The organism is Taibaiella koreensis, from assembly GCF_003545715.1.
In the GTDB taxonomy this organism is placed as follows: Bacteria; Bacteroidota; Bacteroidia; order Chitinophagales; family Chitinophagaceae; genus Taibaiella; species Taibaiella koreensis.
This window is the reverse complement of record NZ_QVNU01000001.1, coordinates 922,136-1,037,478: the sequence shown is the minus strand read 5'-3', so window position 1 is coordinate 1,037,478 and position 115,343 is coordinate 922,136. Positions and strand designations below refer to the sequence as shown.

The 115,343-nt window shown below is 51.2% G+C and carries 91 protein-coding genes (2 of these 91 running past the window's edge); 49 read left to right on the top strand and 42 right to left on the bottom strand.

Going from position 1 to position 115,343, the window contains the following annotated elements; genetic code table 11:
- From DZK30_RS04590 to DZK30_RS04560, 7 genes are all read left to right on the top strand, one after another.
- Nucleotides 1-2,316, top strand: partial view of a DUF5686 and carboxypeptidase-like regulatory domain-containing protein gene (locus tag DZK30_RS04590; RefSeq protein ID WP_118972892.1) — the 3' portion only. It extends 120 nt beyond the left edge of the window; 2,316 of the gene's 2,436 nt are visible here — the last part of the coding sequence; its start codon lies off the left edge, out of view; its stop codon occupies nt 2,314-2,316.
- A gap of 81 nt (nt 2,317-2,397) precedes the next feature.
- Nucleotides 2,398-3,255: a helix-turn-helix domain-containing protein gene (locus DZK30_RS04585; protein ID WP_118972891.1), complete on the top strand. Its 858-nt coding sequence runs from the start codon at nt 2,398-2,400 to the stop codon at nt 3,253-3,255.
- Between the two features lie 148 nt (nt 3,256-3,403).
- Nucleotides 3,404-3,814, top strand: a complete 411-nt coding sequence (locus DZK30_RS04580) for an OsmC family protein (protein ID WP_118972890.1) — start codon at nt 3,404-3,406, stop codon at nt 3,812-3,814.
- A gap of 61 nt (nt 3,815-3,875) precedes the next feature.
- Nucleotides 3,876-4,862 carry an alpha/beta hydrolase gene (locus DZK30_RS04575; protein ID WP_118972889.1) on the top strand — a complete coding sequence of 329 codons (987 nt, stop codon included), beginning with the start codon at nt 3,876-3,878 and terminating at the stop codon, nt 4,860-4,862.
- 473 nt (nt 4,863-5,335) lie between these two features.
- Entirely contained in the window at nt 5,336-6,073 is a 738-nt protein-coding gene (locus DZK30_RS04570; protein ID WP_118972888.1) for an ImuA family protein, read from the top strand.
- 14 nt (nt 6,074-6,087) lie between these two features.
- Nucleotides 6,088-7,575, top strand: coding sequence for a Y-family DNA polymerase (locus tag DZK30_RS04565; RefSeq protein WP_240432853.1), 1,488 nt, complete (start codon nt 6,088-6,090; stop codon nt 7,573-7,575).
- Between the two features lie 16 nt (nt 7,576-7,591).
- On the top strand, nt 7,592-10,795 hold the full coding sequence (locus tag DZK30_RS04560; protein ID WP_118972886.1) for an error-prone DNA polymerase: 3,204 nt from the start codon (nt 7,592-7,594) through the stop codon (nt 10,793-10,795).
- A gap of 44 nt (nt 10,796-10,839) precedes the next feature.
- Here the strand turns inward: DZK30_RS04560 and DZK30_RS04555 are convergent, their stop codons facing one another.
- From DZK30_RS04555 to DZK30_RS04540, 4 genes are all read right to left on the bottom strand, one after another.
- Complete coding sequence (locus DZK30_RS04555) at nt 10,840-11,580, bottom strand: hypothetical protein (protein WP_118972885.1); 741 nt, start codon at nt 11,578-11,580, stop codon at nt 10,840-10,842.
- A gap of 83 nt (nt 11,581-11,663) precedes the next feature.
- Nucleotides 11,664-12,392 (bottom strand): DUF3108 domain-containing protein, encoded by a 729-nt coding sequence (locus DZK30_RS04550; protein ID WP_118972884.1) that lies wholly within the window; start codon nt 12,390-12,392, stop codon nt 11,664-11,666.
- A gap of 120 nt (nt 12,393-12,512) precedes the next feature.
- A complete protein-coding gene (locus DZK30_RS04545) occupies nt 12,513-13,409 on the bottom strand; it encodes an EamA family transporter (RefSeq protein ID WP_118972883.1) in 897 nt (298 codons plus the stop codon).
- Complete coding sequence (locus tag DZK30_RS04540) at nt 13,406-14,353, bottom strand: SphA family protein (protein ID WP_118972882.1); 948 nt, start codon at nt 14,351-14,353, stop codon at nt 13,406-13,408. The genes DZK30_RS04545 and DZK30_RS04540 overlap by 4 nt, the downstream gene beginning before the upstream one ends.
- An 88-nt stretch (nt 14,354-14,441) precedes the next feature.
- Between DZK30_RS04540 and DZK30_RS04535 the strand changes: the two genes are divergently transcribed.
- A complete protein-coding gene (locus DZK30_RS04535; RefSeq protein ID WP_118972881.1) occupies nt 14,442-15,026 on the top strand; it encodes a Crp/Fnr family transcriptional regulator in 585 nt (194 codons plus the stop codon).
- Between the two features lie 48 nt (nt 15,027-15,074).
- On the opposite strand, the gene DZK30_RS04530 is transcribed toward DZK30_RS04535, so the two are convergent.
- The 7 genes from DZK30_RS04530 to DZK30_RS04500 form a co-directional block, all read right to left on the bottom strand.
- Entirely contained in the window at nt 15,075-15,383 is a 309-nt protein-coding gene (locus DZK30_RS04530; RefSeq protein ID WP_118972880.1) for a DUF1905 domain-containing protein, read from the bottom strand.
- A 114-nt stretch (nt 15,384-15,497) separates the two neighbouring features.
- On the bottom strand, nt 15,498-16,628 hold the full coding sequence (locus DZK30_RS04525; protein ID WP_118972879.1) for a VWA domain-containing protein: 1,131 nt from the start codon (nt 16,626-16,628) through the stop codon (nt 15,498-15,500).
- A gap of 12 nt (nt 16,629-16,640) precedes the next feature.
- Nucleotides 16,641-18,869: a DUF5682 family protein gene (locus DZK30_RS04520; protein WP_118972878.1), complete on the bottom strand. Its 2,229-nt coding sequence runs from the start codon at nt 18,867-18,869 to the stop codon at nt 16,641-16,643.
- A 41-nt stretch (nt 18,870-18,910) separates the two neighbouring features.
- A complete protein-coding gene (locus tag DZK30_RS04515; protein WP_118972877.1) occupies nt 18,911-19,993 on the bottom strand; it encodes an ATP-binding protein in 1,083 nt (360 codons plus the stop codon).
- Between the two features lie 16 nt (nt 19,994-20,009).
- Nucleotides 20,010-21,476 carry a DUF5691 domain-containing protein gene (locus DZK30_RS04510; protein ID WP_118972876.1) on the bottom strand — a complete coding sequence of 489 codons (1,467 nt, stop codon included), beginning with the start codon at nt 21,474-21,476 and terminating at the stop codon, nt 20,010-20,012.
- Nucleotides 21,473-22,783 (bottom strand): SWIM zinc finger family protein, encoded by a 1,311-nt coding sequence (locus DZK30_RS04505; protein WP_118972875.1) that lies wholly within the window; start codon nt 22,781-22,783, stop codon nt 21,473-21,475. Before DZK30_RS04505 ends, DZK30_RS04510 begins: the two co-directional genes overlap by 4 nt.
- Nucleotides 22,784-22,931: 148 nt before the next feature.
- Nucleotides 22,932-23,351 carry a VOC family protein gene (locus DZK30_RS04500; protein ID WP_240432852.1) on the bottom strand — a complete coding sequence of 140 codons (420 nt, stop codon included), beginning with the start codon at nt 23,349-23,351 and terminating at the stop codon, nt 22,932-22,934.
- A gap of 315 nt (nt 23,352-23,666) precedes the next feature.
- Between DZK30_RS04500 and DZK30_RS04495 the strand changes: the two genes are divergently transcribed.
- The 5 genes from DZK30_RS04495 (at nt 23,667) to DZK30_RS04475 (ending at nt 30,635) form a co-directional block, all read left to right on the top strand.
- Nucleotides 23,667-23,879, top strand: coding sequence for a hypothetical protein (locus tag DZK30_RS04495; RefSeq protein WP_118972873.1), 213 nt, complete (start codon nt 23,667-23,669; stop codon nt 23,877-23,879).
- A 213-nt stretch (nt 23,880-24,092) separates the two neighbouring features.
- Nucleotides 24,093-25,925: a T9SS type A sorting domain-containing protein gene (locus DZK30_RS04490; RefSeq protein ID WP_162902838.1), complete on the top strand. Its 1,833-nt coding sequence runs from the start codon at nt 24,093-24,095 to the stop codon at nt 25,923-25,925.
- A 210-nt stretch (nt 25,926-26,135) separates the two neighbouring features.
- Nucleotides 26,136-26,975 carry a T9SS-dependent choice-of-anchor J family protein gene (locus tag DZK30_RS04485; RefSeq protein WP_118972871.1) on the top strand — a complete coding sequence of 280 codons (840 nt, stop codon included), beginning with the start codon at nt 26,136-26,138 and terminating at the stop codon, nt 26,973-26,975.
- Between the two features lie 1,146 nt (nt 26,976-28,121).
- Nucleotides 28,122-28,403 carry a hypothetical protein gene (locus DZK30_RS04480; RefSeq protein WP_162902837.1) on the top strand — a complete coding sequence of 94 codons (282 nt, stop codon included), beginning with the start codon at nt 28,122-28,124 and terminating at the stop codon, nt 28,401-28,403.
- A gap of 1,833 nt (nt 28,404-30,236) precedes the next feature.
- A complete protein-coding gene (locus DZK30_RS04475; protein WP_118972869.1) occupies nt 30,237-30,635 on the top strand; it encodes a hypothetical protein in 399 nt (132 codons plus the stop codon).
- Here DZK30_RS04475 and DZK30_RS04470 read toward each other — a convergent pair.
- The 5 genes from DZK30_RS04470 to DZK30_RS04450 form a co-directional block, all read right to left on the bottom strand.
- Complete coding sequence (locus DZK30_RS04470; protein WP_118972868.1) at nt 30,632-31,426, bottom strand: GNAT family N-acetyltransferase; 795 nt, start codon at nt 31,424-31,426, stop codon at nt 30,632-30,634. The genes DZK30_RS04475 and DZK30_RS04470 overlap by 4 nt on opposite strands.
- Nucleotides 31,427-31,514: 88 nt before the next feature.
- Nucleotides 31,515-31,967 (bottom strand): DoxX family protein, encoded by a 453-nt coding sequence (locus DZK30_RS04465; RefSeq protein WP_162902836.1) that lies wholly within the window; start codon nt 31,965-31,967, stop codon nt 31,515-31,517.
- A gap of 64 nt (nt 31,968-32,031) precedes the next feature.
- A complete protein-coding gene (locus DZK30_RS04460; protein ID WP_118972866.1) occupies nt 32,032-32,613 on the bottom strand; it encodes a Crp/Fnr family transcriptional regulator in 582 nt (193 codons plus the stop codon).
- A 23-nt stretch (nt 32,614-32,636) separates the two neighbouring features.
- A complete protein-coding gene (locus tag DZK30_RS04455; protein WP_118972865.1) occupies nt 32,637-33,104 on the bottom strand; it encodes a GNAT family N-acetyltransferase in 468 nt (155 codons plus the stop codon).
- Between the two features lie 70 nt (nt 33,105-33,174).
- Complete coding sequence (locus DZK30_RS04450) at nt 33,175-33,465, bottom strand: hypothetical protein (RefSeq protein ID WP_118972864.1); 291 nt, start codon at nt 33,463-33,465, stop codon at nt 33,175-33,177.
- 98 nt (nt 33,466-33,563) lie between these two features.
- Here DZK30_RS04450 and DZK30_RS04445 point away from each other — a divergent pair, with 98 nt between their 5' ends.
- Nucleotides 33,564-34,307 carry an ATP-grasp domain-containing protein gene (locus tag DZK30_RS04445; RefSeq protein ID WP_118972863.1) on the top strand — a complete coding sequence of 248 codons (744 nt, stop codon included), beginning with the start codon at nt 33,564-33,566 and terminating at the stop codon, nt 34,305-34,307.
- Between the two features lie 89 nt (nt 34,308-34,396).
- On the opposite strand, the gene DZK30_RS04440 is transcribed toward DZK30_RS04445, so the two are convergent.
- The 8 genes from DZK30_RS04440 to rnhA form a co-directional block, all read right to left on the bottom strand.
- Nucleotides 34,397-35,971, bottom strand: a complete 1,575-nt coding sequence (locus DZK30_RS04440) for a DHA2 family efflux MFS transporter permease subunit (protein ID WP_118972862.1) — start codon at nt 35,969-35,971, stop codon at nt 34,397-34,399.
- Nucleotides 35,972-36,024: 53 nt separating this feature from the next.
- On the bottom strand, nt 36,025-37,143 hold the full coding sequence (locus DZK30_RS04435) for an HlyD family secretion protein (RefSeq protein WP_118972861.1): 1,119 nt from the start codon (nt 37,141-37,143) through the stop codon (nt 36,025-36,027).
- A 70-nt stretch (nt 37,144-37,213) separates the two neighbouring features.
- Nucleotides 37,214-38,560: a TolC family protein gene (locus tag DZK30_RS04430; protein WP_118972860.1), complete on the bottom strand. Its 1,347-nt coding sequence runs from the start codon at nt 38,558-38,560 to the stop codon at nt 37,214-37,216.
- Entirely contained in the window at nt 38,538-39,185 is a 648-nt protein-coding gene (locus tag DZK30_RS04425; protein WP_118972859.1) for a TetR/AcrR family transcriptional regulator, read from the bottom strand. Before DZK30_RS04425 ends, DZK30_RS04430 begins: the two co-directional genes overlap by 23 nt.
- A gap of 351 nt (nt 39,186-39,536) precedes the next feature.
- Nucleotides 39,537-40,412, bottom strand: a complete 876-nt coding sequence (locus DZK30_RS04420) for an SDR family oxidoreductase (RefSeq protein WP_118972858.1) — start codon at nt 40,410-40,412, stop codon at nt 39,537-39,539.
- A gap of 98 nt (nt 40,413-40,510) precedes the next feature.
- Complete coding sequence (gene fbp / locus DZK30_RS04415; RefSeq protein ID WP_118972857.1) at nt 40,511-41,548, bottom strand: class 1 fructose-bisphosphatase; 1,038 nt, start codon at nt 41,546-41,548, stop codon at nt 40,511-40,513.
- Between the two features lie 61 nt (nt 41,549-41,609).
- Nucleotides 41,610-44,603: a M1 family metallopeptidase gene (locus tag DZK30_RS04410; RefSeq protein ID WP_162902835.1), complete on the bottom strand. Its 2,994-nt coding sequence runs from the start codon at nt 44,601-44,603 to the stop codon at nt 41,610-41,612.
- A gap of 52 nt (nt 44,604-44,655) precedes the next feature.
- Nucleotides 44,656-45,120: a ribonuclease HI gene (gene rnhA / locus DZK30_RS04405; protein ID WP_240432851.1), complete on the bottom strand. Its 465-nt coding sequence runs from the start codon at nt 45,118-45,120 to the stop codon at nt 44,656-44,658.
- 97 nt (nt 45,121-45,217) lie between these two features.
- On the opposite strand from rnhA, the gene DZK30_RS04400 reads away from it, so the two are divergent.
- The gene (locus tag DZK30_RS04400; RefSeq protein ID WP_118972854.1) at nt 45,218-45,970 is read left to right on the top strand and encodes a menaquinone biosynthetic enzyme MqnA/MqnD family protein; all 753 of its coding nucleotides are present in this window, start codon (nt 45,218-45,220) and stop codon (nt 45,968-45,970) included.
- Between the two features lie 96 nt (nt 45,971-46,066).
- On the top strand, nt 46,067-46,273 hold the full coding sequence (locus tag DZK30_RS04395; protein WP_118972853.1) for a hypothetical protein: 207 nt from the start codon (nt 46,067-46,069) through the stop codon (nt 46,271-46,273).
- Nucleotides 46,274-46,360: 87 nt separating this feature from the next.
- Here the strand turns inward: DZK30_RS04395 and DZK30_RS04390 are convergent, their stop codons facing one another.
- From DZK30_RS04390 to DZK30_RS04380, 3 genes are all read right to left on the bottom strand, one after another.
- On the bottom strand, nt 46,361-48,526 hold the full coding sequence (locus DZK30_RS04390; RefSeq protein ID WP_205529357.1) for a S9 family peptidase: 2,166 nt from the start codon (nt 48,524-48,526) through the stop codon (nt 46,361-46,363).
- Between the two features lie 133 nt (nt 48,527-48,659).
- On the bottom strand, nt 48,660-48,869 hold the full coding sequence (locus DZK30_RS04385; RefSeq protein WP_118972851.1) for a hypothetical protein: 210 nt from the start codon (nt 48,867-48,869) through the stop codon (nt 48,660-48,662).
- A gap of 86 nt (nt 48,870-48,955) precedes the next feature.
- Entirely contained in the window at nt 48,956-49,270 is a 315-nt protein-coding gene (locus DZK30_RS04380; protein WP_118972850.1) for an FtsB family cell division protein, read from the bottom strand.
- 157 nt (nt 49,271-49,427) lie between these two features.
- On the opposite strand from DZK30_RS04380, the gene DZK30_RS04375 reads away from it, so the two are divergent.
- The 5 genes from DZK30_RS04375 to DZK30_RS04355 all read left to right on the top strand — a co-directional run bounded on the left by DZK30_RS04375 (nt 49,428) and on the right by DZK30_RS04355 (nt 54,022).
- Nucleotides 49,428-50,387 (top strand): transketolase family protein, encoded by a 960-nt coding sequence (locus tag DZK30_RS04375; RefSeq protein WP_118972849.1) that lies wholly within the window; start codon nt 49,428-49,430, stop codon nt 50,385-50,387.
- Between the two features lie 268 nt (nt 50,388-50,655).
- The gene (locus DZK30_RS04370) at nt 50,656-52,230 is read left to right on the top strand and encodes a histidine kinase (protein WP_118972848.1); all 1,575 of its coding nucleotides are present in this window, start codon (nt 50,656-50,658) and stop codon (nt 52,228-52,230) included.
- A complete protein-coding gene (locus DZK30_RS04365) occupies nt 52,227-52,949 on the top strand; it encodes a LytR/AlgR family response regulator transcription factor (RefSeq protein WP_118972847.1) in 723 nt (240 codons plus the stop codon). Before DZK30_RS04370 ends, DZK30_RS04365 begins: the two co-directional genes overlap by 4 nt.
- 116 nt (nt 52,950-53,065) lie before the next feature.
- Nucleotides 53,066-53,290, top strand: coding sequence for a hypothetical protein (locus tag DZK30_RS04360; RefSeq protein WP_118972846.1), 225 nt, complete (start codon nt 53,066-53,068; stop codon nt 53,288-53,290).
- 204 nt (nt 53,291-53,494) lie between these two features.
- On the top strand, nt 53,495-54,022 hold the full coding sequence (locus DZK30_RS04355; protein ID WP_162902834.1) for a hypothetical protein: 528 nt from the start codon (nt 53,495-53,497) through the stop codon (nt 54,020-54,022).
- A gap of 264 nt (nt 54,023-54,286) precedes the next feature.
- Here DZK30_RS04355 and DZK30_RS04350 read toward each other — a convergent pair whose 3' ends face one another.
- The 7 genes from DZK30_RS04350 to DZK30_RS04320 all read right to left on the bottom strand — a co-directional run bounded on the left by DZK30_RS04350 (nt 54,287) and on the right by DZK30_RS04320 (nt 64,127).
- The gene (locus DZK30_RS04350) at nt 54,287-55,615 is read right to left on the bottom strand and encodes a TolC family protein (RefSeq protein WP_162902833.1); all 1,329 of its coding nucleotides are present in this window, start codon (nt 55,613-55,615) and stop codon (nt 54,287-54,289) included.
- Nucleotides 55,616-55,649: 34 nt separating this feature from the next.
- On the bottom strand, nt 55,650-58,754 hold the full coding sequence (locus tag DZK30_RS04345) for an efflux RND transporter permease subunit (RefSeq protein ID WP_118972843.1): 3,105 nt from the start codon (nt 58,752-58,754) through the stop codon (nt 55,650-55,652).
- 57 nt (nt 58,755-58,811) lie between these two features.
- Nucleotides 58,812-59,939, bottom strand: coding sequence for a serine hydrolase domain-containing protein (locus tag DZK30_RS04340; RefSeq protein WP_118972842.1), 1,128 nt, complete (start codon nt 59,937-59,939; stop codon nt 58,812-58,814).
- Between the two features lie 86 nt (nt 59,940-60,025).
- Nucleotides 60,026-60,517 carry a GDYXXLXY domain-containing protein gene (locus DZK30_RS04335; protein ID WP_118972841.1) on the bottom strand — a complete coding sequence of 164 codons (492 nt, stop codon included), beginning with the start codon at nt 60,515-60,517 and terminating at the stop codon, nt 60,026-60,028.
- Nucleotides 60,504-61,586, bottom strand: coding sequence for a DUF4401 domain-containing protein (locus DZK30_RS04330; RefSeq protein WP_118972840.1), 1,083 nt, complete (start codon nt 61,584-61,586; stop codon nt 60,504-60,506). Before DZK30_RS04330 ends, DZK30_RS04335 begins: the two co-directional genes overlap by 14 nt.
- Nucleotides 61,564-62,541 (bottom strand): DUF2157 domain-containing protein, encoded by a 978-nt coding sequence (locus DZK30_RS04325; protein WP_118972839.1) that lies wholly within the window; start codon nt 62,539-62,541, stop codon nt 61,564-61,566. The genes DZK30_RS04330 and DZK30_RS04325 overlap by 23 nt, the downstream gene beginning before the upstream one ends.
- 74 nt (nt 62,542-62,615) lie before the next feature.
- The gene (locus DZK30_RS04320; RefSeq protein WP_118972838.1) at nt 62,616-64,127 is read right to left on the bottom strand and encodes a GH3 auxin-responsive promoter family protein; all 1,512 of its coding nucleotides are present in this window, start codon (nt 64,125-64,127) and stop codon (nt 62,616-62,618) included.
- Between the two features lie 163 nt (nt 64,128-64,290).
- On the opposite strand from DZK30_RS04320, the gene DZK30_RS04315 reads away from it, so the two are divergent.
- The 8 genes from DZK30_RS04315 to DZK30_RS04280 all read left to right on the top strand — a co-directional run bounded on the left by DZK30_RS04315 (nt 64,291) and on the right by DZK30_RS04280 (nt 84,551).
- Nucleotides 64,291-69,459 (top strand): DUF7948 domain-containing protein, encoded by a 5,169-nt coding sequence (locus tag DZK30_RS04315; RefSeq protein WP_118972837.1) that lies wholly within the window; start codon nt 64,291-64,293, stop codon nt 69,457-69,459.
- Nucleotides 69,460-69,709: 250 nt separating this feature from the next.
- Nucleotides 69,710-73,732 carry a DUF7948 domain-containing protein gene (locus DZK30_RS04310; protein ID WP_118972836.1) on the top strand — a complete coding sequence of 1,341 codons (4,023 nt, stop codon included), beginning with the start codon at nt 69,710-69,712 and terminating at the stop codon, nt 73,730-73,732.
- 503 nt (nt 73,733-74,235) lie between these two features.
- Nucleotides 74,236-78,087, top strand: coding sequence for a DUF7948 domain-containing protein (locus DZK30_RS04305; protein ID WP_162902832.1), 3,852 nt, complete (start codon nt 74,236-74,238; stop codon nt 78,085-78,087).
- 186 nt (nt 78,088-78,273) lie between these two features.
- Complete coding sequence (locus DZK30_RS04300) at nt 78,274-79,944, top strand: T9SS type A sorting domain-containing protein (RefSeq protein WP_118972834.1); 1,671 nt, start codon at nt 78,274-78,276, stop codon at nt 79,942-79,944.
- A 117-nt stretch (nt 79,945-80,061) separates the two neighbouring features.
- The gene (prfA, locus tag DZK30_RS04295; protein WP_118972833.1) at nt 80,062-81,135 is read left to right on the top strand and encodes a peptide chain release factor 1; all 1,074 of its coding nucleotides are present in this window, start codon (nt 80,062-80,064) and stop codon (nt 81,133-81,135) included.
- A 32-nt stretch (nt 81,136-81,167) separates the two neighbouring features.
- Entirely contained in the window at nt 81,168-82,079 is a 912-nt protein-coding gene (locus DZK30_RS04290) for an FkbM family methyltransferase (RefSeq protein ID WP_118972832.1), read from the top strand.
- 45 nt (nt 82,080-82,124) lie between these two features.
- Nucleotides 82,125-83,084 carry a Wzz/FepE/Etk N-terminal domain-containing protein gene (locus tag DZK30_RS04285; RefSeq protein ID WP_118972831.1) on the top strand — a complete coding sequence of 320 codons (960 nt, stop codon included), beginning with the start codon at nt 82,125-82,127 and terminating at the stop codon, nt 83,082-83,084.
- Between the two features lie 3 nt (nt 83,085-83,087).
- Nucleotides 83,088-84,551: an O-antigen ligase family protein gene (locus DZK30_RS04280; protein WP_118972830.1), complete on the top strand. Its 1,464-nt coding sequence runs from the start codon at nt 83,088-83,090 to the stop codon at nt 84,549-84,551.
- Here the strand turns inward: DZK30_RS04280 and DZK30_RS04275 are convergent.
- Together DZK30_RS04275 and DZK30_RS04270 are read right to left on the bottom strand one after the other, a co-directional pair.
- Complete coding sequence (locus DZK30_RS04275) at nt 84,543-85,076, bottom strand: hypothetical protein (RefSeq protein ID WP_118972829.1); 534 nt, start codon at nt 85,074-85,076, stop codon at nt 84,543-84,545. The genes DZK30_RS04280 and DZK30_RS04275 overlap by 9 nt on opposite strands.
- Nucleotides 85,077-85,091: 15 nt before the next feature.
- The gene (locus DZK30_RS04270) at nt 85,092-85,589 is read right to left on the bottom strand and encodes a dihydrofolate reductase (protein ID WP_118972828.1); all 498 of its coding nucleotides are present in this window, start codon (nt 85,587-85,589) and stop codon (nt 85,092-85,094) included.
- A gap of 143 nt (nt 85,590-85,732) precedes the next feature.
- Between DZK30_RS04270 and DZK30_RS04265 the strand changes: the two genes are divergently transcribed.
- The 3 genes from DZK30_RS04265 to DZK30_RS04255 all read left to right on the top strand — a co-directional run bounded on the left by DZK30_RS04265 (nt 85,733) and on the right by DZK30_RS04255 (nt 88,086).
- Complete coding sequence (locus DZK30_RS04265) at nt 85,733-86,059, top strand: c-type cytochrome (RefSeq protein ID WP_118972827.1); 327 nt, start codon at nt 85,733-85,735, stop codon at nt 86,057-86,059.
- A 78-nt stretch (nt 86,060-86,137) separates the two neighbouring features.
- Nucleotides 86,138-87,277 carry an N-acetyl-alpha-D-glucosaminyl L-malate synthase BshA gene (gene bshA / locus DZK30_RS04260; protein ID WP_118972826.1) on the top strand — a complete coding sequence of 380 codons (1,140 nt, stop codon included), beginning with the start codon at nt 86,138-86,140 and terminating at the stop codon, nt 87,275-87,277.
- Between the two features lie 101 nt (nt 87,278-87,378).
- Complete coding sequence (locus DZK30_RS04255) at nt 87,379-88,086, top strand: class I SAM-dependent methyltransferase (protein ID WP_118972825.1); 708 nt, start codon at nt 87,379-87,381, stop codon at nt 88,084-88,086.
- 8 nt (nt 88,087-88,094) lie between these two features.
- Here the strand turns inward: DZK30_RS04255 and fmt are convergent, their stop codons facing one another.
- Nucleotides 88,095-89,027, bottom strand: a complete 933-nt coding sequence (gene fmt / locus DZK30_RS04250; protein WP_240432850.1) for a methionyl-tRNA formyltransferase — start codon at nt 89,025-89,027, stop codon at nt 88,095-88,097.
- Between the two features lie 148 nt (nt 89,028-89,175).
- On the opposite strand from fmt, the gene DZK30_RS04245 reads away from it, so the two are divergent.
- From DZK30_RS04245 to DZK30_RS04220, 6 genes are all read left to right on the top strand, one after another.
- The gene (locus tag DZK30_RS04245) at nt 89,176-89,736 is read left to right on the top strand and encodes an RNA polymerase sigma factor (RefSeq protein WP_118972824.1); all 561 of its coding nucleotides are present in this window, start codon (nt 89,176-89,178) and stop codon (nt 89,734-89,736) included.
- A gap of 34 nt (nt 89,737-89,770) precedes the next feature.
- Nucleotides 89,771-90,613 (top strand): hypothetical protein, encoded by an 843-nt coding sequence (locus tag DZK30_RS04240; protein WP_118972823.1) that lies wholly within the window; start codon nt 89,771-89,773, stop codon nt 90,611-90,613.
- Nucleotides 90,614-90,650: 37 nt separating this feature from the next.
- Entirely contained in the window at nt 90,651-91,070 is a 420-nt protein-coding gene (locus DZK30_RS04235) for a hypothetical protein (protein WP_118972822.1), read from the top strand.
- Between the two features lie 312 nt (nt 91,071-91,382).
- Nucleotides 91,383-93,866 carry a gliding motility-associated C-terminal domain-containing protein gene (locus tag DZK30_RS04230; protein WP_118972821.1) on the top strand — a complete coding sequence of 828 codons (2,484 nt, stop codon included), beginning with the start codon at nt 91,383-91,385 and terminating at the stop codon, nt 93,864-93,866.
- Between the two features lie 294 nt (nt 93,867-94,160).
- Nucleotides 94,161-96,602: a PKD domain-containing protein gene (locus DZK30_RS04225; protein WP_162902831.1), complete on the top strand. Its 2,442-nt coding sequence runs from the start codon at nt 94,161-94,163 to the stop codon at nt 96,600-96,602.
- An 82-nt stretch (nt 96,603-96,684) separates the two neighbouring features.
- Nucleotides 96,685-97,806, top strand: coding sequence for a glycosyltransferase family 4 protein (locus DZK30_RS04220; protein ID WP_118972819.1), 1,122 nt, complete (start codon nt 96,685-96,687; stop codon nt 97,804-97,806).
- 6 nt (nt 97,807-97,812) lie between these two features.
- On the opposite strand, the gene DZK30_RS04215 is transcribed toward DZK30_RS04220, so the two are convergent.
- From DZK30_RS04215 to DZK30_RS04205, 3 genes are all read right to left on the bottom strand, one after another.
- The gene (locus DZK30_RS04215; protein ID WP_205529356.1) at nt 97,813-98,895 is read right to left on the bottom strand and encodes a cytochrome-c peroxidase; all 1,083 of its coding nucleotides are present in this window, start codon (nt 98,893-98,895) and stop codon (nt 97,813-97,815) included.
- Nucleotides 98,896-98,920: 25 nt separating this feature from the next.
- On the bottom strand, nt 98,921-99,697 hold the full coding sequence (locus tag DZK30_RS04210; RefSeq protein ID WP_118972817.1) for an MbnP family protein: 777 nt from the start codon (nt 99,695-99,697) through the stop codon (nt 98,921-98,923).
- 148 nt (nt 99,698-99,845) lie between these two features.
- Entirely contained in the window at nt 99,846-100,769 is a 924-nt protein-coding gene (locus DZK30_RS04205; protein ID WP_118972816.1) for an isoaspartyl peptidase/L-asparaginase family protein, read from the bottom strand.
- Between the two features lie 88 nt (nt 100,770-100,857).
- On the opposite strand from DZK30_RS04205, the gene DZK30_RS04200 reads away from it, so the two are divergent.
- From DZK30_RS04200 to DZK30_RS04190, 3 genes are read left to right on the top strand one after another with little or no spacing between them, the layout of a single operon-like run.
- Nucleotides 100,858-101,679 (top strand): DUF3658 domain-containing protein, encoded by an 822-nt coding sequence (locus tag DZK30_RS04200; protein WP_162902830.1) that lies wholly within the window; start codon nt 100,858-100,860, stop codon nt 101,677-101,679.
- Between the two features lie 11 nt (nt 101,680-101,690).
- The gene (locus DZK30_RS04195) at nt 101,691-102,059 is read left to right on the top strand and encodes a hypothetical protein (RefSeq protein WP_118972814.1); all 369 of its coding nucleotides are present in this window, start codon (nt 101,691-101,693) and stop codon (nt 102,057-102,059) included.
- Between the two features lie 54 nt (nt 102,060-102,113).
- Nucleotides 102,114-103,763, top strand: coding sequence for a S8 family peptidase (locus DZK30_RS04190; RefSeq protein ID WP_118972813.1), 1,650 nt, complete (start codon nt 102,114-102,116; stop codon nt 103,761-103,763).
- 22 nt (nt 103,764-103,785) lie between these two features.
- On the opposite strand, the gene DZK30_RS04185 is transcribed toward DZK30_RS04190, so the two are convergent.
- Nucleotides 103,786-104,934: an RsmB/NOP family class I SAM-dependent RNA methyltransferase gene (locus DZK30_RS04185; protein ID WP_118972812.1), complete on the bottom strand. Its 1,149-nt coding sequence runs from the start codon at nt 104,932-104,934 to the stop codon at nt 103,786-103,788.
- Between the two features lie 164 nt (nt 104,935-105,098).
- Between DZK30_RS04185 and DZK30_RS04180 the strand changes: the two genes are divergently transcribed.
- The 8 genes from DZK30_RS04180 (at nt 105,099) to DZK30_RS04145 (ending at nt 113,364) form a co-directional block, all read left to right on the top strand.
- Nucleotides 105,099-105,668 (top strand): DUF308 domain-containing protein, encoded by a 570-nt coding sequence (locus DZK30_RS04180; RefSeq protein WP_118972811.1) that lies wholly within the window; start codon nt 105,099-105,101, stop codon nt 105,666-105,668.
- Between the two features lie 546 nt (nt 105,669-106,214).
- Nucleotides 106,215-107,351 (top strand): S1C family serine protease, encoded by a 1,137-nt coding sequence (locus tag DZK30_RS04175; RefSeq protein WP_118972810.1) that lies wholly within the window; start codon nt 106,215-106,217, stop codon nt 107,349-107,351.
- 42 nt (nt 107,352-107,393) lie between these two features.
- Nucleotides 107,394-108,416, top strand: coding sequence for a hypothetical protein (locus DZK30_RS04170; protein ID WP_118972809.1), 1,023 nt, complete (start codon nt 107,394-107,396; stop codon nt 108,414-108,416).
- Nucleotides 108,417-108,536: 120 nt separating this feature from the next.
- Nucleotides 108,537-110,831, top strand: coding sequence for a toxin-antitoxin system YwqK family antitoxin (locus tag DZK30_RS04165; RefSeq protein ID WP_118972808.1), 2,295 nt, complete (start codon nt 108,537-108,539; stop codon nt 110,829-110,831).
- Nucleotides 110,832-111,209: 378 nt separating this feature from the next.
- Nucleotides 111,210-111,521 (top strand): hypothetical protein, encoded by a 312-nt coding sequence (locus DZK30_RS04160; RefSeq protein ID WP_162902829.1) that lies wholly within the window; start codon nt 111,210-111,212, stop codon nt 111,519-111,521.
- A gap of 247 nt (nt 111,522-111,768) precedes the next feature.
- Nucleotides 111,769-112,041, top strand: a complete 273-nt coding sequence (locus DZK30_RS25645; protein WP_162902828.1) for an FEKKY domain-containing protein — start codon at nt 111,769-111,771, stop codon at nt 112,039-112,041.
- Between the two features lie 74 nt (nt 112,042-112,115).
- Entirely contained in the window at nt 112,116-112,634 is a 519-nt protein-coding gene (locus DZK30_RS04150; RefSeq protein WP_162902827.1) for a hypothetical protein, read from the top strand.
- Between the two features lie 16 nt (nt 112,635-112,650).
- On the top strand, nt 112,651-113,364 hold the full coding sequence (locus tag DZK30_RS04145; RefSeq protein WP_118972804.1) for a hypothetical protein: 714 nt from the start codon (nt 112,651-112,653) through the stop codon (nt 113,362-113,364).
- Between the two features lie 114 nt (nt 113,365-113,478).
- On the opposite strand, the gene tamL is transcribed toward DZK30_RS04145, so the two are convergent.
- On the bottom strand, nt 113,479-115,343 hold the 3' portion of the coding sequence (tamL, locus tag DZK30_RS04140; protein ID WP_118972803.1) for a translocation and assembly module lipoprotein TamL. It continues 487 nt past the right edge of the window; 1,865 of the gene's 2,352 nt are visible here — the last part of the coding sequence; the start codon falls outside the window, past its right edge; it ends in the stop codon at nt 113,479-113,481.

Sequence of the window (115,343 nt, the reverse complement as noted above, 5' to 3'; positions counted from 1 at the left end):
GCGAATCTAGAGCCCTTACCCTTTGCCACGATTAAATCGGCCGGAGCAACAGTAGCCTTTCTTACCGATCTGAATGGAAAATTCGCTGCAACCATCCCGGATAGCATTCAGACCCTCAGCATACTTTATCTTGGATACGAAGCGCAGCAGATCACGCTGACGCCCGGATCCCGAAAGGACATATCGATTCAGCTCAAGGCAAAGGAAGGCAAGCTGGACGAGGTTGTGATCACACCACCCTACGATAAGATCAGGGCCATTATCAATAAGACGATCAGTAACCGGTCCCTGCACCGGCCTGACAACTATGACTGGTATTGCTGTCATATCTACCAGAAGACCATACTCGACATTGTTGCCCCCGACTCCATTGCACAAGACAGCAGCCAGACCGTGCTGGGCAATTTCCTTAAGGACAAGCATGTGCTGCTCAGCGAGACCTACAGCCGGCGCACGCACCAGAAACCACAGAAGCTGCAGGATGAAGTACTAGCAACCAGGATAAGCGGCTGGAAAAAAGCGCCCTTCGCTACCCTGATCACCAACGTGATCCCCTTTGATGTGTACAGCGACTACATTACCATGAACGGCCAGGATTATGCTAATCCGATCAGCAAAGGCTGGGCGGCGCGTTATGAGTTCGACCTTGTTGACGAGCTGCAACAGGGCCTGGATACGCTGTATATTCTTTCCTTCCGGCCTAAACAAAAGACCAGGTCTTCAACATTGCTGCGGGGCCAGGTGTATATTCATTCCGGCCAATACGCTATAGCCTATTTTCTCGGCAGAAATGTAGACGAATCATTAAAGCGCACCATTAAAGTAGAGCAAAAATACCAGCAGGTTGATGGCCGGTGGTTCCCCCAACAACTGAACTATGAGCTGATATGGGAGCAATATATCAAGACCAGCAAGGGCGTACCCCTGGGCCTTCATATGAAAGGCACATCGGATATCGATACGCCGCAATGGCAACGGCAGGAACATTTCCGCTTTGACCGTGCAAAAACCATACTAATGGCAGATGGGGCAGATGAAAGGCCGGATAGCGCCTGGAACACCCTGCGTCCTGTTGCCCTCGATAGTAAAGAATCGGCTACCTATCATTTCATGGATAGCCTTTATGAAGCAGCAGGGCTGGACAAAATGTTACCCTTTATGGACAAGCTTTCCGAAGGGAAAATACCCGTCAGCATTATCGACTTCGACATTAAGCGCCTGTATTCCTATAACGCTTATGAAAAGACAAGATTGGGATTGGGAATGCAGACCAATGAGCGGCTGTTCAAATATGCTTCTATAGGCGGATGGGCTGGCTACGGCTTTCACGACAAGCAGTGGAAATATGGCGGCTTTGCCGAGCTTTACCTCGACCGGTACAAAGACTATACGATCAGGGCCGGATACGACAACGATCTTGTTGATCCGGGCCGCATATCGATCCATAAAGACATCGACCGGAATTACCTGCAGATGTGGGTCATGAACAGGGCCGATAAAGTAGAAGGTAGCTATATCAAGGCCAGTGCGCGTATGGGTTACTGGAACCTGGGCCTGGAGGCCCGCATACAGGATATCACCCCTATGTACACTTACACCTTCCAGGGATATGAGGGCACACCGCAGTTCAGGGTAAAGGAAGCTTCCCTCAGCTTGCGTTATGCCTTCGGTGAAAGGAGAAGCCTCGTGTTCAGAAGGTATGAAAATATGGGAACGAAATATCCCATAGCCTACCTGAAGCTGACCGGGGGCGACATTGAAGGCGAAGCCGGCTACAAGGCACAATACCTGCAGGCAGTAGCCGCCCTGAGCTGGACCAAGCACTGGAACAGGATAGGAAAAGAAAACTTCCTGCTGATGGCCGGCATATCGAACAGTAACGCCGATCTGCCCTTATCGAAATTATTTGCCGGCCGTGGCGTGCGAAACAGCAATCCCATCTATGCCTCCGGCAACTTCATCACAATGTACCCCTATGACTATTACACCGACCGCTTCGTTAGCCTTTTCTGGAAACATGACTTCGACTGGAAGTTGTTTAAGGTAGGAAGCTGGAGCAATCCTTACATCAGTCTGTCGCACAACCTGCTCTACGGCAGTATGCAAAACCCACAGGTTCATGGCGCCGTTAGTTTCTCGGTCCCTGATAAGGGTTATCACGAAAGCGGCATCACGCTCAATGATGTGCTCAAATACAAATACCTTAACCTCGCCTACATCAATCTCAATGCCGGCTATTTCTACCATTGGGACGATGGTAAAATGGACCTGAAGAAGAATGGCAATTTCGCCCTGGGCGTTTCCTTCAACCTGTAGGCTTCACCTGTATTTTCGCATAGGCGCTTCCTTCGACAGGGAGCGCTTATCTTTATACCCAAAGAATCAAAAGCCGGAGTAATGAAATCACAACTACTGACCGCCCATCACAAAAAGATCGGCATGCTGGAAGTACAGCACAGCAATGCTTATGTATTGAATGAAGAACGGTATAGTAATTTTATCAGGGTGCTATACTTACCCGCCGGCTATACCCTTACTATTGATTTCAAACAATTCACGACACGTTCGGGTAGCCTCTTCTTCATTAATGCCAACCAATATTTCGCCCTGCAGCATGCCGGCAGCAAACCCGGTGTGCTCCTGTATTACAACCGTGATTTTTATTGTGTGCAGATACATGACGAGGAAGTAGCCTGCGACGGACTATTGTTCAACAATATCTTCGAAATCCCGGCGCTGACCTTAGGCGCCAGGGAACAAAACATCATCAATGGCATTCTGGGGCAGATCAGGGAAGAGTTTGCCACACAATTATCTTCGCGTGAAGAAATGATCCGCACCTACCTGAAGCAGATCATTATACGTGCCACCCGGCTGTGGAAGCAGCAGCACCGGGAGCTGGCCGAGCCCTCAAATGACATGGAGTTCTTCCGCAACTTTAACCGGCTGGTCGAGATCCATTTCAGGGAAAAACACGGATTGGCCGACTACGCCGGCCTGCTCGCCATGACACCCAAAACCCTGAACAAAAAGCTGGCCCGGATCCATGTACTGAGGCCTAACGACCTGATCAAAGACCGTATCCTCCTGGAAGCCAAACGCCTGCTGGCCTATACCCCGATGAGCATTAAAGAGATCGCCTATCACCTGGGCTACGAAGACCCGGCTTACTTCAACCGGCTGTTCACCTTAAAGAATGATTGTACCCCCGCCGCCTTCCGCAAGCAATACCTGGCCGAAGAAGTGGCCGGATGATCCGCCATCACATCGTTACTGAATTTTAAGCCACTTATTAAAAATGTACCTTTTTCTCCTGAAAGGGATAAAAGTACAATTTTAATACCCATTATGCTCTTGAAAACGGGGGTAGCGGCATCGTAGCTTTGCTTAAAATCAAAAGCAAATGAAACGCAGATCCACCGCCGTATGGCAAGGCAACATCAAATCCGGAAACGGACATCTTACTACCGGAAGCGCTGTACTCAGCCAAACACCCTACTCCTTCAACAGCCGTTTTGCCGACGGCGCCGGTACCAACCCCGAAGAGCTGCTGGCCGCAGCACATGCCGGCTGCTTCACCATGAAGCTGAGCCTGGATCTTACCAATGCAGGTTTCGTACCCGACGAACTGGAAACCGATTCTGTGATCACCCTTGATAATGGAAAGATCACCAGCTCGGTGCTCACCCTTAAGGCCCGTGTACCCGGCATTACAGAAACACAATTCCAGGAAATAGCCCGCCAGGCTGAGCAAACCTGCCCCGTAAGCCAGGCATTTAACTTTAAGATCACACTGGACGCGGTTTTGCTGTGAACATCCCACCCTTTCCGGGGTTAACTGAAATACTTCATTTCTCTAAAAAAATACCAATATCATGACACAAACAGCTCAAGCCGTAAAGGCAGCAAACGATCCGCAGATACTTACAGCTGTACGCAGCTTCCTGAAAGGGCTGAACGAAAGCGGCGGCACCCCTATGGAGCAATTGAGCCCCCAGGCGGCAAGGCAGGTGCTCACCGATGCACAGCAATCGGTTACAGTAGACTATTCCGGCATTGAGGAGACAGAAAAGACCATTACCGAGGCAGGTCATAACATTAAGCTACACATCGTAAAGCCCCAGGGCGCCGCTGCCGGCCTGCCCGTGTTTATGTTCTTCCATGGCGGCGGATGGGTGTTGGGCGACTACCCCACGCACCGCAGGCTGGTAAGGGACCTCGTGGTCGCCAGTGGTGCAGCAGCGGTATTTCCCGATTACACACCTTCACCCGAAGCCCGGTATCCTGTGGCCATCAACGAGGCTTATGCCGCTACCCGTTGGGTGGCACAGCATGGCGAGGAAATAGGCGTCGACAGCAGGCGGCTGGCTGTGGCCGGCAATAGCGTGGGCGGCAATATGACTGCTGTAGTGGCCCTTATGGCCAAAGCACAGGGTGGACCGGAGCTCAAAGCACAGGTAATGCTATGGCCCGTTACCGATGCCGGTTTCGAAACCACTTCTTATCACGCCTTCGCTGAGGAACGCTTCCTGACCCGGAATATGATGCTCTGGTTCTGGGACAACTATACCACCGATCTGGCCGCACGTAAAGAGATTTATGCATCCCCCCTGCAAGCCACAACAGAACAACTGAAAGGCCTGCCTCCTGCATTGATACAGACTGCCGAGAACGATGTGCTGCGCGACGAGGGAGAGGCATATGCCCGTAAGCTGGATGAAGCCGGCGTTGCGGTGACGCTTACCCGCTACGGAGGTTTGATCCATGACTATGGCCTGCTGAATCCCCTGGCTACAGTGCCAGCCGTGCAAACAGCCATGCTCCAGGCCGGAGCTGTGCTTAAAAAAGCATTGTTCGCTTAGAAAGCTTACGCTATAAGATTAAAGAAGGCAAAACGGAGCACTGTTTTGCCTTCTTTTTTTAAATCAAAATGCAAAATGCAAAAGTCCAAAAAGCAAATTCCAAAGTCGAAGATCAATACTCAAGCGCACTCAGGTAATTGGCAGTTGACAATGGGCAATTGAGAGTTGGCAATTTTCAAATCTTAAATTCCAAGTTTCCAATACTCAATACTCAATACTGGATACCCAATACGTGATACCTAATACCTAATACCTAATACCTAATACCTAATACCTAATACCTAATACCTAATACCTAATACCTAATACCTAATACCTAATACCTAATACCTAATACCTAATACCTAATACCTAATACCTGATACTTGACACCCAATACCCGATGTGGAAAAAAACCTGATCTTTTTTTTCATTTTTTTGTTATTATTGACAACAATAAGATGTCACTAATAATGACAAAATGATTTAAAGCCATGAACCAGTGCGCAACGAACAGAGAGCAGATACAGGCTTTGCAGCAGGAAATATTATCCATGCAAGGTTTTCACGCAACAGCCGAAACCGCGCAGATCGATACCGGCTTAGGTCCCATCCAGCAAGCATTTCCCAACCATACTTTTCCTACCGGCGCTATACATGAGTTCCTAAGCCTTGGCCCCGGCCAGGCCGCTGCTACAGCGGGCTTTATCGCCGGCCTGCTGGGCGCCCTGATGCAGAAAGGTCCTTGCCTGTGGATCAGCCCCTGCCCTATCATTTTCCCGGTTGCTTTAAAAACCTTTGGACTGACGCCCGACCAGGTGATCTTCACAACCGTTTCCCGTACCAAAGATATGCTTTGGACAGTGGAAGAAGCTTTGAAATGCGAAGCTTTGGCCGCTGTGGTAGGCGAAGTACGCGACCTTGGCTTCACACCTTCCCGCAGGTTGCAGCTGGCTGTAGAACAGAGCCGCGTTACCGGATTCATTCACCGGCCTGGTTGTGTTCAGCCGGGAAGCACAGCTTGCGTCTCCCGTTGGCAGGTGCGTCCTTTACCTGGCTTATCGGAAGATGGTCTGCCCGGTGTCGGCTTCCCGCAATGGCAGGTAACACTGTCTAAAGTAAGGAATGGGAAGCCCGGCGCCTGGCAGGTCGGCTGGACGGATACAGGGTTCAAAGTAGCCGCCATGTCCCTGCAGAGCCGGGAACCAATGTTCACTCAAGCGGCAGGATAGCGATGAAAAGGTATATGAGCATATGGCTGCCGTTCGCAGTTACCGATAAAATGACGGCACTGCAACCAGAGCGGGAAAAGCTTCCTTTTGTGCTGGCAGCGGCGCAAAGAGGACGCATGATCATACAGCATGCCAATCCTGTAGCCTCGGGCAAAGGCATATGCGCGGGCATGGCTGCGGCCGATGCACGGGCTATCTTACCAGACCTTGAAGTATTGCCTTATGCTGAAGGATTTACGGAACAGCTACTCAGGGAGCTGGCCCTGTGGTGCCTCCGGTTTACACCGGTAGCTGCTATAGATCTGCCCGACGGGCTCCTGCTCGATATCAGCGGCTGCGCCCATCTCTGGGGCGGAGAAGCAACCTATCGTGAGGATATCCTGGCACAGCTGACATGGCTCGGCTACCGGGTCAGGGCAGCGGTAGCCGATACCATCGGCGCAGCCTGGGCCATGGCCAGGTTTGGTGCCGAGCCCGGCATCGTTCCTCCCGGCAATCCGATGGACGCCTTGCTCCCGCTGCCACCCGAAGCCTTACGCCTGGATACTTTGCTGCGCGACAAAATGCGGAAGCTGGGTCTGCGCCATATCGGCAGCTTTATCCATATGCCGCGTACCGTATTGCGCCGGCGGTTTGGCCAGGCATTGCTGCATCGTATCGATCAGGCCCAGGGACAGGCTATAGAGCTACCCGAGCCCGTGCAGGCGCCGGCAACCTTCTGCGAACGGCTGCCTTGCCCCGAGCCCATACGCACCGCCAACGCAATAGCTTTTGCCCTTAAGACCCTGCTGGAACGCTTGTGCCGGCAACTATTGCGTGAGGGACAAGGCCTACGGTCTGCTGAACTGAAAGCATACCGTATCGACGGCAACGTACAGCAGATCGCAATAGGTACCAATCGGCCGGTGCGTAACCCTATGCACCTCTTTAAGCTGTTGGAGCAAAAGATCGCCTGCATTGCGCCGGGGTTGGGCATCGAGCTGTTCCTGCTTGAAGCACCCGTAGTAGCACCACTCTCCGTACAGCAGGAAACCCTTTGGGCAGCCTGGGGCAGCAACGGGGAGAACACCGCATTGGCACATCTCCTGGACCGTGTAGCCGGACGTGTTGGCGCCGGGGCCATCCGGCGCTACCTGCCCGCCGAGCATTACTGGCCCGGCCGTTCGATAAAGCTTGCCGCGTCCCTTGCGGAAACGCCTGCTACAGATTGGCGTTGCGACCGGCCAAGACCTATATACCTGTTACCGGAGCCGGAACGGATCGAGGTGAGCGTACCGCTGCCCGATTATCCACCTTTATTGTTCATCCATAAAGGACAACGGTACAAGATCACAAAGGCCGACGGTCCCGAAAGGATAGAGCAGGAATGGTGGCTGGAGCAGGGCTTGGTAAGGGACTATTACGTGGTGGAAGATGAGGAGGGCGCCCGCTATTGGCTGTTCCGCTCGGGACGGTATGAGGCAGATGAACCGGAATGGTTCCTGCATGGATTTTTTGCCTGATAAAAAAAAACATTCAATGCCCTATACGGAATTACAGATAACAACCAACTTTACGTTTCTACGGGGTGGCTCGCACCCGGAGGAGCTTGTCGCACATGCCGCGACACTGGGCTATACCGCCATCGCCATTACAGATCACAATACGCTGGCGGGCGTAGTACGCGCCCATACCGCGGCCAGGGAACATAACATGAGGGTAATCCCGGGCTGCCGGCTCAACCTGCTGGACGGCCCCGGCCTGCTGGCTTACCCTACGCATCGCGAAGCCTACAGCAGGCTCTCGGCACTGCTCACGGAAGGTAACCTGCGTACCGAAAAAGGCAAATGCGACTTGTATAAAGCGGATGTATACCGCCATGCGGGTGGCATTAAATTTATAATGATCCCCCCGGCCGAGCTGAATGCCCGCTTCGACCTGGAGCAAACCTTCAAGGATGCTGCCAGCGAGTACAAACGTATGCTGGACGCCGATCTCTACCTCGGCGCCACCTGCGCTTACCAGGGCAACGATGCCAAGAAGCTGTTCCGGCTGTCGCAGCTATCGCAGCAATATGGTATACCGATGGTTGCCACCAACGATGTTCATTACCATGATGCGGCGAGAAGGGAGCTGCAGGATATACTGACCTGTATCCGCAAGAAATGTACGATCACCGATGCCGGTTACCGGCTGTGTCAGCATGCTGAGCGTTACCTGAAAGCCGAAGCGGAGATGCTGCGCCTGTTCCGGCAATACCCCGATGCTATTGCCCGTACACAGGAGATTACCGATGCCTGCCGCTTCTCTCTCGATGAACTGGAATATGTATATCCCGAAGAGCTTACCCGGGATGGCCGCACGCCGCAACAAGAGCTGGAGTTGCTGACAGAGGAGGGAGCCAAAGAACGCTTTGGCCATAATATTCCCCTAAAGATACAGCAGACCATCGACGAAGAGCTGGCCTTTATTGCGCGTAAAAACTATGCTTCCTATTTCCTCACGGTTTATGACCTTGTCCGCTTTGCCAAGGATAACAATATCCTTTGCCAGGGACGTGGTTCCGCAGCCAACTCGGTGGTGTGCTATTGCCTGGGCATTACTTCAGTGGACCCTTCCAAAACCAGGGTATTGTTTGCCCGCTTCATGTCCGACGCGCGGGATGAGCCACCCGATATCGATGTGGACTTTGAGCACGAGCGGCGGGAGGAAGTGATGCAGTATATCTATGAAAAATATGGCCGTGACCGGGCGGGCATCGTAGCTACCGTAACGCAGGTGCGCTGGAAGGGGGCCGTGCGTGACGTGGGCAAAGCCATGGGCCTGTCGATGGATGCCGTGGATCACCTGGCCAAATCGGCTTATGAGTTTGGTGAGGAATGGGCAACGCAGGAAATCGTTTCCAGCGAAGGGTTTTCGGCCAAGGACCCACACCTGCTCAAGGTACTGGCGCTAACCCGGCAATACATGGGCTTTCCAAGGCAGCTAGGGCAGCATACAGGCGGCTTTGTCATGACACAGGGCAAGCTCTCCGACCTCTGCCCTATCCTCAATGCCCGTATGGAAAACCGCACCTGCATCGAATGGAACAAGGATGATATCGAATCCTTGGGCTTTCTGAAAGTGGATGTGCTGGCCCTAGGCATGCTGACCTGTATCCGCAAGGCTTTTGACCTGATCAGGGACCACTATGGCAAACAATTTACCTTAGCCAATATTCCGAAGGAAGTTCCTGAAGTATACGACATGATCTGTAAGGCGGACACCATCGGCGTGTTCCAGATCGAAAGCCGTGCCCAGATGTCTATGCTTCCCCGCCTCAAGCCGAAAGAGTTTTACGACCTGGTAATCGAAGTGGCTATCGTGCGGCCAGGGCCCATTCAAGGCGACATGGTACATCCTTACCTGCGCCGGCGTGACGGGAAAGAAGCTGTTACTTATCCTTCTAAAGAGCTAGAGGATATCCTGGGAAGGACAATGGGCGTACCCCTATTCCAGGAGCAGGCTATGGAGATTGCCATTGTGGCTGCGGGCTTTACCCCTGCAGAAGCCGATGGCCTTCGCCGCAGCATGGCTTCATTCAAATCGCATGGGCAGGTAACCAAATGGCGGGAAAAGCTGGTCGGTGGTATGGTAGCCAAAGGTTATGAACAGAATTTTGCAGAAAGAGTATTCAAACAGTTGGAAGGCTTCGGCAGCTATGGCTTCCCGGAGAGCCATGCGGCCAGCTTCGCGCTACTGGTCTATGTTTCCTCCTGGATCAAATGCCGCTACCCCGATGTGTTTGCCACCGCCCTGCTCAACAGCATGCCCATGGGCTTTTACCAGCCGGCGCAGATCATTATCGATGCCCGAAAACATAAAGTTACGGTACTCCCCGTGGACATCAACTATTCCCAATGGGACAATATACTGGAAGAAAGAACAGGTGAGTACTGCCCTATCCGGCTTGGCTTCAGGCAGGTGAATGGCGTAAAGGAAGAGGACATAGAACTCTTGACAAAGGGGCGTACCCAGGCCTATACGAGTGTTTATGAAGTACACTATGCCGGCGTATCGCAATTGGTACTGGAAAAGCTGGCCGATGCCGATGCGTTCCGCTCCATCGGGCTGGACCGGCGGCAGTCCTTATGGGAAGTCTCTGCCCTTGCCGATAAACCTATCGGGGCCTTCGAAGGACAGCCTTCCGAAAGCGCCACAGAGCCGGAAGTGCGACTCCCCCAACTCTCTTTATCCGAACATGTGCTGCAAGACTACAACAGCATAGGCCTATCGTTAAAAGCCCATCCCGTAAGCTTTGTAAGGGAAAGATTAAATCGTTTCAACGTATGTCCTAATAATCGTCTGGGTAAGCTTACCGATGGCGACCAGGTACGGGTGGCGGGGCTGATACTAGTACGACAGCGGCCGGGCACGGCCACCGGCGTGTGCTTCATTACACTGGAAGATGAGACCGGCATCGCCAACCTCGTCGTCTTCCGGAAAGGATTTGATCATTACCGCCAGGAGATCACGCAGGCGCGGTTGCTGATGGTAAGCGGGAAAGTACAGATCGAAGGTGAAGTGATCCATATCGTGGTCAAGCGCTGCTACAACATGAACTGGCTGCTGCAAACGCTTCACCTGCCTGCGGATGCTGGCATGGAAGAACGCAATGGGTTTTATGCGCCGCCCGAAAAGGAGAAGCATGCAGCGCCTAAAGCCGTGCAGGGCGAGCTTTTCCCTTCGAGAGATTTTAAGTAGCACGCACGAAACAGAAGCGACAGCAAGCCCGTAATGAGATGGATTTACCGTAGGGGCAGGTTCAGGCTTTTTCCGCTTGCGTCCATCGTTTGCATTTTGGGACTACCGGAAGCATCGATAAAGATCTTAAAGCGGCAGCTGCCTGCGCTGTCCATCAGGAACAAGCCGTATTCGTCCAGGTCGTTACGACCGACGAACAGACGATTACGCCCTCCTTCTTCCCGCCTCAGCTGCCGGATTTTTTCCTCACGTACTTTAGGATCGGCGATCTGCTTCAGCGTTTCATACTTTTTCATGGTCTCTGTCAGTTCAAGTCCTATAGGAATATCATTAACAGCCAGCCCCCGGCGTATCCAGGTAGCCTTACCACTACTATCGTACGCCTCGTCATTCATCAGGTGTACAACCTGGTCGTTATGGTATTGATCCATGGTAAGTAAAGTACCGGCAGAAACACTATTCTTTTCCCTGCTTACATAATAGGTCAGGCCACCACATTCATCGCCGTCGTCATTGAAAAAAAGCAAGCCGGCAGGACGTTCTCTTTTGGGCATTTGCACTCCCGCCGACCGGCCAGGATGCTGCCGCGTTTCGTTGCTGATCACGAGCCGTAGCAGCTTACCGCTTTCATCTACAATATTGATCCGCTTTACGGTAAGCTCATCCAGGTTTTCCCGCTTGCCGGCGTTTTTATACGAGCTAAAAACGAGATAGCCACACAAGGCTGTAATAAAGACTACATAAGCGGTGAGCCATTGCACCCTCTTTTCCAGATTGGCTGCCATATTCAATTTGATTTGGATGATGTAAAGTTAACGACACAACGCCACTCTCTCTCATGCAAACAGGCAACCGTTCTCATCCATCATTATTCCACGGCTACCATCAGCATTTTACGCTCACCGGCGCTGATCTCCTGCTGCCATAGCTTCCGGTCGGCTTTATCAAAAAAGTAACTGCTGGTATTGTCGCTACCCCCTATATTGTCGTTGACTTTCACAATCCATACCGGTCTTATTCCCGACCGCGCGGAGCTATAGGTGCTGCTACTTACTTCCACAATATGAACCTCCGTGAGACCGGATACTGCGCTGTTGTAATCATAAACAGCCAACGTTTGCCGGTAGCCTTCTTTTAACGGAAGCCATGCCAATAGCTGGGGATAAAGGTTGCTGTCAAAATAAGGCGAGCTTACCCTTTCGTTGATATCCTGGGTATCCGGCTTTATCTTATCATAATAGAAACCGGTGATCACAGGGCCGAAATGCAATACCATATCCCGCTGAGCATTATAGGAAGCATGATAAACGGGTTTAAGTGCAGGCCACAGCGCTATAGAGGTATCTACCCAGGTTGCCGCTGTCTTTTTAAGATGAACCTGTGTCACAGAGATCAGGGTTCCCCTCTCCCGGATGATCTGGTTGCGGACGCTACCGATCTCCATGCGAAGGGTATCCCTGAGCGCATACCACGTCATTTGCTGCGCTCCTTCCTTCGCCCATTGGAGATCCACAATATGTGCACCAGGGACCAGGACCGGCTGTCCGTAAGCCTGCGCTGTGATCAGCGTTATCAAGATAGTGATCGCATATTTCATAAAGAAAGGTTGAAGAAGATGCCCGGTTAAACAGCAAAGATACCGCTGCGGCCTTTTCTGCCTGCTACCGGTTTTCCCGGAATTTTCTCCGGGTACAGGCTTCATACCGGCACCACAATGCTACCGCCCTGCAATTTTCCATGGCATATGCATACCTATGATGGAACCGGCAATAAGCAGCAAACCCAACCACTGATACCCGCTCACCGGCTCACCCAGCACAATAAAGGCCAGCAGCGCCGATACCGGTATCTGCAGGCAGGTAACGATAGCGCTTAAGCCTATGCCGATCACTGGCATGCCTTTGATATAGAGCAAGGTTGGCAATACCATACCGACTAATGCAAGGGCCCAACCCCAGCTCCATAAGATGCTGCTGTCGAAATGCCGCAGCAAGGCCGGTCCCCAAACCAGCGAAACAACCAGCAGGCAACCCATACCCAGGTATAAAGTCCGGCGCAAAGGCGCTTTACCGGTAACAATACGGCCCGAGCAATAAATAGAAGCCGTATTGGCAACGGCTGCCAGCAAGCCATAGACCATGCCTGCCGGAGCAATGGAAACACTGCTGCGAAACAGCACATTGGTGGCCAGCAAAGTGCCGGCGAGGATAACCACGGCTGCCACTATCTTCTTCAGCGAGGGAAAAGTACGCGCCGGCACAGCTTCCAGCACGATGCTCATCCATACTGATTGTGCCAGCAGCACAATGCTGACTGCTGCCGAACCGTAACGGACAGAAAGAATATAAAAGGTGCTGATCAGTCCTACGCATACGCCGTGCAGCATCACCTTCAGGATATCCTTTCCCGAAAAAGTATTTGACGGTCCCTTAGCAGGTCGTGGTAAAAGATTGAGCAGGACCAGGACCAGAAATCCTAATAATACCTGCGCAAAAGTGATCGAAGGCACATCGTAGCCCTCTTTCCTGGCCAGGCTAACGACCGTACTGAGCGATCCAAAACATATAGCACCGGCAACAACAAGTAATATACCGGTCAGGAATTCCTTTTTCATGATCGACGGTTTAACTGGTAAGCAAGCTTTAAGGTTGGCCTCGCACCTTCCTGCCGGTTCCTGGCTGCAGTTTCAAGGAATACCTTCAGCTCAGCCGCCAATCCTCCCGGAAAAACGTAGCTGACGCCAGGACCCAGGCCCAGGACCCTTTCCCGGGTATCTGCTACCTGGTAAGTTTCTTGATAGTAATGGGTATCGCCATGATAGGCATCTTGCCCCAGCTGCGTGAGGTAGTAGCCGGTAATGGCCGCACAGAAACCTTTGAACAATTGCTGCTCAACCGAGAAATTGACATTATAGAACATACCCGGGCGCTCGCCGGTACCGATCCTGTCAGAATTATAATTGATGTTGTGACGGTTGCTTATGCTGAGCCCTTTCGTCAGCCATAGCGTAAAAGCATAATAGGCCGTAATGGTGTATAACCTGGAGGAAGGATTAATATCGTAACGGATGTTGTAGCTGGCCAGCGGCACACTGAGATCGATCTCCGCACGATGCGCATAAGGCAATCCCAGCAACCTTTTGTTTGACCATTGGATCACAGGGCCGAAGATGAGACCGCCGGCAACACCCGGGTTAACTGAAGGCAGTACACTCTTTCCATCGCCTGTTGCGGTGAGCTTTACCAGAGGAAGCAGCAGGCTGAAAGCCAAATTTCCTCCCGCTACTTTTATCTTTGTTTCATGGATCAGCTGGTGCATAGCCAATAATGAACTCACCCGTACGGCGCCCGGCAGGCTATTCCCATAAGCATCGGCCACGCGCCTGGGCTGGTAGAGTTGTATATAATGCAGGTAGTACCATCCCGGACCGGGCGAAAAACCGTCCTGTATATTGGCCATACCCAGGTTGGTTGCCGGCAAAGACGGATCCTGGGCAGGAGCAAAACCGGCAGAAAGAAGGAGCAGCATCAGGATGGCGACTCGTCGGCAAAGAAACATAGGCGATCGTTTAAGGCTGTAAAATTACCGGCGGCTTGTAGCCGGAAAAATTAAGGTACCTTTAGATTTGTCCCTGCTATATATCCTTATGTTCGAAGGTATACTCGGTAACATTGCCAAACAGGTTATCTTAAGCCCCGACGAGGCCGCCTATTTCTGTTCCTTGCTGGAAGTAAAGAAGATAAAGAAAAGAATGCATCTTGTGAAATGCGGTGAGCTGTGCGACTATGAGGCCTATATCAACAAAGGCAGCTTCCGCACATTTTTTACCGACACGGAAGACATAGAGCACACGGTATATTTTGGCATCGAAGATTGGTGGATATCCGACCTTGCTAGCCGGATGTTTAAACGCCCCAGCCGCTATGAGATCATGGCGCTGGAGCACTCGGAAGTATTTCTTATCAGGGACGAGCAGCTGGAGACCTTTCTGAAAGCCGTTCCCCGTATGGAACATTTTTACCGGAAGCTGTTCCAGCGTTCCGTAGCCGTATACCAGGACCGCCTGCTGCAGGCGCACCAGTTGACTGCCGAAGAACGCTACCGAAGCTTCAGGCAGACTTACCCCGAGTTTGACCGGCGTATCCCACAGAAATATATTGCTTCCTTCCTAGGCATGACACCTGAATTTTTCAATACGGTACGCACACAGGTACTGAGAAAGGAGCAATAATACCGGAATAGAGTGCCCTTGTGCCTTATTGTCCTCAGGGAAAATGGATCACCGGCCGATGCGTCCCCGGAGGTGTACGGTAACCGTATCGCCAGCTTCTTTACCGATCAATTGGCGCAGCGCCGTCTTTACCGGCAGCTTGTGGCGTCCGTCGCCCAGCGCCATGAAGGCACTCTCAAAGGGCTGACCATTGATGGTTCCTTTCACCTTGACCAGGCCACGGGTACCAAAAAACGCAGCAGAATCGGGCCATACCAGGTAGGTCCAACCAGCTTTGCTCTCGCTTTTTTGCAGTACCGCGTTGAATTTACGGTCTAAGGGCCTAACAGGTCTGGCACTTGATGTTATGGTATTCATATGGATCGATATTTTCAAAAGTTATTAAAAACACCTGTCCAAAATTACGACCGGTAATACTATGTCCGGTGGTACTCCCGCGACGAATTAAGGGTCTTCTGCGACAAAATATGCTTACAGCTTGATATCGTTACGGCCTGCCCATCCGGCAATATCCTGTTTACTCAAAGCAGCGGCCATCAGATCAGGAAATTTATCGGGCGTACAGGCAAAGACCGGGACTCCGATCCCTGCCAGGAAAGCGGCGTTACCGTGATCATAAGCCGGCGCACCGTCATCATTCAAGGCCAGCAGGGTAACGATCTGTACCCCGCTGTTGACCAGCTCCAGAGCCTTTTTGCGCATCTCTTCCTGGTTACCGCCTTCGTACAGATCGGTAATGAGTACAAGCACGGTATCCAGCGGACGGCTGATGAGCTGCTGGCAATAGCTGAGGGCTTTATGAATGTCGGTACCACCACCCAGTTGTACGCCGAATAGCAGGTCCACAGGATCGTCCAGCTCCTCGGTAAGATCGGCTACGGCGGTATCGAATACCACCATGCGGGTCTGTATCGCAGGAATAGAAGCCATTACAGCGCCAAATATGCCCGAATAGATAACTGAAGAGCCCATCGATCCGCTTTGATCGATACACAGCACCACATCTTTCATGGCTTTCCGCTTGCGGCCGAAACCAACCCTTGTTTCGGGAATGATAGTGTTATATTCTGACTGGTAGTGCTTCAGGTTCCGGCGGATAGTCTCGCTCCAGTTGATCTCGTTGTGACGGGGCCTGAGGTTACGGACAGAGCGGTTCAGCGTCCCAGCGATGGCCTGTTGTGTGGGGCCCGAAAGCTTTCTGATAAGCTCGTCAACTACCGTCCTGACCACCTGCCGGGCAGTAGCCTTTGTTTTCTCCGGTATCATTTTCCCCAGCGTCATCAGGTTGGCTACCAGGTGCACATCGGGCACCACTGTTTCGAGCATTTCGGGCTCGGTAAGCATCGCCGTAAGGTTGAGGCGGTTCAGGGCATCCTGCTGGATCACCTTTACTACGGAGGCCGGGAAATACTCCCGCACATCGCCCAGCCAGCGGGCGACATTGGGAGAAGAGGGCCCCAGGCCGCCTTTCTTACCGGCATTGTACAAGGCTTCAAGTGTTTTATCGATGCCTGTTTCTTCCTTACTCAGCGAACAGGACAACTCTTCGTGCGTTTCTTTACCCAATATCAGCCGCCAGCGTTTTATGGCATCTTGTTCCATATTCTAATTGTTTTACAGACCCATCAACCGGGTCAATACAGGTAATATCCTTGCAGCGCGTGCTTCGTCGAAACCGGCAACAGTCAAGACATGCGTAGCGCCGGTTCCGGCATGACGGGCCCTGTCGGCAATCTTTCTTTTTTCGACATTGCCGTAGACCGAGAAAGTCCGGCGCAGCAAAGGCAGCACCGTAACAAACAGATCACCGTCCAGGGAAAGCACCCAGCTATGAACAATATGCCAGATCTTATCGTCCAGGATAAGCACGGTGGCCGCATCTTTGAGAAATCCTTCCAGCCATTGCGCGGCAAAAGCCGGTTCGCTGCCCGGCGACAAAGCCCGGCTGAACGCCTGCGCCGTCGCCGCTTCGTCCAACGTTCCGGCATCGTATAGTATCTTGCAGCAGCAGCCCTGAACTTCAGGCGCTGCCTGAGTTTGTCCTGTGATCGCAAAGACGGTATCCTTCCAGGCATCCTTCAGCACTGCGTCGTCCAGTAGGAGCACCGACTGGTTCACTTCCCTGATCTTATCGGCCAATACTGCTGCCTGCTCCTCATCGATACCTAAGCAGGTCATGGGCAGCCCTGCGGTGATACGATAGAAAACCGATTGCAGGATAATGTTCACGGTTTCAAGATCGGTACGGCGTACATTACCGTAGCGGCTTAGCTTTACCAGCGGGATAAAGGCCCCCATCAGCAGGCTCGTATCGGAAGTACCTGCCGCCAGCTCATCCATACGCTTCATAGCCATACGGATACCGCTGTGCAACCCTGCAGGCAGCGCCTTACTTACCAGACCGGTGATCTCGTCCAGGCGGGTACATTGCACGGCAGCATGCTCCAGGTAAGCATTGGCCGCAAAACCGATCGTATTGCCCCAGGGCGCCTTCTCCAGTAGTTGGATGGTCAACTCGGGGAACCAGCATAAAGTCCATTCTTCTTTGAAGGTGCCTTTCCCACTGGTATACTGCGTTTGTCCCCAGCCTATGTTCAGCAGCAGCAGCCGGTGTAGCAGCACACTCTTTTGCAGGTCCTGGTCTTCACGCAGGTCAAGCTTAAGGCTTCTGGGCTCGTTGCTGATCTTAAGCCGCAGCTTTTTGGCTTGTTGCTCAAAGTCCCGTTGCAGCGGCACCTGAGGAGTGCCTTCGGGTACGGCGCCCATATCGTGGCCTACGATCAGCTCTTTCCGTATCAATTGCATCGGTATGTTGTCACCCATGCACATAACTGCCTGTGTGGCTTCGTTGAATTCCTTAAGCCCGGGTCGCGCTATCCCGCGAAGCGCAGCCAGTGCCTGGGATAGCCGTACGGCTTCTATGATATGCGCAGCAGAAACATCCACCTGGTTGCGCCGGAATACCCTGGCCGTATGCGCCAGCCATACCGCGCCATTATCTTCGGGATGGGTCCAGTGATGCTGGTACCAGCCGGGCGATTCCAGGCCTGCGCCATAGCCGCTTTCAAAAGACAGCCGGTCATTGGTCCAGGGGATCCAGGTAGTCTCTATTTTTATTTTGGGCAGGCCTTTCAGCAAAGCATCATCTTCTTTTTGCGCGGGCATATTGCTTAACGCCGGCACGTGCCAGGCGCCGCAGACCACGACAATATCGGCGTACATTTCCTTCTGCGCCGTACGGATGGCACGCCGCATAAAGGCCTCTCTGATGACCTCGCGCCGGCTTTTTTCGGGCAGAAGATGGTCACGTAACGCGGTCATGGATTCGGTGACGGCATCAAATACGCCGGTTGCATGATGTGCTATCTCAAATTGCTGCTCCCACCATTCTTCCGCATCGTCAAAACCGGCAATATCGGCCAGCCAGGCAATGGGATTGCGGCGGATCGCAGCTACATCCTGTTCTTCTTCTTTTTCAGCGATTGCTTCGGGAACCGTCTCCTCTTCCCCGGCCGAAGGCGCTTCACCAGCTAGTTGATGCACCAACGGCATATCGATAAAACGCACCGGGATCTTATGCTCCAGGCCATAGCGTATCGCATTCCATTCGGGAGAAAAGGAAGTAAAAGGATAGAAGACGGCCTGCTGCGGCTGATCGGGCACATAGGCCAGCAAGGCCACAGGAGGCTTCATATCCTGATGGGCTACCCAGGAAAGCATTGCTTCGCCTTCGGGCGGCCCTTCTATCAGTATAATATCCGGCTTAAGGTCATGCAGCGCATCCAGCACATGCCGGGATGAGCCTGGTCCATGATGACGGATACCAAGTAAGTGAAGGGGCATGTTCTCATTTTTACAAGGTAAATATCAAGGCAGATTTCCGTTTAAACGATATCGCGACAGGCACGGTATATATCCTTCCAGCCGTCCCGCTGCTTCAATACGGTCTCCATGTATTCCTGGAAAACGATCTTATCCTGCACCGGATCCTTGATCACGGCTCCGATAAGGCCGCTGGCGATATCATCGGCCTTAAGGCTACCGTCGCCGAAATGGCAGGCCAGCGAAAGACCGCTGTTCATTACCGATATCGCCTCTGCAGTACTCAGCGTACCTGAAGGCGATTTCAGCTTCGTTTTGCCATCGGAAGATACGCCGTTACGCAGCTCGCGGAAGACCGTCACAATGCGCCGTATCTCTTCAAGGATAGGCTTTTCCACCGGCAGCTCCATGCTTTTACTATAGCTGGCTACCCGCTGTTGTACGATCTCCACTTCTTCTTCCATGGTATCGGGCACGGGCAGGATCACCGTATTGAACCGGCGCTTCAGCGCGCTGGAAAGGTCGTTCACACCCTTATCCCGGTTGTTTGCAGTAGCAATTATGTTAAAGCCCTTCACTGCCTGTACCTGGCTGTTCAACTCCGGGATGGGCAACATTTTTTCCGACAGTATCGTGATCAGCGTGTCCTGCACATCGGAACCAATGCGGGTAAGCTCTTCGATACGGACGATCTTGCCTTCCTTCATGCCACGCATCACCGGCGTTTCCACGATCGCATCCGGCACCGGCCCGGCAGACAGCAAACGGGCATAGTTCCAGCCGTAGCGCACCGATTCTTCACTGGTGCCGGCGGTACCCTGGATCACCATGGAAGAATCGCCTGAGACGGCGGCGGTCATGTGTTCCGACACCCAGGATTTAGCAGTACCCGGCAGCCCGTACAGGAGCAGGGCCCGGTCGGTAGTGAGCGTAGCCACGGCAATCTCCATAAGGCGGCGGTTACCAATATATTTCGGAGACACGGTAAAACCATTGTCCAGCTTACCACCGGTAAGGTAGGTCACCACGGCTTGCGGCGACAACTGCCAACGCTCCGGTCTTTTCAATTTATCCTGTTTCTTCAGCTCTTCCAGTTCTTCTGCAAATTGCTGCTCGGCCGAAAGGCGCAAAATGTTCTGTGACATATCGTATAGGGCGTTTTTAATCGATCATTTTTTTAAAGTCCATCTGACGCAGCATTTCCATGGCCTGCGCCTTAAAGTACCTGGCCTGGTAATCGTCACCGGGCTTGTCCTGGTGGCCTTTTAGCATATCATATACTTCCGGGGGCAAATGCAGGGCCAGCCGCTGGTATCCTTGCTGCTGGATTATGTAAGGCTGCCTGGAAAGCTGATCCAGCAAGGCTCCGGCAAGCGTTGTAGGTAAGGAGGTATAGTCGTCATCCAGCAAGTGATCCAACAGGGGCGCCACATGCTGCGCCGTAAGGAATGCCTCATAGAAGGCGACGCGGTCTCCGGCCGGCAAGGCATCCAGTAAGCGGATATCGGCGACCTTAGCCTGCAGCAAGGTTCGCGCCCAGGCGGCATTTCCAAACCGGACTACACTTTCGGTGAGATAAGGTTGCAGCGTGGCCGCTTCCTTATGCAGTAACAGTAAGTTGATCAGTTCCTGGTCGGTACTGTGCAAAGCCGCCGCCAACACTGCCGGATCAATGCAGGCGAGCAGCTGACCCAACAGGTACAAGCCATCGCTCACGCCTTTTTCAGAGCTGACTTTAGCGATACCCGTCTTAAAGATAGCCTCATCAGGCATGGCGGCCTCGTCAATCGCCAGTACTTTTTTCTTAGTAATCAGCAGGTGGCGTTCTTCTTTGATCCGGACCATGCGCAATACCTGGTCGAGATAGTGCCTGTTGATCGCCGAACCCTGTAGTTGTTGCAGCAGTGATAGGGCCAGTTCTTTTACCTTCTGGCTTTTATCTTTCAATAACTGCTCGAGGAGCGATTCATCCTGCAGCGAAAGACGGATACGGAGCACTTCGGTGAATGCCTGGCGCGCCGCGGCATTTTCCTGTCCTATTGATGCTGCCAGCAATTGTAATGCCGCCTGGGGGTCACGCTGTCTCAGACCGGTCAGGTATTCTTTCCTGCGTTCAAGGCTTCCGGTCTCCCATATATCTTCTTCGGGCACAGCATCTGCCAGCAAAACTGCCCAGTCTTCGTTCAGGCTGCACAGCCATTGCCCTGCCACGCCGCATACCTGTACTATGGACCTGGCCGTCTTACGTCGCTCTAGCGCCTTATCCAGCAGTGCGGGCGCCAGTGCTGAAGGCGCCACTTCATTTCTTTGATTACAGCGAAAGATAAGGTAGTGCAACAGCACTTCTTCCTTGCCCGACAAAGCCTGCTCCAGCAACATAGCCGTTCTTTTACCGGCGGGTTGCGCCGGTTCACCTGGGCAGGGAGGCAATGTGGCTGTCACCTCCTGCGGCGTGGCGCCACATTCCCGGTACAGCAGCGTAAGCGCAGCCAGCTTCAGGAACTGGTCTTCCTTACCATCGTTCTGCGCCGTTATACGGGCGCCTATATCTTCGAGCGCGGGTACCGGAAGCGGCATGTATTTATCGGTCCCCAGCAGACCGGCTTTCAGTATCTCTTGTTCGATCATGATACAAAACAGCTTTTATGATCCGACCATAATGTATGGAGGGCAAATCGTTCTTCTTCATAGATGCCAAAAGCCGAGCAGGGTTTCCCCTGGCTAAAAGCCAGCATGCGCCAGCATTCACCGGTAGTGTTGGCCAAGGGTATGGCCTGGTTCGCAGCATCTTTAAACCACCAGTGGCCCTCGTGCCGGGTGAGTGTGCCCCGGTTCAATATAAAGGGAAATTGGGTCAGGAAAGGATTCACGCTCAAGGCTCCGGATACCTGTTCATAGATTTGTGTAACCTCGCCGGCAACCTCGATATCGATCGGCTGCACGGAGAGCGACTGGTGGCTTTTGATCAGCGCACGCAATGGTGCAGCACCCGGAAAATAAGCGATCGCTGCCTGCAGCTGCATTCCCTTTACCCAAAGATGTTCCGGCGATTGGTTGCCGGCATAGAACTGCAGCAATAAGGCGTAACGCTTACTGTTATGACCGTATAGCCATACCCTTTCTGTGCGCAGCTGTTCTTCTTCGCTTAAGGTGATCGAGAGCACCGTCCAGGTATCTTCGACCGGCATAGTCTGCAATACCTCTTCCTTGCTTTGGGTCCAGCCGATAAGGGTCTGCAGCTCCTGCACCATTTCCGGAGGTAGCTGCTCCTTATGATCAAAGGCTTCTGTGATGAGGTAAATTTTAGACAGCCGCTTCAGCAATGCCAGCTGCCAGCCTTCGTGGAAAAAGTCGATGCGGTTGATCTGCCGCAGCTGGTTGGCCAATCCGCCGGCCTGCGCATCGACCATTCGCGCCGTTATGCTTTGGTTGAACCCGTAGATATCCTGGGGTACATTCATGATGCCCGTCCGTACAACATCTTTAAGCCAATAGCGCAATTCTTCGATGCCGGCCAGCACCTTTTTCTCACGAGCCTGTATCCGCTTTTCCTGAGCAGCCTCATCTACGGGTTTTTGTACCTTCTCGTCCTTTGCCGCTTCCCTGGCGCCCCGCCGGCTCAGCCATTCGGCCACCGTATCGGGCAGCGAAGCTTCCACTGTAAATACATCAGGTTGCTGCACGTAGAGCAGCATCAGGCCAAGACCATGTTTGCAGGGAAATTTACGGCTGGGACAGGAGCATTTGAAGGCAATATTATCCAGGTCGACCATGGTGCGGTAAGGAGTCTTGCCGCTGCCCTGGCAATCGCCCCATAAGGCCTTTTCATTAACGGCCTTCAACAACCATTTGGCATTGCTTGCCAATTGCTGTCCGGCCTTGGCTGCCGGGGTATCGGGAGCCATTTGCAGAATCTGCTCGGTACTATACTGCATAAAAGATGATAGGTATTGCCTGGCGAATATAACCGGTTTCCCTGATCCGGGGCAACAGAAGCACTTTAAATTTTTCCCAATAGTACCCGGTCACCGGCATAAAAAATCCCTCCCTAGAGGGGAGGGACGAAAACAGGGTAACCTTATTTTATTGTGGTTGATTTTGATAGTTAACCATCCAGTAAATGCCATAGCGGTCCTTGAAGCTGCCGAAATAAGCACCCCAGAAAGTGTCGCCGATAGGCATTTCCACTTTGCCACCTTCAGAAAGGCCATGGAACAGCTTGTCGGCCTCTTCGCGGCTCGAAGGCGCCAGTGAAATATGCACACCGTTGCCTTCAGTAAGCGTATGTCCCATCGAAGGCACAATGTCTGAAGCCATAAGCACGGTATGCTCGTCTACAGGCAGCGAGATGTGCATGATCCGGTTGCGTTCGTCTTCCGGGAGATTTTCGGTACCCGGGGCTTCGCTCATGCGGTGTACCGCCAGGAACTCGCCGCCAAAAACAGATTTGTAAAAGTTGAACGCTTCTTCGGTCTTACCGTCGAAGTTCAGATAGGGATTCATTTTTGCCATTTTAAAGAGGATTTTTATAACTGCAATTAACGCTTTTTACATCTAAAAAGGGATTAATTCCAGGCTAATTTTTCACAGACATGCCTGCCCGGCACGCCTGCATTGCGTCTGTATGGAAAACGGCGCCGGGAACATACAGCTACAAACACCTGTTTTTTATCCGGTTTAAAGGCTGCTGAAAACCTGCAACCGTGCAAAAACAATACACGACTTTCGCTGTTATACAGCAGCAAGAAAAATGGCTTGTCGACTGTTGCGCCACTCTTAACAGGGTGGCTTTGTGCTTGCGTAAACCACCCCAAAACCATGCCTATCATATTTGAACAGATCACGGCCTTGTTCCGGGGGGACGAGGCCGTGGGCCAACTAAAACCTGGCAGCGCCTATATGCTGCGCATTACCTATTTCAGAGCCACAGGCAAAGTACAGATCGCAATAATAGGACAAGACCATTTCCTGCTGTATCCATCGTGGTCGGCGCTGATGGAAGACTGGGCCCTTTCGGGGACTTTATATTAAGCACATCGCCCAAAATACCGCCTCCTGGTATTTACACCAGTCTTCTGCTGGCAGAAATTATCCGGATTCAAAATATACATAGATAAAAGCCGCTTAAAATCAGCGCCATTTACCTATAGGATTTTTAAAAAGGAACAACAATCTTTGTTTCAGGCTACCGGCAAAGCCTCTTCTTTTGCTATTCCCCAAAAACCAAACCAAAACCAATCGACTATGCATCCATTCCTATCCAGCAATGCCTGGCGCAGGCGCCACGGCACATTGCTCCTCCTTTCCAGCCTAACGCTAAGCGCCGCCCATGCGCAGTTTGACGGCGAGCATGCACTTTTTTACAATGCTTACGATCAGAAGCATTACGCCGTCGCTGCCATTGAAGGCAGAGACGAATACCTGATGGCCGGTACCGTGTTCAATTATGCCGGGGCAGCAAATAACAATGCTGTGCATTGGCTGCACTTTGATAACATAGGCAACCTGGTCGCTGCCAAAGTGGTCGATGATCCTGACTATGACCAGCGCCCTGTAGGCGTACACCTTTTCAATGGCAATTCGGTTACAGTTGCCGGAAGAGAAGGGCTCACCGGTGGACCCAATGGTATAGAGGTCATTACTCAGGACCTGGCCGGCAACTTGATGATGAGCACGGTGATCAATAGCGCCGACCCTTCGTATCCCAGTATGTACCCGCTTAGCAGCCTTAAGTACAGCGATGCCGAGCTGTTCATCTGCGGCTACGTAACCAATGGCGGTCCCGGTTCCACACCCGATCTCAGCACGCCAAAAGAAGGCTTTGTGCTGAAGTTTGATGTGAACGCCAATGCCGTGATCGATGTCCACTATTTTTCCAGTCCTGTCATATCTTCTTACGACTACGATATGGCTACCCGTATGAAGACCGTGAGCAGCGGCATCTGGGTAGGTGGTAGCGTCAATGGCGGCCCGATGATGAACCGGGTGATCGATCCGGCTACGCTTAATGACATTTATGCGGTTCATTTCGGTGTTCCTTATCCTTATGGCTACGAGAGCAGCTTCGACGTAGCAGAGGATTTGTCGACGGGTAATTTGTATGTCTTCGGAAATGTGTATGCCCATTACACACTACCCCAGCCTTCGGCCATGCCTATGTTCGTCCACATTACTGGCGTCAACAATGCGCTGGTGCCTTATCCCGGCAATAGCCGCTGGCAATTCAACAGCTATGATTATGCCTGGGGCATAAACGTGCTGCCCGATGCTTCGGCAGATCAGAATGTAATTCTTAATGGTTTTACCAGCAACCGCCGCTGCAACAGCTTTCCGGCGACTTCGATGAACAACATCAATCCTTTCCTTGCGATGCTGCAGCTCAGTATGGCTGGCGGCACCATTAATGTAAACCCCGTTTTCTGGAATACCATACTTTCCTTTAACGGCACAGGTAGCAGCTCGCTTACCAATTCCTATTTCAGCCTGGGCGGCTATCGTAGCAATAATGCCTGGACACCGGTAACAGCCGTACGCGATTACAGCGTGACCAAGGACATTGTTTTGTCAGCGCCGGTATGGAACACCGCTGCCAATACACTGAACATGAAATTTGTACGCACTACCGATAAAGGAGAGGTTACCGGTTGCCTGTGGACAAACGATTGCGGTATCAGCAGCTTCCTGCGGCCGGTAGGCATAGGCGGACCGCAATCCAATATGCCCTTCCCGTTCTATCAATCCGGCGCCAGCTATTCGGTCAATGATTTCTTTCCCGACTACGATGGCAATTGCTTCAACGGTGTATATAAGCCTACTGGTATCGATGAAGCCAAAGCGGCTGTAACTGCGACGCTGTACCCCAACCCAGCTACGCAGGTAATCCATCTCGAATGGCAGCAGGCTTATGGCCAGGCCAGGCTTTCAATAGTAGATGTTATGGGCAGGACCGTATTGCAGCAAACCATAGGCCATGAGGGCCACGCCACGGTGCCGGTGGGACAGCTGGCTCCGGGTGCTTATCACTATACACTTCAATTCGACCACACCCGGGCCAAAGGTATTTTTGTAAAGCAGTAAAAGCAGCGCAGGGCTTGCGATGCCGGAAGCTATTGCTGAACCTGGTTCAACTACAGGAGGGATATCTATCCCTCCTTTGCTTTTGCAGGGCAAACTTAAAACAGCAGGATATCGCAATCGCTGCAGGCCAACGTTTCCGGAAAGCGGCCGGGTCTTATCGGGCTATTGACCTAAACCAATTTAATCTCTAACCACAAAAAGACAGGCAACATGAAACGCATCGCTATCCTGACTAGCGTAGTGACCGGACTATGGCTTTCCGCATCAGCGCAAACCCCGCTCCCTTATTCCAGCAACTTCGACAACACCGCGCAAAAGGCCGGCTGGCAAGCCTTCCGGAAAGGCTACAACAGTGTTCACTCGTGGAAGTATCTTTCTGAAGCGCCCGACGGCGCTATCGTTCCGCCTTCGGCGCCCGATTGCTTATTCCATCAATACCCGATGGACGGCGTCGAGACACAACTGACCAACGACTGGTCGGTTTCGCCTTCCCTGAATTTGAGCACAGGAGCCAAGGTATCTTTCAAGATCAATGTCTACTCCATCATGGGCTTGCAGGCCGGCGACAGCATACAGCTGTACCTGCTCAAAGGTAGCGCCGACCCGGCAACTGCCACGGGAAAAGTGTTGCTGGCCAATCTCATTGGCCTGCACAGCAGCGCCAATCACAACTTCAGGGATACGAACAATATCGTTGTCCCACCGACTACCGGCCAGGCTTATCTTGCCTTTCATTACACTTCGTACCAGAACTGGTTTACCGCCGCAGTGGACAACTTTAATGTAAAGGCAACCACCACTTCGATCGACGAAACCGTTATGGACCGGGCTTCCTGGAAGATCTACCCCAATCCTGTACAACAAACCCTGCATTGGGAATATACCGGTAAAGAAAAGCTGGTATCGGATGAAGGACAGATCATAGACATAACGGGAAAGGTAAGAGCGGCTTTCTCCATCAAAGAGCAGAAGCATGACCTGCAACAGCTTGCCCCGGGTATGTACTTTCTAAAGTATGGCAAAGGCATGATGCCGTTTATCAAACAATAAACCTGCCATCCGGATAAAGCTTAAACAAGCCCGCATGATCTTGCGGGCTTGTTTGCATATAGCTGTGCACGGAAGTACGACAGGGATCAAGCAGAAAAGTTGAGGGAATGGAACAATTATTCAAAAGTCTCAGATCATGGCAAAAAGTGTTCGTTCTATGGGGAACATCAATGCTCAACATAGGACCGACTACACCGGAACTGTATCATGCTCATTGATGCGGGCGCCATAGAGGCCCTTAATGCTATGGGGACACAACCATGGGTTAGTTTAATAACATTGCCTGCAGGGACTAAGGTCTATAGCAAAAAAATAAGCAGCCCTGAAATTGTCCTATAGGGACAAAAGAGGTGTAGACAAACCAGATAAACCATAATTGCTCCCGGAGGAGCAAAACAAAACAAGTTTAAACACGCTATATACTTTCAGCCACCGTTCAGACCGCTGGCGCGTTCCGACCGGCTTGCCGGACAAGACGGGCCGTGAACGCTTCAATGACAACGATAGCTACGTAATTCCAATGTACGAAGTGCGACAACGGCACTGCGGCGGCCATCCTATGATCTTGTCACCATTAAAAAATTCCTGTCCCTAACCGTCCTTACCCCTTCAAGAACCGTAAAAAGAGGAGGCAAATCCGTATCAGGGACAGGAATGTATATTTCATTTCTTAGATCAGCTGAGCACGGCGACAACGATCACCTGTAACCGTAAGGGCTACAGACAGGTCAAAGCGGCTAATTTATCCGTTCGGAGATCTACATGGTAAATTCCGAAATAGGAATGTAAACTGCCAGCCAAACGATAAGGGCCAGGACCCCTATTGTTAACAGGGCGATCAACTGATTACTGTTAATAAATTCCTTATCCATATCCTGTGGTTTTTGCTTTTGCAAGCGGGTAACAGGTGATATTGCTTTCAGTATCACAAAGGTAAGAAGGAGATTGACAGGAAAATACAGGTAAAAAACAGTAACTTTTCCAGGTACATTTTAACAAAAATGAAACTTTTAAAAGACACTAAAGAGGGGGTACGAAAATGGGGGTTGCAGCTGCACACGCGGAAATGTACATTTGAAGCCTGTTTTGCCCACAAGAACAGCATGATAAAACCAATATCCAGGCCCTGTTTTGGTAATGCAGGTTATGCCCGGGAACGATAAAAAGAGCAATATGAAAGAGCAGGTGAGCCGTCTGCTGGAGCAGGCGATCAGCACGAGGCTGGCACAAGGACCCTTATTTCGTTTTGATGGCAGCAGTGAAGATACCCAGGAGCGTGTCGTATACTTCGACGATTTCATCCCTTCAACACTGGAAGCATTGGACGGTTTATACCAGCAAATTCTCAACGATCACGGGGATCTGTCCCTGGCCGATATTGACATGGAATTGCTCAGCATTACCCGGCAGCAATTGCAGCTGCCCTGAAGGTAAGAAATGGGGTTAAAAAAGGAAAGCCAGCCCAAGAATGAGCCAGCCCCTATAAACCCTATCACCATGAAAGCACAAAGATAATGAATAGTCGTTCACCAATTGTATAAAGAATGCTAATATCCGCATTGGGACCAGCATAATTTATCCAATTCGTCTTCTTATTTCCAACTTTATCGGAAGTAGCCCGGGAAAAATTGATTGGGCCAACCTTTGAATCCAACGATGCATAGGGTTAAGCAATATTCCAGAGAAGAACGATTTGATTTGTTCTAAATGACTATCCGGATATAGAAAACAGGACACAATTTGTTCCTAAATAACAACAGCCCAAAACGTAATCCCGGTTACACTTGATCCCCCTCTTTTAGGATCAAGCGAAATATCTGGGGGATGATAAAAAAGTAAATGGCTATCCGGATAAAGGAAACAAACTTTTGTACATCTACAAATACTAGTCAGCACGCTTTGCCTTACCTGTATTTTTATTGGGTGTCAATATCTTTTTCTTTTTTGCTCCGCCAAAAAAGAAAGAAAAAAGGCGGCAAAAAAACAATGCTCCGCTGTTTTTTTGTGGCCAGCGCACCCGGGCTTGAAAACAGATAGCAACTTTAATGCAGCATTGCCGGACATAGGATCATAGATCAACGTTTAATCATTAACCAAAAGGATCTTTTTTCATTGATCCTGTTTTGGCTGGTTTCCTATATAGCACTATCTGGTATTCAGGAAGGAGTATTGTCCATAGCTGCCCCACGCCAGACGGCCACGCGTCTTTGGCAGTTTGGCTTCGCCTGGCATCCATAACGATGACTCGCAATACCCACACACCTAAAAATTGTTTGATTAAGTCTTGACGCTACCGTCTATCTCACTCTTTAGCGCTAAGCTTTCACAAGATCATCATGACACATCTCCCCCCAACTTTTCCGCTTGATCCCTTTTCCGCTTGGTCCCTCTTTTACCCATTCCGCTTGATTCCAACGTTTTTTTAAGACGAGGCATGATACAAAAGAAATAGGGTTATCCTTCCCCGGATAACCCTTCCTTTTTCTGGTGATAGTACTGATTCGGAATCAGTCAGTACATTATGTTGCGCCCGGAGGCCGTTGGTATCGATTCCGGATTTTAATCATTTTGAAAAATGTTAAAATCCGGCTGTTGCAATATTACCCGCACTTAAAATAATACTGCATAAAATCTACTAACTCAATAAACAATACGTATTTGGATCAAATACATTACGAATGTAAAAAGGATGTTCCAATTTAATGTACAAAATTTAACAAACGGTAGTATTTAGTTTATAAGTGGTTATTTTCAGGTAATAAGCGTGAATATTTACGGGTTTTCGCCAAGCGTAAAGAGAGGGGATAATAAACAATACGCTCATCATAATTCATAATTATTAAAAATTCAACAAATTATAAATAAACGCAAATAGAAAGCGACAAAACCCTAAACGTCAGGATATAGAGATACCCGATGGTTGCAGGGATCTTCTTAAGCCTCATTTTATGGTCGCCTTTAACTTCTGTGAGCAATTCAGGTCTGGTTCCGGCGCGGGTATGTGCGCTTTGTTACCTGCACCGCGAATTTACTTAGCTCACGGGATGCCCGGACTGCCTTCCCATGTAGCCGCTCCGCAGGTAGAATAGAACCGGCAAAATCGGCACACAGCAGCGGTCTCTTCATAAACTAATGGTGTTGGTATATTGCAAGAACAGGAACCACAGGGAAAGTTGCGGCTAAAGCCCTAAAAAGCCAGGATGGCGCAAACGCAACATTATGTGGATATAAGGGTTATTATAACACACAAACGACCTGTATATGACGTCCCAGGTACCCTGCGAAATCTTTTACACTATAGCCGGCGAAGCTTTTGACATCAGCGAACGGCATGCGGATCATATCGCGCACACAACGGCTGTGCTCCACATCTATACCCGGGACAAGGGAGATATTGCCGCTACTGTGCCGGAAAATACGGTCAGGGGTGTGGCCACGGAGCTCTCTATCCCCATCCCGATCAAAAAAGGACGTTTTTTCAATAGTGAAACGTATTGCCTGTTCCTTAACGACAAGCAAGAAGTATTGACCATCGATGGCCAGTATCTCTTCCCGGTACTGCTGATGCGCGACTCCAGCGATTATGAGCGGCTGCACATTAAATTCGGCCAGCAATATTATCCCGGGAAGCACCAGTGGCAGCCTGTGGCGCCAGTTTAGCCCAATGCGCCACCGGTCACGTTAAAGATCATGCGGGGTTGCCAGGGCACTGCGGGCCCAAGGCGCATGCGTCGTGAGCGTCGCTGCTCCTTAAATCCCCATTCTTCCAGTGCCGCCAGTGCGACCGTATTCTCTTCAGGCAACATGGCATGGGCTTTGCTGCCCAATCGCATCTGCAACAGCGTCAATCCCGCGGTAACATTTTCCACCACCACGAGACCACGATAAAGGGTAGGGAAAAATACTCCGCTTACCTTATCGCCATCCCGGTAAATATAAGCTTGCTCCAGGTATGGCTCCAGAATAGCTTCCCTGTTTTCGCCGGTCGCCCTGCGATCGAGTTGTAATACTTCTATGCGATAAGCCGGCTCATAGGGAACGATTGCAGATGTCGTATGCTCCGGCAATAAGGAACCTGAAAAATGAACATGGCGGGAAATGGTCTCAAAACCCAGGCTGCGGTACACGGGATAGCCCATATCGGTAGCATCCAGCAGTATGGTCGGGAAACGTCGGCGGTCGACCTGCTCCAGCAGGGCCGAAGTGATCGCCTTCCCCACCCCGCGATTGCGAAAGGAAGGATGTACCACGATCTGCGCCAGCCAGGCCGTACCGGCATTACAGATCACATTGCCTACGCCGGCGATCTCGCCGTCCAGCAGCGCTTTTAGCGGGAAGCAAAAGGGTGCCTGCAGGTTAAAGGTAAAATGCGGGACCAGGTTATCCCAGCCTTCGGGTGTTAAGTTCGCCACTTGGTCGAGGTCTTCCGGCTGCAACGGAACAATAAGCATATTGAGGTTTTAGCAGGTATACAACGCTCCTATAGCCCCAAACATTGTGTTACACCATTGACACAATTGTCTTAACCTTCCCCTTCCGTCATTTACGGATCGAAAACCAGTACACCCAGGCCATCAGCAATACCTGCATGGGGATGCGGAACCAAAGATAGGCGGGTCCCGGGCCTTCATGGTTGGCCTTTTCAAAATCAATATGCCTGAGGGCTGCATGGATATTGCCGGGCAACAGCAACACAAACAAGAGTAGCAAGGCTATACCGGCCGGCGTACGCGTTGCCGGAAACAGCAGCCCCAGACCCAGCAATACTTCGGTAATACCGCTCCAGAAAACGATCTCTTTCCCGAACGGGATTGGATCCGGGATCATCATCGCCATACCTTCGGCAAATTTGTAATGACCTACAGCTGTAAGGCAGAGCATAAGGAACATTGCCAGGTTACCGCCGAAAACGAAGTTCCAGCTACCGGAGGCCAGGCGGGAAATACCCACTGTCAGCGCAAAGGCTATGATCAATACAGACAAAACTTTCATGAGCTCGGGCTTTTGATTATCGTACAAAATTCGGCACGGCAGCCGGCGCAGAAAATGATCTATGTTAGCTTTTCCTGTATTGCTTACGGATACGGCTCAGGCTTTCGGGCTGCACGCCCAGGTAAGAAGACAGGTGCTTTACCGAAATATTGGCGACAAGCGCCGGATCTTTGGCCATCAGGGCCGTGTAGCGCTCTTCGGCGGTAAGCGAGCGCAACGCCATTTCTTTACGGAGTCGTTTCACATATTGTTCTTCGGCGATCAGGCGCCCAATACGCTCACCATACCTGGACCGCTCGTAGAAATGCTGCAACGTATTGCGTGAGATCACCCATGCTTCTACCTCTTCGAGTACACTGATAAAGACGGTGCTGGGCTCGCGTGTGATGAGGGAATAATAAGCGGTAACGAAATCGCCTGCAAACTGAAAATCGACCGTGAACTCCTTTCCATCGCGGATAAAGTAATGACGTGTGGCGCCGCTGTTCAGAAAATAGATGTGGTTTTCGACCTGGCCTTCTTCTGTAAGACTGACGCCTTTGGCATAGCGCTTCAGGGTCATTTGCGCAGCAAAAGCCTCCCATTCTTCTTCCGGCAGGGCTTGCAGGCGATCGATGGCTGCCTTGATCTGTTGCCGTGGATCCATATAGCCGACGGTTATAACGGGGATTAAAGTGCTTTGGTGAAAACGACACGATGCATGCCAGGGCCAGAATAGTCTTGTACGACGGGTATTCCCGCTCCCATATCTTCTCCCTTCATCTGCATCCCGATGACACCGGTATGGAAACGGATCGAGGCTGGGTTATCGGTTGTAGTAATGGCTTTAAGCACCCCGTATCCTTTTTCCTTAGCCACTCCGATAAAATGCCGGTAGAGCTGCCGGCCCAGTCCCTGACGTTTATACCCTTCCCTTACGGCAACCAGGTGTGCATAAGCCAGGTCCTCTGTCTGGGAAAAAAAACCGAAAAGATAGGCGGCCACTATATCGCCGTCGCGGATCACGAAAGCCGTACTGCCAAATTCATAGATCAGCATAGGATGGTGGAGGTACAGGGTACGGTCGCTGCCCCAGAAGGCGACGATCGCCGACCTGATCTGGTCAAAGTCTGCTTTGGTGCAAAGGCTCACATCCATAAGAAAGCGCTTAAAACAGAAGCGGCAGGATGAGATCCTGCCGTATTCCTTATCGGATTATCTTATTCAATTAACGATCAAAATATTTCTGCAGCAGTTCGCCGGCATAGCCATTCACTTTCTGGAGATAACGGAAAGTATCGAGGTCAATAACACCCTTGATCCACTGTTCTTCACCCTCAAATTCTTTTTCTACCTTCACCTCGATCTGGTTGTAGCTTTCGGGTGCGCCTGAAAAATACTCCTGTACAAACTCCCGCAGGTTTTCTGCCTCCAGGTTTTCTCCGCGATAGGGAGCCACGCCGCTTTTCACTTTCCGGTTGTTGTAGTGGACGCTAAAGGAAAAAGTACAATATTTCATCTATGTTATTTTTGGAGCAAAAGTAATTGTTTATTTTTCGCTTTGCTATCATTTTCAACTATTATCAACAAAATAATATAAATCTAAGATAAAAAAAAATGCGTCTTTATCTGGAAAAATCACCCCGCAACGGTGAACCGGCACAGCTGAATTTTATCATTGCCGCGGAGGCCTTTCGTCATTTTGGCTTTCACCTGATCGAAACAGAAACAGCGTCGGCTATTCCCCTTGACGACCGGGATTGTGTGGCCGTAGGTTCAATACAATATATGCAGGATGCCTTAGAGCATCTGGGCCTTTCTCTGCCGGCTGATATCAGCTATCCCGCCAGCCTGCGACATTACCTGGGCCGGTCGCTCAGCAGTTCCACCATTGACGAGATCAGCAACGATCCCGGGCAATGGCCCGTTTTTGTCAAGCCCAGGAATGAACGAAAAAAATTTACCGGAAGGGTTATCCGCAGCTTCAGCGACCTGAGGGGCGGCGGCGACCAAGAGAACAATACACCGGTCTGGGTTTCGGGGCCCGTGGTCTTCCTCAGGGAATGGCGGGTATTTGTGCGGTATGGCCGCATACTCGACATACGGCCGTACAAGGGTAGCTATCGTTTTCACTACGACCCAACGGTGATCGAGAATGCCGTCCGGGATTTTGTTGATGCACCGGCAGCTTATGCCATGGATTTCGGCGTCACAGATCAGGGACGCACATTGCTGGTCGAGGTTAACGAAGGTTTCAGCATCGGCGCCTACGGCCTCTTCTATACCGACTATGCCAGATTGCTGGCGACACGTTGGGCTCAGCTTACCGGCTACGAGGACCTTTGTGCTTTTGATCGTTAAGATCGTCCCTCCCGGCAAAAAGAAGAGGAGCCGCTCCACTTACGGAACAGCCCCTCTTCTTCTTCTGAAAAATCTTTTGCCCGCAGGCGTTAATGCATCGCCTCAGACATGCTCACCTTCTGCTTGCTGCTCCGGATCATTAAGATAAAGGGTACGCATACCAGGAACATGAGGCCGATATACAGGAACACATCCATATAGGTCAACACCGAAGCCTGGCGCATCACCGATCCTTCCATCATCCTGTAAGCTGCGGCAGAAGCTGCATTGGCCGGCATACCTGCTGCCATGAACTTATTCACCATGCCGTTATACTGCTGGGCAAAGGAAACATTGTCGGGCGAAATATTCTTAAGCATATCGCTACGGTGCGTGGCGTTACCGATGGTCATGAAAGTAGTAATGAGCGCAATACCGAAGGAACCTCCCAGCTGCCGCATCATACCGGTAAAGGCCGCGCCCTGCCCTATCTGCTGCCCTTTAAGCGTGGACAGCGACATGGTCGACACGGGAATGAACAGCATACTCATGGCCAGACCACGCATCATCAGCATCCAGAAGAAGGCATTGCCCGAAGTATCGGGTGTCAATATCTTATAGCCCCAGAAACTGTATACGAAGAAAAGGAACATACCCATAGCCGCCAGGTATTGTGGTTTCACTCCTTTTTGGATCAGCATACCAATAATGGGCATCATAAAGGCGGTCATCAACGCTGCCGGGATCATGATCATGCCCGCCTGCTGGGCATTCCATCCCAGGGAGTTCTGCAGGTACAGCGGCACCACGAAGGTAGACCCGTACAAACCGAAGCCCATGATAAAGGACAGTATGGTACCAATACGGAGATTCCCGTTCTTCAATACCCGTAGCTCCACAATGGGATTCTTGTAAGTAAGCTCGCGCCATATGAAGAAATAGAAGCCCAGGCATGCCACTATAGACAGCGCCAGTATCTCATGGTTATTGAACCAGTCATCTTCCTGCCCTCGTTCCAACACGTATTGTAGTGAGCCTACAGCTGCTGCCAGGAAAACAATACCCCACCAGTCGATCTCCTTCGATGATTTCTTCTCGGCATACTTGGGACTGCGTACATACTGCAGGGTAAGCATGAAAGCCGCGATACCGAGCGGAATGTTGATGTAAAAGATATAAGGCCAGCTGTAGTTTTCCACGATATAGCCTCCCAGGGGTGGGCCCAGTGTGGGGCCAATGATCACGCCCAGGCCATAGATCGCCTGCGACATGCCCCGTTTTTCAGGAGGCCAGCTTTCGGTAATGATCGTTTGCGAGGTCACCAGCAGGGCGCCGCCGCCTACCCCTTGCAGGAAACGGAACAAGATGAGCTCCCACATGGTAGAGGCATTACCGCAAAGGAAGGAGCATATGGTGAACAGCATGATGGACGCCGCAAAGTAATTGCGCCGGCCAAACTGCTGCGACAACCAGCTGGTCATCGGCACAATGATCACATTACCGATGGCATAGGCAGTAATTACCCAACCGATCTCGCTCAAGGTCGCTCCCAGGTTGCCCTTCATATTGTTGAGGGCCACATTGACAATAGTCGTATCCACGATCTCCAGCAGCGCACACATAATGGCGGTGACGGTGACGATGGCTCTCCTGCTGCCGTATTCTACTAAAGATTCCTGTTGCATAATGGTTTAAAATTGTTGAGTTGCCGGCTTCAGGGCCGGCAGGATAGCCGCACCTATTTGGAATCCAGGTGCACGTCTACGTATACGTTCATACCGGCGCGCAACAGCTTCAGCTTATCATCTTTGGGATTGGTAAATTCGATCTTCACCGGTACACGCTGCACCACCTTTACAAAGTTGCCACTCGCGTTGTCGGGCGGAAGCAAAGAGAATTTGGCGCCTGTGGCCGGGCTGAAGGAAGTGATCTTGCCTTCATATTCATGGTCGGGGAAGGCATCTACCTTAACCGATACCTTCTGTCCCAGCCGCATTTTGGTAAGCTGTGTTTCCTTAAAGTTGGCCACTACCCAGCGGGCGTCGCCCGGTACGATATTGAACAATGCCTGGCCGGCCTGGAGCAATTGTCCCGGCTGGAGGTTAACACGCGATACCTGGCCATCTACTGCGGCAACGATCACCGTATAATTGAGGTTCAACACAGCAGCCTGCAGCTCGGCATCTCTCTGCTTAATAGTAGCGTTGGCTACGGACACCTGGCCTGAAGTAACATTGCGCTGCTGGGTTATGGCTGCAGTTTGCCTGCTGGCGCCTTGCTTCTGCGCTTTCAGCACATCGAGCTGACGCTCGGCGGTTTGCTTGGCAGCAAGGGCCTGCTCATATTGCTGCTGGGTAATGCTGTGGTCCTTGATCAGGTTCTCGTAGCGGGCAAAGTCCTGGTTGGCACGCCAAACGTTTACTTTTGCCGCTTCGATCTGGGCATCTACCGTGTTGATGTTGGACTCAGCTGAAAAAATATTGGCCGAGGCCACGGGAACGCCGGCTCCTGCTACAGAAGCGCTGCTTTGTGCCGCTGCCAGGGAAGCTTCAGCTTCCGATACCTTAACGGCGTAGTCGCGGTCGTCCAGTACGACCAGGGTATCGCCTTTTTTCACCAGCTGGTTATCGTTTACCCTGATCTCTTTAATGTATCCCGAAACACGGGGAATAACGGGGCTGATCAGCGATTCTACCTGGGCATCATCCGTTTCTTCATGTTTTTGTGCATGCATGTATTTGATCACGCCGTAAGTGCCACCTACGACCACCAGTACGCCAAATACGATGGCGAAACGTTTGCTCTTTGGTTTTTTTGCTTCCTCAGCGGCCTGAGGTTGTGCCTGATTATTTTCCATTGTTGCTTATTAGAATGTGCTGTTGAATGTGATTTGTATTCTGCTTTGGCGCAGCTAAGCGCCGTAGTTGTTATTTTTTTACGTTGGTTTCGCGGGCTACCCCTGCTGTTTCATAAAGTTTGTTGATGGCCACTTCAGCGTCGGCGCGCGCATATTCGTAATTAATATCGGCCTGCAGCTGGGCTACGTCGGCATCGAGCAGATCGGTAGTGTTGACCAGCGCGTTATCATATTTATTCTTGGTAATGCGGTAATTCTCTTTCGCCTGTTCCACTGCTTTGCGATATACTTCTATCTTTTTTACGCTCTCCAGATAGTTTTGATAAGCCTGATGGATCTGCATGCGGATACCATCATTCAGCTCCAGAGCCGACCAGTGCAATTGTTGCTCCTGGGCCTTAGCCTGCTTTACCTTGGCGCCGTTCTTATAAAGCGAAGCGATATTATAGCTGAGCCCTACCCCTACATTTAAAGCATTGGTTACGGTAAGAAAGTTAGGAATATTCGCTGCTACATAGCCTCCGGACAAAGCCAGGGAAGGATAATATTCCCCCTTGGCAGCTTTGATCCCCGATTGGGAAGCCAGCTGCCGTTGCTGTACGGCCTGGTAATCGGAGCGGCTGGAAAGCGCCTTATCTTCCCAGGCCTGCAGACTTTCGATCTTATAGGTCCTGCCCAGGCCACTTGCGTCCAGCTTTAGCTCGGTTTGCTCATCGAGCCCCAGCATGAGGTCCATATTGAAGTTGGCGATATCGCTGTTGTGCTCGGCGTCGACCAGGGCCAGCTCTACGTTGGATTCCTGCAACTGCGCTTTAAGCAGATCGTTACGGGCCATCAGTCCGTTCTGTTCCAGACTGCTGAAGTCCTTTACCCTTTGCTGCGCCTGCTTCAGGTTTTCCTGTACCAGTCCCAGAGCGGCCTGTGCTTTATACAGATTGTAGTAAGCGGCTATAGTGTTCTGGATCACCTCGTCCTTATCTTGCTGTGCATCCAGCTCGGCCGCTCTCTTCAGGTATTTGGCCGATTCGATGCCATTGCGGATACGCAGACCTGAGAACAAAGGTACCGATGCTGTGGCCATACCGTAAGCCACCTGGTCCACCTTGATCTCCGAGGAAGAGCCACTGCCTTCGCCGCTGCCTCCCAGCTTCACCTTCATGTCCACGTTGGGTTGATTGACCCGCAGATAGGAACCGGAAACTTTAAGATCGGGATACTGGCGCAGCTTTGCCTCGCTTAGCTCGGCGGCAGCCTGGTCGATTTTGGCTTGCGATACTTTTAGGTTTTTGCTGTTGTCGAGACCCAACTGTATCGCTTCATCCAGCGACAGTTGCCGGGTTTGCTGGGCCTGCAGGTTATTGGCTGAAAGCAACAGGGCCAGCATTAGTCCCATCTTACTTTTTGTTCGATATTCCATAAGTTAAAAATGCTTTGAACATGACTTTTATATGCGAACGGAGCTTCTCCGTAGATTCAGCGTCAAAATCGCTATCCTTTCCCGGCTTGGTATGACGCTCCTGGCATATGAATTTATAATTAGAGAAAAAATGATTGACTGTTCCGATAAGCGTAACGGCCAGCATATTGACATCAATATGCTTTTGAAAGAGACCGGCTTTCTGTCCCGCCTTCACCGCTACTTCGATCAGATTGCGGTTCTGGGTTTTCATATCCTTAATGAGCGTATATAAAGGTCCCTCTTTCATTAATACCTGTTCCCGCATCATCAGCTGGTGAAAACTATGGTTTTCAATAATCACTGTCACATAAGTATCAATCAGCAGATCGACTTTCTCCAACGGATCATGCGTTTTGGAGTGGATGATCGATTCAATTTTCTTACGCATATTTCCGGTATGGTTTCTGAAAATAGCCTCCAGCAGCTTTTCCTTCGACCCGAAATAATAGGAGATCATCGCTACATTCACTTCCGCTCTTTGTGCAATATCACGTACCGAGGCAGAATCAAATCCCTTCTCTGCAAACACTTCCAGCGCCTTATCCATGATCTGGAGCTGCTTGTCGTTCAATTCAGTTTCCATCGCGGTTATTTTTATTCGTTGACATAAACAACCACAAAATTAAACAAACGTTTGAATTAAACAAACGTTTAATTAATTTTTTAAAGAAAAATTATTGCCATAGCACATAGACAAAACCTATCGGATAGGCTCAAATGAGGGCAAGACGCCAGTTTTCACCGGCATTCCGGCTATTGGCACAGGAGCGCCGGAAGGTGGGTACCGGCAAAAAAGCAAGATAGTCAAAGTGAGCCCTTAGCATAGGTGTGGCCCGAAAGATAATGCCACGGGATACGGGCAATACGTATAACCGGAGACATGCGATGTGTACTCCGGCAAATAGAAAGGCCGGGAGCAAAAAGCGGCAATTCATTATCCGTTCACTTGCGACCGGACATAGGTATCGACAGTACCGAAAAGAAAGCCGGGGTATTCTCTTGCAAACTTCATTTTCACGAAACCACCGAGAAGTGGTCTGGCGGCAGGTTGATTCAACTCTTCAGTGCTTACAGGGATCAGGTCGTATTCCGCCCCGGGAAAATAGCTGAGCACCCGGAGTGCCAGCTCAATCCTGTTCATATAATCACTGCCGCCGATATGGTAAATACCCTCTTTGCCATCTTGCAACAGCAGGTACATGGCCCGGGCAATATCCCAGGCATTGACCGGACTGGCAAACTGGTCGTAGGGCAATTTGAGCGTCAGCTTTTTACCGTCGCGGCATTGCTCTATAATACGGGCTACAAAGTTCTTATGGCGAAGCTCGTTGCCATACACATTGGTGACCCGGAGCACTAAGGTATGTGCCAGCTCTTTTAAGGAAAGGCGCTCTGCCTCCAGCTTATGCTTTGCGTAGACGCTTAAGGGGTTAACCGCTGCCTCTTCCCGGTAAGGGCCATCGACACCGTCGAATACGTAATCGGTGGAGATAAAGACAAAACGGGCCTTACATTTGCGGGCCAGTGCCATCAGGTTGATGGTGCTCTGTACCGTCTTTTCGTAGCTTTCTTCCGGATGGGCTTCACAATAGTCCACATGCGTGAGCGCGCCGCAATGTACGATCACATCGGGCTGAAACGTTTCCACATCAAAATTTTCGGGATGGGCTGGCTCCTGAGTATTGTAAAATACCGTACCGGGAGTGGCAAAGGACAGGTGCGAGCCGATTACGTTCCAGCCCATTTCTTTAAAATGCTTCAGACAATTGCCACCTACAAGACCCGAGGCGCCGGAAATAAATACTTTCATTGTGATTGAAGTGAAAAAGAAAGCTTCCCATACGGTGCCGCAGCAAACATCAACCGTGGGAAGCTTTCGAAATAAATTATCGTTCCAAAATAATATGCCTAGGGCGCTACTGCTGCTTCCTCCGTTCCGGCGGTAACAAATTCGAGCGCTTTGTGCACCATCAGCTTTGACCCAATAAAGATGGGCACGCGCTGATGCAGCTCGGAGGGTTGTATATCGAGTACCCGTTGCTTGCCGTCGGAGCTTACACCGCCAGCCGCTTCGATGATAAAGGACATGGGGTTGCATTCATACTGAAGGCGGAGCTTTCCGTTGAGATTTTTCTTATCGCCGGGATAGATAAAGATGCCACCTTTAATGAGCGTACGATGCAGATCGGCCACCATAGAGCCGATATAGCGGTGCGCATAAGGCCGTCCTTCTTCCTTATTAATTTCCATGCAATAGTCGAGGAAAGCCAGCATGCCTTTATCATACTGCCGGCTATTGCCCTGGTTGAGCGAATAGATCTTTCCTTTTTCGGCGCAAACCATATCGGGATGCGAAAGGCAGAACTCACCGATGGAAGGCTCCAGGGTAAACCCGTTCACACCCAGGCGGGTAGCATACACCAGCATAGTGCTGCTGCCATAGATCACGTAGCCGGCGGCCATCAGCTTATTGCCGGGCTGCAGGAAGTCTTCTTTGGTACAGGGCTTTCCCAACGGGGATACGCGGCGATAAATCGAGAATATAGTACCGATGGAGGCGTTGACATCGATATTGGAAGAGCCGTCGAGCGGGTCGAACAGCACCACGTATTTGGAATTTACAGAATAAGCATCGTCGAAAGCGATAAAATCGTCATTCTCCTCCGAAGCGATACCGGCACAGTCGTTACTGTTGCGCAGCACATTGATCAGCATTTCGTCGGAATAAATATCCAGCTTCATTTGCTCCTCACCCTGAACATTGGTAGCCCCGAATTTGCCGATGATGTCGACCAGGCCGGCTTTATTTACCTGCTTGTTGATCAGCTTGCATGCCAATGAAATATCGCGAAGCAGTGCGGAGAGCTCCCCTGTCGCTTTGGGGAAAGCACGGGTCTGCTGGATGGTAAATTCGTCAAGTGTAATCAGCTTACGGGATGTTGCCATTTTTTATGTACTTAAATGAATATTTTGCGGCACAAAGATACGTAACCTCGGGCACAGATGGCTACATTTTCAATATTTTACCCGGCAGTTTCATCCAGTCAACATTGCCCAGGTTGAGGCTGAAAGTAATGGTTTTCAGGAACCGGTTTTCGGGATATACCGACTTGGTATAATCGGTAAAATCGCGGCTCATCACCAGGGGTATGTAGATAGAGAACAGGTCGCCGCCGGATATCTCGATCCCTGCTACGTATAGCACCGTGGCGCCGCTGGGATTCATCTGGCGGGCATTGGAAAAGGTGGACACATCGGCAAACAGGCGTATAGGCAGGTTAAAGAAAGGCAGATCGCTTTTAATATTGAGCGATACGAGCCAGTCGTCGCTCAGCCCCAGCTGCAAGGCATACTGCAGCGTATTGACCTTAAAACCTCCTTCTTTCATACTTACCTGCTGCGACCAGGTACCGGTAGCTTCGCTGCGCCCGCCATAGGTCTCATCATACAGGTAGTCGTTCCAGCCGCTGTAGGTATTGGCGATCCGGTACCGGTAAGCATCGGTACCGGAGCTGGTAAGATCCCAGAATTTGCCGGCATAGCCGCGGATATACAAAGCCTTATTCTTTTTGAAGTAATCGATCTTCAGGTTCGCCTCCAGGCTCAGCTTGGCAAAAGATTTGCCGACCTGCCCTTCCAACTGGTAGCTGAAGGGATTGAAGGTGCGCTGGTTCTCGTGGCGATAACGCAGGCGGGCATAAAAATTGTCCTCATAGCCGCCTTTGGAGGGATAATAAAGGCTGTCGGAAGGGTTCATATTGAAAGCAAACTGCTCTTCCCTGATCCAATAACCTTTCAGGGAGATGCTACGCGTTACCGTGCTGCGCCATTCGGGTTTGCGGAGGTTGAAGATGATCTCCGGCGCTACCTTGACATAACGGCTGTGGAGGAAATCGGGAATATTGGTATTGGTCTTATCGTAGCTAAAGGTCTTTCCTTCGAGGTTCAGCTGGATATCGTGCAGCCAGCCCTTGTCGAAGTAAGCCGTGTATCCTATGATGCCGGTACCGGCAAAGGTACCGCTGCTAAAGCCGTACAAAGGCGCCAGGATGAACTGGAACTTATGCTGGGGCACGGTAATATTGTGCAGCAACAATCCTGCCATAAAGCCATCGTAGTAATTATAGCCTATAGCGGGCGCATACCATATTTTATTTTGCGGTGTCGTGTTGAAGCCCAGGAAGGGACGCAAAGCCAGCGGCGACCGGTCTTCATTGTTACGATAATTGTAGTCGGGTATGGCATCTGCGATCTTTACCCGGCTGTAAGTGCCCGGTGTGGCATAAGGTATGTGCTTTGTGCCGGTAAAAGGCGCCACCCATTGTACGGTCGAGTCCTGCCCCTGGTAAGCCACAAAGGCTGCCGGTGCATTTAAGCCGGTCTTGTTTTTCAGCGTTACGCCTTCTTTACCGGCTTTCAGGGCAAAGTCGACAGGGCGGCTGCTGTGCATAGCCTCATTGAAGAACCAATCGAGATTTTGGGTCGTATTCCGGCGGAAGATCTGTTCAAAATCAGCGGGCTGAGGATGCTTGTACTGCCAGGCGGTGAAGTATTCCTGCATCGCGGTCCTGAAAGTATCGGGCCCCATATAGGCTTCCAACCAGCCCAACAATCCGGCTGACTTGACATAAATATCGGCGAGATAATTCATTTCGGGCATTACTGCGGCGGCAGTATCGGCGGGTACCAGGTCGTGCGTTGCCGACAGCATGGAATAGACCACCTGGTTCTCATCTTTACCGCCCATCAGCCTTTTCAGGGAAGATACCGAGGGTGCGAATTTATGCTCGTAAAAGCTGTTGATGCCTTCGTCCATCCAGGGATAGGCTCTTTCGTTGCTGCCAAGCATACCATAGAACCAGTTATGTCCTACTTCGTGCACTACGGCCGTATGCACCTCTTCCTCATTATTCGATGCAGCGATAACGGTGATCGTAGGATATTCCATACCCCCTCCTGCGCTCAACGCACCTTCTACTGCCTTCACCGTCTTGTAGGGATAGGGACCTACGGCAGTGCTGTAGCCCCCGATCGCATCGCGGATCCACTGCATGCTTTTGCTCCACCCGGCTTCATGCCGTGGCAGGTAGCATGCATAGGCAGTAACGCTGTTCCCCGTTCCGGGAACGGCTATCGTATCTTTCCGCACCAGCCATCGTTTATCGGCAAACCAGGCAAAGTCGTGAATATTCTCCTCCTCGAAGGTTACGGTCTTCATGGCCGTCGACGAAGGTATATTGACCGTATCTCTAAGCAAGGCGCTCTTGCGGCTTTCCTTTTCTGTATAGCGGGCAGGCATGCGGGACAGGCTATCCAGCCATGCCCGCTCTGTTGCTTCAAGAATGTTTCCCGTGCCCATGATCACATAGTTCTCCGGCAAGGTCACCTCCACATGATAAGCCCCGTACTCGCTGTAGAACTCGCCCTGGTCGAGATAGGGCATCTGGTGCCAGCCACGGGCATCGTATACCGCCGGCTTTGGGAACCATTGCGATACCTGGTAAGATTGCCCCTCGTGCCCCATGCGGGAAAACGTAAGCGGAAGCTTTACCCGGAAAGGCGTTTCAATGGTCACCTGCCCTCCCGGCGCCAGCGGCTCCGGCAGCACCAGGCGTATCACATCGGGATCTGCCGTGGTTACTACGCCTGCCAGCCGGCCCATTTCGCCGGAAAACACGGAAAACTTAAGGCTGTCTATATAGCCGCGGTCCTTTTCAGCGCTAAAATAATGCTTCGTATTCCTGTTCTCGACTGCCTGCCGTTCAAATGCCGTCCGGTCGCTGCTATAGGCATTGGGAAAAAGATGCATATAGATATAGCGCAGTGTATCGGGCGAATTGTTGGCATAGCGCATGCTGATATGGCCATGCAGCATATGCTCCTTGTCGTCGAGGGTAACCGCGATATGGTTATCGACGCGCTGCTGCCAATAAGGCTGCTGCGCCGATACTATGCAGGACAGGGAAAGCAACAAAGCCGTTCCAATTCTTTTCAGGTTCAAGGTGATCTGTTTTAGCAACCTGCCGGGGCAGGCCATTATGATTAGGGAAAGCCTATTGGGCGTAATACTCCATTTCGTATACTTCGTCGGTAAGCAGGTTGCCGCCGTCGGCAGCCCGTGTAGCCAGCACATCGCAACGGTTGTTCATCACATTGCTGGCATGTCCTTTCACCCAGTTCATCTTGATCCGGTGCTTCCTGTAGAGCTTCAGGAACCGCTGCCACAGGTCTACATTCTTTTTCCCCGCAAATCCTTTCTTCTCCCAGCCGAAAACCCAGCCTTTCTCAATAGAATTGACCACATACTCGGAGTCGGTGAAGATCTGGATATCAAGACTTTCGCGGGTAAGCGCCTCCAGGGCTTTGATCACACCCAGCAATTCCATGCGGTTGTTGGTCGTGAGCTTATAGCCGGCGGAAAGCTCTTTTTCTTTACCGCCCCATTGCAATATGGCGCCGTAGCCTCCCCTGCCGGGATTGCCGCGCGATGCGCCGTCGGTATAAATAATAAGTGACAAATGTGGAATTTAAATATCTTCAATAGCGGGAAAGCAATAACAGCAAAGCCTTGCCCGGGGATACATTTCGATTACCTTTGCAGTCAAAATTACAATCTTGGACCGCAAAATAAAAGTTTCTGCCGTAAGTTACCTCAATACCAAACCATTACTTTACGGAATATCGCACCATGCTGTGATGCAGGATATCGATCTTGTGCTGGAATACCCCTCCCTTATTGCACAGCACCTGCGCGACGGATCGGTCGACATGGGCCTGGTGCCGGTGGCCGCGATACCGACTATTCCCGGCGCCAGCATCGTATCGGACTATGGGATCGGCGCAGAGGGCAATGTCGCTTCGGTATGCCTGTTCAGTAAGGTACCGCTGGAAGACATTGAAAGGGTTTACCTGGACTACCAGAGCCGTACTTCGGTACGACTGGCTCAGGTGCTGCTCAAGCATTACTGGAAAAAAGACGTCGTTCTCCTGCAGGCTCCCGAACATTATATCGAGCTGATCGATGGCCGCGATGCCGGGGTCATCATCGGCGACCGGGCGCTGGCCCAGCTGCCGCATTTCCCCTATATCTACGATCTTGCCGAACATTGGCAACAATTTACAGGCCTTCCCTTCATCTTTGCCGCCTGGGTGGCCAACAAGGAACTGCCGGAGGCCTTCCTGCAACAGTTCAACGAGGCCAACGCCCTGGGTCTGCGGCACCTGGACGAGGTAATAGCAGAAAACCCCTACCCTGTTTACGACCTGAACACTTATTATAAAGAGAATATCCGCTACTTTCTTGATGAAGAAAAAAGGAAAGGGCTGGCGCTGTTCCTGGAATACATTAAGGAGCCGACCATTATCTGATGCCCGGTCGATTTGCTAAGCAATTGCTATTAACACAAGCTTAGTCAATTTGTATTTGCGTCCTCCCCTATCTTTAGGACTCAAAACATACATAAAATGAAAAAAGTAATGATCGCAGCTTTGGCCCTGACTATGTTCGGCGGCGCTGCTTTTGCTCAAAAATCAACTACCAAAACCAAGCAGGAAACCAAACAAGAGCAGCCTAAGACTGACGAAGCCAAGCCTGCCAAAGCCGAAAAGAAAAAAGTTCATAAAATGAAGAAAGCGGACAAGGCTGAGACCACCGCTCCCGTAGCAAAGTAATACGTGCTGCAGCAAAAATGTTCAGGCCGCCCTTCCGGGCGGCCTGATTTATGTTTAGTTGCCTCTGGCAACCGCTTGCAAGTCTTGTTACAGGCTTCTCAGCAGAAACTCGGTCATACGGCGATACAGCTGCAGCCGGGTAACACCGCCATAGATCCCATGATTCTTATTGGGATAATATTCCGATTCAAATTGTTTGTTGGCTTTGACCAGCTCATCCGTCAGAATGACTGCATTCTGAAAATGCACATTGTCATCGGCGGTACCGTGGATCATCAGGAAATTACCCTTCAGTTTCGCCGCCATTTTTTCCGGGGCATTTTCATCGTAACCTTTGGCATTTTCGGCCGGTGTACGCATATAACGCTCGGTATAAATATTATCGTAAAAACGCCAGTTGGTCACCGGGGCTACTGCCACGGCGGTCTTAAACACGTCGGCACCCTTCATAATACAGGTGGCGCTCATAAAGCCGCCAAAGCTCCAGCCCCATATGCCTATCCTGGCCGGGTCTACATAGCCCTGAGCCGCCATATACTTACCCACAGCGATCTGATCGTCGCTTTCATACCTACCCAGTTGCAGGTAGGTCTTTTTCTTGAATTGCTCGCCACGCCCACCGGTACCCATCCCATCGGCACAAACGATAATGTAACCTTTCTGCGCCATCATCTGGTGCCAGAAATAATTGCCCAGCGGGAATTTATCGGCCACTTCCTGCGAACCCGGGCCACTGTACTGGTATAGTAATACGGGATATTTTCGGGAGGGGTCAAATCCCGGTGGTTTGATCATCCAGGCATTCAGTTGCTCGCCTTTGCCATTGGGGATCTGCAGTGCGGTTATTGTACTGAAGGCATAGTCCTCCATCTTCTTCTTCAATGCCTGGTTATCTTCCAGCACACGGATCAGCTTCCCTTCCCGGTCGATAAGGCTGTATACCGGTACCTCATTCATGCGGGAATGCTTATCGAGAAAGTATTCGAAACCTGTGCAGGGCGTGATCTCGTGCGTACCTTCGGCGGGTGTAAGGCATTTTGCCGTTCCTCCCTTCCAGTCGACCTGGTAGAGCTTACGTTCCATGGGACTGCTTACACCTGCAGTGTAATACACACATTGGCGTTGCTCATCTACGCCCTGCAGGACATCCACATCCCAGCCACCCGGCGTAAGCGGCGTAAGCTTCTTCCCGGCCCAGTCCCATTTGTATAGCTGATTGAAGCCCCCTTGCTCAGAGGTCATGATAAAAGAATGGCCATCGGGGAGAAAAGTAAGGTTATCATTGATCTCGATATAGCCGGCATTTTCTTCGGTATAGATTGTTTCCGCCTTACCGCTACCGGCATCGGTAAGCAGTAATTCCAGCTTGTTCTGCAGACGGTTCATACGATAAACGCAAAGCTGGTCCTTTGTGCGGCTCCAGCGGATTCGCGGAATATACTGATCGGTCTCGGGCCCGGTCTGCGCCTGTACGGTATTGCCTCGGGCCACATCGTAAATATGGATGGTCACTATGGAGTTACGCTCACCAGCCTTGGGATACTTATAAGTATAAAGCCGGGGATAGTTGTCGCTCTCGTAATAAGGAATGGTATATTCCTTTACCCCACTTTCATCAAAACGGTAATAGGCCAGGCGATTGCCATCGGGCGACCATTCAAAGGCTTTTGAAAATTCAAATTCCTCTTCGTATACCCAGTCGCAGTTGCCGTTAATGATGCTGTTGCGTTTACCGTCGGTAGTTACCCGGGTCTCTGCGCCCGAGGAGAGGTCCTTAATATAGAGGTCGTTTTCCCTTACATAGGCCACCCTGGTTCCCTGAGGGTTGAACGTGGCATGCAGCACGGGTTCGGGGGACAAGGGCTGCACTTGTCCCGATGCCAGATCGTATACGCTTACCTTATACCGGGTCGAACGACGGTATACCGGCTGCGGACTGGCAAACAGGAGTATCTTCTGTTCGTCATTGGAAAAAGCATAATCGATGATGGTGTCGGCGTTGCCGCCGGAAAACAAAGTCTTTGTTTTTTTGCCGTTGGCGATATCGTATAAATTGATCTGCTGCCGGCGCCCTTCCTGGTCGAGCCTGGTATAGCGACGACCATCATTGAGGGTATTGAAGCCCGGTACATTCTTCACCATGAAGGTGCCGTTTTGCCAGATGTCCTCCAGCGTGATTTGCCGGTCGCCCCTGGCCCAAAGCAATGCCGGCGCAGCACATAGGAGCAATGCTGCCAGACGCAGCTTCTGCATAAAAGAGAATTGATTCATAGACGCGTTGGAAAATGTCGCGCTAATGTACGGCACAAAAGCAGCATATTCCTCCCCCCGGATAAGGGAATTTGTCCTGCGGGGGGTATGTGCGTTAAGGAACAGGCAGCCCTGTCTAGTGCTGCTCGGCCACAGATTGTTGTGCGATCATTTGTAGTAAATGCGCTACTGCCTCGGGGCGGGGCATCATCTTTTGCTGTTGTAATACAGCCAGTTCAGCACTGAATTCTTCTTCCATGTGGGTTTGTTGAAGGCTATGGTGCGGATCGGGCAGGGATAGGGCAGATAAGTTAGAAGGTAAAGAAACGTGTAGTTTTTTTTCCATTTGGGCATAAATTTAAAGGTAAAACGAAGCCGGAGACCCTTTTAGTATATCCGGATCAAATTTTGCCGCGTTCCGGGATGGAACGCTTACTTTTTCACCGGTGCTTTTCCCGAATCGGGGACAATGAGGTAAACGTCCTCACCATCCCGCTTTTCATGGTACTTTTCCCGGGCATATTGCTCCAGCCTGGCATTACTTCCGTTCAGATCGTTAAGCTCCTTTTCCATGCGGACCACCTCTCCATTAAGGTGATCGATCTTCTCCTGCGTTTGCCGCAGCTCTGTTTCCCTTTCATGCTGGGTGAACCAGTCGTTCTGATCGAAAAACAGCATCAGCAGCAGAAAAAGCACTGCTGTAATGGTATATTTATTGGCAAGAATCTTCAGCGCGCGTTTCAACATTGCAGATTGGGGGTTACCTCTTCCTGCAAAGTTGGAAAAAATATATCAGAAAAAGTCCGCGACTTTTCCCCAGCGCGCGTAAAATGCATTACCAGAACAGGATAAATAGTTTTACTTTTGCGGCACATTTTTCATACCTAACAATTTTTACGCTCACATGTTGCAGGATTTTACCGCACAAAACGAAAAAGAAACCCGCGCGGGCTTTGGTGAAGGCATTCACGAAGTGGCCCAAAAGAACCCTGAAGTCGTAGCGCTTACCGCCGACCTCGCCGGCTCCCTTAAGCTCAACGCATTTATCAAGGATTTCCCCGAACGTTTTATACAGGTAGGCATCGCTGAAGCCAATATGATAGGCATAGCCGCGGGCCTCACCATAGGCGGTAAGATCCCTTATACGACTACCTTTGCCAACTTTTCGACATCAAGGGTATACGACCAGATCCGTCAGTCGGTGGCCTACAGTGGCAAGAACGTTAAGATATGTGCTTCTCATGCCGGGCTTACCCTGGGCGAAGACGGCGCCACCCACCAGGTGCTGGAAGACATAGGGATGATGAAGATGCTGCCGGGCATGACGGTAATCGTACCCTGCGATTTTAACCAGACCAAGGCTGCGACCATGGCTATCGCCGATTACCAGGGACCTGTGTACCTGCGCTTTGGCCGGGTAAAATGGGCCAACTTCACCAAGGCCGACGGCAGCGACTTCGTGATCGGCAAAGCCCAGGTGATGAATGAAGGTAAAGACGTTTCCATTATCGCTTGTGGCCATATGGTATGGACCGCCCTGGAAGCTGCCCGCGCCCTGGAAGCGAAAGGCATCTCCTGCGATGTGATCAATATGCATACCATTAAGCCCCTGGATGAAGAGGCGATCGTCGCTTCGCTGAAAAAGACCGGCTGCGTGGTGACCGCGGAAGAACATCAGATCAACGGCGGCCTGGGCGACAGCGTTGCCAATGTGGCTTCCCGCCACTGCCCCGTACCGCATGAATATGTAGCCGTACAAGATACCTTCGGAGAAAGCGGCAAGCCTGCCGACCTGCTGAAAAAATATGGCCTGACCACGGAACATATTATTGCCGCGGCAGAAAGAGCGATCCAACGCAAATAAATAAATCCATTCCGGAAATTTTTCTTTAGCAATACACGGGTTTTACTGCCCGTGTATTGTTTTTTTTGCGCCTATTATCTTAATTTAGCCATCAACCAGATACCAATATATGAATTACAGATTTGAACCTCTGTAATTGTCCTGTAAACCCATCTCTAATGGCCCCTTCGAACCCCAGCTCATCCATTGCATCGTCTGCACAAACGATATACGGCTTCGCCCCCGTACGGCATTGCCTTGTATTATTTGCAGCTTAAGGCCGCCCGGTATGTTTCACTACAGGATAAGCCGCAACTTATGGATCGGTCTGCTGCTTGGCATATCCCTTACCCCGGCGCAGGCCCAACCGGATTCAACCACAGTGCTGACTTTCGATTTTAACCAGCACGAGATTGCCGAGAACAACCACAGATCGCCGGTAAGGGCATCGGCGGCAGTGCTGGCTACCGACCGCTTTGGCAATAAGCAATCGGCGGTATACCTCAATGGTACAGAAAACAGCTATCTGAACCTGGGCACGTCTTCACTGCTTAAACCCCATGCGGGTACCATTTCCATTTGGATAAAGCTACACCGGAGAATATACATTGGTAAAGGACAGGCATCAAACCCTGTGATCATCACCAAAAACGGCCCGGGCGACGACTTCATTGTAGCGTATTCCATGGGCTACGACAGCTATGCTAACCGGCTTGTAGTGCATACCACAAAAGATTCCACTACCGAAGCCAGTATTGCTTCTATTGAAGAAATGCAATTTAACCAGTGGCGCCATCTCGCCATGACTTTTGATAACCACCAAATGTGCTTTTATATTGATGGCGAGCTACAGGGATGCATGGCCAAAAATTTTGAAACGGTTTATTTGAGTGCCGATTCCGTTGTGGTTGGCAATACGGCCAGCAAAAAAAACAGTCGCTTTTCATTAGGCATTTTTGACGACATCCAGATCTTTCACAGAGTGCTGTCGCCGGCAGAGATCAAAGGTTTGTACGAAGCCCCGGACCCCAATCGCTGGCGCCCCGTAATAGACTACGCCGGGAAAGCATTGCTCCTGCTCGCCCTGGTTACCGGCCTCTCCTACCTGCTGCTGCGTAACCGGCGCCGTAGCCTGAAACGGAAAGAGGAACAACTGCTCCTCAGCAACAGACTGCAGGAGATGGAACTACGCGCCGTACGGGCACAAATGAATCCGCATTTCATTTTTAACTCGCTCAACTCCATTCAACACTTCGTTATTACACGGGAACATGAGAAAGCCCAGCTTTACCTCAGTAAATTTTCCCGGCTCGTACGCAAGCTGCTCGAAAGTAATATAGGTGAAAGCATTCCTCTCGAAGATGAACTGGACATTCTGCACCGCTACCTCGAAATGGAGTCATTGCGATTTAATAACGCTTTCCACTATACCATAAGGGTAGACGAAAACATTGACATTGCCCGGTCGGCCATCCCACACCTGATGATCCAACCCTTTGTTGAAAATGCGATATGGCATGGGCTCCTCGCCAAAACGGGAGATAAAGAATTGATGATCGCCTTTACCCGGCCCGCGGATGCCGTGCTGTGCTGCATTATCGAAGACAATGGGATCGGCCGCGGCAGCGCTACTAAAGGGCCGGTAGAAGTGCATAAGGAAAAATCGCTGGCAATCGGCTTTATCCGGCAACGGCTGGCATTACTCAGCAAGGACCGCCAACAGCACTTTACGCTGCAGATCATCGACAAGAAAAACAACGATGGCAGTAATGCCGGCACCAGGATAGAAATTACGTTACCTCAGTTCCGGCAGCCGGAAAGAAGCACTGGAAAAGAAACCCAGCAAAGCCTAAAGAAAACATGAACATGTACAGAGCCATTATCGTGGACGACGAGCTCATGGGTATAAAGACCCTGAAGCTATTGCTCGAAAAGAACTGTCCCGATGTAAAAGTAGTTGCTACTGCTATCGAACCACAGGCAGGGATTACCTTTATCGACGATTACCGGCCGGATATTGTATTCCTGGACATCAGCATGCCACAGATGTCGGGCTTCGAGCTGCTTGAGCAGACCTATTATAAGGACTTCTGCCTGGTATTTACGACGGCGCATGCCGAGCATGCGATCAAGGCGATCAGGAACAAGGCGCACGATTACCTGCTGAAACCCATCGATGCAGAAGAGCTTAAAGCTTGCGTCCATAATATCAGGAACAGACCGGCGTCCAAACGGGAGACCGGCCCGGGTAGCTCGCGCCAGGTAATAGAGCTACCGGTGAAAGACGGCATTATCTTTATCAGGCCGGCCGACATTGTCCGGGTTGAAGCATCGGGCAGCTATACCATTTTTCACCTGGATAAGGGCGTGCGGCACCTGGTATCCGGTAGCATGAAGACTTACGAGTCGTATCTTGATCCTGCTACTTTTTTCCGCTGCCACCTGTCTCATATTGTCCATCTTGATAAAGTAGTGAAGCTGCACAGCGCCGACGGTCTTTTTGCCAAGATGTGCGACGGTTCCATGGTTGAAGTAGCCCGCAGGAACAAGCAAGCCTTCCTGGAGAAGCTGAAGAACGGATAGGTGCCAGATACCGGCCGCAAATTTCCCTCTGTATTCCACAAAGCAGGAACGCCAGGCCACCAATCTCCTTATAACCTTAGCAGGCAGCGCTTTAGATTCGCAGGAAACAAACAAAAATGAAAAAAATCACATTAGTGGCCATCATCGCCCTGGCAGGAGCCACCTTGTTTCCGTCCTGCAAAAAAGATTACAAATGCACTTGCACCTGGAGTATCGGCGGCCAGCAGCAAAGCAACACAGTTGAACTGAAAAAAATGTCGAAAAAGGATGCAAAAGCAACCTGTGAAGGTTCCACTAATCAATACAGCGCCTATACCGGCGTAAGCTGCGCCCTGAACTAAGCCTATACACCATGAATGCAAAAAGAGCTGTCGTTATGGGCGGCTCTTTGCATTTTGGGTAATTGAAGCCGGCATTATTTTCGGGAATGCCATAAACGCTGATTATATTTGCGCCCGGTGCCATATACTAACCTATAATCAACAAAACCGGGATGGCATTGTTTTTTTATAAAATACAGCTCTACGCTCCCTCAAGCTAAGCCTATGCGAACAAAACCCTTCCTCTTTGCCTTTCTGCTTTGTTGCTTCCTGGGTACCATGGCTTTCGGCCAGAAAAAGAAGCTCACGCCGCTTCAATACAACGACCAACTGGCGGCTGTTACCGACTCCCTGTATAGCCTGGGGCTGGAATGGGGTGCACAGCTCCAGCAGATCATGGAAGGCTCTAAAAATTATGGACAGCTGGCTGCACCGCGCGCTAAGATCGCTGCTTTTACAGAAAAGAAGATCGCCGAGATCAGACGGCAGCCACCAGTGGGCACAGATGGTGCTCAGCTGAAGGCTACTGTGCTCGACTTCCTGAATTTCGAAAAAAACATGATCGAAACTGCATTCGCCCCTCTTGAAAAGCTGAACAGCAATACTACACAGGACGAGATCGACGCTGCTGTAAAAAAACTGACTGACCTGGCCAGCCAGGAAGAAGAAGCACTCAAGAAAGTAAATGTGGCGCAAGAGGCTTATGGCAAATCGCATGGCTTCGAGCTGGAGCCGGCGGAGGCAGAAGAATAAACTAACGTCCAAACGATGTGTTTCAACAGGTAGAGAGTGTCCCGTTACTTTGCCACCGGCACCAGGACCATTATTCTATCACAGTATACTCATTTATCTTCTGGAGTACTATGTGCCCTGAATAAATCAATGTTGTTTTCTGAAGCATTTTACAAAAAAGCGAAAAGACTAGGCGCTCAACCGCCGGAGGATACTTCTTCTGTGCCAAAAGGCACAGAAGAAGTATCAATTGTGCGCTTATCCGGCAAAAATGGTACCCCATCGTTATTTCACCAGGTTGTTTTCCAGCTCCAGCAGCCGGGTCTCGGTGATCTTAACCGTATACGATGCATCGACCAGGCGGGCCATAGCTGCTACATAGCTGTTCTCAGCCTCTCTTAGCTCCAGGGTATTGGCCACCCCCACGCGAAAACGCGCTTGCTGGATCATCACATTTTCTTCCGCATACCCGATATTTTCCTTTTCCAGATCAAGGCTCTTCAAGGCGTTATCGTAGCTACGCCAGGCCGTACGGTAACGGGCTGCAAGGCTGGTCTGGAGTCGCTGCACCATCAAGTCCTGCCGGAACACTTCCTGGCGGGCCACTTTCTTCTGGCGTTGCAGGTTGAAGCCGTTGAATAAAGGCAAGGTAAGGTTCAAGCCACCCTGGGGACCATAGGTACGGTTAAATAAGGTAACCCCCGCGCCATTCTGCGTACGGTTGTAGTTGTAGGATGCCGAAAGATCAAGCACCGGGTATTGCGCGCCATTGGCCAGCTTCAGATCGTATTCCGAAAGCCGCTTTTGCTGCTGTGCCAGCTGTACCGAAAAGTTGCGGTCCATCCATTGTTCTTTGTCCCTGTAGACCAGCTCTTTATTCAGGTGAAGGCTGTCCTGTACATCATAATTGATAAACTGGTCACGTCCCAACATAATCATAAGACTGTCTTTGGCCTGGCGCAGCAGTGCCGACTGTGTAAGCAAAGCCGACCGGCTGGCATTGTAGTCTACCTGCGCCTGCAGGTAGTCGGTTTTGGCCGAAGTGCCCACCTCAAATTTCTTTTTTGCCAGGTCCATACGCACCCTGGCCAGGGACATGGCCGTATCGATAGCCATAAGCTGCTGCTTTTGTCGCACAACTTCGGCATAGCCGATGATCACCTGCGACACGGTAGACTGGATCTGTTGCTTCAGGCTTGTGTTGCCTATTTGCTGCAGTTCCTCCAGCCGCCGCTTATTGGTAAACATACGAAGACCGTCGAACAGTATCCAGTCCAGCTGTACTGCGCCGCTCAGCGTTTGCGAGCGTGCACCTTTCCGGTTCTGGACATCACCGGTGGCCAGCTCCACATGGGCATCGGTAATATTGCCGTTAATACCACCTACAGCATTAAGCGAGGGCAGCATACCGGCATTGCCAATCGTATTGTTGGTTTTGGCCTGGTCCAGCTGCACCTTTGCGATCTGGATATCGAAATTCTGATCCAGCGCCGCGGCTACGGCATCGGTAAGGGAAAGCAGGGAATCCTGTGATGCCGCCTCCTGCGCCTGCACAGAGAGCGATAGCGACAACAACAGCGAGGGCCATAAGGCATATTTCATTATCCGGGTCATTCTTGATGGCAAATTTCTTTCTTTATCCGGCATTTTATTCATCCAGTTTTTGTATGGCCGATACCTGTTTTACTTTCCTGCGGCTGAGAAAGGTGTACATTACAGGTACTACGAACAGGGACAGCAAAAGCGAGAACATAACGCCGCCGACGATAACGATGCCCAGGGGAATACGGCTGGTGCTGGCTGCGCCCAGGGACATTGCCAGGGGCAGGGCGCCGCCGGCCATAGCCAGGCTGGTCATCAGGATCGGCCGCAGCCTCATTTTGGCGGCATTCACCACCGCTTCGCGTTTCGAGGCGCCGGTATCCCTGATATGGTTGGCATACTCTACGATGAGGATACCATTCTTGGTCACCAGGCCGATCAGCATGATCATCCCGATCTGCGAGAAGATATTCAGGGTTTGCCCAAACAACCATAGCGACAACACGGCGCCGGCGATCGCCAGCGGTACGGTGAGCATGATGATCACCGGATCGACGAAGCTTTCAAACTGTGCAGCCAGTACCAGGTAAATGAGCACAAGCGCCAACAGGAAAGCAAACAGCGTATTGGAGGAGCTTTCGGCATAGTCCTTCGATGAGCCGGCCAGCGCCGAAGTAAACGATTCATCGATCACTTTTTTATCCTGCAGGTTACTGTAGATCCGCTGCATTTCCGCAATGCCATCGCCAAGCGTGTAGCCAGCAGCAGGGTTGGCCGAAACAGTAGCAGATTTATACCGGTTATAGTGGTAGATCTGGGAAGGGCTAATGCTCTCCTCCACGCGGATCACGTTGTCGAGGGAGATCATCGTACCGCCTGGTGTCCGCACATAATAGTATTTAAGATTGATCGGCTCGTCACGGTCCGAACGGTTTACCTGGCCGATCACCTGGTACTGCTTTCCATTCATGGTGAAGTATCCAAGGCGGCCGTTGCTAAGCGCCATCTGCAAGGCCTGGGAAACGTCGGCTACAGAAATGCCCAGCTGCGAGGCCTTGGCCCTGTCTACAATGATCCTCAGCTCGGGCTTGTTCACCTTAAGGTCTACATCGACATTCTGAAACACTTTGCTTTTATTGGCTTCATCCATAAACTGCGGCAGTACCTTACTCAGCTTTTCAAAATTGATATTCTCCAGCACAAAAGCTACCGGCAATCGGCTGCCGCCGCCACGCTGTACGGCAATGGTCTGCTCCTGTATCGCATATGTCTGCCCGAAATTAAACTTCTTAAATCCTTTGTTCAGCTGCTGCACGATATCATCCTGCGAACGGGTACGTTCTTCGGGCGACGACAGCGTGATATTGCCATTGGCCGAGTTCACGGCGCCGGCGCCGCTAAAGCCCGGCGCTGTGGTGGTGAGCACAATTTCCTTTTCCGGTACAGAATCGATCACGTATTGCCCTACCTGGTCCACATATTTGTCCATGGCATCATAGGATGTTCCTTCGGGCGCTGTGAGAGACAGGCGGAAGCGGGAACGGTCTTCCAGTGGCGCCAGCTCGCTCTTAAGCCCCGATCCGAAAAAGTAGATGGCTGCGAGGCACGCGACAATACCTGCAGTGGCAATCCACCGGTGTCCCATGATCCATTCCAACGCACGCCGGTAGCGGTTTTCCAGGCCGGAAAAGAACGGCTCGGTCTTCACATAGAATTTCGATTTTTTGGTTGTATCCTTACGGGAAAGATAGACATTAAGCACCGGTGTAAGGGTAAGGGATACAAAGCAGGAAATGATTACCGCGCCGGCCACCACGATACCGAATTCGCGGAACAGCCGCCCGGTAAAGCCCTGGAGGAATACGATGGGCAGGAAGATAATGGCCAGGGTGATCGATGTCGCGATTACCGCAAAGTATATCTCCTCGCTCCCCTCGCGTGCCGCCCTGTGCTTGTCCATACCGGCTTCCATCTTTTTATAGATATTCTCGGCCACTACGATACCATCGTCGACCACGAGGCCGGTCGCCAGTACAATAGCCAGCAGGGTGAGGATATTGATGGTAAACCCCATGATGTACATGATAAAGAAGGCGCCGATAAGGCTCACCGGGATATCGATAAGCGGCCTTATCGAGATGAGGATATCGCGGAAGAACAGGTAGATGATGATGACCACCAGCGCAAAAGCGATGAAAATGGTCTCCTCCACCTCACTGATCGATTTTTTGATGGTAAGCGTATTGTCCAGCGCAATATTGAGCTTGATATCCGGCGGCACGTCCTTCTTAACTTGCTCGAAGCGTTTGTAAAACTCTTCGGCTATTGCCACATAGTTGGAGCCGGGCTGCGGTATCACCGCCAGGGCAACCATGGGCACGCCGCTTTCCTTAAGCTGGGTCTCTTCGTTCTCAGGCCCCAGCACCGCCTCTCCTATCTCCCTGACATGGATATCGCTGCCGTTCACATTTTTGATGATGAGGCCTTCGAAATCATCCTCCGTCTGCAGCCGCCCGATAGTCCTTACCGAAAGCTCGGTAAGGTAACCGGCTACCTTACCCGAGGGCAGCTCGATGTTCTGCTTGTCAAGGGCCGCCTGCACATCGCTGAAGGTGATGCCATAGGCGGCCATCTTCATCGGATCGAACCAAAGCCGCATAGCATAGCGCTTTTGTCCCCATATCTGGATGCTGCTCACACCTGGTATGGTTTGCAGGCGTTCCTGCAGTACATTCTCGGCATAGTCGCTAAGCTGAAGCTGGTTGCGGGTATTGCTTTGAACGGTCATGGAAAGGATCGGCTGCGAGTTGGCATCCGCTTTAGATACCACCGGCGGCGCATCGATATCCTGCGGCAGGTTCCGCAGCGCCTGCGACACCTTATCGCGCACGTCATTGGCTGCGGCTTCCAGGTCCTCGCCCAGATCGAACTCGACAGTAATATTGCTGGTGCCCTGGCTGCTTGATGAGGAAATATTGCTGATACCGGCGATACCGTTGATCGACTTTTCGAGCGGCTCGGTGATCTGCGACTCAATGATATCGGGGTTGGCGCCAGCGTAGCTGGTCCTTACATTGATAATAGGCGGATCGATAGAAGGGTAATCCCGTATCCCCAGGAACTTGAAGGCTATAAAGCCGAAGATCAGGATAAAGATATTGGCTACTACTGCAAAGACCGGTCTTTTTAACGCGAGGGATGGTAAGCTCATTTTATAGTAATGTAGTACGGAACCTTAATATTATTGTTTGTTCAGCAATGCCGGCGGCTAGCCCTGAGCTTCTGCTATGGCCAGGAACATTCTTTTCCAATCGGTATGTTTTCCTTCCTGTTTTCCCAGGCGTACGATAATGAGCCCGCTTTGGGGATGCACATAAGTATATTGCCCCAGCAGGCCCACAGCCATAAAATCGGGCGGCTGCTCCTCCTTCCCTCTGTTGTGCCACCATTGATAGGAATAGATGCCGCCATTTTTTGGACGGTCAAAAGTGACGGAGCGCCTCACCCATTCGGCGGGCACTACCTGGCGACCATTCCAGCTGCCGCCGTTGAGGTACAGCCTGCCAAATTTGGCATAGTCGCGGGCAATGGCGTTGAGGCAGCAGAAGGCCTTTTCGGTCTGCCCTTTCCGGCTATCGATGCTCCAGCTTGCATCCGACTCCATCTGCAGCGGCTGCCATATCTTTTCCTGCAGGTAGGCGGCCAGCGTTTTTCCGGTAGCACGGCTTACGATCATTCCCAGCAGCTGCGTATTCAGGCTGGTATATTCAAAATGCTGTCCCGGGGGCTCTTTAACCTTGATATGGGAAACGTATTTTTTCAGGTTGGTGCCGTAATAATATTTGGCTACATCCCCAAAGGGATTGAAATAGCTTTCATTGAAAGCGATCCCCGATTGCATGTCCAGCAGGTTTTCGATGGTAATTTTTCCAAACTGTGCTTTATCGAGTTCGGGGAAATAATCGGTGATGGGCTGATCTACACCTTTGATATAGCCTTCGCCTATGGCGATGCCTACCAGCGCCGACACGAAAGACTTGGCCGCGGAGAAGGACGGCACAATGCTGTTCTGATTGTACTTATGAAAATACTTTTCGTAATAGAGGCTATCGTTGCGTATTACCAGGAAGGCCACAGTCTTGGTGCGCTCCAGGTACTGCTCAAAGCTATATGGCTTGTCTTTGATGGTGATCTCTCTCGGCAGCCGGACTACAGAGGAGTCGCCCCGGCGATTGTCGGCCGGGGTAAAATGAAATGCCACGCCGTCGCGGGCCACAGGATGGGATGGAAATTTCCGGTAGTCCTTAATATCGGCAAAATTATAGATAAAAAAACGCCCCACATGGCAGGAGGTGCAGCAAAACAGGCAAAACAGCAGGGCGATGGTAAATCTCATGCGAACATTGGCCGGATTAAGAAAACAGAACCGCTTAGACCCCGGGATGCAGTAAAGGTTTAAGCCACAACAGAAAATTATAAAATTCATGGTTTCAGCAAATGATGCTGCCCGTCATAAAGCCCTACGAGAATGCTGTTACCGTTTTTGTCTACTTTCAGACCGCCGAATTTAGCCTCGGCGAAACGGGATGCCTGCCCCTCTTCGAAAAAGTAGGATTCGGCGCCGATATAAATACTCCGGTCCCCGGCGAATTTATAGTGCAATAGTAGTTCCCCCGGCGATAAGGGTTCTTTTGCCGCCTGTATCCTCACCTTAGTGGCCACGCCATCCTGGTCCAGCTGTACGACAAAATATCCCCTTGGCGGGATGCCTGGATCGTATCCGGTCCCGGAGATCGCATAGTTTAACCGCATATAATCGCCCTGCATCAAAGACCTCGGATCTACCGGGGCAAGCTCAAGCAATACAAGTTGTCCCGCCGTCAGGGTTCTCTCTTTTTTAAAAACAGCCCGGTTAAACAACAGCAAAATGAGCAGCAGGTTCAACAGGATCAACAGCGGTCTATATTTTTTCATCTCTCTTTAGTTGACGATTATAAAAATACCACACCAGCAGGAGTAAGAGGCCGGGAAAGAAAAGAAGGCCTGACTTGTACAGCAGCGACAGCCGGAGATCGTAATAATATTTGATGATAAAATAAGCCAGGGCAGCAATACTCAATCCTATCTCCACTTTGTAGCCATACCTCACCGACAACAGCAACAGGAATAAGGCGCCGGGAATGTAAGCGAAGTTAAATACCGGTAGCAACAGGACTATCGTCAGCAGATAAATGGCGACGATAGTTACTTTACTGACGATCTGCAACGACTTTATGATCTGGGCAACGAGCAACAGGATGCCTATGTCTATAGCTACGGAGAGGAGCCTGCCGTAGCCCATCGGGCCAAACCCGAAGTCATATTGATGCACCATCCAGATCAATCCGGCCAGGAAAGAAATAAAGAAACCGGATTGCAGGGATTGGTATAATTTATTCCAAAAGCTGCCGGCAGCCAGTATCCTGTGTTCATTTGCGGTAAGCCAATAGAGTGCAGCAAGCACGAAAAGCATGGGCACAGCTGCGATATATCCATAGAGATGATTGACTGGAAAAATAGCAAAAAAGCTGCCATTGAACAGGAGCACAGAGACAAACGTCATCATAAAGCCGCCGGAAATCAAGACGCCGGCTATGGAAACAATCATAAATAAGATGAGAATGACGTTGCTATCGCTACCCATTGATCCCATCCCAATGCCGGCCAGTACAAAGCCGGTGATGTACAGGGTAATGGCAACGGTGTCAAAAAAGGTATGATTGGCAATGCGCGAGCCGCCAATAGCCAGTGCGATAGAAATTATGCCTGAGATGATCATTGCCGGTTCGGTTTTGTAGAGGCCCGCTACGAAAAAGAAGCCCAGGAGCGCAAGAGTAGCCAGAAAACCACCGGCACCAGACAATATCTTGATAACAATATTGGCGTAAGCGTTTTCGCTTTGCCCGATAGCCCGTTGCAACTGTTCTTTATCGTATGCAAACCCATCGCCTTCTGTAGCGCCGATCTGCTGCAACAGCCCATTAATCTTCTGTTCTCTCTTCATGCCAGCGCTTGTTTAGTTTAACCAGTTGCATAATCAATAAGGTGGTAAGGCCGATGATCAGCAGGCTTACCAGGAAAAAGATACCTACAGGATCGTTAAACGGCCTTACGATCGCGGTGATCAAAATGATGATGACGGCAAAGGGAATCAGTGCGAGGTACAGGAGTTTCCGATGGCGTAAGCCATACCAGATGCCGGCAGCAAAGCCTGCTATGGCCAGCAGCAGTGAAATGGAAAAGCCCGGCGACCGGTCTATAATGCCCAGGCATACTGCTATCGTAATAGAGCATACCGCAGCAATGGCCGCCAGTCCGCTCAGCCAGCCTGTCTTATCCTGTACAGGGCGGCCCAGGGCCACTGCTTCGACCAGCAGCGCAAATAATGCATTCAGCCCAAAAAGCCAAGACAACATTTCGATCGCCTCAACATGGCTCGTCCTTTGTTCTATATATAAACATAAGGTGGCATTGCAGAGCAACATAAAAATAAACCACAGCACAGGAAATCCCGATACAAGCGTCCAAATTAAGATAGCAAGCGTCCAGCCCAGAAACAAATCATAAGCATCGGCCCCGGTCTGGTAGATCTGGCCGAAGACGGCAAAAAGTGCGCCCACCAATATGGAAGCAGTGGCCAGCAAAATGTTCTTTATTTTTTCGTCAAGGCGCTTATTCAACACCACCACGGCAATACATACTGCAATCAACGTTTCGACAAGACCTAGCTTGATGACCTTATGAAGACTGGCCCAGTTAAAAGCGAAGAAAAAAATGATGCCGGCCAATACAAAGGCAAGGCCAAGGCCGATGAGGAAAAAATTCAGAAATTTACGCCATCCGGCCTTTCCTGTATAAATACCGCTGTGTTCAAAGGTGGCTTGTATGTTTTGTGCGGTCCAGTTACTGTGCCGGCTGACAAGGTGTATGTCTTCCCTGTCGACAGAAGGTTCGTTCATAGGCTGAATATACAGGTATCCTGCTGCAATTGAAAATAAAAGCGGTCGTGAGCGTGGAGACAGGTACCGAAAAGCTACTGCTTAAATACGAGTATTTCTTCCAGGTATTTCCTTTCGTTGCTCAGGCGTGGCACTTTGTGCTGGCCACCCAGCTTTCCCTTGCTTTTAAGCCAGTTGTTGAAGCCGCCTTTGGGCATACGGTGCACGATGGGCATGCGTAGAGCAATATCTTTATGCCGCTTGGCCTCATAGTCGCTGTTTATCTTCTGCAGCGCCTTATCCATTTCAGCAGTAAAAACTTCCAGGGGCACAGGCAGGTGCTCAAATTCGATGATCCATTCATGGGCGCCATTCTCGCTGCCACTCATGTATACAGGGGCGGCGGTATAGTCGTTGACCACAGCGCCGGTGATGCGGCTGGCTTCTGCTATGGCATGATCGCTGTTGTCGACGATCACTTCTTCGCCAAAGGCATTGATATAGTGCTTCAGCCTGCCGCTGACCTTAATGCGGTAGGGTTCTGTAGAGGTGAATTGTACGGTATCGCCTACGAGGTAGCGCCATAAGCCGCCATTGGTACTAATGATCAGCGCATAATTTTTACCCGTCTCCACTTCCCGCAGGCTCAGGGTTTCGGGCTCGGCTTTGCCATATTCCTCCATAGGCATGAATTCGAAGAAAATGCCATGATTGAGGAAGAGCAGCATGCCTTCTTCGTTGATATTGTCCTGTGCGGCAAAAAAACCTTCGGATGCGTTATAGGTTTCCATATACCGCATCTGCTTCGAAGGAATAAGCTCGGCAAACTGGCTGCGGTAAGGGGTAAAGCTTACACCACCATGAATATAAAGCTCCAGGTTGGGCCATATCTTATGCAGATCCTTTTCACCCGCTATTTCCAGTATTCGTTTAATGAGGACAAGCGTCCAGGTAGGCACGCCGGCGATAAAGGTGATATTTTCATGAAAAACACTGTATATCATGGCTTCGAGCTTAGCCTCCCATTCGTCCATAAGCGCTACCGACAGTTCGGGGGCCCGCATTACCTGTCCCATGAAGGGCATATTCTGCAGCATGACGGCCGACAGATCGCCGTAAAAAGAATCGGCGCTGAGCTGATTTACCTGGTGACTGCCCCCTATGGTAAGGCATTTGCCGTTCATCATGCTGCTTTGGGGAAATTGCCGCAGGTACAGCGAGAGCACATCCTTACCGGATTTAAAATGGGTATCGTCGAGCGAATCCTTGCTTACCGGGATGAACTTGCTTTTGTCGCTGGTGGTACCGCTGCTTTTGGCAAACCAGTTGATGGGATCGGCCCAGAGCACATTCTGCTGTCCCTCCAATATCTTTTGGATATAGGGCTTCAGCGAATCGTAGTCGTTTACAGGAACACGTTGCTTGAATTCCCTGATGGAGTTCATGTGCTCAAAATCATATTGCTTGCCGTACTCGGTGAACTGAGCAGAGCCAACCAGGTGGTTGAACACCTGCTTTTGCGTATCGATGGGGTTCAGCGCAAAATTATCGATTGCGCTCAGGCGCAACTTCATATAGCTTTTGATGGCTGGCGAGATAATGCTCATGTGTGCTCCAAAATTATTCAAATTTCCTGTAAAGTCAATACCCCCCGGTAATTGTGGCAAAAGCGCCTGAAAAATACAATAGCCACCCAACTAATTGATTCAGCGTTATGTCTTCTACCCTAGCGACCAAGACATAACCATAGTAACAAACAGCATTCGCCCCATGAAAAAATGTATTTACCTAAATGCATTGTGCACCCTTTTTGTGCTTTGCTCCGGCATTCCTGCATTTGCCAAAGGCAATCATTCCCACCCCGCTACAGGCCAAAGACAAATCAATGTCAAAAAGGTTGGACTGGACTTTGTTGAGAATAAAGGCCAATGGGACGCCCGCGCCCGGTATGCGGCCGAGGTTCCCGGCGGCGCCGTTTTCCTGACGAACAACGGCTTTACGTACACTTACTACAACCAGGAGGAAATATCCAGGCTGCATAAACAATGGCACGATGAGAACAAAAATGTGGATAATGAGATCGTGCATGGTCATGCCTATACGGTTTCGTTTGAGGGCGCACGTCCCGATGTACGCAGCGATGCCACCGAAAAACGCAGCTATTACGCCAACTTCTTCCTGGGTAAGGACCGGTCGCACTGGGCCGGCGGTACATCCATATTCGGAAGAGTGACCCAAAAGAATATCTACAACGGTATCGACATGGTAGTGTACAGTAAGGAGAACAGCATGAAGTACGACTTACTGGTGGCTCCCGGCGCCGATGCGGCGCAGGTAGTGATGAGCTATGATGGTGTAAAGCCCGTGCTTACCGAGCAGGGACATTTGCGTATCCGTACCTCTGTAAACGAGATCACGGAGCAGGCGCCTTATACCTACCAGATGATCGACGGCCGCCAGCAAGAGGTAAAATCGCGCTACAAGGTCGCCGGCAATAAAGTGAGCTTCGAGTTTCCGGAAGGATATGATAAAAGCCAGCCGCTGGTGATCGACCCTGTGCTTGTTTTTGCCACTTTCAGCGGCGGCGGCAGCGCCACGCCTTTCGCATCGGGATATTATGCTTATAGCTCTACCTACGACGCCCAGGGCAATATGTACGCTTCTTCCGGTGCATACCATCTGGGCTGGCCCACTACCGCCGGCGCTTTCCAGGTAACCTTTGGCGGTGCAAGGGATGTGACCGTGAACAAGTACAACGCCACGGGAAGCACCCTGATCTATTCCACCTATTATGGCGGCGCAGGTGTCGATTTCCCGCACGCCATGCGCGTGAACAATGCGAACGAGCTCGTGGTGATCGGCAGTACCAACTCAGCTGACCTGCCTGTGACCATCGGCTGCTACGACAATTCCCTGAACGGCGCCTCCGATCTCTTTGTGGCACACTTCAACAGCGACGGCACCGACCTGATAGGCGCAACCTATATGGGCGGTGATAACATAGAGCCCACAGCCTTCAACTTTGGCGGTACCAATCCCATTACAGACAACAATGCCGGCATATCCAGCCCAATGGAGCTTACCTTCGACAATGGCGGTAACATATGGGTGGTAAGCAATACCAACTCCAACAACTTTCCCACAGAGGCCGGTGGCTTTTTCACCACCAATACGGTGTATCATACTTTGTGTCCCGGCACCAGCTATACCTTCGGCACTACCGTACTGACCAGCCCCGGCACTTATAAAGACACCTTTACTACAGCAGCCTGCGACAGTGTTGTTACCCTGCACCTGACAGCGGGAGCCTACAAGACCCATACCTTTAATCATACGATCTGCCAGGGCAGCACTTATAATTTTGGCGGAACGATCCTAAGCGCCACCGGCAATTATGTGGATACCTTTGCTACTGCGGGCTGCGACAGCATCGTAACGTTGAACCTTAGCGTAAATCCACTGATCACCAACGCTGTGACAGCAGCGATTTGCGCCGGCAGTTCCTATAATTTCGGCGGCACGCTGCTCAAGACCTCGGGCACCTATGTCGATACTTTCGCCACCGCCGGCTGCGACAGTATCGTGACCCTGAGCCTTACCGTCAATCCCTATCTGCGCGATACGCTGAATGAGACCGTTTGTGCGGGGGGAAGCTACCGCTTCGGCGACAGTTCGCTTACCACGGCGGGTGTATACGTCGACACCTTCAAGACCTTCGGCGGCTGTGACAGCATCGTGACCCTGAACCTGGGCACAGGCGCTTATACTGTTCATACGGTTACCGCGGGCTTCTGCCCCGGCAGCAGCTATACTTTCGGCGCCGCCGTATTGAATGAGCCGGGTATTTACCGGGATACGTTTTCGACTACCGCTTGCGACAGTATCGTTATCCTGCGTCTACAGGAAAGGCCTTACATCCGGAACACCATTACGCCCACCATATGCGTGAACGGCTCCTTCCCCTTCGGTTCTCAGGTGCTGACCATAGCCGGCACTTATGTCGATACCTTTGCCACAGCGGGCTGCGACAGCATCGTTACCGTGGAATTGACCGTAAAGCCCAATATCCTGAATGCCTTTCCCATCACGCTGTGCCCCGGCACTACCTACCAATTTGGTTCGCAGACGATCAGCACAGCAGGTATCTACATCCAGACTTTCCCCACCGCTACCTGCGACTCTGTCGTAACAATAACGGCTACGGTGAAACCTTATATTACCAATAACATAACCGAAAGCCTTTGCACAGGCGGCACCTATCTTTTCGGGTCAACGGTGTTGATCGCACCGGGCACCTATACCGATACTTTTGCCACGTCGGGCTGCGACAGTATTGTTACGTTAACGCTCAACGGGCCTTTTACCAATACGCTCTCCGGCGGTATCGATGTGGTGCTGTTCAAGCTCAACCCCGCCTGTAACGATCTGATATTTAGCCGGTATATCGGCGGCGCCGGAGATGAGTCGCCTACCAGCCTTGAATTCACCAACTCGGGCAAACTGGCGCTCTGCGGCATTACTTCCAGCAATAATTTTCCCACTACCAGCGGTGCTATGCTTACCGCGGCACCGGGAGGCGGCCAGGATGGCTTCGTTTCCCTTGTCGATGCTTATACCGGCAATATAGAACGGTCTACCTACCTGGGTACACCGGCTACCGACCATGCCGTTGCTGTACAGGTAGATGCCGATGACAATGTCTACGTATTGGGCCGTACACTGGGCGCTTACCCCATAAGCCCGGGCGTATGGGAAAGTGCCAACAATGGCGATATATTCATCGATAAGCTCAACCCTACGCTTTCAACATCGCTGCTGTCGACCAGGGTGGGCAACGCGCAGGGCTTCGGTCAGTTCTTCCCTTCGGCCTTCCTGGTGGATATCTGCCGCAATGTATACGTGGCCGGCTACTACGCCAATGCCGGAATGCCGTTGTCTACCGATGCCTATCAGACCGCCCCGGCGCCATTCTGGTTCGGTGTATTGCAACCCGACTTTGCAGGGCTGCTGTTCGGCTCCTATTTCGGTGTGGGTAACGACCACGCACACTGCGGCGTGAGCCGCATGGACCCCGAGGGCATCGTGTACCACTCTATTTGCTGTAGCAACGGCACCTATCCGGGCACGACTACTTCCAGCTGGGCGCAAACCAAAAATCCCAACATAAGCCAGGATATCATCAGCTTCAAATTCAATTTCGAAGCTACCGGCGTAAAGTCCAACTTTGAGCTGGCGCCCGGCGTCAACGATACCGGTTGTGCTCCCTATACCGTGACCATGGTCAACACTTCCAGCTCGGCGGTAAGCTATATCTGGGATTTCGGCGACAATACCGGCACCGTAACGGCTACCAATCCTTCTCATACCTATACCGATTCCGGCACCTTTACGATTACCCTGCATGCGCTCAATCCCAATACCTGCATTACGGAAGATACCGCCACCATGCAGATCAGGGTGCTGAGGGTAGTAACCCCCGACCTTAGTCTGCGGGATACCATTTTGTGCAGTAACCAGCAGGCGATAGATGTGAAGGTTACTATCAATAATCCCACGCCCAATAATACGATCCAGTGGGGGCCGGTCAATGGCATCTCCGGTCCAAACAACCTACCAGCAGCAAGTGTAGATCCTGCGCTTCATGACAAGTACTGGGTAACGGTAAGGGATACGATACCCGGCATCTGCGGTTTGTCGGCCACCGACACCCTGCATATAGATCTTGCGCCACGTGTGCTGGATATCCTGAACAATGATACGGTAATCTGCGACGGGGCTACAGTACAGATCAATGCGACCGGTACACCAGCCTACAGCTACCGCTGGTACCCAAATACAGGCGTAAGCGACTCGACTATTTTCAACCCCAGGATCACAGTGAGCGAAACCACATTGTTCAGCCTTACGGGCCGCTACAAGACCTGCCCCGACACCACAGTGCTGTACAAGATCGAAGTGCATAAGATACCGAAGCTCACCCTGTCGCCTGACAAGGATGTATGCCAGTGGACCGAGGTGGCTCTGGAATCGGCTGTAACGCCTTACCGAAATGACTACCAATACCGGTGGACACCGGCTACACCTAATCTTACCGAGCCTACAGGACCCAATACCAGCTTTGTGGCCGACACCACCGTCACTTACCAGCTGTATGTGCAAACGCCGATCGGTTGCGCCGATAGCGCCAAGGTACATATCAATGTATTCCCCGGAAACTTCGGAGCCGCTACCAACGATACCGGCTACTGCCCGGGCAGCGAAGCGCCGCTGTGGGCATCCGGCGGGGTAAGTTATACCTGGACACCGGCCTATGGCTTATCCGATGCGACCTCGGCAACGCCTGTGGCAACGCCGCTCACAACTACCGATTATACGGTGCTGATCAAGAACATCCACGACTGTCTCGATACGGAGAAAGTAAGTGTGAGGGTATATCCCCAGGCCATTATCGATATGCCCGACAGCATTACGATCTATCCCGGCGAGCAATACCACCTGGAACCCGGCACCAATGCATCCTACTTCAAATGGTTCCCACCGTCTGGTCTCAGCCACGCCAATGTTGCCGATCCGCTGGTATCGCCGGAAGTACGGACCCGGTATTTTGTAACGGCGACCACCGAAGCCGGATGTATCATCCTCGACTCGATCGACGTGCTGGTCAAAGAGACCGTGATCGACATGCCCAATGCCTTTGCGCCATCCGGCACCAATAACCTCTTCAAGCCCGCCAAACGAGGCATCGCAAGGCTGAAGGAATTTGCGGTGTACAACCGCTGGGGCAACAAGGTGTACAGCAGCAGCAATATTGAAGAAGGCTGGGACGGCACCTTCAACGGGCAGCCGCAACCCATGGGCGTGTATGTTTATAGCATTGAGGCCGTAACCGACAAAGGCACACCATTTGTCAAGAAAGGCAACGTAACCTTGCTACGTTAGGTTACGGTACTCAAATAGCAAAAATTAATACAGGAAATTTTTCCCCAATATATCCCCGGCCTGAAAACCGGGGATATTTTTTGTACGCCAAAAAGCTCCGGGCCCGGCAGAGATGGGCCCACGCGATACCTGACTAGTTATTGAAATATTAAAACTGGTTATTTTATCGGGAGTAGCCAACCGAAAGACAATCGTTTCATGTCTACAATTTTGTTAAATTGCGCTACATATTTTTCAAAAAGTTGTATCAATGAATCTGAATATTTATAAGAAGGCATTATTCTTGTCTTTGTTTTTGCTGACCGGAGCCATGGCATTTGCCAGGGTAAAGCATCCCGTAAGCGAAACGATCGCCAAACTTTCCCAAAAAAAACCTGGTTTTGACTTCATTGAGAACAAAGGCCAATGGACGACAGAGGCCAGGTTCAAGGCCAATTTGCCCGGCGGTGTCCTGTTCTTAACCGATCAGGGGTTTGTCTATAACTATGTGAGCGGAGAAGATATGGAACGTGTGCATGAGCTCGGCGAGGAGCATAAAGACCTCAGCAAAGAAGTTGTCCGTTCCCATGCTTACCGGGTAAACTTTGCCGGTGCCAATACCGGCATTACCTATAAACAGGAAAGCAAAAGAAGCACTTACCATAACTATTTCATCGGTAATGACCGATCAAAATGGGCCGGTAATGTGGGCCTGTATGGCAAGGTATCGATGCAAAATGTATATAACAACATCGATGTCGCCGTCTACAGCAAGCAAAACGCCTTAAAATATGATATCATTGTACGGCCGGGCGCCGATGCCGCACAGATCAAGTTGACCTTTGACGGCGTACAGCCTGAGCTGAACGCCGATGGCGCGCTGAAGATCAAGACCTCGGTAAACGAGGTGATCGAGCAGGCGCCTTACTCCTACCAGGTGATCAACGGGAAAGAAGTACCGGTACCCTCCCGCTATGTGCTGGACAAGGGGCAGCTGACCTTTGCCTTCCCCGAGGGATACAATACACAGTATGAGCTGGTGATCGATCCTACGCTGGTGTTTGCTACCTATAGCGGCGGTACCGCCGGCGGTTTTTCGGGATTTTATGGCTTCAGCACCACCTACGATAACGAAGGCAATGCCTACGCCGGCTGCGGCGCCGGTGGCGCCGGCTGGCCTACTTCGTTCGGGCCGGCTTTTCAACCTGCTTACAGCGCAGCAGGTAATTTTATTGTAGGCATTAATAAATATAATGCGCTGGGTACTGCGCTGGTTTATTCTACTTATTATGGCGGGACCACAGGCCCCGAGTTTGTACACACCATGAAGGTAAATGACCTGGGCGAGCTGATCATTGCCGGCAGCGCGCAATCGAACAATATCCCTACATCTCCTGGTTGCTTTGACAATACGCTGGGAGGCATCGTCGATCTTTTTGTAGCACATTTCAACACCACCGGTACGGCCCTCATCGGCGCTACCTATATCGGCGGTTCCGGCGCCGAGCCGAATACCTTCAACTTTACCGGATTGAATAATTTTGGCTTTGGTAACAATGGCGACAACTTCACCCAGCACACCACCAGCCCCGTAGAGATCAATACAGATGCCGCCGGAAATATATGGCTGGTGAGCAATACCAAATCTACCGACTTCCCGCTGACAGCCAACGCGCAGCAGGCAGCGCTGTCCGGAGCCGGCACTACCGACGGCGTTATTTGCAAGTTGGATCCTACCTGCTCCCAGTTGCTGTACAGCAGCTACCTCGGCGGTACCGGGGACGACGGCATTTTCTCAACCCAGTTCAATAGCGCCGGTAATGTCGTTATCGGCGGCGTGACACAAAGCAACGACTTTCCGACCACCGCCGGGGCCAAAACCACCGCAGCGCCCAGCGCAGGCGGTAGCCTGGACGGTTTTGTGAGCATTATCAATGCTACTACCGGCGCCATTATGCGCTCGACCTATATGGGTACCGCCAACTCCGACCAGGTAGTGGCGGTTCAGGTAGATGAGAACGACAGGATATTTGCCTTCGGCCGTACCGATGGTCCCTATCCCGTGTCGACAGGCGTCTATTCCATTGGTGGCGGCGACGTGTTTATCGACAGGCTCAGCCCCGACCTGAGCACATCACAGCTATCGACGCTTGTAGGATCAGGCGCCGGCTTTGCACATTACTTCCCCGACGGCTTCCTTGTAGATATATGCGGAAATGCTTATGTAACGGGAATGCAGGCGCCCGCAGGTTTGCCCACCACTGCCGATGCGGCTTCAGCTGCTCCGCTGCCCTTTTGGTTCTGCGTATTGAAGCCCAACTTCCAGGACCTGCTGTACGGCTCTTATTTCGGTGTTGCAGGCGACCACGTCCATGTGGGCAACAACAGACTGGATCCTAATGGCATCGTTTATCACTCCATTTGTAACAATACCGCCAATGGCTGGGGAAATCCCTCGCTGATTACGCCTAATGCATGGTCGCCAACGAAACAATCAGCCGGCCAGGATATCATTACCTTTAAGTTTGACTTTGAGGCCACCGGTGTGATCTCCAATTTTGTGCTGGATACCGCCATTGCCAAGAAAGATACTGGCTGCGTGCCCTATACCATTAAAATGAAGAATACCACCAATAGCCCAACGGCTGCGGCGGCTACTACCTTTAAATGGGATTTCGGCGATGGCAGCGCTATACAGACTGTTGCTGCGCCTACCCATACTTATACGACAACCGGCGTATTTACCATAACCTTGTACGCGCACAATGACTCTGCCTGTATCAAAGACGACACGGCATACATGACCATTACCGTGCTTAAAACAGAGCTACCAAACATAACGGTCAAGGATACGACGATTTGTGGCCACGAGCCGGCGATCAATATCGGTGTCACTATCCATAACCCTTCCCCCAACAATACGATCCAGTGGGGCCCGGCTACAGGTATTTTCGGGCCTTCCAACCTGGCGACGGTTTCTGTGGATCCATCGGCCAGCAGCCGCTATTGGGTAACGGTTAAGGATACGATACCCGGCATATGCGGTTTCTCAACGATGGATACGGTGCATATCGACCTTGCTCCCAGGGTGCTCGATATCATCACCAATGATACGGCCGTCTGCCAGGGTGCCGTTGTACCCATTGTCGCTATCGGCACCAACGAGTACACTTATCATTGGTCGCCTGCTACAGGGGTTAGCGATACTACAGTGCTGCAGCCGGTGATCACCATCAACCAGCCCAATATTTATACACTTACCGCTTCGTATCCCAACTGTCCCGATACTTCGGTGATCATCAGCTTTGATATGCACTATATCCCCAAGCTCGACCTGGGACCCGATAAAGATGCCTGTCAATGGACCGATGTGGCGCTGGAATCGAGCATCACGCCGTTCCGCAACGACTATATTTACCAATGGGTACCGGCTACGCCCAACCTCAGCAATCCCAATGGACCCAATACACACCTGAGCGCCGATACCACCATTACCTATACCCTGCAGGTCCAAACGCCCATCGGCTGCGCCGACCAGGACAGCATTACCCTGACCGTATATCCCGGAGCCTTCGGGGCCGCTACGGCCGATACCGGCTATTGTCCCGGAGGCCAGGCACAGCTTTGGGCTACCGGCGGTGTATCCTATACCTGGAGCCCCGCATATGGACTCTCCGACTCCAGCGCCGCGTCTCCGCTGGCCACCCCGCTTACCTCTACCGACTATACTGTGCTGATCAAGGACGTGCACAACTGTGCCGATACCGAGCAGGTTTCCGTACAGGTATATTCCCAGGCGATGCTCAACCTGCCCGACAGCGTGACCGTGTATCCCGGAGAGCAATACCATGTAGAGCCGGGTACCAACTGCATGTACTTCACCTGGTTCCCCCCTTCGGGCCTCAGCGCCACCAATATTGCCGACCCGCTGATAAGCCCGGCGGTAAGGACCCGCTACTTTGTAACGGCCAGCACCGAGCATGGTTGTATGATCAAAGATTCGATGGACGTGCTGGTTAAAAAGACCGTGATCGATATGCCCAATGCCTTTGCTCCGGCCGGCAACAACAAGGTATTCAAACCGGCCAAACGCGGTATTGCCCAGCTGAAGAACTTTACCATCTTCAACCGCTGGGGCAATAAGGTATATACCAGCGCCAATATCGACGAAGGATGGGACGGCACCAAGGACGGCAAGGTATTGCCCATGGGCGTCTACATCTACATCATTGAAGCCGTAACCGATAGCGGCGAAATATTTACCCAGGAAGGAAATGTAACCCTCATACGGTAAAACATTAACCATAAAAAAGTGCGGCCCGGCAATTGCCGGGCCGCACTTTTTTATAGAAGACCGGCTTTTGAGCACCGGTCTTTTTTTAATGATACTTTATTCCGTGACCGTAACAGTTGTAAAAACATTACCTGAGTATGTCGATGTAGGAAACATTGCACGACATTGTCCTAATCCCGGTTGCTGAGCCTGTCGAAGCACCGTTGCATCGTTGTCCTTTCGACAGGCTCAAGGACCAGCGGATGTTTTGTTTCCTGTATCGACATAGTCAGCAAACATTAAATACCCCCTCACATCAGTGTCCAAACCAACTCTTTCGGAGCCGCTTCATGTCTTTTTTTTTATTATATTGCACTACTATTTTTGTTAAAAGCTAACCAATGAATCGTACTAACTACAAAATTGCACTTCCCTTATTGTTTCTTCTTTTTGCCGGGGTATTGGCCTCTGCGAGGGGGAGACACCCTGTGCCAGGGACGGTGCCTGCTCCAAAAAAGGAAGGATTGGACTTTATTGAGAACAAGGGCCAATGGAATCAGGAAGCCCGGTTCAAAGCCGACATTCCCGGAGGCGCCATGTTCCTTACCAATGAGGGCTTTGTATTTAACTATGTAAGCATGGAGGATATGGAGCGGGTTCACCGGATGTGGCATGATGAGAAAAAGGATGTAAAGAATGAGATCATCCGGCACCATGCCTATAAGGTGAAGTTCAGCGGAGCCAATTTGTCCACGCAATTCAATTCGGAAAGCCCCAGAAGCTATTACCATAACTATCTGATTGGCAACAATAGCGTAAATTGGGCCGGCCATGTAGGCCTTTTCGGGAAAGTAGTTCATAAAGATATCTACCAGGGTATCGATATGGCCGTTTATTCAAAGAACAATAATGCGAAATATGATTTCATTGTAGCGCCCGGGGCCAATCCCGACGCTATTGCTATGACTTATGAAGGTGTGGTTCCCGAGCTGACCGCCGAAGGCAATTTGCGCATCAGGACTTCTGTGAATGAGATTGTGGAGCAAGCCCCCTACTCTTACCAGCTGATCAATGGCCGTGAAGTTCCGGTAGCTTCCCGCTACAAGCTCACTAATGGCAAGCTCAGCTTTACGTTTCCCGCCGGCTACGATGCCAGCCAGCCGCTGATCATTGATCCGGTGCTGGTGTTTGCTACCTATAGTGGTGGTACCAATACCAATAACTATAGCTATTGTACTACCTACGATGCGGCCGGCAACCTTTATGCCGGCGCCGACTCCTGGAGTACAGGCTGGCCCACCACCAGCGGCGCCTACCAGGAAAACTGGGCAGGCGGCGGCCATGAGGCAGCTATCAATAAATATAACGCGACCGGCAACACCCTTATCTATTCCACCTATCTAGGGGGCACCAGCCAGGAATACCCGCACGCGATGAAGGTTAACGATAACAATGAGCTGGTAGTGGTTGGCTGTACGCAATCGGCCAACTTCCCTACGTCACCGGGCTGTTACGACAATACCCTGTCCGGTTCCTGGGATATATTCGTCTCTCACCTGTCGGCCGATGGCAGCACCCTGGTCGGTGGCACCCTGATGGGCGGCGCCGGTATCGAATCGCAGCAATACACTTTCACCGGTACGCCCTCGACCGTCGACCTCAATAACAGCTCTACTTCCAGTCCATTGGAGCTCACCTTCGACGCCGCCGGCAATATCTGGTGTGTAGGCAATACTAATTCTACCGACTTCCCGGTAACGCCCGGAGCGCAGCAGGCGGCAAATGCCGGCACCGGTACGCTCGACGGTGTCATCTTTAAGCTGAACCCTACCTGCAGCAGCCTCTTGTACAGCTCCTACCTGGGCGGCAGTGGCAATGAGGGGCCAACCGCCATTATATTTAACAATGCCGGCAACCTGCTGGTAAGCGGCATTACCAACAGCACCAACTTTCCCGGAACAACTGGCGGTATGATAGCCACTGCGCCCGGTGGCACTTATGATGGCTTCGTAGCCCTCATAAACCCCAACACCGGAGCCCTGATCCAGACCACATACGTGGGTACCGATAATGTGGATCAGGCGGTAAACCTGCAAGTCGATGAAAGCGATAACGTTTTTGTACTAGGCAGAACGACCGGTAACTACCCGATATCGCCCAGTGCATGGGTAGGCACTGCCGACGGCGACGTGTTTGTCGACAAGCTCAATCCCGGCCTTACCGCTTCCCTGCTGTCGACCCGAGTAGGCAACCCGCAATCGGGCTTCAGCCGCTTCTTCCCATCCGCCTTCCTGGTGGATATATGCCGGAACATCTATGTTGCGGGCTTTAGCGCCGTGGCCGGTATGCCTTTATCCAACGATGCCTATCAGACCAATACGGCCTCATTCTGGTTCTGTGCGATGACGCCTAATTTCGGCGACCTGCTGTTCGGGTCCTACTTTGGTGTCAGCGGCGACCACTCTCATATAGGCTCACACCGTCTGGATCCCAATGGTATCGTTTATCACTCTATTTGCCAGGCCACACCCGCCAGCTCCACAACCCCTTATCCGGGGCCCACACCCAACAGCTTCTCACAGTTCAAGCAAACCTCAGGCCAGGATATCCTGAGCTTTAAGTTCAACTTTGAGGCTTCCGGTGTGAACTCCAACTTCCAGCTTGACCCCACCGTTAACGGCAACGATTCAGGCTGCGCGCCCTATACCATTCACCTGATCAACAACTCGGTGGCCGCGGAGAATTACACCTGGGATTTCGGCGACGGAAGTGCTACCAGCAACCTTCCCACGCCTTCACATACCTATACCGTGCCCGGCGTCTATACCCTTTCGCTGCACGCCAATAATGATACCTCCTGCATTACCGACGATACGGCCTACATGACCATCACGGTGCTGCATACCGAGCTGCCAAACATAACGGTCAAGGATACGACGGTCTGCAGCTACCAGCAGGCGATCAATATCGGTGTAACCATCCATAACCCTTCCCCCAACAACATCATTCAGTGGGGCCCTGCTACAGGCATCCTCAGCCCGTCTAACCAGGCCAATATCTCGGTTGATCCTACAGTGAGCAACCGCTATTGGGTAATGGTTAAGGATACGATACCCGGCATATGTGGTTTTTCGTCGACGGATACGGTGCATATCGATCTCCGGCCCAGGGTGCTCGATATCGTCACCAATGATACGGTCGTCTGCCAGGGCGCCGTTGTACCCATTGTCGCTATCGGTACCAACGGCTATACCTATAACTGGTCGCCCGCTACAGGGGTTAGCGATACCACAGCACTGCAGCCGGTGATCACCATCAACCAGCCCAATATTTATACACTTACCGCTTCGTATCCCGACTGTCCCGATACTTCGGTGATCATCAGCTTTGATATGCACTATATCCCCAAGCTCGACCTGGGGCCCGATAAGGATGCCTGTCAATGGACCGATGTGGCGCTGGAATCGAGCATCACGCCGTTCCGCAACGACTATATTTACCAATGGGTACCGGCTACGCCTAACCTCAGCAATCCCAATGGACCCAATACACACCTGAGCGCCGATACCACCATTACCTATACCCTGCAGGTCCAAACGCCCATCGGCTGCGCCGACCAGGACAGCATTACCCTGACCGTATATCCCGGAGCCTTCGGGGCCGCTACGGCCGATACCGGCTATTGTCCCGGAGGCCAGGCACAGCTTTGGGCTACCGGTGGTGTATCCTATACCTGGAGCCCCGCATATGGACTCTCCGACTCCAGCGCCGCGTCTCCGCTGGCCACCCCGCTTACCTCTACCGACTATACCGTGCTGATCAAAGACGTGCACAACTGTGCCGATACCGAGCAGGTTTCCGTACAGGTATATTCCCAGGCGATGCTCAACCTGCCCGACAGCGTGACCGTGTATCCCGGAGAGCAATACCATGTAGAGCCGGGAACCAACTGCATGTACTTCACCTGGTTCCCCCCATCGGGCCTCAGCGCCACCAATATTGCCGACCCGCTGATAAGCCCGGCGGTAAGGACCCGCTACTTTGTAACGGCCAGCACCGAGCATGGTTGTATGATCAAAGATTCGATGGACGTGCTGGTTAAAAAGACCGTGATCGATATGCCCAATGCCTTTGCTCCGGCCGGCAACAACAAGGTATTCAAACCGGCCAAACGTGGTATTGCCCAACTGAAGAACTTTACCATCTTCAACCGCTGGGGCAATAAGGTATATACCAGCGCCAATATCGACGAAGGATGGGACGGCACCAAGGACGGCAAGGTATTGCCCATGGGCGTCTACATCTACATCATTGAAGCCGTAACCGATAGCGGCGAAATATTTACCCAGGAAGGAAATGTAACCCTCATACGGTAAAACATTAACCATAAAAAAGTGCGGCCCGGCAATTGCCGGGCCGCACTTTTTTATGCATTATCTCAGTCACTTGAAGAATAAAATAGTCACATTAAAAAAAGAAAAAATGAAATAAGAAAATTAAATTTATGCTCCTGTCCGGAAACTGCTTTTTAACCACCAATCCAACAACCAAACTAAAAAAGCATGAAAAAAACAATTCTATCACTGCTTACGGCCGCTGTAGCCTTGCTGCAACCTGCGCAGGCCCAATTCCTTAATTCGTCCTTCACCGATGTACAATGCCCTGCACCTCCCGGCGTCGTAGCGCATGTAAGTTACCTGGGCGCCTATTCGTATGGCGGCGTCCAGTACCCCGACGCTGTAAGCGACCTTTATGTTTATTCGTGGAACCAGGCCGGCGGCATCGGCTGGGTACGTAAAGAAAGCGCCAACCCGGGCAATATACTGGATCAGGGCACCTTTTCCCCCAGCCAGTATAGCGGCGCCAGCGCCGTGGATGTCGCTATTGTCCACGACGGATCGATGAACCAGAACCTGATCGTAGTGGCCTATCACAACAATAACGGCCATTTCCTGGATTTCTACTTCTGGAACCAATTCGGCATCACACCCTACTTTACTTATCCGCTGTCCAATTTAAACACGGGTAGCATCAGTATCGACGGTCATGAGATGAACAGATTTGCTGTGACCTGGGATGGCGACGGCTATATTCATGCCATGGCCGCCCACACCGATGCCGGTGTAATGCTCGGCTGCAGCAATACGCTGAACCCTCTTGGCATTAAGTACCTGGAGCCCGATATCGCTATCGGGCACGGCGGTACTGCCTACGATGGCCTTACCTTACACTTCACTTACCTGCGGTCCGACTATACCCAGGTGGTGGAATCTACCCTGCCCTTCGAGGAAGTATTTACCAATTGCCCGCCCATGGTAACGCCGCTGATCGAAGATGTGCTCAACACCTCATCAGCTACTGCTACTTTCCGCTACAGCCGTCCCAGGATCGACTGTCCCGATCACCAGCCTGGCACCGACGACTGGAGCTATGTGATCAACGAATACACGCCGGCGACGTACCCTTATTTTCCGCCGACACCCGATGCCCAATCCCGGATCATTACCGGCCGAAGAGCTTACAGCATTACACCGGCGGTACAGCACGATGTGCTTAACGATGGCTCGCTGGGCAACCTCAACATGTCTTTTAATGTAAGCGGAGCGCCTATTCTGCCCGCCGTAGCTTATGATCCACAGGGAACCAGCATTAATTTTGCCTGGAACAAAACCATGGAAGATCCTGCCCTGGGCGACAATGACTTCCTCGGCCTTCGCCTGCGGAACGATGGCGCGCCGTTCAGTACAGACTACTGGATCATTGACCGCGATCCTACTATTCCGCAACAGTCGCCGATTGTGACCATGAGCACGCAGAATGACAAAACATCGGAAATGTTCTTCGCCTTCAGCGGCATTAATCCCGACCCGATGAACTTCTACTATACACTTTACTACAAATGGGTACCTTGGTACAACTATGGCTACCGGCCGGCGCCGGCTGCTAACGGCATCGCGCAACAGCAGGAACAAGCCTGGACAGTGCAAGCGTATCCCAATCCTTTTACCAATAGCCTAAGGCTTACGGTTAATGAAACCAGCCGCAAGCAAACTATGGAAGTAAGCCTCACCGATATCAACGGCCGTCAGCTGCATCAATGGCAAGGCACCATAGACGATATCAACCCGCAACTGGAACGTGCGGCCACCGCGCTACCTGGAAATATTTTCTTCTTGAAAATTACGCAAGTAGCCAACGGGCAGAGCAAGACTATAAAGCTATCCAGGCATTAGACCAATCTATCGCTTAACGCCAGGTTTCCGGACAATTTCCAAAAAGACGCGGTGCTTACTGCGTCTTTTTATTTTACCAAATCACATTTAATATGCTTAAATTCGCGCACTTTTATTATGATAGAAAAACTAGAAGCTATAAAGGCCCGGTTTACAGATCTGGGGGTAGCTTTGACCAATCCCGAGATCGTAAGCGACAATAAGCGCTTCACCCAGGTATCCAAAGAATACCGGAAGCTGGAGCCTATTGTGAACGAATATAACCGATACCGCAACTGCCTCGATGCGATTGCATTTGGCAAGGAAGTGCTGGCTACGGAAAGCGACGAAGACCTGCGGTCCATGGCCAAGGAAGACCTGGAGCAGCTTGAAACAGACAAGGAGCGCCTGGAAGGCAGCATCCGCCAGCTGCTGATCCCCAAAGATCCCCAGGACGAGAAGAATGCGATCATGGAGATCAGGGCCGGCACCGGCGGCGATGAGGCCAGCATATTTGCCGGCGACCTGCTGCGTATGTATATGCGCTATTGTGAAAAAAAGGGATGGAAAATAGCCCTGCTTTCCGAAGCCGAAGGCACGGTAGGCGGCTACAAAGAAATACAGCTGGAAGTAACCGGCGAGGATGTTTACGGCACACTGAAATTTGAAAGCGGCGTCCATCGCGTACAACGGGTACCGGCAACCGAGGCCAGCGGCCGTGTGCATACCTCTGCCGCTACCGTTGCAGTAATGCCCGAAGCGGAGGAGATCGACTTTGAACTGAGGGAAAGCGACGTAAAAATGGAAACCTCGCGAAGCGGCGGTTCCGGTGGCCAGAACGTGAACAAGGTCGAGACAAAAGTACAATTGACGCATATTCCAACCGGCACCGTCGTGATCTGTCAAACGGAGCGCACTCAGCTGGGCAACCGGGAGAAGGCCATGCAGATGCTGCGTACCAAGCTATATGAAGAAGAAGTACGGAAGCATGAAGAAGCCATTTCCAGCCGGAGGAAAAGCCTCGTGAGCACAGGCGACCGCTCGGCCAAGATCCGTACCTACAACTATCCGCAGGGCCGTATTACCGACCACCGGATCAATATGACCATTTATTCCCTGGACGATTTTATGAACGGCGATATAGGGGAAATGGTGGAAGCGCTGCAGTTTGCCGAGAATTCGGAAAAAATGAAGGCCGGCGAAAGTGTATAATATTCTGAAAAAAATTTAAGGGGCAAACGCGGATGGGTTTAAAAGAAGACATGCTGGAACAATTGAAGGAAGTGGAACGGTTAGCCCAAACATCAAGGGCCGGCCGTTTGCTGCATCATCCGTACCGGTACCTGTCGGCCATTCTCTTTAAGGATTTTATTTATCCGCGGTCGCGTAAGGAGAAGGAAAAGAGAACCCGACTGTTCAATGGACGGGAAATGACCATAGTGCTGCCCTCCTCGACCGATATCTACCTTACCGGCGGCAAATCGCATGATTCAGAAATAAGGCTCGCCCGTTTTCTCATCCGCAACCTTGAGCCGGGACAGCATTTCCTCGATATCGGCGCCCATTACGGTTACTTTTCATTGATCGCCTCGGACCTGACCGGCCCATCAGGAAAAGTACTGGCCCTTGAGCCGGCCGGCCGCACCCACGCCATACTTTCCCGTAATTGTACGGGCAGCAGCAATATTACTGTCATCCGCAAGGCGATCGCCGACGAACCGGGGGAGATTACATTTTACGAATTCCCCAACCTGTTCTCCGAATACAATGCGATCGATATTGAACAATTCAAGGAAGAAAAATGGTTTGCAGGGTTTAAGCCGCAACAGACGGTAGTGCCGGCTACCACCGTTAATGAGCTTACCAGCGATGGTTTCCGTCCTGCCATCATCAAGATCGATGTGGAAGGCGCAGAGCTGAAGGTGATCAAAGGAGGTTTGACTTTCTTTGAACAGAACAGCCCCATGATCGCCATGGAATACCTCGCGCCCGAACGGGACAATACAGGGCACCGGAACGCCGTTACTATGCTGCGGCAAAAAGGCTACAAGACCTTCCTGCTGGACCGCCAGGGCGGCCTGCAGGAAACGGATGATATCGAAGGGCACCTGCACCGCGAAAAAACGGCTTCGGACAACATTATTCTCAGCAAATGAACTTTTGAACCATAAAAAACAATTGCTCAACTACAAACAAACATAATGAACGAATCCAGCTTTGATCTGATCGGCATTTTCCGGGAGATATTCAAAAAGAAACTATTCCTCATTGTGCTCACCATAGCAGCCCTGGTGATCAGCATCATCTTTTGCCTGCTGCAGCAGAAACAGTATACTTCGGAAACGATATTTATCGTCAAGAACCCGATGCTGATCGACAGGAACTACGTATTCCGTACCACCTCCTATGAGCATAAGGATTTCTTTGCCATCCCCGACGACGTAGACCACGTAAAAACCATAGCGAAAGGCGATGGGATAGTATGGCATGTGATCCGGAAGTTTGACCTGGCTAAGGCTTACGGCATGGAAAATGACGATAAGCTGGTCAAAAAGGTGAAGGGCAATTTCAAGGCCATCATGGAAGATACCAAGAACATTGAGCTGTTCTACACCGACCCCGATCCCAAACGGGCCGCTGCTATCACCAACGCTGCCCGGGAATACCTGGAAGCTACCTTCCTCGATTATTTCCGCACCACCAATAAAGACATTACTGTATCCCTCAAGGAAAGGATCGCCGCCATGAGCGATACCATGGTACGGCTTGACGATTCCATAAGCGCGCTGAGAGCCGTTGCCGGCAACTACAGCCAGCTGCTGCCGGCCCGTGGTAATACCATCAGCATGGCGGCCGGCACCGCCACACCGCAAAGCGCGCAGGCTATGGAGCGGCTGCAGGAGACCGGTGCGCTGAAAGACCGCCTGGCTGCTGATGTTGCTGCTTACCGCAGCCTGATCAACGAATATGAAGTAATGGCAAATGGCAAGCTGAAGATCTTCTATGTGGTGCAGGAAGGCTATGTACCCACCCTGCCCTCGCATCCCAAAACACTGATCATTGTCGCTGCCGCCACGCTCGCTGCCTTGTTCTTTGGCTGCATCCTGGTGCTGATCGCCGCTTTCTACAAACACGTTATGCAACCTAAAGACCGCAACTGATCTATGATTTGGTCCAGGTTAAAGAACAGCGAGTACACTGGCAGGCAGATCCTGAACGCAGGAGCAGCCATGCTGCTGCTTTGTATCGCCTTGTTTGCTTACACCGGCAATTTCATCTTCCTGGCGCCGCCTTTCGTGCTGGCCGGGCTCGCCTGGGTTTCGTTGGACTGGAAATCCTTTTACTGGTTTTTCCTGTTCACCATTCCACTGTCCTGCGAGATCGAGCTGGGCCCCCTGTCTACTACAGTGCCTGACGAGCAGCTGATGTGGCTCTTTGTTCCCGTAATGATGCTGGTACTGGCGTTCAATTACAGGCGCATACCTCAGTGGTTCCTGCGTCACCCCATTACGCTCGTCCTCTTCCTGCAATTTGTATGGCTTATTGTTGCGGTTATTTTTTCGGAGAACCATTTCCTATCGCTTAAGTTCCTGGCGGCCAAGATCTGGTTCCTCAATGCTTATATCCTCTTACCCGTACTCATTATACGGGAGCAGAAAGACTTTAAGAAAGCATACCTGCTGTTTGCCATACCGGCGCTGCTCCATGCGCTGTTTGCCTTCGTATGGCATTTCTTCCTCCATTTCGACTATTGGGCATCCAACGATGTGGTGCGCCCTTTTTATGCGAACCACGTCGATTATTCCACCGTGATCTCGATGCTGTTTCCTTTATCGCTCACGGCTTATCAGTTGACCAAAGGAAAACCCCTGCTGCGCCTGATCATCCTGGGCACCATCCTGTTCCTGATACCGGCGATCTATTATGCCGGTGCCCGGGCGGCTATGCTGGGTGTGCTCTTCAGCTTTATCGTCGCCTTTGCGATCCGTAAAAAGATAGCCAACCTGATCATGCCTGTCTTCTTTATCTTCATCGGCTCCATGATCTTTTACCTGGCGCACAACCAACTGTATGTCAAGTATCGCCCCGAGATGAAGTATACCGCCACACAGCGCACCTTCGGCGACCTGATCACCGCTACCTTCCGTGGCACCGACATGTCTTCGATGGAACGGTTCTATCGCTGGATCGCCGGCGCCCGTATGAGCCGCGAAAGGCCAATAACCGGTGTAGGCCCCAATAACTTTTACGACCATTACAAGGCCTATACCTCTCCCATGTTCAAGACCTGGGTAAGCCGCAACCCCGAAAGATCCACGACGCACAATTACTTTCTGTTTATGCTGGTAGAGCAGGGCTGGCCTGCTTGTATCCTGTATGGGATACTGGTTATGGTCGTGCTGTCCCAGGCGCAGCGCATCTATCACCAGTGCCGCGATCCTTTTTATAAAAAGGTTACGATGGGGCTAACGATGATGTTTGCCGTCGGCTTTGTCAACAACTTCTTTTCGGAATTGCTGGAAACGCATAAGATCGGTGCGCTCTTTTACCTTAGCATTACGCTGCTTATTATCGTCGATCATATCACCAAAAAGCAGAACGCTGCCGCGTCTACGCCATCAGCGTAGACTGAAATGCTGCCTGGCCTTGAATGCCCCGTCGTTGACCAGGAGCCCGAAGTGCCAGTAATCCAGGCTTATCTTTACCGTTGGCCAGGCGGCCAATTGTTCCCATATCCCGGTTGCCACCTTACCCGCATGCGGTTGCAGCAGCAATACCTTTGCCGGCTGTGCCAGCACAACTTCCAGCCGGCCGGGCAGTTCGGTTCCTATGCGGCATAGGAGCAGGGTCTGGGCGGGTATCGTTCCCGCTGTCCAGGAGTGTACTACAACGCCGGGCAATGCCAGCGAAACAATGGCAGTAACAGCATCGTAAAGTGAGGGATCGGCATAGATCGCCGGTGGCGCCAGGTAACGAAGCGTTTGGTACAGCAGGCCGGCCGCACGCGGCCCGAACTGATCCTGTGACGGCAGCATGCGGGGTGGCCGGGCGCGCATCACCTGCTCTACAAAGGCATATACAAAAGGAGAATGGGTGCCGTGACGCCCTTTGGCCCGCAGCAGGTGGCGGCCATATTGCAGTATTTTTTTCACAAAAAAAGAAAGGAGCTATTTACGCTCCCATTTCTGAAAAGTAAAGGGATACAGATGCTTGTCATCGGCTTCGTGCCGCTCTTCCCAGGTGAGCTGCCATTCTTCGGGAGGCAGCACAGGAAAGAAGGCTGTGCCTTTTTCGAGCACCGTATGCACACGGGTAAGGTAAACGACCTGAGTATAGGCCAGTGCGGCATGATACAGCTGTCCGCCGCCTATAACGGCTACTTCTTCGTATTCCTGTCCGCGCAGGTAATCCAGCGCATCCTCAAGACCTGAAAACACCTGTGTGCCTTCTTCCGGCGCTTGTTCCATGCGTGAGGATACCACAATATTTAAACGTCCGGGAAGGGGTTTGCCCAGCGACTCCCAGGTATGCCGGCCCATGACAACGGGCATGCCCAGGGTCATTTTTTTAAAGAAACGGAGGTCATCGGGCAACCGCCAGGGCAGCTCGTTATCCAGGCCGATAATATTGTTTTCCGAAGCAGCGACAACTATCCTTATTTGCATGGGTGCAAAGATGATTAAAATTTACGGGAGCCGCGACCCCGTCGCGGATTTCTTTCCTGTCACAAAGAAATAACAACACAAGCGGCCAAATGTTTTTTACAATTCTATGACAATCCCTATCTTCGAAGGATAAAAAACTGACTATGCGTAAACTGACAGTAAGTGCGTTCCTGGCGTCCGCCGTGCTTTTCCTGGCCTACTGTACACCTAAGGCCGGAAAGACGGTAGCCGCAACGCCGGTTGAGACCAAAGAGCAGATCGTTGCCCGGTATCCGCCCGATCAGCTGGAGAAAGGCCATACCCTCTTCACAGGCAATTGTGCCAAATGCCACAAGCTTAAAGATCCGGGCAGCCGTACCCCCGCCGAATGGGATAAAGTGCTGCAACGGATGATCCCCAAAGCCAAATTAAGCCCGGACGACGGCGCCCTGGTAAGGGCTTACCTGATCGCCAATTCAAAACAAGGTTAATTAATCGGAATATAAAGTCTGTCTATTACGGCAGGCTTTTTTATTCGCTATCTTTGTGGGATTGATCAACACCTCTTTATGAAAATAGGCATCGTATGCTACCCTACCTTCGGCGGCAGCGGCGTTATGGCAACTGAACTGGGCCTTGCACTCGCGGATAAAGGACACGAAATTCATTTTATCACGTATCAGCAACCGGTAAGGTTGAATGTATTCCGGCCCAATATTTACTATCATGAGGTGATGGTGCCCAAATACCCTCTTTTCGATTTCCCTCCCTATGAAACGGCTCTGGCCAGTACCCTGGTCAATGTGGTCAATAATAATGATCTCGACCTGCTACACGTCCACTATGCGATACCGCATGCTTCATCGGCTTACTTTGCACGGCAAATGCTGCGCAAGCAGGGAAAGGATATCCCCTTCATTACCACTTTGCATGGTACCGACATTACCCTCGTAGGCAAAGATTCCACTTATGGCTGCGTGGTCACTTTTTCGATCAACGAATCCGATGCCATTACAGCGGTTTCCGAAAACCTGCGTGCCGAGACCTTCAAATCTTTTGCCATCGAAAAGGAGATTCAGGTGATCCCCAATTTTGTGGATGCCAACCGCTTTCACCTTACCAATAAAGAGCATTTCAAAAAAATGCTGGCCCCCAACGGGGAAAGGATCCTGGCGCATGTGTCTAACTTCAGGAAGGTAAAGCGCGTGGAAGATGTGCTGGCCGTATTTCAGAAAGTAAGGGAAAAAATGCCCTCCAAATTGCTGATGATCGGTGACGGTCCGGAAAGGCAGACTGCAGAAGACCTCTGCCGGCGGCTGGAGATATGCAACGATATTCGTTTCCTGGGCAAACAGGATCAGATGGAGGAGATACTCAATATTGCCGATCTTTTCCTGCTGCCTTCGCAATATGAAAGCTTTGGCCTTGCGGCGCTGGAGGCTATGGCTTGCGGTGTTCCCGTGATCTCGTCCAATGCCGGCGGTCTGCCCGAGATCAATATACAGGGCAAAACAGGCTTCCTGGCCGAAGTAGGCGATGTAGACACCATGGCTGCCAATGCCATGACGATCCTGAGCAGCGACGAAAGCCTGCAGCAATTCAAAGAAAATGCGCTGGCCCACGCCGCCGAATTCTCTATCGACAAGATCGTCCCGCTCTACGAAAACCTATACGAAGAGGTCGCGCACAAAAAGTACCAGACTCTATAAAGGTACCTGCAGCATGGCAGGAACATACTATATTATTACGGCATCAACTGCCGTTTACAGAACTGTCCCGCAAAGGACAGTTCTCTTTTTCCGGGAGATATATGGATATACTGGGCCAGGCGATCAGCGATTATTATTATAAAGGCAAGGCGGCTACGCTTTGGGTACACGACGATCATGGCCCCAGGGTGGAAATGCCCGTCAGCACCTATTTTCGCGACGAAAGTGAGATGCCCGAACTGGAACAGCGGGCCCTGACCCTTTGCGAAGGCAGCGTGCTGGATATCGGCGCCGGCGCGGGCAGTCATGCCCTGGCCCTGCAATCGCGCGGTATAAATGTAACTGCGTTGGATATATCTCCATTAGCCGGCGAAGTAATGCGGCAAAGGGGGCTACAACAAGTACAAACCGGGGATATATTTCAATACCAGGGCGAAACCTTCGATACCCTGCTCCTGATGATGAATGGCATAGGGCTTTGCGGCAATACCGCCGGGCTGCGGCAATTCCTGCAATTGGCCCGTCACTGGCTCAAACCCGGCGGCCAGCTCCTGTTCGACTCTTCCGATGTCGCCTATCTGTATGAAGAAGAAGGCCTGCCGGTGCTGGATCATTATTACGGCGAGATACACTGCCGTTACGAATACCGGAGGCAGAAGACGGACTGGTTCTCCTGGCTATACATCGACCCGGCTACGCTGCAATTGCTCGCCACCGACGAAGGCTGGCACTGCACGGTCCTTTTTGAGGATGGTAACGACCAATACCTGGCGCGATTGCAGCCCGTCACCCACCAGGAACATCCTTAATAAAAGGATCAGCCGGCGATCCGGAACCCACGCAGAAATTCAGCGACAGGCATTCTTTTCTTACCCTCATACTGAAGGTCCAGTATGTATACCCATCCATCTGCAGCTGCAAAGCGCAGGAAGGTCTTGCCATCTGTTTCGTAATGGCCTGGCGCCTGTCCATGCACCTCGATGCTGAAGGACGTGGTATAGGCTTTCAGTTGCTTGCCGCTGAGCTGCGTATAGGCGGCCGGGACCGGCGACAGCCCCCGTACCAGGTTATGTATCTCTTCTGCAGACTGTTCCCAACGGATCAACCCGTCTTCACGGAATATTTTGGGCGCATGCTTCAGGTCGCCGCTGCCGGCTTGCGGCTGTTCCTTTATGGTACCCGCAGCAAGGCCGTCAACGGTCTGTAATAGTAAGGCAGCACCCCTATGCATTAGCTTTTCATATAAGGTACCGATATTATCTTCCGGTAAAATAGCAACCTTGTCCTGCAAGAGAATATCGCCGGTATCGATCTCATGCTTCAGCCGGAAGGTAGTAACACCGGTTTCTTTTTCACCATTGATGATCGCCCAGTTGATGGGCGCTGCACCACGGTATTGCGGCAGCAGTGAGGCATGCACATTGAGGGTGCCCATGGGCGGCATATTCCATACCAGCTCGGGTAACATGCGAAAGGCCACCACCACCTGCAGATCGGCCTGGTAGGCTCTCAACGCTTCCAGGAAGGCCGTATCGCGCAGCTTGTCGGGTTGCAATACCGGCAGGGAGCAGCCTTGGGCATATTCTTTCACAGCCGACGCCTTTAGCTGCATACCACGGCCGGCGGGCTTGTCGGGGGCTGTTACCACGGCCACTACATTGTAGCCCTGCGTTACCAGCGCGGCCAGGGAGGCCACTGCAAAATCGGGCGTACCCATAAATACGATCCGCGGAAAATTCTTTTGTACCATTGCGGCAAAGGTAAGCAGCAATCGCCAACATAGGGGTAGGGAAAGGGTTGCCTGTCCTAGACCATGGCATACTGCCGGTATCGGCCGGCTGTATGCGCTTTATTGGTTTCAATTGATTACTTTTACCTTTTTCAATCCAACAAAATTTATGACGCAACCTTTGTTGCCGGACGACGATAAGGAGCTACTGAGCGCTTTCCGCAATGAAGCTACCCGCGAGCCCGCATTCACCCGTATCGTCAGGAAATACCAGGAAAAGTTGTACTGGCATATCCGCCGGTTGGTGATTAACCATGAGGATGCCAACGATGTGCTGCAAAATGTTTTCATCAAGGTGTGGAACTACCTGGACAATTTCAGGGAAGAAGCCAATCTATACACCTGGCTGTACCGGATTGCCACCAACGAAACGCTGACCTTCCTGGAAAAGGAAAAGCGGAGGGCTTCGCTCTCGCTTTCCGACCACGAATCGGGGCTGGCCAATAAGCTGCAGGCCGAAAAAGGCTTCGACGCCAATAAGCTGGAATGGCGGTTGCAGCAGGCGATCCAGAGCCTTCCGGAAAAGCAGCGTACCGTGTTTCTTCTTAGATATTACGAAGAAATGCCATACGAAGAGATGTCCAAAGTGCTGGAAACCTCTACAGGCGCGCTGAAGGCCTCCTACCATCATGCCGTGAAGAAAGTAGAGGAATTTTTAAAGCAAGATTAAACCAGCTAGGTCCCCCTGCGTCTAAATAGCGTCTATGAAAAAGAAGGATGAAATAGCAGCAGAATTAAAGGCACTGAATGCGGAGCTCGGAGTGGAGGCAGCCAATGATCCGGTATTTCATACCCCGGAAAATTATTTCCTGGACTTCCCAGCGCATATGACGGCAATCATCCAATCGATGAATGCCGACACATCGTTATTATTGCCTGTAGCCCAAGACGGTCCTTATGCCGTTCCTTCGGGCTATTTTGATACGCTGGACCAGCAAATACTGGCCAGGGCAAAAGCTATGGACGCTATTGTGCAGGGTACTTCGGTACCCTGGACCGATACCGTCAGGGAAACGCCTTTTGATCTTCCCGCAGGTTACTTTGCCAGCTTTGAGCAGCAGCTGCATCACAACCTGTTTCACAGCGAAACGCCGGTAATGGAGGAAATACAAGCCTTGTCGCCTTTGCTGGCCGACCTTCAGAAAGAGCAGCCATTTGTGGTGCCCGCCGGCTATTTCAACGGTGATGCTTTTACCCGCCAGGTAAAGGCACAACAACCACAGGCTAAAACAGCGGAACACCCATCGGTACGCAGCATCAAATGGGCACGCTGGGCAGCCGCGGCCGCGGTAGTCGCCATCTTTGCCGTGGGTGGCCTGCACTACCTGGTACCGGGCGGCGCACTGTCGTCCAAAGCTTCTTTTGAACAGGACCTGGCCAAAATACCGGAAAAGAATATAAAAGAATGGCTGTCGAACAATATGGATGAAGCAGACATCAACAACCTGGGCGGCAGCATTGCCAATATCAGTATCGGCGGTCAGCCGGTGCTGGACAATCTTTCAGAGCAGCAGATCCGCGACTACCTGGATGCCGAAATGTGGTAGAAAAAGGTGCCGTTTGTTTCTTTAAATAAAGCAAAAAATGTTTATCAAACCCGTACTTTCCCTGTTACTTGCATTAACCCTGTTCTTCGGTTTTACGGCCGGAGCCCAGGAACGGGCTAAGCCCGACCCACAGATCCGGAAATTAAAAATCGAATATGTAACCGGACAAATGAATCTTACCCAGCAGCAGCTGCAAAAATTCTTACCCTTGTACAATCGCTATTCCGACGAGCTGCTGGTGCACCGCAGGGCGATCAAAGCCCTGGAAAAAAATCCCAACAGCAATTACCAGGTGGAAGAAAGGCAGAACCTGGAGCAGAAAATGGTAGAGATCAAAGGCCGCTATAAGGATGATTTTCTCAGGATCATTACCGCGCAACAGCTGGCCACGATGTATAAAGCCGAAGGAGAATTTAAGAATATCCTCCTCAACCATCTCAAAAACCAACGGAAGTAGCATTTCTTTAATGCTATACGCAAGGCAACAGAATGCCGCAACCTTATTTAATTTCCTGAAGAAGCTACCCGGTCGGCCGGGTAGCTTCTTCGCTTTTACCCAGCCACCCTACATAAAAGGGTAGCACATATCGTAATGCATTGATTAAAAAGGATAAAACAGGTATTTTAGTCCAGGCAAAAACCCATCCTGGCGTAGCAATAAGCCGTCTTTGTTAAGAAGAATAAAAATCCGATCATTTACTCATCTGGCGCTGCCGGCACCGACCTTTTTCTCAGCCGGCAACAGGCATCAAAAGCGAAATAGAAAAACATGAAAAGGCTCCTCGGCACTGCGCTAGCGCTTACCCTGCTTTACGGCTCTGTCCATGCCCAGCCCACCTGTACCGGCGTATGGGGAACACCATTGGTCAACCAGACCTTCGGACAGGGAACAGCAACAGATAACTGGTATGGACCGCTAAACACTTACGCGCCGGGCGCATCCACTTCGACAACCTTTGTGGGGGCAGCAGGTCCCGTAGGCGGCGTGCTCAGCGACGGCTTTTCAGGCCTGGCCAAGGTACCCTCCGCGAGCGGACAAGGCAATTGGGTATCGACACCTGACCATACCGGCAATACCAATGGTCTGATGTTCCTTATCAATGCGCCTTCTACTGCTGCTACCGTCTTCTTTGAATATGTGATGGATGATCTTTGTCCCAACACTACGCTGAAGCTTTCGGTATGGATCCTTAATGCCAATATGAGCTCCCTGACAACCAACCCCACCTACCAGTACCCCAATATGACGCTGAAGGCGGTAGATGCGATAACAAACGTTGAGCTGGGCTCCTCCGAATCGGGCGACGTAGCTGCCGACGCCGCGTGGCACCAGTACTCTGTAGTGTTCAGCAACGGCACCAGCAGCTCTGTAAAGCTGCAGCTGGTCAACAATTCCGTGGGCTCCGGCTTCGGCAACGACCTGGCTATCGACGATATCACCGTACAGCCTTGTGTGCCTGTGTCCCATGTGCTACCTAAGATCGACACATTGATCTGCCAAAATGCCTCGCTGAATTTTACCGCCAACGTTACCGCCAGCCCGTACAATCCGCCCGAATACCAGTGGCAATACAGCACCGACGGCGGTACAACCTGGCTCGACCAGGGAGCGCCCAGCGCCAGCACCAGCTATACGTTTACCACCGGCTCCCTCGCAGCGGGCAGTTACCTGATCCGCTACAAGACGGGCCCGCAGGGCGCAACAGCCAACTCAAACTGTATTGCGATCAGCGACACCTCCAAAGTAACGATCAGCTCACCGCCGGTAACACCTGGCATCAATTACATAGATCACTATTGTACGGGTACGGCCTTTGTTCCGTTCACTATCGTTTCCGGCACCAATATCAAATGGTATGAAGCGCCGGGCGACCCGCCGATGGCAGCTGCACCGGTAGTCAATACCAATGCGCCGGGTGTGTATACCTGGTATGCCAGCCAGACCACTTTGCAGGGCTGTGAGAGCCCCTTGCTCCCGGTTACCGTTACTGTAGTACAAAACCCTATTGTCGACTTCAACTATACACTTGGTCCCGGCTGTAGCAACGACACGATTTACCTGCAGAATACCGCTCAGTTTGCCAACAGCTATCGCTGGGATTTTGGCGATGGCCTCACCGACACGGCCAAAAACCCCGTTCATATCTACAACGACCAGGGTATTTATAATATAAGGCTTATTGCCAGCGGATCGGGCTGTAAGGACAGCACGGTTAAGATCATCGATATCAACCATCCGCTACAAGCGGCATTCAATACCTCGCCCGATGTGATCTGCGTAGGTGGCTTCGTCAATTTCATCAATGGTTCCACCACTTCGGTAGTACATGGTACAGCGCCCTCCTGGTTCTGGGATTTTGGCGATGGCAGCACCACAACGCAGGAAAGCCCCAGCCATACGTTCAATACACCGGGCGAATACCATGTACTGTTCGTTGCCCGGAACGGCATTCCCTGCACCGATACCGCCAGAACAACCATACTTGTCGATTCGGTACCGCACCTGCTTCTTTCGAAAAGCGATACTTCCATCTGCCAGGGACAGATCACAACTTTCTTTGCCGACTATACACAGAATGGCCTTACCGATCTCCAGTGGAATTTTGGGGAAAATGCCGATCTGCTGGAGCAGAAAAGCCCCGGGGTACGGCATGCCTTTGAGCTACCCGGCACCTATACGATAACCGTAAATGGCTACTACCGCGTATGTCCCAATGCCTCAGCCACGATACAAATGCTGGTGAAGCCTATGCCACATATCGACCTGGGCGCCGATACTTCGATCTGTCTCGATGCCGCACCGCTTACCCTTACCGACGCCGTTAACGCAGCCGATCCCAAGGCTACATGGCGCTGGAGCAGCGGTGAAAAAACGGCCTCAATACAGGTAAGACACGATGGCCGGTATACCGCCACAGTAACCATCGACCAGTGCTCGAGCTCCGACGATGTGGTGGTAACGAAAGATTGCTATACCGATGTACCCAATTCCTTTACGCCCAATGGCGACGGTGTCAACGATTACTTCTTCCCCCGCCAGTACCTTTCCAAAGGCGTGAGCGGCTTCGCGATGACCGTGTACAATCGCTGGGGCCAAAAGGTATTTGAGACTGAAAATCCCAACGGCAGAGGCTGGGACGGACGTTTCAACGATAAAGCACAGCCCACCGGCGTCTATATTTATGCCATCAAAGTGGTGCTCAAGAACGGCAGAGCCGAAGAGTATACCGGCAACGTGACCTTACTGCGATAAAATACATATTGCTGCACGAGAGCTGCCCTGGAATCATGGCAGCTCTTTTTTTATGCATAGCGATTAATACAGCTGCTTGTCTTTTAAATTTCCTCCTTTTCAATAAGAAATACAAAATGATATCCTGCTTTAAAAATAGTCATCCAAAACCCTACATGATCGAGTAGTATTTACTCTAAAACAATCATTAACAGAGAACAATTACGGGGTATATTTTATATTTACACCCATCCTTATCCAACGTTGATCAAGTCTATACAAGCAGCGCCCCCCATTTCAATGCAAAGATTATTTATGAAGAAATGTTACTTTTTACTGGCTCTGGCGGGATTGTCGTTAACGGCAGGCGCGCAGGGCTTTAACTATGAGCTTACGGGCAATCCTGTGGTAACTACCGGCTGGACCGTAGGGCCGCAAAGCTCTGTAGACGGCGACAACCTGGTGCTGACCTCAGCCCTGGGCAACCAGGCCGGCTATGTATACTATTCGACCCCTCAAAACCTGACCAGTTGCGCCCAGTTTACGGTAACCTTCGATTTCAGCATTACCAACAGCTCTATTCCCACGGCCGACGGCATTTGCTTCTGGTATATATCCAACCCACCCACGGGTTTTACCCTGGGCGGCGGCATAGGCCTGCCGAACAATCCCGACGGCCTGCTGCTGATCATGGATACTTATGATAACGATGGTACGCCAAACAACCCGCTGGTCTCTTTAAGAAGGCTGGACGGCACAGTCAACTATGTGGAAGGATCGACCACAGGACAATTGGCGCCCGATCTCCTCAACCAGGCTTTCATAGCAGACGGCAACTGGCATACCTGCTTGCTGCGGTATAATTTTGGCACGGTAACCGTAGCCTTCGACGGCAATCCGCCGGTAATGACCGGCGCAGCGACCCTGGGGCTGAACGGCTATTTCGGCTTTTCGTCAGGTACCGGCGGCTCCTGGGCCAGGCATGCTATCAGGAATGTATCCATAACCGGCGCACCGGAACCCGATCCTCCTGCGGGCAACGATGTTACTTATTGCCAGGGTGCAGCAGCAGCACCGCTTACCGCAGCCGGCAGCAATATGAGCTGGTTCACTACGCCTACTGGCGGCACGGCGCTGCCCGGCGCGCCAACGCCGAGCACAGCTGTACCTGGTACCTACAACTGGTACGTGAGCCAGGCCATACCCAACTGCAATGTGGAAAGCAAACGCGATACGGTAACGGTAACCGTTAATCCCAAGCCGGCGCCACCGGTGATCCATATTCCCAATTTCTGCTCGGGACAAACCAGCGTACCACTCACTGTTACGTCGGGTGTCAATGTGCTGTGGTACACACAGCCCACCGGCGGTACCGGCGACGCTACCATACCCGTTATCAGTACAGCCACGGCCGATACCTTTACATGGTACGTAACACAGACGAATGCTGAGGGTTGCGAAAGCGACCGTGCTGCCGTGACAGTGATCGTACACCAGACCCCGGCACCCAATTTCAGCTATTCGACCGGCTATGGCTGTCTCCAGGATACTATCCGTTTCAATAACCTGACTACCGGAGGCGCCAGCAGCTATTCCTGGAATTTTGGTGACGGTGTAACAGACAATACGACTAATCCTGTTCACGTTTTTGACAACCAGAATACCTATATCGTGCGGTTGCGTGCCAGTAATCTATCCTGCACCGACAGCACATTGAAGTCTATTGTGCTGGAACACCCGCTGCAGGCCGCTTTCAGCACTTCTGCCGATACCATTTGCCAGGGTGGCTCTATTACCTTTACCAATAGCTCCGTTACCTCATCGGTGCGTGGCATAGCGCCTTCCTGGCTCTGGCATTTCGGCGATGGCAGCGGCACCAGCGCATTGAAAGACCCGGCACATACGTTTGCCGCGCCGGGTAGCTATCCTGTAATGCTCGTAGCGAAGAACGACGTTCCCTGCACCGACACTTTCTGGCATACGGTTGTTGTAGACTCCCTGCCACAGCTAACGCTTGGCCGAAGCGATACTTCTATCTGCCAGGGACAGATCACAACTTTCTTTGCCGACTATACACAGAATGGCCTTACCGATCTCCAGTGGAATTTTGGGGAAAATGCCGATCTGCTGGAGCAGAAAAGCCCCGGGGTACGGCACGCCTTTGAGCAACCCGGCACCTATACGATAACACTTGGCAGCAGCTACAGGGCTTGTCCGGGCGGCACTGCGACCACGCAATTGCTGGTGAAGCCTATGCCGCATATCGACCTGGGCGCCGATACTTCGATCTGCCTCGACGCCGCACCGCTTACCCTTACCGACGCCGTTAACGCAGCCGATCCCAAGGCCACATGGCGCTGGAGCAGCGGTGAAAAAACGGCTTCCATACAGGTAAGGCACGATGGCCGGTATACGGCCACGGTGACCATCGACCAGTGCTCGAGCTCCGACGATGTGGTGGTAACGAAAGATTGCTATACCGATGTACCCAATTCCTTTACACCCAATGGCGACGGTGTCAACGATTACTTCTTCCCCCGCCAGTACCTCTCCAAAGGCGTGAGCGGCTTCGTGATGACCGTGTACAATCGCTGGGGCCAGAAGGTATTTGAGACCGAAAATCCCAACGGCAGAGGCTGGGACGGACGTTTCAACGATAAAACACAGCCCACCGGCGTCTATATTTATGCCATCAAAGTGGTGCTCAAGAATGGCAGAGCGGAGGAGTATACCGGCAATGTAACCTTGCTGCGATAAAGATTTTGCTACGCGTTGTGTTCCGGCTGGCGTCTTTGGCGCCGGCCTTTTGTTTTCCATATTTATTCCCATCTTTGCGGCTATGCTACGAATCGGCTTCGACGCTAAAAGAGCTTTTCTTAACCATACGGGGCTGGGCAACTACAGCCGTTCGGTGATCGGCTCGCTGGCCCGCTTCTTTCCTTCGGAATCCTATTTCCTGTATACACCCAGGATCGTCAAAGACAGCCGTACCCTGCCGATGCTGCAACCTGCCGTTACCCTGCGCAGTCCGCGGCTGCCTGTACTGACCTCGGCCTGGCGCAGCCGCTTCGTGGTACCCCAGCTAAAGCGCGACCGGCTGGATATCTATCATGGGCTCAGCCACGAGCTTCCGGCGGGAATACAGTATACCGGCATCAAAACCCTGGTGACGATCCACGATCTTATTTTCTTGCGTTATCCGCAATATTACAAGGCAGCAGACCGCAAGATCTACGAGCTCAAATTCAGACATGCCTGCAAGCATGCCGACAGGATCATCGCTATCAGTGAGCAAACCAAAAGGGATATCGTTCACTATTTTGGTACGGCACCCGATAAGATCCACGTCGTGTACCAGACCTGCGATCCGGCATTCGGGCATGCCTGCACCCCGGAACAGCTGCAGCAGGTAAGCAGCCGCTATGCCCTGCCCGCCCACTACCTGCTGTATGTAGGCACCATAGAGGAACGTAAGAACCTGATGCTGATCGCGAGGGCATTGAGTATGATGCCCCACGAGCACCTGGTGGTGGTGGGTAAGCCCACTGCCTATGCAGAGAAGGTGAAGACTTATTTAAAGGAACACCATATTGAAGGGCAAGTTACTTTCCTGGAGCGGGTTCCTTTTCCCGATCTACCTGCCCTATACCAGAGAGCCGACATTTTTATCTACCCATCCGAGTTTGAAGGCTTTGGTATTCCCCTGCTTGAGGCGCTGTATTCCGGCGTACCTGCTATAGGAGCTACTGGTTCCTGCCTGGAAGAAGCGGGCGGTCCCGGCAGCATCTATGTATCGCCGGAAAACCCGCAGGCGCTGGCCGATGCCATAAGGCTGATCCAATCGGATAAGCAGCAAAGGCAGCAAATGATACAAACCGGCAAACAGTATGCTTCCGGCTTTACAGAAGAGGCCCATGCGGGCCGGCTGATGGAGCATTACCGGCAGCTGGCCGCAGAGTAGCAAAGGCTATTTTGGTTCCTGGAAACGAATATCTTTTACAAAGGTCTCATCGTTCAAGGTATTGAGGAAGGCTTTCAATTGCTGCCGTTCCTGCGCGGAGAGGCTGATACCATTTTCCAGCAGCGGGTCGAGATTGGGCGTATGCTGCACATCGCCTGTATAATGATCCAGCACGGCATCGATGGTGGCCAGGCGGCCATCGTGCATGTAGGGCGCGGTATACTTAAGGTTGCGCAGCGATGGCACTTTGAACTTATAGAAAGAAGAAGGATCCAGGGGCGTAATGATACCCCGGCCGCTGTCAATGATGCCTTTTTCGTTGTTCTGCAGGGCCAGGCCGTTGTTGCGCAGGCTGAAGTCGGAGAAGAGCGGCTCGGTATGGCAGGCGGCACACTTACTACGGAACACGGTAAGCCCCGCCATCTCGTCGGCGCTGAGCGTACCTTCATGGCGCATATATTTATCGTAAGGAGCATTGCTCGATACCATCATTCCCATAAACTGCGCCAATGCCCGGGTCATTTTCTGCGTGGTTATTTCATCTGTACCAAAGGCATCTTTGAACAATTGTTTGTACTCGTCCCGGGCCTGCAGCTTGGCTATTACATTGGCCAGCGTTTCGTCCATTTCCAGGGGGTTGGTTATGGGCGCGAAGGGCTGCATTTCAATATGGTTTACGCCGCCATCCCAGAAAAAGCTGCTGTGCCAGTTGAGGTTGAACAGGGCCGGAGAATTGCGCGTACCTACCCGGTCGTCTACACCGTGGCTCACGGCATGATCGAGTTGGGAGAAGGCAGCGAAGGGCTGATGACAAGTGCCGCAGGATATCGAATTATCCCGCGACAGTATCGGATCAAAGAATAGCTTGCGGCCCAGCTTAAAGCCTTCTTTGGTCAAGGGATTATTGCTGAAATTATAAACAGGCAGCGGCCAGCTTTCCGGGACTTTGAATTCGATATTGGCCAGGGAAGGATCAACCGCCACCGGCTCCTGCTCCTCAACGTTATCTTTTTTACAGCTATAAAAGGCAAGCATTCCCCCCGCCGTTAGTACCAGCAAACTGCGCACTATGGAACTTCTGATCTTCACGTTACAGGAATAAGAGATGGGTAAATCAATTCTCGACCTTGGTTACCGAAAAAGACTGGCTAAAGCTGAGGCTCAATCCACGGGCTATAGGCCCTACGCTGCCTACCTGGTTGATCTCATTCAGCTTGACAATACTGGGGAAGGCAAACCATTCCAGGACATTAGATCTCAGCGTCATGGAAGAGGCCGTATTGTTTCCCGCGACCAGGTCCTGCGGCAGGCTAAGCGTGATCTCGTTAACGACGCGGTACTCCCCTTTGAAGCCGCCAAGATGGTACGAGAAACCGCTTTTGTTGCCATTATCGGTATTCTTAAAATTGCCTTCCATTTTAGCCATAATATAACCGGTGCTCCAGGTCCAGAACATGCCGTGTATAGGATCGAGCGCACCCGTTTGCGCGCCGGAGACATTGCGCGCGCTGTCTACGCCAATGAGCAGCTTCACAGCGGTATACTTACCCGGCATCAGGCCCGGTACGCTGAAGCTGAGCGAAGCGGGATCGGCCTCGTCGATAAAGTGGTAGCTTTCCGGCTCGGCATACTCGTACCCATCTTCTCTCACAAATTTGATATTGCTGATATAGTATTTATAGGCGCTTACATTGAAGCTGTCGCCATTGGCATTGGTGTAGGCATAGCCCTGGCTATTGTTCAGCGACAGTGGTGTATTGCCTACATAGTTGGCAAATGTCATTGTCACGCGGCCATAGCCGTCAATGGGCGTAACCGGCCCCGGGTCAGGGGTGGTGGTATTGTTGTCTTTGGAGCAACCGGCCAGCATTGCCGGAAGGATCACCGCCATAAGTAAAGATCGATATTGCATAGGTTCGTCTGCTGTGCTTTTGATTGCGCTTGAAAATAAAAAAAGAGGCTTAAAGATAAGTATTTTTCACCATCCGTAGCGGTCCGGACGACAAAATCAACAACATAAAGATGTTTCCGTGCGGCGCTCAGGTATGGATCGCCACACCGGCATAGCCATTGCTGCTTCGCCAGGCGCGGTACATCCCTTCGGAGTTGAAGGGCATGGCAATATTGCCGTGGGCGTCTACCGCAATGAGGCCGCCTTCGCCGCCGATAGCGACAAGATCGGTCATTACTACCTGCCGGCAGGCCTCTTCGAGTCTACATTCTTTGTAGGCCATCAGGCAATGCACCTGGTGGGCTACCACCTGCCGCAGGAACAGCTCGCCATGTCCGGTACAGGACACGGCGCAGGTAGCGTTGCTGGCATAAGTACCGGCGCCAATCACCGGCGTATCGCCTATCCTGCCATATTTTTTATTGGTCATACCACCGGTGCTGGTTGCGGCGCAAAGATTCCCCTTGCTATCGAGCGCAACGGCGCCCACGGTACTGAATTTGCGATCGCCGGAGGCGCTGTGGTCCAGCTGCACACGATCGGCCGATAGCGCTTCCTGGTATTGCTGGTAGCGGAAAGCATCGTAGAAGTAATCATCGGGCATAAAAGCCAGCCCCTGCCGGCGGGCAAATGCCGCTGCGCCGGCGCCGGATAGCAGCACATGTTCTGAATGCGTCATAACCTCACGCGCCAGCAATACCGGGTTCTTTACTCCCTGTATTCCGGCCACAGCGCCGGCTTCCCGGGTATCGCCACGCATGATGGAAGCATCCATCTCGTGCCGGCCTTCGTGATTGAATACGGAACCCTTTCCTGCATTGAACAAGGGACAGTCTTCCAGCGATACCACTGCCGCCGTTACGGCATCCAGGGCCGAACCTCCGGCCTCCAGCAAGGCATAGCCCGCATCAAGAGCCGCATTCAGTCCGGCCTCGTAGGCTACCTGCTTTTCCCGATCAAGCAAATGGCGGGCGATAGTACCCGCTCCTCCATGGATGGCTATTGAGAACATAAGTGTATTAAAAGAGAACGAATATAGGCATTTCCGGCTGCCTTACTTTGCTTTGCGGTTCCATAAATTACACTTTATTTTGCAAGCTATGAGCGTGATCCATCTTATCGTCGGCGATCTTACCGCTACGCCCGTTATCGAAGCTATTGCCCAACAAACGCTGGAAGGCGAGATTGTGGTATTGAAAGATATTCTACATGTAGGTCCGCTCAAAACGGAAGGAATGACTTTCAGCGAAGGCCGAGGTGCCTTCTGGACACAAACGCAGCCCGAAGGGCAATCTGCGGCGGAAGTTGATGATCTCGAGCGGCTGATGGCAGTTTCCAGCAGACTTTCCAACGAGCCGGAGGCGCAGATATGGTTTTGGATGGCCCCTACCCCTGCCGATGTAACGGCCTATTACTGGCTGCTGCATTTCCTCAGGAAGCACCAGGGACGTTTTTCCGTCATCAATATCAACGGTCTGCCCTTTCTAGATGTCAATGGCAAGCTTTTTTATCCCGAAAGCATAGGACATATACCGGTGAAGGAAATAGCCAAGGCAAAAAAGCTGGCAAGGGTTACAACCGTTTCGGAATGGGAAACAGACGGGGACGAATGGCCCCGCCTGATTGCCGAAAATGCCGGTATGCGGATACACCAGGGCGGCAAAAAGCTGGCGCCCCAAACGATCGATCATTACGATATCCTGCTGCTTACCTTTATTACCGGCCAAAACCAAAAGGCGACCAAAGTGGTGAACCAGGCCATGAGCAAGCATAAGCTACCCACGGGCGACTTATTCCTGCACTGGCGCCTGCGCGAAATGGCTGCCGCCGGAAAAATTGAGCTTAATAAGGGCGATGTAAAGCTGAAAGAGGAGCAGGCAAGCGCCGCTGAGCATACGGAAAACGACACCACTACCGGATAAACTAAAACGTTATGATCACGATCACCCCACTGGATGCTATCGGCAGCGACGAACGCGGCAGCACACACGAGTATTTCCAGGAACGTATGGGCCGGCACCTGGTTTGCTTCCGCAAGGCCGGCTCGGTAAGCGGCCGGCATTATCACAAAGGTATCTCCCTGGGCAAAAACCCCGAGATCATACTCCTGGCGCATGGCAATCTTCACCTGAACTGGCGTCCGGTACACCAGCAAAGCATACAGACGGAATGGGTGGAAGGCCCGGCACGGATCGAGATCCCGCCTTATATCTGGCATGAGATCATCGCGATCACGGATTGTACCTTCCTGGAGCTGAATTCGCTGTCGGAGCACGAAGCAGATACCTTTACCGATAGCTGAGCACCTTGTATTGATGCCGATTTATATCGTAACTTTAGACGATAATTGTTGTATATGAGGAATTTCGTTTCCATTAGCCTGGCATTTGCATTCCTGACTGTCATTACGCATTCCGCAAGGGCCCAAAACCCGCAATACGCTTTCCGTGTTACTTTTGCGGATAAGCAACCAACTACCTACACCTTATCCGATCCTTCGGCTTACCTGTCGCCGAGGGCCATAGCACGAAGAGCAACGTTTAGCATCGCCACCGATAGCTCGGACCTTCCCGTAGTGCAGTCCTATATAGACAGCGTGCTGCGCGTTACCGGAGGCATACTGCATAACCGTTCCCGCTGGCAAAATTCTTGCGTCGTGCTGCTGGAAGACTCTGCTGCTATCTTGTCTTTACAATCCATAGCCTTTATCCGCAATGTAAAGAAAGTAGCTTATTACCCTGGGGGGCTGCACCATAAGCCCGGACCTTCCGGCGAAGGAAATGGACCGGGACATAAACCTACTGGCTTCGATATCGGGTTTTACAATTCAGCCTGGTCGCAGATCCATCTTTGCAACGGGGAGTACCTGCACGAGCAGGGCTATATGGGAGAAGGTAAGCTGATCGCTGTCGTTGACGTGGGTTTCAGCGGGGTAAATACTGCCGCGGTCTATGACAGTCTTTTCCAGCAAAACAGGCTTGCAGACACCTGGAACTTTATATACGACACCGCGCATGTATTTGACTACAGCAACCACGGCAGCCAGGTATTGTCGTGCATGGCCGCCTATATACCGGAAGTCTTTGTGGGCACAGCACCCAGGGCCAGCTATGCGCTGTATCTTTCAGACGATGCCGGCTCGGAGCAGGCGATCGAGGAAGATAATTTTGCTGCTGCCGTAGAGCGCGCCGACAGCCTGGGCGCCGACCTGGTAACGACCTCGCTGGGCTACAATACTTTTGACGATCCTGCCGATTCGCATGTTTACAGCGAGCTTGATGGTAAAACGACCTTACCGGCGCGGACCGCCAATGCCGCCGTGAGAAAAGGCATTTTCGTAGCGGCCTCAGCAGGCAACGAAGGCGATACCCCATGGCAGCACATTCTTACGCCGGGCGATGCCGACAGCGCCATGACGGTAGGCTCTGTGGACCAGGCAAAGACGCCGGCTTCCAGCTCGGGCAAGGGACCCAATGCGGCCGGCCTGCTCAAGCCCAATGTGTGCGGAAAGGGTGTACAGGATTTTGTGATCAATCCTGCAGGTATTGTGGCACAGGCCTCGGGCACCTCTTACGCCACGCCGGTGATCGCCGGCCTTACCGCCTGCCTCATGCAATCGCTGCCTACCTGGGCGCCGCTGAAGATCCGCTCCCTCATCGAATCTGTATCCGATTCTTTTGCGCAGCCCAATAACAATGTGGGCAATGGCGTTCCCGATTTCAAAAGGGCTTATATCACTACCGGCATAGCGGGAACAGACCCCAAACGCCGGGACGAGCTATTCCGCATCTATCCCAATCCGGCTATTGATGAAGTATATGTGCAAGGCGCTTCAAGCCGTGGCGTGATCCACTACCAGATCTCCGATATGCAGGGCCGCCGGCTCGGTGACGGCCAGGTCAATGTGGGCGGATCCATCGCCACCAATGCCTTGGTACCGGGACTCTACCTGCTGCACCTGGACAATGGCAACCAACAGCAGGTGATTAAGCTTAGCATCCGGTAAAAGACCGTCGTATCAACCGCGATCAGCTTTCGTCCATTTCCCTTTGGAACAGGGCGAGGAACAGGCAATCGGCTTGCCGGTCGATGCCGTCGATCAACTGTTGGTGTACCAGCTTTAGCCGGGTTGTCTGCTCCAATTGTGCGACTACCGCTTCGTTCTCTTCGCGGAACACGCTACAGGTAATATAGGCGAGCATACCGCCGGGCGCAACATACTGCGCAGCATTGGCGGCAATAGGATATTGCAGCTGACGGAATTTCTGCAGATCCTGCGGCCTGAAGAAGTGGAATTGTTCTGGCGTACGCGCCCAGGTACCGCTGCCGCTGCAGGGAACATCGCAAAGAACCAGGTCAAATTGCCTTTCACCGATATGAGCGGCCACTGCCTGCGCATCGGCACTGTCCAGCACCAGCGTTTCGACCCGCCCCAGGCCGTAAAGCCGGAACCGCTGCTGTAAATTGTGCAGGATACTTGCTCTTATGTCAGTTGCCAGCTGTGTACATTTCCCGATGATATCTTTCAGCAGCAGTGACTTTCCGCCGGCGCCGGAACATACGTCCCAGATGGTAGCCGGCATTACGGATAATTTCTGAAGCAACAGGTGAATGCTGGCTTGCGATGCCCAATCCTGCACCACATAAGTATCGGGTGGAAGGATGCCATCTATCGCCGATCCGTTAGGTAGCTTCAGGCAATCGCCACCTGCATGACCAGGCAGCGCCTCTTCGTTAAAGGATATGTTCGCGTCCTGAAGCCGTTTTTTTCCTGTAGAAGCATCACGGCGCAGGCGAATAAACAATTCCGGTTGCTGCCATAGAGACCGGAGCCACTTGTCTGCGGCCAGCCGGGGAGAAAGGTAATCGTCGAAATCGGAGCGCTGCTCCAATAGGATTGCGGGAGATGCCGGTTGTGCCGGGATCATTTTTTGCAAAAAGGCATTCCTGCTGCCGCAAAGCGATATGCCCTGTGCAATAACATCTTCGACAGCGACCGTAGCTCCCAGGAACCGCCGGCAGCGGTAATAAATATAAGCCGCCTCGCTTAGCGCCTTCCGGTCGCGGGAGCCCAGCCGGGGATATTGCCGGAAATATTGCTTTAAAAACACCGCCAGCGGCGGATTCCCTTCGTATTGCTGAACGATGCGCAGAATATGATCCTGAAAGAAAGACATCTATAGAAAAAAACGATCAATTTTATAGAAAAAAAGGATAAAGCGACAGTATGCTGACTATGAATAGCCTATACAAAATTCGCGGATTTGGAGCAGCCTTCCATACTTTTTATGCAAACAATAAAAAAAACCGGCTGTTAGATCAATAACAAAAATCTGCTGTTATGGACTTATCCCTTCAAAGAACCGGAACGACCAGGCAGAATAATTTGCTGGTCGCAAAGGGTACCCTGGCCATCGCCTGGGGTATCGCAGCGCTTTTCTGCGCCCTGATTAATCCAATGGCCCTTATCGTTTCCTTCGGCATCCTTAACCTGGCTGCCGCAATACTGACGTTTATGTATGCCTACAACAACAGGCACCTGCGCATTGCGCACCAGTGGCTGCTGCTCGAAGGATTGGTAGAGTTGGCTGCCGGTATCGTGTTCCTGTTCTTTGTACCGGATGTGGCATTCTTTATCCTGTATATGAGCTACGGTATTATATTCATTGTCACCCTGCAATTCATTTACGGATTCACCTTACTGCTGATGGAGCGCTTCCGCCCGCAGAATATGATCATGCGTTTTGTGAGCGTGCTGGTGGGCACCGTTATCGCAGTGGGCCTTATAGCCAACGTTTTCGGCCCTACCGCTTCATTCGTGCTGGTGGGCGTCTTTTCTATCATTTACGGCATTCTGAACATGCAATTTGCGGTGAAGTTGCGGAATTTGATCATGGGAGAAGTGGAGTGATGTGCATTTTATCCCTGGTCAGGATTCCGGCAATTGTTATTGCCGGAATCTTTTTTTATATCTATATCCTGCCTGGCGCCGCCGTACAGTCGAAATATGTGCTTGTTACCGTTCCCGGTTAGGTATGCGGCAGCTCATGCGCATAAGCGCTCCTTAAAAAAATTCAATCGGGAACCGGTTGTTTTTGGCGATATCATTCATCCTCTTTGAATGCTGCTATTGTTTCAAAAAACGAAACAATCTCCCAGGTGGTTTTTACGAATCAGCTATCCTCAAATCGATTCAACGCTTATCGTAGTCGCATTGTAGACGCAGTGCCGGCGACAATAGTCGATAAGTAGTCGCTGCTTTCTTGGCATAGGCACTTATCGGAAGTATTTTTGAGTACTTCAACGAAGCGGGAATCCAAGACGGCAAATGTATGCCGCACCGCCATCCTTACCATTTTATTCATGGGCTGTCGCGGCATTATATTGCGCCTCATCATCGGCTTTTCCGGAGAAGCACAGATGAAAATCCCCAATGATCATAATTCAGGCATAGCAAATGAAAAAACAAGTTGCCCTCCTTTTGTTCCTGTCCCTATCGCTATCGGTGATGGGGCAAACCGGTGAAAACAAGCCGGTGGCGCCCGAATCGACCAGGTGGACAGAAGATACCATCCGGGCTTATTTGTCTTCAAAAAAAATTGATCCGATTGAGGGCATTTATAAAAGCTATCAAAGAGACGGAATGCCCTATTATAAGGTAGGGATTTTAAAAGCAGGAAGCCAGTATAAGGCCGTCATTATCGAAACCGAAGTACCCGGCTGGCAAAAAGGAGAAGTAAAAGCTACGTTTGAACCCGGCGCTATGAGAGGGGTATATGCGACAATATGGTACTGGAGCGACAAAACACCCTACGAGACCTTTGCCCATATGGACCTGGAGAGCGAATCCATATTGACCATTGTATTAAAGGACCAGAAGACGTTGCAGAAAAGGGAAGATCATTTTATCAAGATCTATCCCGCAGCAACCAGTAATGATGTGTTGTTTAAAAAAGACAATTCAAAATCATCAGGCAGCGGATTCTTCCTGACCACAGGCGGCATTATAGCTACCAGCGCGCATGTGATCCTCGATGCATCCGGTATCGAAGTAACTGCTTCCCGTGAAACCGGCACATTTACTTATAAGGCGAAACTGTTACTGACGGACATCGAAAATGATATAGCCTTATTGCAGATCACCGACAGTCAATTCAAGACACTGCCTGCTATTCCTTATGGCATAGCGGAGAATGCCGATATAGGCGTTAAGGTGTTTACCATAGGCTATCCCCTGAACGAGGTCATGGGTAGGAATTACAAAGTGACGGATGGCATTATCAGTGCTACATCTGGTGTTGCCGATGATGCCAGGTATTACCAGATCTCCGTCCCTCTTCAGCCGGGGAATAGCGGTGGTCCCCTCTTCAATCAATCGGGAAACGTGGTAGGTATCACTTCTGCCAAATTAAAGACGCCTGGAACAAAGACGGAGAATGTGAATTATGCGGTAAAATCCGCATACCTGTTACAGCTTTACCAGAAGCTTCCCAAGGCGCCAAAAATACCATCAGCTACCAACATCCCGGACAAGGAATTGCAGGATCAGGTAAAGATCCTGAAGAAATATGTATGCCTTATTAAGGTATACTAGTAATGCTATTTTGAAACAACGGTAATAAGAAATCATTTTGAAATGAGAACCTGGTTCCTAACCCTTATTGCTCTGCTATCCTACGTAGCGGCGGCGCAGCATCCTGCCCATAATCCCTACCTGGTGCAAAAAAATACCAAAGGCGAAAAGCTGTTCTTTATCCCTACAGACACAGGCCGTGCAACCATCATCCGCACCGGCTATGTGGTCAATGAAAGCGGACAAAAAATACTGGGACACGGCCTGCAGTACCCTTATCCGCTGGAGCCCTCGCCGGAAACGGAACTATCCGGCAATTTCACCCTCTATGGCGGGGAAGATACCTCCGAAGCGACCTCTGGCTTCAGCTATGCCCTGTACACTTTTGACCAAAGCGGCGACTTTTTGTATCATCCCTACTTTTACGACAACGGCCCCGATTACCGCAACCAGGGCACACAGCGCATCGTAGCTAAGGGTAAGATGGGATTGGTCGATCGCCTGGGCAAAATCATTATTCCCGCCAGAAGCTATACTTACCTGGACGCTGCGCGCTGGGGTCTCATAGTGGCTTGTAGGAATTGCAGGGCATACGAGCTCGAAACTACCGGCAACAGCACACGTACCGGCCATGAGCCGGCCTACACCAAAGAAAGCTACGATGTGTATGCACTGGATGGGAAAATGCTCCTGCAGGGCGTCCCCTACCCGTCGCTACCCGCATCCTGGGAAGCAGCGCAGGAACTGATCCGGAGCAAGGGCAATGTATATAAGGATGATACAACGGTACAACGCCTGCGCAGGGTATTGGGCGCATTGCCCGAAATCGGGCATTACCTGGAAGCAATAGGACCGCGTACCGCTCAATACCGGTTTGTATTGTATGAGCGGCCATCGGCAGCATCGCCGTATTACCTATTCGGACTGGAAGCTTACCGGGCCAAACACCAGCAGGCGCTCATCCATTTTTTAATCAGCCCCGACGGAAAAGAAATTTTCAATGTGAGAAACGACCTGCAACTCCTGATGCCTTATGCCTCCTGGAAAACACTACCCGACGAAGGAAAATTTAAGGAACAATGGTAAAGATGAATCATCCGGAACAGGAAGCATCTTTTGCAAAGGGAATAAAGAAGGCTACATAAAAAGAACAGCAACTTACATAGACCGTTCTAAAATTATTCATCAACCAAAAATAGAACAAATATGAACAAACCACAAGGAGTACCGGAGCAAGCAGTATGGATAGAACAAGACAATGAATGGGCACTGGGACAAAAGAATGCCGAAGGAAAAAACATTGGCGAATGGAAATGGTGGCTGGCGCCCGGCGGGCACTTGGTATGCCACACGTTTTACGAGGGTAACGGTAAAATGAGCTACACGCGGTTTCATGCTGACGGTACTTATTCTCAAAAAGGCACAATGGACGGGGATAAACATGTTGGCATTCGCTATTGCCAAGGCTCCGTTAACCCTACAACCGAAAGGGTAATGGAAGGAGTACCTGCCGGAATTTTCAGATACGAAATGACTTATGATGATAATGGAAGCTTCATATCAGGCCAATATTGGAACAAAGATGGTGATGAAGTAAGCGAAAGTGGAAATCTTCTAAACCCCGCTAAAAAAGGCACCATTTCTGACAAAGCAATATTCAATGTTGATAATCAGGAGTGGGAAGAAATTAACACCAATGAACAGGGTATTTCTCATGGTTTATCAAAATGGTGGCGGCCAGACGGTAGTTTGCTCGAAGAGCATGACTATGATAATGGCTTAAGAAAATACATCAAAAAGTTTCACCCCAGTGGAAATCCAGCCCAGGAGCTTATTCATCAAAACGGTTCACTGCTATTAAAATCCCAAATACATATTGATGAACCGGGCACTGATATTCCGTTTCAGGGCGGCAAGAAAGACGATCGTATCATGAAAAAAGAATACGTGCACGACGAGCACGGTTTTATGATTGCCTGGAAAACATGGGATGCTGCCGGCAATCTATTATTGGAGGAAGCTTTAAACATGAATATGAAAGGCAATGTTGTACAAACAACGTATGATAGTATAGAAGAAGCTTCTGAAGTATGGAACGAAAAAGGCAAGGCCTATTATAAAGCCCTAAACACCTACATCGACCAGTTCTATATCCCGGAACATGAAGAAATCGAAGACCTGCCGAAAGAGGAGCGGACGGATATGGAAAAACAGGTGATTCATGAAATCAGCCGGCTCAATCAATCAGGGCAAGCGGATAAAGCGCGGGAACTGTTTCAGCCTGCTTTTGAACCCTTCAGCGATTCCTTCTGGCTGGCCTTTGGCAATGAAGTTAAGAAAATAATAGCCTTTGAAAATCATAGCTATGCTGTAGTAAAAGATACCGTGTACAAGCTGGCCGGTAACGATATTAGCCTGGAAGAAGGATTGATCTTTATCGGCGCTTCCAAAGACAAGGCATTTATTATTAAATGTTTTGAAGACAGGATGGAAGTGTTGAATGCAGCTACTTATGAGCTGCAATTTACGGCGAACTATCCTGGCGATTATGGTGTAAGACTGATGGAGCAATACCCTGATTTAAATACGGCTGTATTTAAAAATCCGAAACTACTATCTATCCGGGATGTAAGCTTAGCCTGCAACAACGAACGGATCATTCTGACCACACTTGAAGGAACATATGTCATCAGCTCTGCCAGGGCATCCTTGGTTTTCCCGTTTCACGAGCTTATGGAATTTTTTATCAATGATGAAGATCCGGGAACTTTCAGATTAGCGCTTAATTATAACCATACTGCTATTTCGGTTGACGGAAGATATGCCCTCTTTAACACCCAAAAAGGAAAGGAATCTGCCAAGATGCAAACGGTAATAATTACATCCACAGCAGATGGCTATCAGTTTAACCACGAAAAGATTGATTCTGCCGGTGTTTATTTTGATTTTGTTCAAATGCTGTTTCACAGCAATGGCGAAAATCTTTTAGTAAGCCGGTATGAGATCCCGGTTCAGTCGTATTGGGGAAATGGCGGGGATACAACAGAAGTAATGACCTTAAATACCAGTTGTATAGAAGATAAACACGATGCTTTATTAGGACATATCACACCTGGAGATGAAAATAATGATGAAGAAGGTAATAAGGAGGAAACAACGGGCAGCCCTATTTCTATCAGAACGACAAAATTAAAAGCAGTAACCGAATACAAGGATCATTTTATCATCGGCATGTCCGATAAATATGTCTGGATCCAGGAGATCAATAAGAATACTCAGAAATACATTTATGTAGGTGGTGAGGGACAGTTTGGCAGCGTAACATCAATAGATATGAATCCTGACCAGACAAGGCTATACGTAGCAACCGATTTCGGCGCTGTTTTATGTTTTAGCTTTTTACCTGAAACAGAAAGGGGTGAAGGCATCATCACCAACATGAATGTAAAAGACGAAAAGAGATACCTGTTCTTAAATTCGTTTGAGCCTATGGCCTGGTGATCGTCGTTCTAACAATATCAACACTTCATTTGCGAAGCGTTGATATTGTAATTAACACTCAAAATAAAAAATGACAAATAGATAAATACAAAAAATAGATATGAAAAGATGTTGATAGCCTTGGCGGATATGCTCGCAGCCCGTCAGATGGCCGTCAAGCGATGGACAATGGCGTTTTTCACCCGCGAGGCCGGAAACAGAAAATAAGGCTAAGCTCAACTCTTAAGGCAGCAACATATGATCTGGCATTACAACTTACTATTGCTTCTATTATTTTGTGCAACAGGCTGTACATTACCGAAGAATAATAAAGGACAAAAGGGTGATAAAAAAATATCACTCAGCATAGATAATAACAGCAGCCTTGACAGCATAGACATGGCGCAATTTTCCTGCACAGGCTTCGGGCAAATTAAAGACCTGCCGGATTCCTTGATTCGTATTCGCAGCATAGACAGTAATGCCCGGTATGTGTATTACCGGAGCGACGGCTCAAAAGAGGAACATTTTGCTATCTTAACGATAAGGGATAAAGGAACAGACTCACTGTGGTTCAATATAACCCTGTTTCGTGCAGATGTGCTTAAGGATACCCTGAGGATCGGTAATTTCGGAGGAAGAACGATTGCGAATGACGACAGGGCAACAATGATGATCAGGGAAACCATCTGCCTTTTTTTGAATAAATAACCGGCGCCGGATCACCCTTCGAAAAAGGGCGGGCAATGCGGACCGGCAGCATCTGTACCGGAAAATTTCAAACCGGCAAAAGAATGCTTCAACTAAGGATATGACTAAAATGTTGCTACGGTATGGCATCAAAACCCCTTAAGTCTATGAAAATATTCTCAGGTCTGCTGCTCCTTCTTTTCTCTCCTGTAACGGAGGTGGAGACACGAACAACAAATCATCACTAACAGAAGCTGACACCAGCCTGATGTGGACGGATTATCGCGAAGGCGAACTGCCGCCTGTTGGTTTCTACGACGCGATGGACAGTGTTATAAAAAAATGGAACATCCGGTATAGCCGTATTGAAGGCGGCTGCGAAGTGATACCAGGGGCAAAGCAACGGTATGAGCCAAACAACCAAAGATACTTTCGCCAGCTGGAACAGCAGTTTGGCAAGGATTGGCGTCAACGGTTCAATGCTGAAGTACGCATACTGGATAGTGTTTTGCATAAAACTACTGCAGATCGTATCCGGTAAAAAAAGCGAATTATAGCACTATCGCATTCGCAGGTGGCGAAGGCCAGGAAGAAGAAAACACCAAACAGTCACCTATGAAAAGTTTGCTCACGATTTTAGGCACCTCTTTAACGCTACTGGGATATGCTCAAAGTGTGGCCAGCAAGGCAAGCGCAATCACGAAAGAAGTGGAACGGATCAATATTTCGAAACATGATGTAAGATCGTATCCCTATAGCAATACTTGCGGTGTGATCAAAGCTACCATTACCATCCATTATCAAAACGGCCTGGTACAAAAAATAAGCGATATAGGTGTTGGCGATGATGATAGGGCCGCTGCAGCCTGGGACTATCAATATTATTACAAAAACGGTGCATTGATTTTTTCGAAAGAAACAAAGCGTTATTTCGATAATGAAAAGAATAAGGAAGTAACCGAAGAGATCAGGGAATATCTGGTATCAGACCGTTTGATCAAGCAGGTAAAAAACCAGGTGATCACTTTCCCTAAAAACCAATTCATTAGCCAGGATGATATACGGTACCGGCTCAAGCATATCAATAACGCATCGGATGTAAGGAAACTATACAAATGCCCCGATGAACCGTAGATAAAAAACGAAAAGTATGGTAACCAAAATAATTCTGGCAGTACTGGTCGGCGGGCTGTTGACAGCCTGTAATAGTCCGGAGAACAAGAAGACGGCCGAAAGCAACAGAACAGAGCTGGCAGTGAATCAAGACACTCCCCGGGACGTAACACATGAACAGCAGGGGACCGTTAATGAAGCACATGTCGATATCTCGCCGGCGTTGACGCAATTTATCCCCGAAGGTTATACGGTTATCAATCAATCTACCGGAGATGCCAACCGGGATGGGATAGCCGACAAGATACTGGTACTAAAAAGGGACAATGAAGCAGCAACATCGGATTATGTAGAAAACAAACCAGTTAAACGCCCCTTGCTTCTCCTGCTGGGAAAAGCCGACAGTTCCTACCGGCTTGCATTGCGACATGATAATGCTGTTTATTGCATCGACTGTGGTGGCAGGGCCGGCGATCCTTTCACTGGCACAACGATAAAAAACGGCTATTTCTCCATCGAACATGGCGTTGCGGGCGGCGAGCATTGGGAGCAGGTAACCACATTTAAGTATGACAAGGCAACGCAGAACTGGTTCCTGTACAAAGACCATTTCATAAGCTATAAATTCAACGAAAGCAGCGATCCCAACGCCGAAGCGCTGGTACCAGACGTAGACAAAACGAAAACCGTAAAAGATTTTGGCAAGGTGCCCTTCAACAAATTTGATCTTTATAAAGAAGTGTCCAGGTAACATTATTAAATGCATTAAGGCCTGGCCGTAAAAATCTCTTATGGCTCTTCTTACCGGACTACTAAAAGCGAAGATACCAGCACACGAGGGTAACGATTCGATCGCTGAAGCAATCTAGAACGGATAACCGATAGCCAGGTTGAAGAACAGGTTTTCCTTACGCCAATCGGGATCGCCGAACCTGATGTCGTTGAAGCGCCAGCGCTGCCCTTCGGGGAACCAGGGCTTCCTGATGGGAAAGGCAAAATCGAGGCGGAGCAGCAGGATTGAAAAGTCGAAACGTAGCCCCAGACCGGCGTCGACAGCCAGCTCCTTATAAAAGCTACCGGAAAAAGTACCGCCGGGGAAGGTGGGATTGCTGTTCTGCAGCCACACATTGCCGGCATCGGCGAATACGCCACCTTCAATAAATTTATACAGCTTGGCCCGGTACTCTACACTGAATTCGGTCTTGACATCGCCCAGTATCTCGATAAGGGAATCGGTACCGCGCAGGTAACGCTCATTGAAGGTACCCGGTCCTACCAACCTCGAGGGAAATCCGCGCAAGCTGCTGCTACCACCGCTAAAAAATTGCTTGACATTGGGCAACCGGCTTGAATTGCCATAGGAATAGCCATAGCCAAATAAAGCCCTCGCAGCTAATACCGTTTTGGGGGTCAGGTTATAGTAATAACGAAAATCCACCTGCGCTTTAAGGTATTGCGCATAATTGGAGCCGAAAATCTTCCCTGGATTTTCCGGAGAAGCTTTCTGCGCTATACCCACAAGGTTGCCCGAAAGATCAATAAGACCGTTGAAATAAAAATTGCTTTTCCTGTGTACACCGTCGAGCTGCGAGTTGAAGGTATACTCATAGGTGGGACCGAAAATGATCCCGTTGAACAATAGATTACTTAAGTTGAATTGATCGCTCTTGGTATTGTCAATCGTATCGGTCCTGACGTAGGTAATATTGAAGGGATACAGCTTATGATCCTTACGGATATCTTCTTTCCAGTTAAATCCATAGCCGAAGCTCAGTGAGTTGATTTCATAAAACCCGGCGCGAAGCGAATAATTGTAAGCCGCAGAAATGATCGTCCTCGGAATGTACATGCCCGAAGGCTTGATATCAACAAAAGGTATCAGGAAGCGGGGAATGTTCAGATTGGCCTCCAGACCGGCGTTGTAAGCATTGGGACGCTTCACATTTGATCCTCCGCCAAACTGGGCCTCCATGCTCCCGGTTAGCTTGATCGTGAATATCTCCGCTCCCCCGAACAGGTTTTTGTTGCGCCAGTTGATAGAGCCCCTTATGCCGCCACGCGTATCGTTCTGTGTATAGCCGCCCAATTCTCCTCCGAAAGACTTCCGGGCATAAGGCGTCAGCAGGTACGACACATCCAGGAGGTTGCGGCTGCTATCTTTCACTAGTGTAAAATCGTTCTTTACAAACTTGAATGCACCAAGCGTTACCAGCCTGTTCAAGGCCATGTTCTGGTCCTTTTTATTGTAGAGCTCGCCGGGCTGGAGCTGCATAGCCTGGTAAAAAACATAAGGCCGGTACAGATGCTGGCGGTCGATCACTCTAAAGTTGTCAAAGACCAGGGTATCCTCCGTTTTGGCAACCCTGCGCCGGCTTATAGTATCGTTGGCGGTACGGGCATTACGGTTCGTATTGCTGTTCAGCCGGTAATTGGGAAATACCGTTACGGAATTGATCAGGTACTGGCGATAAGCGTTCCGTGGCATCTCACTGTATTTCATTTTTACGGTGAGGTCGGCCTGGTTGGCACCAATGCCGGTATCGGCATCGATCAGTATAAATTCGGGAGAGAAATAATAGTAGCCTTTATTCTTCAGGATATTGTCGATCCGTAACCGTTCGTCCTTTATGGCCTGCAGGCTGTAAGGATCGCCTGGCTTCAGTAACGATTTGCCCTTATCGTTAAGCACATCTTTCGCCAGCTGAGACGTATCGTTCTTCTCATAAGCAA

Coding starts and splice junctions, on each gene's coding strand:
- DZK30_RS04585 (WP_118972891.1), top strand. CDS start 2,398: ATGAAATCACAACTACTGACCGCCCATCACAAAAAGATCGGCATGCTG.
- DZK30_RS04580 (WP_118972890.1), top strand. CDS start 3,404: ATGAAACGCAGATCCACCGCCGTATGGCAAGGCAACATCAAATCCGGA.
- DZK30_RS04575 (WP_118972889.1), top strand. CDS start 3,876: ATGACACAAACAGCTCAAGCCGTAAAGGCAGCAAACGATCCGCAGATA.
- DZK30_RS04570 (WP_118972888.1), top strand. CDS start 5,336: ATGAACCAGTGCGCAACGAACAGAGAGCAGATACAGGCTTTGCAGCAG.
- DZK30_RS04565 (WP_240432853.1), top strand. CDS start 6,088: ATGAGCATATGGCTGCCGTTCGCAGTTACCGATAAAATGACGGCACTG.
- DZK30_RS04560 (WP_118972886.1), top strand. CDS start 7,592: ATGCCCTATACGGAATTACAGATAACAACCAACTTTACGTTTCTACGG.
- DZK30_RS04555 (WP_118972885.1), bottom strand. CDS start 11,580: ATGGCAGCCAATCTGGAAAAGAGGGTGCAATGGCTCACCGCTTATGTA.
- DZK30_RS04550 (WP_118972884.1), bottom strand. CDS start 12,392: ATGAAATATGCGATCACTATCTTGATAACGCTGATCACAGCGCAGGCT.
- DZK30_RS04545 (WP_118972883.1), bottom strand. CDS start 13,409: ATGAAAAAGGAATTCCTGACCGGTATATTACTTGTTGTTGCCGGTGCT.
- DZK30_RS04540 (WP_118972882.1), bottom strand. CDS start 14,353: ATGTTTCTTTGCCGACGAGTCGCCATCCTGATGCTGCTCCTTCTTTCT.
- DZK30_RS04535 (WP_118972881.1), top strand. CDS start 14,442: ATGTTCGAAGGTATACTCGGTAACATTGCCAAACAGGTTATCTTAAGC.
- DZK30_RS04530 (WP_118972880.1), bottom strand. CDS start 15,383: ATGAATACCATAACATCAAGTGCCAGACCTGTTAGGCCCTTAGACCGT.
- DZK30_RS04525 (WP_118972879.1), bottom strand. CDS start 16,628: ATGGAACAAGATGCCATAAAACGCTGGCGGCTGATATTGGGTAAAGAA.
- DZK30_RS04520 (WP_118972878.1), bottom strand. CDS start 18,869: ATGCCCCTTCACTTACTTGGTATCCGTCATCATGGACCAGGCTCATCC.
- DZK30_RS04515 (WP_118972877.1), bottom strand. CDS start 19,993: ATGTCACAGAACATTTTGCGCCTTTCGGCCGAGCAGCAATTTGCAGAA.
- DZK30_RS04510 (WP_118972876.1), bottom strand. CDS start 21,476: ATGATCGAACAAGAGATACTGAAAGCCGGTCTGCTGGGGACCGATAAA.
- DZK30_RS04505 (WP_118972875.1), bottom strand. CDS start 22,783: ATGCAGTATAGTACCGAGCAGATTCTGCAAATGGCTCCCGATACCCCG.
- DZK30_RS04500 (WP_240432852.1), bottom strand. CDS start 23,351: ATGAATCCCTATCTGAACTTCGACGGTAAGACCGAAGAAGCGTTCAAC.
- DZK30_RS04495 (WP_118972873.1), top strand. CDS start 23,667: ATGCCTATCATATTTGAACAGATCACGGCCTTGTTCCGGGGGGACGAG.
- DZK30_RS04490 (WP_162902838.1), top strand. CDS start 24,093: ATGCATCCATTCCTATCCAGCAATGCCTGGCGCAGGCGCCACGGCACA.
- DZK30_RS04485 (WP_118972871.1), top strand. CDS start 26,136: ATGAAACGCATCGCTATCCTGACTAGCGTAGTGACCGGACTATGGCTT.
- DZK30_RS04480 (WP_162902837.1), top strand. CDS start 28,122: ATGCCCGGGAACGATAAAAAGAGCAATATGAAAGAGCAGGTGAGCCGT.
- DZK30_RS04475 (WP_118972869.1), top strand. CDS start 30,237: ATGACGTCCCAGGTACCCTGCGAAATCTTTTACACTATAGCCGGCGAA.
- DZK30_RS04470 (WP_118972868.1), bottom strand. CDS start 31,426: ATGCTTATTGTTCCGTTGCAGCCGGAAGACCTCGACCAAGTGGCGAAC.
- DZK30_RS04465 (WP_162902836.1), bottom strand. CDS start 31,967: ATGAAAGTTTTGTCTGTATTGATCATAGCCTTTGCGCTGACAGTGGGT.
- DZK30_RS04460 (WP_118972866.1), bottom strand. CDS start 32,613: ATGGATCCACGGCAACAGATCAAGGCAGCCATCGATCGCCTGCAAGCC.
- DZK30_RS04455 (WP_118972865.1), bottom strand. CDS start 33,104: ATGGATGTGAGCCTTTGCACCAAAGCAGACTTTGACCAGATCAGGTCG.
- DZK30_RS04450 (WP_118972864.1), bottom strand. CDS start 33,465: ATGAAATATTGTACTTTTTCCTTTAGCGTCCACTACAACAACCGGAAA.
- DZK30_RS04445 (WP_118972863.1), top strand. CDS start 33,564: ATGCGTCTTTATCTGGAAAAATCACCCCGCAACGGTGAACCGGCACAG.
- DZK30_RS04440 (WP_118972862.1), bottom strand. CDS start 35,971: ATGCAACAGGAATCTTTAGTAGAATACGGCAGCAGGAGAGCCATCGTC.
- DZK30_RS04435 (WP_118972861.1), bottom strand. CDS start 37,143: ATGGAAAATAATCAGGCACAACCTCAGGCCGCTGAGGAAGCAAAAAAA.
- DZK30_RS04430 (WP_118972860.1), bottom strand. CDS start 38,560: ATGGAATATCGAACAAAAAGTAAGATGGGACTAATGCTGGCCCTGTTG.
- DZK30_RS04425 (WP_118972859.1), bottom strand. CDS start 39,185: ATGGAAACTGAATTGAACGACAAGCAGCTCCAGATCATGGATAAGGCG.
- DZK30_RS04420 (WP_118972858.1), bottom strand. CDS start 40,412: ATGAAAGTATTTATTTCCGGCGCCTCGGGTCTTGTAGGTGGCAATTGT.
- fbp (WP_118972857.1), bottom strand. CDS start 41,548: ATGGCAACATCCCGTAAGCTGATTACACTTGACGAATTTACCATCCAG.
- DZK30_RS04395 (WP_118972853.1), top strand. CDS start 46,067: ATGAAAAAAGTAATGATCGCAGCTTTGGCCCTGACTATGTTCGGCGGC.
- DZK30_RS04390 (WP_205529357.1), bottom strand. CDS start 48,526: ATGCAGAAGCTGCGTCTGGCAGCATTGCTCCTATGTGCTGCGCCGGCA.
- DZK30_RS04385 (WP_118972851.1), bottom strand. CDS start 48,869: ATGGAAAAAAAACTACACGTTTCTTTACCTTCTAACTTATCTGCCCTA.
- DZK30_RS04380 (WP_118972850.1), bottom strand. CDS start 49,270: ATGTTGAAACGCGCGCTGAAGATTCTTGCCAATAAATATACCATTACA.
- DZK30_RS04375 (WP_118972849.1), top strand. CDS start 49,428: ATGTTGCAGGATTTTACCGCACAAAACGAAAAAGAAACCCGCGCGGGC.
- DZK30_RS04370 (WP_118972848.1), top strand. CDS start 50,656: ATGTTTCACTACAGGATAAGCCGCAACTTATGGATCGGTCTGCTGCTT.
- DZK30_RS04365 (WP_118972847.1), top strand. CDS start 52,227: ATGAACATGTACAGAGCCATTATCGTGGACGACGAGCTCATGGGTATA.
- DZK30_RS04360 (WP_118972846.1), top strand. CDS start 53,066: ATGAAAAAAATCACATTAGTGGCCATCATCGCCCTGGCAGGAGCCACC.
- DZK30_RS04355 (WP_162902834.1), top strand. CDS start 53,495: ATGCGAACAAAACCCTTCCTCTTTGCCTTTCTGCTTTGTTGCTTCCTG.
- DZK30_RS04350 (WP_162902833.1), bottom strand. CDS start 55,615: ATGACCCGGATAATGAAATATGCCTTATGGCCCTCGCTGTTGTTGTCG.
- DZK30_RS04345 (WP_118972843.1), bottom strand. CDS start 58,754: ATGAGCTTACCATCCCTCGCGTTAAAAAGACCGGTCTTTGCAGTAGTA.
- DZK30_RS04340 (WP_118972842.1), bottom strand. CDS start 59,939: ATGAGATTTACCATCGCCCTGCTGTTTTGCCTGTTTTGCTGCACCTCC.
- DZK30_RS04335 (WP_118972841.1), bottom strand. CDS start 60,517: ATGAAAAAATATAGACCGCTGTTGATCCTGTTGAACCTGCTGCTCATT.
- DZK30_RS04330 (WP_118972840.1), bottom strand. CDS start 61,586: ATGAAGAGAGAACAGAAGATTAATGGGCTGTTGCAGCAGATCGGCGCT.
- DZK30_RS04325 (WP_118972839.1), bottom strand. CDS start 62,541: ATGAACGAACCTTCTGTCGACAGGGAAGACATACACCTTGTCAGCCGG.
- DZK30_RS04320 (WP_118972838.1), bottom strand. CDS start 64,127: ATGAGCATTATCTCGCCAGCCATCAAAAGCTATATGAAGTTGCGCCTG.
- DZK30_RS04315 (WP_118972837.1), top strand. CDS start 64,291: ATGAAAAAATGTATTTACCTAAATGCATTGTGCACCCTTTTTGTGCTT.
- DZK30_RS04310 (WP_118972836.1), top strand. CDS start 69,710: ATGAATCTGAATATTTATAAGAAGGCATTATTCTTGTCTTTGTTTTTG.
- DZK30_RS04300 (WP_118972834.1), top strand. CDS start 78,274: ATGAAAAAAACAATTCTATCACTGCTTACGGCCGCTGTAGCCTTGCTG.
- prfA (WP_118972833.1), top strand. CDS start 80,062: ATGATAGAAAAACTAGAAGCTATAAAGGCCCGGTTTACAGATCTGGGG.
- DZK30_RS04290 (WP_118972832.1), top strand. CDS start 81,168: ATGGGTTTAAAAGAAGACATGCTGGAACAATTGAAGGAAGTGGAACGG.
- DZK30_RS04285 (WP_118972831.1), top strand. CDS start 82,125: ATGAACGAATCCAGCTTTGATCTGATCGGCATTTTCCGGGAGATATTC.
- DZK30_RS04280 (WP_118972830.1), top strand. CDS start 83,088: ATGATTTGGTCCAGGTTAAAGAACAGCGAGTACACTGGCAGGCAGATC.
- DZK30_RS04270 (WP_118972828.1), bottom strand. CDS start 85,589: ATGCAAATAAGGATAGTTGTCGCTGCTTCGGAAAACAATATTATCGGC.
- DZK30_RS04265 (WP_118972827.1), top strand. CDS start 85,733: ATGCGTAAACTGACAGTAAGTGCGTTCCTGGCGTCCGCCGTGCTTTTC.
- bshA (WP_118972826.1), top strand. CDS start 86,138: ATGAAAATAGGCATCGTATGCTACCCTACCTTCGGCGGCAGCGGCGTT.
- DZK30_RS04255 (WP_118972825.1), top strand. CDS start 87,379: ATGGATATACTGGGCCAGGCGATCAGCGATTATTATTATAAAGGCAAG.
- fmt (WP_240432850.1), bottom strand. CDS start 89,027: ATGGTACAAAAGAATTTTCCGCGGATCGTATTTATGGGTACGCCCGAT.
- DZK30_RS04245 (WP_118972824.1), top strand. CDS start 89,176: ATGACGCAACCTTTGTTGCCGGACGACGATAAGGAGCTACTGAGCGCT.
- DZK30_RS04240 (WP_118972823.1), top strand. CDS start 89,771: ATGAAAAAGAAGGATGAAATAGCAGCAGAATTAAAGGCACTGAATGCG.
- DZK30_RS04235 (WP_118972822.1), top strand. CDS start 90,651: ATGTTTATCAAACCCGTACTTTCCCTGTTACTTGCATTAACCCTGTTC.
- DZK30_RS04230 (WP_118972821.1), top strand. CDS start 91,383: ATGAAAAGGCTCCTCGGCACTGCGCTAGCGCTTACCCTGCTTTACGGC.
- DZK30_RS04225 (WP_162902831.1), top strand. CDS start 94,161: ATGAAGAAATGTTACTTTTTACTGGCTCTGGCGGGATTGTCGTTAACG.
- DZK30_RS04220 (WP_118972819.1), top strand. CDS start 96,685: ATGCTACGAATCGGCTTCGACGCTAAAAGAGCTTTTCTTAACCATACG.
- DZK30_RS04210 (WP_118972817.1), bottom strand. CDS start 99,697: ATGGCGGTGATCCTTCCGGCAATGCTGGCCGGTTGCTCCAAAGACAAC.
- DZK30_RS04205 (WP_118972816.1), bottom strand. CDS start 100,769: ATGTTCTCAATAGCCATCCATGGAGGAGCGGGTACTATCGCCCGCCAT.
- DZK30_RS04200 (WP_162902830.1), top strand. CDS start 100,858: ATGAGCGTGATCCATCTTATCGTCGGCGATCTTACCGCTACGCCCGTT.
- DZK30_RS04195 (WP_118972814.1), top strand. CDS start 101,691: ATGATCACGATCACCCCACTGGATGCTATCGGCAGCGACGAACGCGGC.
- DZK30_RS04190 (WP_118972813.1), top strand. CDS start 102,114: ATGAGGAATTTCGTTTCCATTAGCCTGGCATTTGCATTCCTGACTGTC.
- DZK30_RS04185 (WP_118972812.1), bottom strand. CDS start 104,934: ATGTCTTTCTTTCAGGATCATATTCTGCGCATCGTTCAGCAATACGAA.
- DZK30_RS04180 (WP_118972811.1), top strand. CDS start 105,099: ATGGACTTATCCCTTCAAAGAACCGGAACGACCAGGCAGAATAATTTG.
- DZK30_RS04175 (WP_118972810.1), top strand. CDS start 106,215: ATGAAAAAACAAGTTGCCCTCCTTTTGTTCCTGTCCCTATCGCTATCG.
- DZK30_RS04170 (WP_118972809.1), top strand. CDS start 107,394: ATGAGAACCTGGTTCCTAACCCTTATTGCTCTGCTATCCTACGTAGCG.
- DZK30_RS04165 (WP_118972808.1), top strand. CDS start 108,537: ATGAACAAACCACAAGGAGTACCGGAGCAAGCAGTATGGATAGAACAA.
- DZK30_RS04160 (WP_162902829.1), top strand. CDS start 111,210: ATGGCGCAATTTTCCTGCACAGGCTTCGGGCAAATTAAAGACCTGCCG.
- DZK30_RS25645 (WP_162902828.1), top strand. CDS start 111,769: ATGTGGACGGATTATCGCGAAGGCGAACTGCCGCCTGTTGGTTTCTAC.
- DZK30_RS04150 (WP_162902827.1), top strand. CDS start 112,116: ATGAAAAGTTTGCTCACGATTTTAGGCACCTCTTTAACGCTACTGGGA.
- DZK30_RS04145 (WP_118972804.1), top strand. CDS start 112,651: ATGGTAACCAAAATAATTCTGGCAGTACTGGTCGGCGGGCTGTTGACA.